This is a genomic window from Vibrio sp. 1249-1, assembly GCF_033340495.1.
In genome coordinates, this window is sequence record NZ_JAWOWJ010000012.1 from 55,832 (window position 1) to 144,452 (window position 88,621).

An 88,621-nucleotide genomic window follows, 5' to 3' on the forward strand; every position below is an offset into this window, starting at 1 on the left:
CAATCGCTACAGCCTGGTGAAGTCGCCTTAGTCGGTGCAGGACCAGGCGATCCTGAACTTCTGACGGTGAAAGCACTGAACTGCTTGCAGCAAGCTGACGTGGTTTTGTACGACTACTTGGTGTCTGAAGAAATCATGGCATTGATTCCAAGCGATACGATTTTGGTGTGCGTTGGGAAGCGAGCTGGGCATCACAGTGTGCCGCAGGAGAAGACGAATCAGCTTTTGGTGGATTTTGCCAAGCAGGGCTACAAAGTAGTGCGCATTAAAGGTGGGGATCCGTTTGTATTCGGTCGTGGTGGTGAAGAGTTAGAAGTGCTTGCTGATGCCGGCGTTCGTTTTCAAGTTGTCCCTGGCATTACCGCAGCAGCTGGCGCAACCGCTTATGCTGGTATTCCACTGACTCATCGTGATTATGCGCAATCAGCCATCTTTGTGACTGGCCACTTGAAAGAAGAAAGTGATGAGATGGATTGGTCCACGTTGGCGCGTGGGAATCAGACTTTAGTGATCTACATGGGGCTGATGAAATCACACTATATTCAGAATCAACTCATTAAGCATGGTCGTTCAGCGTCGACTCCGATTGCCATTATTGAGCGTGGCACGCAGATTCAACAAAAAGTATTTACGGGAGAACTCTCCCAACTCTCTGATTTATCGAAGGAAGCACAGTCGCCATCTTTGATTGTTGTCGGAGAGGTAGTGCGACTGTCTCAAAAGTTAGACTGGTTTTTGTCTAGTACTGAATTCAACAAAAGTGCTATTGCCAACTCCATATAATTTCAGACCAAAGATTAGAGACGTAATGCGCCTTCAAGCTTAAAAAGGAAATACAAAACATGGACCAACAACGTTTAACTCACCTTAAACAACTCGAAGCGGAGAGTATCCATATTATCCGCGAAGTTGCGGCTGAGTTTGATAACCCAGTCATGATGTATTCGATTGGTAAAGACTCATCAGTGATGCTGCACCTAGCGCGTAAAGCTTTTTACCCAGGTAAGATTCCATTTCCATTGCTGCATGTCGACACCGATTGGAAGTTCCGCGAGATGATTGAATTTCGTGATCGCACCGCGGCCAAATACGGTTTTGAGCTTTTGGTACATAAGAATCCAGAAGGTCTAGCCATGGGCTGTAGTCCGTTTGTTCATGGTTCTTCTAAGCACACTGACATCATGAAGACTCAAGGCTTAAAACAAGCGCTGAACAAGTACGGTTTTGATGCGGCCTTTGGTGGTGCGCGCCGCGACGAAGAGAAATCACGGGCGAAAGAGCGCGTGTATTCATTCCGCGATAAGAACCATACATGGGACCCTAAAAACCAACGTCCTGAGCTATGGAAGACGTACAACGGTCAGGTCAATAAGGGTGAGAGCATTCGTGTATTCCCACTGTCTAACTGGACTGAGCTTGATATCTGGCAATACATCTATTTAGAAAACATCGAGATCGTGCCGCTTTACCTCGCGGACAAACGCCCAGTTGTTGAACGCGATGGCATGCTGATCATGGTTGATGATGATCGTATGGAGCTTCAACCGGGTGAAGTGATTGAAGAGAAGAGTGTGCGCTTCCGTACCCTTGGTTGTTATCCATTGACCGGGGCCATCGAGTCTGAAGCAAACACTTTAACTGGCATTATCGAAGAGATGCTGGTGGCAACGTCGAGTGAGCGCCAAGGCCGAGCGATCGACCACGATCAGTCAGGATCGATGGAGCTTAAGAAACGTCAAGGTTACTTCTAAAGGATCTAAGGAAAGATAATGAACAGTGCAGTTGAAGCTCAATTAGCCGAGCTTGGTATCGAAGGCTATTTAACACAACACCAGTACAAGTCGTTACTTAGATTCTTGACTTGTGGCTCGGTGGATGACGGTAAAAGTACATTAATCGGTCGCTTACTCCATGACTCAAAACAAATTTATGAAGATCAGCTAGCGGCAGTGCACTCAGACAGCCAACGTGTGGGTACCACGGGTGAAAAGCCTGACCTTGCGTTGTTGGTCGATGGCTTACAAGCTGAGCGTGAGCAGGGGATCACGATTGATGTGGCTTACCGCTATTTCTCGACGCAGAAACGTAAATTCATCATTGCAGATACTCCTGGACACGAGCAGTACACACGTAACATGGCTACAGGTGCATCGACATGTGACTTAGCTGTGATTCTGGTTGATGCACGTAAGGGCATTCTCGATCAAACTCGTCGTCACTCTTTCATTTCCAACCTGTTGGGCTTGAAGCACTTTGTTGTGGCGATCAACAAGATGGACTTAGTGGATTACTCGCAAGAGCGCTTTGAAGAGATCCGCGACGAGTATTTGAAGTTCTCTGAGAATCTGACAGGGGATATTGATATTCAAATCATCCCGATCTCAGCGCTTGAAGGGGACAATGTGGTGGATAAAGGCCAAAACCTGACTTGGTTTAAAGGCCCATCATTGCTTGAGCTTCTTGAAACGGTCGATGTGGATCAAGAAAAAGGCGCGGGTGAATTCCGCTTCCCTGTGCAATACGTTAATCGTCCTAACCTCGATTTCCGTGGTTTTGCGGGGACCATTTCTTCTGGTTCGATCAAAGTCGGTGATGCCATTAAAGCATTGCCATCGGGTAAAACGTCAACTGTGGCACGTATTGTGACATTTGATGGTGATATCGAAGAAGCTCGTGCCGGATTAGCTGTCACTCTGACGCTAAGCGATGAGATCGATATTAGCCGTGGCGATTTGATTGTTCTAGATAATGCTCAAGTGGAAACAACAAACCATTTGCTTGCCGATGTGGTATGGATGACAGAGCAACCCCTGCAACCGGGTCGTGACTATGACATCAAAATCGCAGGTAAGAAAACCGTAGGTCATGTTGAAGCGATTCGTCATCAATATGACATTAATAATCTCTCGACTCATAGCTCGGCAGAGCTGCCATTGAATGGTATTGGTTTGTGTGAATGGTCTCTTAATGAGTCAGTCGCGCTGGACAATTATCAAGACTGTGCAGATACCGGTGGCTTTATCATTATCGATCGTCTGACAAACGTGACGGTTGGTGCCGGCATGGTTAAAGAGAGCCTCGCCGTGGTTGAGCGCGATTTGACGGACATCTCTGCGTTTGAAGTTGAGCTTAATGCGCTTGTCCGTAAACACTTCCCACACTGGGAAGCAAAAGACGTCAGCCAGTTTCTGAAAAAGTAACTGGCTCACCCAAGTACGATAATTTCAGGCACTGTTTGCTGTTGTACTTGGGGTGTCGCTACCTAACTGAATTGCGAAATGTCGTTAGGTATTCTCCTAATACCAGAATGCTTCGGTGGAGCCCAAGAAACCGAGCATTCTGATGTTCTTTTCGCTTGCGCTGATTTTTGTCTGTTTGCTCGTTTGTCGGTGATTCATGGATAAATGAGTCGTTGTTGTGCCCTTTAGGGCTATTTGGTAAGGAAAGGCTATGTGGGAACAAGGGTTTGTGTTAGCGATTTTGCTTGGCATTATCACTTGCTTGCTTGTCACGAAAATTAAGCCTAGTTATGTCTTTGCGGGTGCCGCTTTTATTGCATTCATGGCTGGGATGATGGATTCAGCCACTATCGCATCCAATTTTACCAACTCTTCATTGTTAACCCTGGTTCTATTGATTCTTGCATCCTGTGCTCTAGAAAAAACACTGCTGATCAGTTGGGTGAGCCGAAGTATCTCTGAGGGCCAGTTAGGTAGCGTGATTGCTAAGCTCGGCGTATCGACAGCCTTGCTCTCTTCATTTACGAATAATACCGCTGTGGTTGTTTCATTGATTGGGGCGATTAAGCGTAATCAGCAGCATGCACCTTCGAAATTACTTATCCCCTTGTCTTACGCCGCCATTTTTGGTGGCACATTAACTTTGATTGGTACGTCGACTAACTTAATCATCAACAGCTTTGTCGAAGACGCAGGCTTACCGAGCCTGAGCTTTTTTACACCTACGATGATAGGTTTGGCTGTGCTGGTGGGAGGGATGCTGATTCTTATTCCACTGAGCTACTTGCTACCGAATTATGATGATCAAAACCAAGAAGATTTACCTTACTTTCTTGAGTCTCGCGTTGAGCCTGGCTCACCGCTAGTTGGGCGTACGATCAGCGAGAATAATTTACGTGCGCTGCGCAAACTGTTTCTTGCAGAAGTGGTGCGCGATGGTGTTACTGTTTCTTCTGTGGGACCGGATTTTGTGCTCAACGCAAAAGACCGCCTGTTATTTTGTGGCGATGTTGAGAGCGTCGCGACCCTGCAAGAAATTCCGGGCCTCAAGTTGTTTGGTCAGCAGCACTTAAATGGGCAAAACTTTATCGAAGTTGTGGTGAGCTCGTCGGCGACATTTTGCTACAAAACCCTCAAAGAGAGCCGATTCCGCGACCGATTCGATGCCGTTGTTGTGGCGATTCGCCGAGGCCACGAACGCCTAGAAGGTGGCTTGGGTAGTATTACCTTAGCGCCAGGAGACACGTTAGTTCTGGTTCCAGGAAAGCGTTTTGAGTCTGAACGCCGAGCTCATCGTAAAGAGTTTGTTTTAGTGCATGACTTGGACTCTAGCGCTCGGCTTGATACGAATAAGTCTTCCATTGTATTACTGGGCTTTGCAGCCGTAATTGGATGCGCTCTATTAGAGTTAGTGCCGATTATTAAAGGTCTAGCTGCGTACCTTATCGCGCTTATTGCGTTTGGTATTGTGCAGATTTCAGAACTGCGCCGCCGTTTTCCGATCGATATCGTCGTGATTGTCGGTTCCGCTTTGTCTATTGCTCAACTGATGATCTCTTCTGGATTGTCAGAACGAATGGGAGTGATGTTTATTGAAGCGTTTAATGGCTGGGGAGTATTTGGTGCCTTGGTTGCGACTTATATCATGACATTGGTACTCACTGAATTGGTGACAAACAATGCCGCGGCTGCGCTTTCTTTTCCTATCGGCTATAGCATGGCGGTGGGTTATGGCGTGGATCCGATGCCATTCATCATGGCGGTTTTGTTCGGCGCGAGTGCGAGCTTTATCTCTCCCTACGGTTACCAAACTAACCTGCTGGTGTACAGCGTAGGAAATTACAAATTGACCGACTACGTGAGAATTGGAGTGCCAATTTCGATTGTGTACTCTGTATTAGTACTTACTTTGATCCCGGTCTTTTTCCCGTTTTAATTCCGATATTTACAAGGATACGTTATGACTGCCGAAACGACGGTAAAAGATGAAAACATTGTTTGGCACCAGCATTCGGTTGATAAACAGTTTCGTGCTGAATTAAAGAAGCAAAAACCTGCCGTATTGTGGTTTACCGGCTTATCTGGAGCGGGTAAATCAACCGTAGCAGGGGCGTTGGAAAATCGCCTTGCAGCATTGGGTTACCACACCTATTTATTGGATGGTGACAATGTACGACATGGTTTGTGTAGCGATTTAGGTTTTTCTGAACAGGACCGTCGCGAGAACATTCGTCGCATTGGTGAACTGGCGAAGTTGATGGCAGATGCGGGTTTAATTGTTCTGTCGGCGTTTATTTCACCGCATCGTGCAGAGCGGAAGTTAGTGCGCGATTTATTGCCAGAAGGCGAGTTTATCGAAGTGTATGTCAATGCATCTCTAGAGGTTTGCGAAGGTCGAGATCCTAAGGGTTTATACCGTAAAGCCCGTGCGGGAGAGATTCCTAATTTCACTGGTATTGATTCGGAATATCAAGCGCCAGAGAACCCTGAAATCGATTTGCCCGCGGGAGAAAAGAGTGTCGATGAGCTGGTGGATTTGTGCTTAATCGATCTTAAACAACGCGGTGTGATCCGATAAAAATCATTTAGATCATAGGTGACCTAAAGCTCTTTGAGCGGCTGGAGAAGTATTTGGATCATAGGTGGTCAAATGCTTCTCCAACTGGCTAGACAGTATGATGAACCGTACTTTTAGCTTCACTATGGACACTAAATCTATGATTTAACAGTACAAGCATTTGCTCGTAGTATTCGGCATGTGGTTTGTTTCCGAGCAAGGTGCAGAGCTCATTGCCTGTGGGTGTGAAGCGGTAATATAAAAGGCGGACACCTTTACTGTTTACGTGCAGCGACAAGTTTTTACCTTGGTAGGTGAGGACCAACGGTGTCTCGATACTAATTTCGCCAGATTCAAGTTCGGCACTGTGCAGCAGCCCTAATTCAATTAAGAGCAACAAGCTTGAATACGGCAGTTGAAAACTTCCCATATTTAGGCTGTTGGCGACGTCTCGCTTGCCGAAGCTAAATATGCCTCCTTGCGCTTTGTAACCAATCAGCAGTTTTCTGCTGTGATCCCCTCCAAAACTGCACGCTAAAGAGGCGGCTCTTTGCAGAGTTTGTGCTTCCTTTGGTGACATATCCTTGAGGGTTTTCAACGCTTTCATGGACGTTGAACCCGGATTGGTCACTTCACGCTTCATCACTTGAGCCCATAGCTTTTGCATCGCGCTGTTATGGATGTCTTGAGCCATCTCAAAAAATCGATGCAACCAATCTTGGTCTGGCTCTCCCGCTGTCTCATCTCGGCATGAACTGTGCGCTAATTTTAAAATCTGTTCTAAGTTTTTTTGTCGCTGTTCTTGGCGTCTTTGCTCTCGCAATTGGGCTCTTTCAAACGCAGACTTGGCCGGCGGTTCGGTTTGCAGTAAGGCGTCAAGACCGTGTATTTGGGCTATGGTTTTTACCTTACTAGCACTGTCTTTTATGTAGCCTTGTTTCTTTTCTTGTTGCGTATTTTTTTTTGTGTCTGACTGATGTTCGATGACAACAGGTTGCTTTGTCGGGTCTGCCATTCGTTTTCCTACCAAGAACTGCGCGGTTCGCACGTTTAAATTTACACCTTATCTGACCAAGCGACCAGACAGGAGTTCTCAGTTTTTGAACGAATAGGGCTATTCAAAATGATAATGAGTTGTTAAAATTGTTATCGTTATTTTGGAGGGGCTATGAAGTTCTCAGAAGCAGGTAAACTCAAAAAGCACCTGTCGATAGCGTTTCTTTTGGTTATTTATGTGGGCGTATTAGCGTATTTATCTCGTTATATCGTGTAGCACAAAGCTAAAAAAGGCGCCAGTGTGACGCCTTAGGTGTAGCGAGGCTTATCGACGACTTAAATTACATATCGTCGTAGGCTTCTATTTCTGATCCCTCAATAACGTAAGCCGTTTCTGCCAGTTCGTGGTTTATCGTCTCGGTTTTCAACGTTCCAACCACATATATGACATCCCACAACTCTTGAACAGGCGCGCCTTTCGGAAACTTCACGTAAATGATCTGGTTTGGAGGCGGTGGTGGCACGTGAATACAAGCTCCAAAATATGGCACCAATAAAAATTCGGTGACGGTATCGGCATCACCTTCAAGTGGGATAACAAACCCTGGAATTTTAACTTGGCTTCCGTTCAGTTCTGGTCGAACGTTACCAATCTTGGACTGCTGGGCTGCGCCACCACTGTGATCAGATACGGGCATGCCTATACTGTCGAATAATTTACGCTCTTTTTCTGGAACAAGGTCAATCCAGTCAAGCTTCAATGGTTCTTCGCTGGCCATAACAGGCGCTGTGAATGCGACGACCAGCAAGCAACTTGCGAGAATTTTTTTCCACATTTTATTAAATCCTTATTGTCATTCCGTCACTCAGTGACTGTCGGTAGGCGCGGAGTGCGGGAATGAAACCAATCACAATACCAGCGCATTGTACGAAACCTAATAGCATCCACTCATAAGTAGATAAGATGCTTAAGGTGAGATGTATTCCATAGTGCTGTTGGATGATCGGCTGCGCGATAGCAAGAATAGCATACAGCCCAGTAACGCCAGTAATAATACCAGCAGCAGTAAGCAAGCTGGCTTCACTAATTAAGAGTGAGAAAACATGACGAGGCCTTGCTCCCATGGCACGCAAAATCGCCATTTCACGGCGGCGTTCCTGTAGGCTAGTTAATAGACTGCTTAACATACCTAACAACCCTGCAATCACGACAAAACCAGATACTGCCATTAGGGCTTGCTCTGCAACAGACATCATTCCCCATAACTCATGCAACGCAACGCCGGGCATAATGGCGCTAAGCGGCTCTTTGGGGTAGGTGTTAATTTGTCTTTGCAGGGCGAAAGTTTGAATACGAGATTTCAAACCAACGAGCATAGCGGTAATTTGTTTGGGCTGAAAGTCTCTGTTTTTGAGATCTTGTGCCTTGGGTGTCGGGCCCAAACGCGCACCACTTTCCCATCCGACGTGAATGGCTTCGATTGCTTCTAGTGATACATGGACGGTTTTGTCGACTGGTGTTCCTGTAGGTGCAAGGATACCGACAACTTTAAATGGCAGATTGTCATGACGGCTAAAGCCAACGTCGCTAATGCCGTGGGCAATGATGATTTCGCTACCGATATCATAACCAAGTTGTTTAGCGACATCAGAACCTAGCACGGTTTCAAATAAACCATTGAATTCTCTGCCCTTGCTAAATGTTAGTGGTTGCTTACTTCCAAACTTGTAATGCTCAAAGTAACTGTGATTGGTTCCCATAACTCGGAAGCCTTTATGCGAGTCGCCAAGCGAGATTGGAATAGCCCAATCGACTGAACGATGATTGGCAAACTCTTGGTAGCTTTTCCAATCGATGTTGTTGGTCGCATTACCAATACGAAACACAGAATAGAGCAATAGGTTCACTTGCCCAGAGCGTCCACCAATAATGAGGTCAGTGCCTGAAATTGTATTGGCGAAGCTATCCTTGGCTTGAGTTCGGATACGCTCGACGCCCAATAGGAGTACCACTGAAATCGCAACGGTCATGATGGTTAGAATTGCCGTCGCTTTGCGGTTCATCAAGCTTTTCCAGGCGAGCTTTACAACAGCACTCATGATATGGCTCCTAGGCTAGATACTTGATTAATGTCGGGTAGATTGAGCGTGCGATCGAATAAGGGTTCGAGTGTTGGGTCGTGGCTAACGAATACCAGTGTGGCATTAGCTTGATTCGCTTGCTCCATAAGGAGCTCAATAAATGCTTTACGATTGTCATAGTCTAAAGCTGAGGTTGGTTCGTCAGCGATCACTAACTCTGGATGTCCTATCAGAGCTCGAGCCGCAGCCACACGTTGTTGTTGACCAATACTCAATTCAGAGACAGGGCGTGTATGAAGCTCGTTTGGCAAGTGCAGTCGTTCTAGTAGGGCCTGAGCCTGTTCATTTAACGTTTGAGATGAGGCACCTAAATGGGCACGGTCACGTCGTATTTTACTGAACTGACATGGCAATAATACGTTTTCAAGTACGTTAAGGTACGGCAATAAATTGAACTGTTGAAAGATGTAGCCAATATGATTGGCGCGAAAGCGGTCTCTCTGACTGGCACTTAAACTAGCAAGGTCAGTATCGAGTACAGATAGAGAGCCTGAAGTTAATGTGTTAATCCCCGTCAACAAAGCGAGCAAGGTCGATTTACCGCAGCCACTTGGACCTTTGATAAACACATGCTCGCCTTGTGTAATGTGTAATTTGGGAATGTGGATGGTTGCGTTGGTTGAACCGGGCCAGAAAAATTGGGCATCCTCTAGCTCGACAACATTTGGTGTGGTTTCAGTCATATTAAATCACCAAAGCTGTGGCGTGTAAGTGGGTACTTACACGCCACTCGTGTTATTTGATTACGATTTGGGTGTTATCTTTGCTTAATTTAATTGCTGATTGCATGGTATCAGTGAATATATTGACGCTGATGGACTCTGTAGTTGGGAATTGGTTAAACCAATCGGTTTGGATTTGGCTAAGCTGATTAACTTGTTCGCAACTGAAGCGATATTGCACCGAAAATTCACCGTGACCGCCATGATCGTGCGCTTCATCATGAGCGTCATGGTGGTCATGTTTATCATGATGTTCATTATGATCATGGTGTTCGTGCCCTTCATGATCGTGATGTGCATGGTCATCATGGTCGTGCTCACTATGATCATGTTCCTCATGAGTTTCGCTTAGGTTGTGGCTCACGTAAGCTTCTTCAACACTACAATCAGCTTGTGAGTTAATAGCGAACAATGCGTTGCTGTCTTCGAGTGTAGCGACGGCTTGTTTAAGCGCTTGCTCTTGTTGTGCGTTTTCTGGAGCATGTTCGAAACCCACAACATCAGCTCCAGGAGCTGTGATCTCTACTAACAGATCTTTGCCATCTTGGGCGATATTAAACTCGACGTGACCATGCACATGAGCACCATGCTGGCGGTATTCGTTTGCATTCGCTGCTGTCGATAAAGTGAGGCCAATAGCAAGGGCTAAAACGTGTTTTGATGACATTGTATTTTTCCTAATTTTACTGGCATTAACCAAAGGCGGTATTGCTCAGATTCGAGTTTCACTAAGTTATTGTTCCCTGACACACTAGGTGCGGGAATGAACTCAATAATTTTGAGTGTGGAATAGTTTGGAAATTAAGCAAAATAAGGAGGGGCACGAGCAGCGCCAAGAACTTCTTCGCCGTACACGAGATGCAAAAAAACATGATGATGCTGGGCGCGCGTAAAAGTCGGTGTAGAGAGGGTAGGTTGTACCTTTGCTATACCGTGCTGAACACCAGAAAATAATTGGCAATGATGATGGGTATGATGGTCGGGCGTCAGATCGACTTGATGGAGTACAACCGCAAAGTTCCAAGCGATCAGCAACGCAACACTGAAAAATAAAGCAGTGCGATACCAATATCTTAGTGTTTTTTGCTGGTGGTGGTACATCTGAGCTCCTCTTACCGACTGTTATAATATAACACCCATAATGAATAAAAGTTCACTCTTTTGTTGGCTAGCAGAAAAATTTAACTCCACACATACGTGCCGAAAAATATTGGTAATACTCTCTGTGGAAGTGTCGCACTTATAAAGAGCAGAGTTGTCACTGCCCATGCTTCTAATCAAATTCATATAGCTCCTTACAACAAGAACAAGGAGCCATTCAATGAAGCTAGATGTTCTGTTTAATAAGCTCAATGACTTTTGTTATCTCATCTTGCTCAAGTGCGCCCTCTTTGACAAACAGAACTTTGCCCGTTTTGTCTTGAACAATAATGGCCGAGCTTTCTTCTTTCAGGTCCCAAGTATTAGCAACTACGCCATTTTCATCAAGAACCATGGATGACCAAGGAAACTCTTTTTTGCTGTCTTGAGCTGAAGACTTCACGAAAGAGCCTGTCCCCCAAATTGCATCATCTTGGTTGATGATAGTCGTCGTCTGGTAGCTTTCTTGTGGAAAATTTGCCGCTGTTATTGCCGACATTAAAGGGGCATTCATCTCTTTTGAACTGCTACGGCCTGCGATGGCTTGAATAACACGAACTTTGCCTTGCATATGTTGAGTTGCCCAGGGTTGGTATGCAACGCCTTCGCCTTGTAAAACAATCTCGCCGTAAGCGGCAACATTGACAGGAGGAACGCTTTTTCCTACTGACAAGTTGTGTGCAAAGGTCAAGCTTGGCGTTAAGGCCAGTAGTAGAGGTAGGAGAGTCTTAGTTTTCATATTGTTATATTCCGTACGAGGTTTGGAAGCTTCCAGTATATATCCAGATCTTAGAAATTTGTAGGACCGTTGATAACATTTATTTAACGTATGGAGTGGTGTAATCTTGCGTTATATTTAGAATTTGCTAAAATGATTTCCGTCGCAAATTGCGCATTAAGATTGCAGAGGAAAAATAAGCAATCCGTGTTTTCTCAAAGGAATTGAGGTGAGTTATGCTACGTGAGTTTGCTGTATATCGACCATTACAAGTGGCCCGTTTTGTTAAAACGTTGTTCAAAGGTCAATTTTTTATTGTTGGGGTTGGTTGTTTTCAGTTCGACAATGGCAAAGTGTTACTACCTGACGTCAACGATCATAAAAGGCTCACCATCTTTAAAGAAGTCAACCAAGTGATAGCATCATTATCGGCTTAGTTAGCTTGGTACCCACTTAGATTTAGAAAAGAGCGACCATATCGGTCGCTCTTTTTGTTGCTGGCTAGGTTTATCCTTGGAGGCTTGGTGGGAAGCAAACTCCCGTTCCTCCGATACCACAGTAACCATCAGGGTTTTTCGCCAAATATTGCTGGTGGTAGGTTTCCGCAAAGTAATACGGACCTGCTGGTTGTATTTCGGTGGTGATGTTCGCGCGCTGCTCTTCTTGTAGTGCTTGCTGATACAAGAGTTTCGATTTCTCTGCGCTCTCGAGCTGCTCCGTCGAATAAGTGTAAATTGCAGAACGATATTGAGTACCTAAGTCGTTACCTTGACGCATTCCCTGAGTTGGGTCGTGTTTTTCCCAAAAAACAGCCAGTAGCTTTTCTAATGAGATGACGCGTTCATCGAAAACGACTCGTACGACTTCTGTATGACCCGTTTTACCTGTACAGACCTCTTCATAGGTGGGATTGGGTGTGTACCCCCCAGCGTAACCGACCGAAGTAGATACAACGCCGTCGAGTTGCCAAAATACGCGCTCAGCGCCCCAAAAACAGCCCATTCCGAGCAAAATCTGCTGTTGGTGTGACGCAAGAGGCGCCTTTAGGTTAGATTTATTTACAAAATGATGATCGTCAATCTGCATTGGTTGATCTCTACCTGGCAAGGCATCTTCTATACTGATCAATGTTTGTTTGTTGAGCATGGTATTTGTCCTTCAATACGTGTCTTAAATTTGCGAACTTTTTCATTTCGTCTGTATCTGATGCTGTGATGACATAGACCGCGTTAAACCTATTAATATTACAGACTTAGAATCTAATTGGCGTTATCATTATTTACGTTTACTTAACCTCATTCAGCCATAAAAGCATGATAAAAAAAGCTCTCCCCACCATTGTTGGCCTGTTTGCCTTTTCTCATGGTGCCTATGCCGATGTTTCTTTGACTTTGAAAGGCATTGATGGCGCTTTAGAAGAGAATGTCAGTGCGTATCTATCATCTATTCCAGAGAAGGATTACTCCACTTCTCTGCGTTTTCAAGCGAGATTAGATCAAAGTATCACTGAAGCGCTTAACGCGCTTGGGTATTATCATGCAAAAATTTCATACTCTATTCCTGAAGCGAATGATGAGTTAATTGTGCTCATCAAGCCGGGCTTGCCAGTGAAAGTGAAAGTCATGGATGTGGTCATCACTGGAGAGGCCAAGGACGATGAAGAGTTTGCAAAACTTATTGAGCGCTCTCCGCTCAAAGTTGGCCAAGTTTTGAATCAAGGCCAATACGACACCCTTAAGTCAGGCATTCGTAACTTGGCGCTTCAGCGTGGTTACTTCAATGGTGAGTTTACGCTAAGTCGATTAGAGGTTATCCCTGATCTGAACGAAGCTAATGTCCGTTTGCACTACAGCAGTGGAATACGTTTCAATTTTGGCGACGTTTCTTTTATTGGCAACCACATCTGGGAAGACCGTGTCGCATCACTACAACCTTTTAAAGAAGGGGACCCATACAACGTTTCGAAGCTGGGCGAGTTTAACCAGAAGCTATCAAATACGGAGTGGTTTTCCTCAGTTTTTGTTGAGCCTGAATTGGATAGGCTTGATGATGGCCGAGACTTGCCAATTAAAGTGTCTTTATCTCCTGCTTCGAAGAATCAGATCGAGACGGGTATTGGTTACTCAACGGATGTCGGCGTTCGAGGAACGTTGAAGTGGAAGAAACCTTGGGTGAGCTCCCGAGGACACAGTTTCAACACTGCTTTATCCCTATCTAAGCCAGAGCAAACCGTGACTGCTTCTTACAAAATTCCTTTAGAAGATGTCGCTAACGATTATTATCAAGTTCAATATGGGCTTAAAAACCTAGACAACCGTGACACGCAGAGTATCGAGTCTAACCTTGCAGTGGAACGTCATTGGTTAGCAGACGGTGGTTGGCATAATACCGTTTATGTTCGTCATTTGTACGAGAGCTTTACGCAAGGTTTACAAGATGATGAATTCAACTTCGTACTTCCAGGTGCGACATTTTCTCGGACTAGGGTTCGAGGGGGCAATATGCCAATGTGGGGAGACAAGCAAAGCATCACTGTTGAGTATGGTGATACCGCTATGCTTTCTGAAACTAGAGTGCTCCGCTTAATTGGCTCGACTTCTTGGATTCGTGGTATTGGAGAGAATCATCGTGGTTTGTTCCGCTTAGAAGGTGGTGCGAATATTACCGATGAACTTGAAAAGCTATCACCGTCGCTGCGTTTCTTCGCAGGTGGTGACAATAATATTCGTGGTTACGGCTATGAATCTATTTCACCTGTGGATGAGAGTGGTGCTTTGACGGGTGGTAAATACATTGTTAGCAGTACATTAGAATACCAATATCGTGTTTATGGAAACTGGTGGGCTGCAACGTTTTACGATATTGGTGATGCGTTTAATGAAACACCAGATTGGAAATCAGGTGCTGGTGTTGGTATCCGCTGGGCGTCTCCGGTGGGCCCTGTTAGTTTTGATTTTGCATGGGGGTTGGATGCAAAACCAGAACGAGAGTTTCGTATCCACTTCTCATTGGGGCCTGAGCTATGATCAAAATGATGTTTAAGTGGACCAAATGGCTGTCGCTCAGTTTGATTGGTCTATTGCTGTTGCTCATCATTATTGTCGCGACAGTTTTGTTTACCCACCCAGGCCTCAAATTTGCTTTGTGGGGAGCTGAAAAAGCATTACCACAATTGCAGATTGAAAAAGTGCAGGGTTCATTGTTTCCTCGCTTCGAACTGCATAACATCAGTTTTGTCGATGAGTCTTTGAATATCGACGCCAAAGTCGAGCGTTTAGCTTTGGCAGTGAACTTCCGCTGTTTCTTTGACCCTAAGGTTTGTGTCGATGAGTTAAGACTGCAGGGGCTTGACTTTAAGATGCCTGAGCTACCGCCAGCAAGCGAGGAGCAAGAGGAAACACCACCACTGCGTTCTATCAGTACGCCAGTGCCAATTTTTGTTAATAAAGTCAGCTTTAATGATATCAATGTCAATGTGCTGGGCAATCAAATTGATTGGCAAACATTCTCGACCGCTTTGTCGATGCAGGGCGATCGTTTGGTGATCGCACCTACCGCGTTGAAAGACATTAATGTGGCTTTAGCACCAAGTGAGGCTAAACCTGAAGCGGCTGCCGAGGAGCCGAAAGAAACTGACGTTACGCCGCAAGATATTGTGTTACCCGAAGTATGGATTCCACTGACGGTTGAAGCGCGTCGTCTTGATATTCACAATTTCAAACTGGCGGGTGAAACGCCAGTGATCGTCAATCATCTTGGTTTGGTTGCAAGAGCAGGCGGTGAACGTGTTGATGTCAAAACGTTAGAGCTCGACATGCCAGAAGTGGAAGGCAAGTTGAGCACACAAGTGACGCTTTCTTCTGATTACCCTATCAAAGCGCAATTGGACGCGTTAGTGAAGCAAGCGGATGCGAAGGGACAAAAACTGTCGCTTTCGGTCTCGGGTTCGGTTGGTGATTTGTCACTAAATGCTACGCTTTCTGAGCTTGTACAAGCGGAGATCAAAGGTGATATTCAACCGCTTAAAACACAGTTGCCGTTTGATGTCGCGATTAAAAATGTACAGGCGCAATGGCCGCTATTTGGACAAAGCGATTACCAGGTTTCTGTACCAAGCTTGGCGGCAAAAGGCTCACTTGATGGCTACGAAGTCGCATTAGAAACCAAAGCTTCGGGCAAAGATATTCCCGCCGTTGATGTCGCACTAAACGGCAAAGGTACGCTAGAGCAAATTGACCTCGAAAGCCTTGTAGTGAAAACCTTAGGGGGCGAACTCTCTGGGAAAGTCATGGCCAATTGGGCCGCGCCAATCAACTGGCAAGCTGACTTGAACCTGAAAAACATTCAACCAGGTTTACAATGGAAAGAAGCTGAAGGGGATATCAGCGGTAACCTTTCGACTTCGGGGTCGTTAACAGAACAAGGCGGTTGGCAAGTCAGTTTGCCTAAGTTAGACATTGACGGCATTTTGCGAGGGTATCCGCTGAATGTTGAAGGGCAACTTGAAGCGTCTGATAAAAACGGCAAAGGCGACGACATCCAACTTACCACTCAGGGTTTAGCGCTTTCTCATGGTCCAAACCAACTCAGTGCAAAGGGTAAGATCGATAAGCAAATTCTGATGGATGTTGAGGTTAACTTCCCTGATTTTGCGAAAAGTGTTCCGGATCTTGCAGGTAAAATGCAAGGTAAAGTCGCACTACGTGGTAGCTTGAAAGAACCAGACATCAATCTTGATCTCGCTTTAAATCAGATAAACTGGCAGCAACAGGCGAACGTAGAAACGATCACCTTAAAGGGGGATGTGAAGCCTCTGCCAGCACCAAAAGCGAACATAAGCCTAATTGCGAACAACATTACCTATGACGACATAAAAGTTGATAGTGCTGACCTTGAAGTCTCTGGGGATGAAAAACTGCATCAACTGACGCTCGATGTAGTGTCTGACCTGGTGTCGACCAGTTTAGAAATTGAAGGGACATTCCAGCAGAAACCAGAAATGATTTGGAATGGGGCGCTGCGCCGCTTGACGCTGAGCTCGCAACAAGGCCCGTGGGCGTTGCAAAAATCGACCGCGGTGAAGGTCAATATCGACAAACAGATCGCGAACGTTCAAGCGCATTGTTGGTTGCAAGCGGAGTCGAGCGTATGTCTAACCGAAGACATTAGTGTCGGTAAGAGTGGCCAGGCGAAGTTAGCCATCAATGATTTTGATTTTGACCAAATCAAACAATTCCTGCCGCCAGAAACCAAGCTGCAAGGCTCGGTTAATGCACAGGCTTTTGCTAAATGGGCACCAGAGAAAAAGCCTGAAGTAACCTTAAGTGTCAATATGCCAAAAGGCCAAGTTGAACAAGCGCTTGAACAGCCAATTAAAGTCGGTTGGGAAAGCTTCAACTTTAAAGCAGCATTAGCGAAAGACAAGCTTGATGCCGAGTGGCTATTTGATGTGAAAGATAACGGTGACTTGTCTGGTAAGGTTTCTTTACTGAATGTCTCGACTGAAAAGCCCACTATTGATGGTAAGGTTTCACTCTCTACGTTCCACTTGGACTTCTTGGCACCGTTGATTGGTGAGTACAGCTTGTTTAAAGCAAACATGAATACTGACCTAGCGATATCAGGTGACGTTATGCATCCGAAGGTGAACGGTCAGTTCTTGATTGACCAAATGAAGCTACAGGGTGAAGTTACACCGATAGATATAAACTCAGGGCAGGTCGTCATCAACTTTAAAGGCCATCAAGCGGACTTGGATGCCGGAATTTTAACCCCGGATGGTGAGTTGAACGTTACCGGTGATGCCGACTGGCAGGACTTACAGAACTGGCGCACTAAAGCGCGTGTATTTGCTAAAGAGCTCAATGTTGATGTGCCTCCAATGGTAAAAATCAAAGTGGAGCCTGACATGACAATAGATGTGACTCCTCAGCTTGCGAAAATTGAGGGTGATATTAATTTGCCATGGGGCAGAATTGTCGTCGAAGAGCTTCCACCAAGTGCGGTAGGCGTATCGAGTGATACCGTTATTCTCGATAAAAACTTGCAGCCAGTGGACGATGTGGCTGCGATGCCGTTTGATGTGGAAACGAACATCAACATTAAAATTGGTGATGACTTCCAACTTGCCGCTTTTGGTTTAAAAGGTGGGTTGAAAGGGAACCTAAACGTGACACAAAAAGACAAAGGTCCTTTCATCGTTGGTGAAGTGAATGTTGTCGACGGTTCTTATCGTTCGTTTGGTCAGGACTTATTGATTAAAGAAGGTAAGATTCTGATGAATGGTCCACCAGATCAACCTTACTTGTCTATCAAAGCGATTCGTAATCCAGACAATACCCAAGATGATGTCATTGCGGGGGTACAAGTGTCGGGCCCAGCATCTGATCCGAGTATAGAAATTTTCTCAGAGCCCGCGATGAACCAAGCCAATGCACTTTCTTATCTACTTCGTGGTCAAGATATTGATGGTGAAGCTGGTGGTAATGCAATGACGACTACCTTAATTGGTTTAAGCTTGGCGAAGAGTGGGCGTGTGGTTGGTGAAATCGGTGAAGCCTTTGGCGTACAGGATTTACAGCTGGACACTGCTGGGTCGGGCGATGACTCGCAAGTGACGGTGAGTGGTTATATTCTGCCAGGTTTGCAGGTGAAATATGGTGTCGGCATCTTTAACTCCCTAGGTGAGTTCACTGTGCGTTACCGATTGATGCAAGACTTGTATTTAGAAGCGGTATCTGGTGTAGATAGCGCCGTTGACCTACTCTATCAGTTTGAGTTCGATTAAAGTGCTTTAACCTAAGCATACACAGTCATGACTAAGGAGTGGTTATGCAGCATTTGATTTTTGTCTACGGCACGTTACGCAAGGGAGAGTACAACCATCAGTATTTGCGCTCGGCGCAGTTTCTTGGTTTACATGAAACGGATGCTCAATTTGCAATGTATGATTTAGGCCCTTATCCAGCGTTGTCTGATGGGCAACGCTCGATTCAAGGTGAAGTGTATCTGATTGATGATGAAACCTTATCCGAGCTAGATAGGTTAGAAGATGTGCCAGTGGAATATCGCCGAGAGAGCATCGTTACGCCGTTTGGCCAAGCTTGGATCTACTTATATCAAGATACTGAGCAATTAACCGAAGAAATCGCTTCCGGAGATTGGTGTCAAAAGGTGTGAGCTATACTGACATTATCAATAGCAACGAGCTAAACACTAAGGAGTCACGATGAAAACATTCGTAATTGGATCAATGGCGTTGCTTCTTGCTGCATGCGCACAAACAACACTACCGACTTCGAATAATGTGACCGATTGGCAAGTGTTTGGTAAGCAGTCAGCTTTAGATGGATTACGGGAGTTATCTGAGGAGCGAATTGCGAAGCTGGATGATGTTAACCATGCGACGCCAGAACTGATAATGGCTTATCAAGCGGGTTACCAGCAAGGCAAGCAAGAGTATTGCGAGCAAAGTGCTTATATGCTCGGTGTTATCGGGCGGCCGTATTTTGGCATTTGTGATGATGTTGACCCCTTCTTTCAACATGACTACGACGCTGGACGAATGTCTTCAGCAGGCGCACCTATCTAGTTGACACAGGTAAGATGAAAGCAAAAGAGCTGCCCTAGAGCAGCTCTTTTTAGTTTTGTATCAGCAGTGATGCTTATTTTTTCTGAGCGCGCTCGTAAGATTCTAGGATCTCAGCTTTGGCGGCAGCAACATCTGCCCAACCATCCACTTTCACCCATTTGCCTGCTTCAAGCTCTTTGTAACGCTCAAAGAATTGCGTGATCTGCGCTTTCAGTAGTTCTGGGATATCGTCCACATCTTGGATGTGCTCGTACTCTTTCGAGATTTTTGAGTGGGGAACCGCAAACACTTTTGCATCTTCACCCGATTCATCTGTCATCTTCAAAACGCCAACAGGACGGCAGCGAATGACTGAACCTGGCATGAGTGGGTATGGTGTTGGTACCAATACGTCGACTGGGTCGCCATCAAGAGACAGGGTATTGTTCACGTAGCCATAGTTGCATGGGTAGAACATTGGTGCAGACATGAAACGGTCGACAAATACAGCACCAGAGTCTTTATCTACTTCGTACTTGATTGGATCTGCATTTGCAGGAATTTCGATAACGACATAGATATCTTCAGGCAGCGACTTGCCTGCTGGTACATGGTTTAAGCTCATTAGAATATTCCTTTTCATTAACGATGAGTCACACAAAAGCGGCTTCATCTGATGATAAATTCGCGTTTCACTTTAGCGACAAAAACGCGGCAGGTAAACACCTGCCGCGTTGGACAAAGGTCTGAAATTATTCTTCGTCGCGGTGCAGTTCAAGGAACTCTTCAACTTTGCGAACCATGTTCTTCGAACCCACAAAGAAAGGTACACGCTGGTGCAACTCAGTAGGCTTGATGTCCATAATGCGATTCACGCCGTCCGATGCAATGCCGCCAGCTTGCTCAATGAGGAATGCCATAGGGTTACATTCGTAAAGCAGGCGTAGCTTGCCTTGTGGGTGGCTTTGTGTGCTTGGGTAAAGGTAGATACCGCCTTTCAGTAGGTTGCGGTGGAAATCAGCAACCAGCGAGCCAATGTAGCGAGAAGTGTATGGGCGACCGTCTTCTGGCACGTTTTCTTGGCAGTACTTGATGTACTTCTTCACCCCTTGAGGGAAACGAATGTAATTACCTTCGTTGATGGAGTAGATCTTACCATCATCAGGAATCATCATGTTTTCATGAGAAAGACAGAAGCTGCCGATAGATGGGTCGTAAGTAAAGCCGTTTACGCCGTTACCTGTTGTGTATACCAACATGGTGGAGGAGCCGTAAATTACGTAGCCCGCAGCCACTTGTTTGTGACCAGGTTGTAGGAAGTCTTCTTCAGTTGGTGGAGTACCGATTGGAGAAACACGACGGTAAATCGAGAAGATAGTACCAACAGAGACGTTCACATCGATGTTAGAAGAACCATCAAGTGGGTCCATCAGTACTACATATTTGGCGTTTTGGTTGAGTTCTTTATTGAACGCAACTGCTTCGTCTTCTTCTTCACTGGCAACGCCACACACTTGATCACGAGCTTCAAGCGCGGCTTTGAACTTATCGTTCGCGTAAACATCGAGCTTTTGCTGATCTTCACCTTGGACATTTTCCGTACCTACAGCACCAGTGATATCACCGAGACCCGCTGCGTTGATTTCGCGGTTAACGATTTTTGCAGCTAAACGAATGGAGGCTAAAAGGGATGATAGATCACCGCTAGCGTGGGGGAAATCCGCTTGTTTTTCGACAATGAACTCGCCTAGGGTGCGCAGTCCTGACATGGTTAATCCTTACATTTTCATTTCATTGGGGGTAGTGCGCAAGTGAGCATCTCTTTATGGATGTTAAACGATTGCGCTGGATGTAAGTTTAAGTCGCAGATCTTTTTAATGGTAATGAAGTAACTGTTTGAGATCTCAATTTATTTGTAGACTTGTTTGAGGGATTCATCAGTAAGCAAGAGGTTGTACAGTCTGTGTTCAACCTTGTCATATTTGTGAAAGGGACTGCAAGAAGAAGGCTAAAGTCACTCGCTTTTCAGGCGGTAATCGCGATAATGAAAGCATTAAAAAACGCATTACAAGGTTTAGTTTATGCACATTCATATCTTGGGTATCTGTGGCACATTTATGGGCGGCGCAGCGATTCTAGCGCGCCAATTAGGACATAAAGTCACTGGTTCTGATGCCAACGTTTATCCGCCAATGAGCACACTGCTTGAGTCTCAAGGTATTGAAATTATTGAAGGCTTTGACCCGTCTCAACTCGACCCTCAACCAGATCTTGTGGTGATTGGTAATGCGATGAGCCGTGGCAACCCTTGTGTCGAGCATGTGCTCAACACTAACATGCGCTACACCTCTGGTCCGCAGTGGCTCAACGAGTTTTTGCTGCATGATCGGTGGGTATTGGCGGTATCGGGTACACATGGGAAAACGACCACGTCGAGCATGCTTGCCTGGATACTTGAAGATTGTGGTTATCAACCGGGTTTCTTAGTCGGTGGGGTACTCGGTAACTTCGGAGTGTCTGCTCGTTTGGGTGAAAGCATGTTTTTTGTCGTTGAAGCGGACGAATATGACAGTGCTTTTTTCGATAAGCGTTCTAAGTTTGTGCATTACCATCCTCGCACTTTAATCATGAATAACCTTGAGTTCGATCATGCTGATATCTTCGATGATCTAGAGGCGATCAAACGCCAATTCCATCATTTAGTGCGAACTGTACCGGGCAATGGATTGATCTTAGCGCCGAGGCAGGATCAAGCGTTAGCGGATGTATTAGAGCGTGGTTGCTGGACAGAAAAGCAGTTTTCAGGTGTTGATGGCGACTGGCAAGCGCACAAATTAGTGCTTGATGGCTCAAAGTTTGACGTTGCGTTGCAAGGTGAGAAGGTTGGTACCGTCGAATGGAATTTGGTGGGTGACCACAATGTGGATAATGCGCTGATGGCAATCGCTGCTGCACGACATGTTGGAGTCACTCCGGATCTTGCTTGCCAGGCATTAGGGCGTTTCATCAATACCAAGCGCCGTTTAGAGCTGAAAGGTGAAGAACAAGGTGTGACGGTTTACGATGATTTTGCGCATCACCCAACGGCAATTGAACTTACTGTCGGTGGTTTGCGTAACAAGGTAGGTGAAAAACGCATCCTTGCTGTGTTAGAGCCGCGGTCTGCCACCATGAAGCGTGGTGTACACAAAAACACACTTGCAGAGTCACTACACAGTGCAGATGAAGTCTTCTTGTTCCAGCCAGATAATATCGAGTGGTCTGTGCAAGACATTGCCGACCAATGCAAACAGCCAGCGTTTGTCGATGCGGATATAGATAACTTTGTAGCCAAGATCGTCGAACGTGCGCGACCAGGTGACCAAATTCTAGTCATGAGCAACGGTGGCTTTGGTGGTATTCACGGAAAACTTCTTGAGCAGTTAAAACAAAAAGCCTGATTTATATGCAAAACAAAACACAACCCTCTCATAAAAAAGCCATCACGTTGGCATTAACGGGGGCTTCTGGTGCTCCCTACGGCCTTCGTCTTTTAGAATGCTTGGTTGCGGCGGATTATCATGTCTACGTTCTGATTTCTTCGGCAGCTCGTGTTGTGATGGCAACCGAGCATAATCTTAAGCTGCCAAGTGGGCCAGAAGCCGCAAAGCAAGCGTTGGTAGAGCACCTGAACTGCAATCCCGATAACATCACCGTTTGCGGTAAAGATGACTGGTTCTCACCGGTTGCGTCTGGTTCTGCTGCACCAAAGCAAATGGTGGTTTGCCCATGTTCTGCGGGAAGCGTTGCAGCGATTGCGCATGGTATGTCAGATAACTTGATCGAGCGGGCCGCTGATGTGGTAATGAAAGAGCGCGGGCAGCTGTTGCTCGTGGTTCGCGAAACACCATTTTCAACGCTACATCTGGAGAACATGCACAAACTGTCGCAAATGGGCGTCACCATCATGCCAGCGGCTCCGGGCTTCTATCATCGGCCAAAGAGCATTGAAGACTTAGTGGATTTTATGGTGGCGAGAATTCTCGACCACTTAGGTATTGAGCAAGGTTTGGTGCCTCGTTGGGGTTATGACCAGCGCTCGTGAGCTGATTGTGTAACCACTCAAATACCTTTACAATCCATCCAACTCATCGGGGAGCAAACCCATTTAGCATTGAGTCAATCAATGCATTGGGGCGCTGAGACCTAAGTGTTTAACTAGGGACCCGTATTACCTGAACCAGATAATGCTGGCGTAGGAATTGAGTCTGGATATTGGAAGTCCTTAATAGCCGCCTCAAACCCTGTGCCGCTCAACTTATTTCTCTGAAATAATCATGGAGAGCGAGCTGTGAAACCCACTCTAAATCTGATTGCCCTAGCTGCAATCACCTCTACTTCAGCGTTTGCCGCTGAAAACACATTAACCATCTATACCTACGACTCTTTTGCCGCAGATTGGGGGCCGGGTCCTAAAATCGAGCAAGCTTTTGAAGCAAAATGTGGCTGTGACGTTAACTTCGTAGCGTTGGACGATGGTGTGTCGATTCTGAATCGTCTTCGTCTTGAAGGCGGTAATAGCAAAGCGGACATCGTATTAGGTTTGGATAACAATCTGATGGCAGAAGCGAAGAAAACCGATCTGCTTGCCGAGCACAATGTGGATACGGCTAACACAGTGTTACCAAACGGTTGGAGTGACACGACGTTTGTACCGTACGATTACGGCTACTTCGCGTTTGTGTACAACAAAGAGAAACTGGCTAATCCGCCGAAAAGCATGAAAGAGCTGGTGGAAACGCGCAACGATCTGAAAGTGATTTACCAAGATCCGCGGACTTCAACGCCGGGCCAAGGCTTAATGCTATGGATGAAATCTATTTATGGCGACGATGTGACGCAAGCGTGGCAGAAGCTAGCGAGCAAAACCGTAACGGTCACGAAAGGTTGGTCTGAGGCGTATTCTATGTTCCTCAATGGTGAGTCCGATTTAGTGCTTTCTTACACCACTTCACCTGCGTACCACTTAATTGCGGAAAACGATTCGAAGTTTGCTACGGCGAATTTTGCTGAAGGCCACTACATGCAAGTTGAAGTAGCCGCCAAAGTGAAAGGGGCAAAAAATTCAGAACTTGCTGATCAATTTATGAGTTTCATTTTAAGTGATGAGTTCCAATCGGCGATGCCAACGGGTAACTGGATGTACCCAGTCACTGACGTTGAGTTACCTAAAGGTTTTGAAACTTTGAGTGTTCCAAGCAAGTCGTTGAGCTTTAGTGCTGATGAAGTGGCAAAAATGCGTAAGTCTTGGATTCGCGAATGGCAAAGCGCATTGACGTTTTAGCTGACGTTTCCATCCTCATCTGAATGAGATAGGTTTTACCTTTGAATTCTGTTCCAAAAATAGGTTTAGGGGTCGCGATGATCATCGCGACCTTTGTTATTTCTGCCCTAGGTGCTTTGATTGTTCAAGCCCCTTCACTTGATGTGTCTGTGGTATGGGGCGACCCGTACTATCAACATGTCACCAAGTTCAGTTTCTACCAAGCGTTTCTTTCCACATTGCTCAGTGTTGGCTTTGCCATTCCAGTAGCGCACGCACTTTCGCGTCGCCAATTTATTGGTAAATCATTACTGCTTAAGCTGTTTGCATCGACACTGGTTTTGCCGGTTTTGGTTGGTGTTTTTGGGCTGTTAGCGATTTATGGCAACAGTGGTTTGTTGGCGCAGTGGTTGCAAAGTTTCGACACTAAACTGCCATTCTCTATTTACGGTTTGAACGGCATTTTACTCGCCCATGTGTTCTTTAATTTACCTTACGCGGCACGATTGCTTCTGCAAGCCTTGGAGTCTATTCCTGCCGAGCAGCATAAGCTTTGCGCGCATCTTGGGATGAGCCATTGGGATAAGTTTCGCTGGGTAGAATGGCCGCGTTTAAGGCAGCAGCTTCCCCACGTTTGTGGGTTGGTGTTTATGTTGTGCTTTACCAGTTTTGCCACTGTAATGGCGTTGGGGGGCGGGCCAAAATCCACCACCATTGAATTGGCCATTTACCAAGCGATTAAGTTTGATTTTGATTTACAAGCTGGGGCGTTATTGGCGCTGTGGCAGATGCTGTTATGTGGACTGCTTGCTATTGGAGTGCAGAAGTTAACAAGGCCTGTTTCTATAAGTGCTGGAAGCACATCGGTACAGCAATATTTAACGAAGGATCATGGGTGGTCAAAAGCTTGGGATAGCTTTTGGATCATAGGTGCCTTTTTACTGGTAATACCGCCGTTATTGATGGTGTTACTGAGTGGCATCAACCAACAAGTTTGGACAGTATTAACCGATGAGCGTTTTTGGTCTGCGCTATTGAACTCCCTCAAAGTCGCCTGTGTCGCTAGCGCGCTTGCGGTCGCTGCAGGGGTGTCCATACTATTGACCAGTCGCCGTTGGCGGTTGCAGTACAAAAACACGCGAGCCGATCAGATTGAGTTAATCGGCACCGTTATTTTGGTGACTCCAGGTCTGGTGATTAGCACCGGTTTATTCTTACTACTGCGCGCATTTACCGATGTTTTTAGCTTGGCATTTTTTGTCGTGATTTTGGTGAACGGTTTGATGGCTTTGCCTTACGTGATCAAAACGCTAGCGCAGCCAATGCTGCACATTGAACAACAGTATCAGTATGTATGTGCCAGCTTAGGCATGCGTGGCTGGCAACGGTTTAAAGTGGTGGAGTGGCAGGCGCTACGCAAGCCGTTTGCACATGCGTTTGCGATCAGCTTTATGTTTGCGATTGGCGATTTAAGTGCTATTGCGTTGTTTGGCGGACAAGAGTTCCGCACTTTACCTCTGTATTTATTCCAGCTGCTTGGCAGCTATCAGATGGACGCGGCTGCGGTGGTATCGGTGACCTTATTGTTGTTGAGTGTGGGCTGTTTTGCCTTGATTGAGAAAGTATTGAAAACGAAGGAGAGAGCGTAATGTTAGTGTTGGATGATGTGCAGTACACCTACCAACGTGAACTGTTTCTTTTTGACTTAACGATTGAGCAAGGACAGATTGTGTCGCTGATGGGACCAAGTGGGGCAGGGAAGTCAACCTTGCTGGCGTTGGTGGCAGGATTCATCCATCCTGACCGTGGTGATATTTGTGTTGATGGTGAGTCCATTGTGCGTAAAGAGCCTTATCTGCGTCCGTTCTCTATGTTGTTCCAAGAGCACAATTTGTTTGCTCACTTATCGGTGCGTGACAACATCGGTTTGGGCTTACACCCAGGGCTAAAGCTTACGGTGGACCAAAATCGTCAGATTGAACAAGCCGCGCAGCAAGTTGGTGTTGCAGAGTACCTCGACCGTTTGCCAGAGCATCTTTCTGGTGGCCAGCGTCAACGTGTTGCCTTAGCGCGTTGTTTTGTTCAGCCTCATCCCATGTGGCTATTGGATGAGCCGTTCTCGGCGCTTGATCCGGTGTTGCGTGAAGAGATGCTGAGCTTGGTAAAAAAACTCGCAGCAGAGCGGGGAATAACCGTATTGATGGTCACGCACCATTTAAGCGATGCCAAAGCGATTGCCAGCCACTTTGTGTTTGTGGCAGATGGTAAAGTGGAAGCCGCGGGTGATATGTCTGCATTGAGTGAACAGCATGCTAGTGAGAAGCTTGCGGCATTTATCCGAGCAGCATGCTAGTGCCTGATAGTTGCTAGGTTATGCTTCTCCGCAACACAAACCATGCCGAGGGCCAAATTCAAATTGAGATCTTAAGCTCATGATATGGTCAATCATTGCTTGTACACGCCGTGGGCGGTTTGCTCCAGGACGATAGACTAAATAAATAGGCATTGGTACCGTGTGCCATTGCGGTAACACTCTGACTAAGGTGCCACTTTCTAGCTCTTGCGTCATGTTCTGCACAGGTAAGTTAGCGATGCCTAGTCCTTTAAGTGCGCCTTTCAATATTGCTTCTACAGTTGTACTTGAGAAGTTACTGGTTATTGAAACATTGACGGTATTATCGTGTGAGATCAGCGTCCAAGGCCCTATTTCTGAAACATATTGATACCTCAAACAGTTGTGTTTTGTCAGATCTTCTGGCGTTTCAGGTACGCCGAACTCAGCTAAATACTCAGGGCTAGCAGCCAGGACTCGAGTGGTATAGCCTAATTTTTTTGCGATCAATCGATCATCAACTATCTGACCGACTCGAATTGCCATATCAAAGCCGTGTGAAAACAGATCAACAAAATCGTTCGATGCTTCTAACGCAATTTGTACTTTTGGCCATTGTTTTAAAAATGGCAAAAAGATGTGTTCCGCCATATACGCATCCAACGCTGGTGGCGCGGAAATACGCAGCCGGCCTTGGATCTGTTGTTCCATCTCCTGTACGTCATGGCCAATTGAGTGGAATTCCTCAACTAAGCTTGCAGCACGCTCTAAAACCATTTGGCCAGCTTCGGTGATCACTAACTTTCGGGTTGTGCGCTCTAGCAGTTTGGCTTCAAAGTGTTGTTCGAGTTTGGTTATGGCTTTACTAACAGTAGATTTTGGTAGGTTTAACTCCAGCGCGCACTTGGTTAAGCTCAGTAGTCGACAGCTTGTGACAAAGATAGAAAGCGTTCTAAAGTCAATTGTTTCTAAATTGCGAACAATCACTTTCAATTATCCATATTGTTTCAATATTAATCTGATTATAGTCTGGCACCTCATCCTTAGCCATCAAGTTATTGTCATTTGAGGTAAACACCATGTCCAACTCTGTAGACTTATTTTCTCCTATCGAACTCGGTCAATTAGCATTAGATAACCGTGCCATTATGGCGCCTTTAACGCGAGCTCGTGCTGGTGCGGACCATATTCCTAATGACCTTATGGTTGAATACTACGCTCAACGTGCGAGTGCCGGACTTATCATTGCTGAATGCACCATGGTGATGGAAGGTACGTCTGCTTTCATGGCAGAGCCGGGCATTTACAACGAAGAGCAAATCGCAGCTTGGAAAAAGGTAACGGATGCGGTTCATGAGAGAGGCGGTAAGATTGTACTGCAAATTTGGCATGCGGGACGAGCTTGTCATCCTGATCTGAATGAAGGAAAAACACCTGTAGCGGCGAGCGCATTGGCTATTCGTGATGAATTAGTCCATACCCCTTCGGGTAAGCAAGCATATACGGTACCACGAGCACTCGAAGTGGATGAGATAGCTTCCATTATTGCGGCGTTTAAACAAGGTGCAGAAAACGCCAAGAAAGCCGGCTTTGATGGGGTCGAGATACATGGCGCCAATGGTTATCTTATTGATAACTTCCTTCGTGACGGCTCAAATTTACGTACCGATGAATACGGTGGCTCGGTTGAAAATCGTGCTCGATTTTTACTTGAGATAGTGAAAGAAGTCGTTGAGGTATGGGGACCTGGAAGAGTCGGTCTGCGTACATCTCCGCTAAATGGATTTAATGACATGAAAGACAGTGATCCGGTTGGTTTGGTGCGTTACTTAGCAGAGCAACTTAATTCTTTCGATCTTGCTTATTGGCACGTGATGCGTGCGGATCTGAAAGGCGTACAAAAAGCAGATGTTCTCAAGCCAGCACGCGAAAACTATCAAGGTCACTTAATGGCGAACGTGGGCTACAGTGCACAAGAAGCGGCAGCAGCAATTGCAGAAAACAAAGTTGATGTGGTCGCATTTGGCGTTCCCTTTATCGCAAACCCAGATTTAGTTGAGCGATTTAAGAAAAATGCACCTCTTAATGAGGCGAAACCAGAACACTTTTATTTGGGTGGAGCAGAAGGTTATACCGATTACCCAGTGATGGCATAACCCTTACTTGTTTCATATAAAAAGGACGCTAATGTTAGCGTCCTTTTTCGTTTCTGTATTTACTTAGCCTTGCGGTTTTACGACCATCACATTGATTGGAGAATATTCCACAACCTTACTCGCGACGGAGCCAAGCATTACTTTATTGATTTTAGAGCGCTTGTGACTTGGCATAATGATGAGATCAGCGCCTAAACGTTCTGCATAATCAAGAATGGTCGCGTAGGCCTTGCCTTCAGCAACATGCACTTGGTAAACCACATCTTCAGCAATATGCTCATTAGCGAAAGTTTTTAGTTGCTGCTTCACGTCTTGCTTCATTTTGGCTGCAGCATCTTTCGGAAAGTATGTGGCAACCATCGACATGTGAATACCAGGTAGTACCGTCAGAAGATGGATTTGAGCATTTGCTTGCTTTGCCTGCCAAACCGCTAGTTCAACTGCTCGGTCTGAAAAGCCTTGGTCATTTAGATCAACCGGAACAAGAATTTGTTTGTACATTCAATGTCTCTCATTAAGGCCCCTTTATCCTCGGGGCCAAATCGGTTATGCGCTCAATTGTTCCTTACGAGCACGACGTTTTTGGTTCATGGCAAGCACCAGCAAAATCATTAAGCATGGTACAAACACCCACTCTTTCATCGGACGGTCTGCATCCTGGATAACCCACTTGATTTCCCAATCAAAGTCGATACCTGCAGATTCTGCTGGACTACCAAATTCAACCATATCGACAATCATTTTGTTGTCACTTTCGGTCAGCATCAGACCCATAGATGAAATACGTGCGTCTGCTGTTGTCGCACTGTCTTCGAATGGAAGACGAACCGTTTTCTCAATGTAGTCGCCCTCAAGGTTTTCACCGGCAACACGTAACTCCAATGATTCTCCTACATTTAGTGTTTCCGTGATTTGAGCTACCTCAACGCCAGGAGAAAGAACTTTCGCTGGGTACAGCATGTCCCACCAAAAACCTGGACGGAAAAACGAAAATGTCAGTACTAATAATAGGACTGTTTCCCACCACTTGTTACGCGTGAACCACCATCCTTGAGTTGCCGCAGAGAATATCAGCATTGCAATGATCGATGAGATGACCGTGAGTGCCAAATGCCACCAAGAGTCGATCCCCATTAACAATAGCTGGGTATTGAACACAAACATGAACGGCAAAATAGCGGTTCGAATATCGTAAGTAAAGCCTTGGATACCGGTACGAATTGGATCTGATTTCGCAATTGCGGCTGCTGCAAAAGCTGCAAGACCTACAGGTGGGGTATCGTCGGCCAAAATACCAAAGTAGAAAACGAACAAGTGCACCGCTATCAACGGAATAATCAAGCCATGCGCTGCGCCGAGCGTAACAATAACCGGCGCCATTAGCGTAGAGACCACGATGTAGTTCGCCGTTGTTGGCAGACCCATCCCCAGAACCAAGCTAATGATGGCGGTAAACAGCAGCATAAGAATGATACTGCCACCAGAGATAAACTCGACGAAGTCGGTCATCACTAGGCCGATACCCGTTAGTGTAACAACACCAACAACGGTGCCCGCTGCCGCGGTTGCAACGCCGATACCAATCATATTACGCGCACCAGAAACTAAGCTCTCGGCAAGATCGACAAAGCCATCTTTGGTTTGCTGAAGCATGTCACCTTGCTTTGACAGCAGTGCAATCAACGGACGTTGAGTAAGCAAAATGAAAATCATGAACACCGTTGCCCAGAATGCCGAAAGGCCAGGTGAGAAACGTTCGACAGTCAAACACCAAACCAATACGACGATAGGGAGTAGGTAGTGCAAGCCTGACTTAACGGTTGGGCCAGGATCAGGTACTTCTGTTAATTCTGCATCAATCTCAATTGCGCCATCTTGCACGTGATTTGCTGAGACTTTCACCAACCCAACGTACGCGATTAATAGTGCGACGGTAACAATTGGTGTCGCGGCATCACCAAAGACGTCCTTTGTCCAGCCCACTCCGTAGTAAACCAATGCGCTGATCACACACAATCCTAAGATTGTGCCAGTAAAGGACAGCAGACTTTGTACTAGTGTTGGGTTGTGGCGACGAGGAAGCCCTGTCATGCCTGCTTTACACGCTTCAAGGTGAACAATGTAAATTAAAGCAATATAAGAGATTAGCGCTGGAAGTAGGGCGGCTTTAATCACCTCAACGTAGGAGATACCGACGTATTCCACCATCAAAAATGCTGCTGCACCCATGATTGGCGGTGTTAACTGACCATTGGTTGAAGCCGCTACCTCTACCGCACCCGCTTTTGTGCCGGGAAAGCCAACACGCTTCATCAGTGGAATCGTAAAGGTGCCAGTTGTTACTACGTTTGCGATTGAAGAACCAGAAACCAGACCAGATAAACCTGATGCAACAACGGCCGCTTTAGCTGGACCACCTTTCATATGGCCAAGTAACGAGAAGGCAACTTTAATGAAGTAAGCACCAGCACCAGCGCGTTCCAGCATTGCTCCAAACAATACAAACAAGAAGACAAAAGAGGTAGAAACACCTAGCGCAACCCCAAATACGCCTTCTGTTGTTAGCCACAAGTGAGACATGGCCTTGTTCAAGCTTGCCCCTTTGTGCGCGATAACGTCAGGCATGTAAGGGCCTGCAAAGGTGTAAGTAAGGAAAACAGCAGCCACGACCATTAATGGTGGACCAAGAGCTCGGCGTGTTGCTTCTAAAAGGAGGATCATACCGATAACAGCAACAACGATATCAACCGTTGTCGGTGCGCCTGAGCGTCCTGCTAGCTCGGTATAAAAAAGGTATATATAGGCTGCTGAAAAGCTGCCAGCCAACGCGAGTATCCAATCAACAAGAGGGATATGATCGCGAGGAGAATTCTTCATCGCTGGATAAGCAGTGAAAGCCAAAAAGATCGCGAAAGTAAGGTGGATAGATCGCGCTTCCGTGTCGTTCAGTACGCCAAAATTGAAAATAAATGGTAACGGGGATGCGTACCATAATTGAAATAGTGACCAACACAGAGGAACAAACCAAAGGATTCGTCCTTGCATTCCCGAAGGGCTACGTGCACCTGTGTCTGCCTGAGCCACCATTTCTTGCACATCTTGTGACGGAGCTTGATTCGTCGCCATGTACTTTTTCCTTATTATTGATGGTCCTGTCTGATTTTTATCGAGAACCACACTTCGCCTCTATCAGTGTAGTGAATGGAGCGAAGTTTGCTTTCGAGTATTTTGCTGCCTGAACTCAAAGTGTTGATTGTTGGATACTCTGTTAGGCGGCGTTTAAGTTTTCTTGGGTATGAGCTCGCAGTTTTCAGAAGAAAACTGGCGAATGAAGCATACAGTTAGAACGTGCTACAACCTGTATGCTCAAACAGGCAGAAAATATTCTTTCCTGCCTGTATGTAGAGTCTGAGGAAATTACTTAATTAGACCCATTTCTTTGTAGTATTTTTCTGCACCTGGGTGAAGAGGAATAGAAAGACCAGCTTTCACCATGTCTTCTTTCTTCAAGTTTGCGAATGCAGGGTGTAGACGTTTGAAGGTATCAAAGTTTTCAAACACAGCTTTTGCCACGTTGTAAGCGACATCGTCTGAAACATCAGAGGTCGTTACCATTGTTGCTGCAACACCAAAGCTGTTTACGTCTTTGTCTGTACCGCGGTACATACCAGCCGGTACTGAGCTAAAGGCGTAGTATGGGTTGTCGGCAACAATTTTATCGATTTTAGGGCCTGTTGCTGAAACTAGCTTCGCATCACATGATGTGGTTGCTTCTTTGATTGAACCGTTCGGGTGGCCGACCATGTAAATGAAGGCGTCAATTTTGTTATCACAAAGTGCCTGAGAGCGTTCAGAGCCTTTTAGCTCAGACGCCAACTTGAAGCTGTCGTTTGTCCAACCCATCGCTTCCATGACAACGCCCATCGTTGCACGGTCACCAGAGCCTGGATTACCGATGTTTACGCGCTTACCTTTCAGGTCTTCAACGTTTTCAATACCTGAATCTGCACGCGCAATGATGTTGAAAGGTTCTGTATGAAGAGAGAACATTGCGCGTAGCTTCTTGTACGGGCCTTGTTCTTCAAACTTGCTCGTACCGTTGTAGCCGTGGTACTGCCAATCCGATTGCACGATACCAAAATCTAATTCGCCTGCACGGATAGTGTTAACGTTGTAAATTGAGCCACCAGTCGATTCTACTGAACAACGGATGTTGTGGTCTTTACGACCTTTATTTACCAACTTACAGATAGCACCACCAGTTGGGTAGTAAACACCTGTCACAGAGCCAGTACCGATGGTAATAAACTCTTGAGCGTTAACTGCGCCTGCGCCCATTACGGCTGCAGCGATAGCGCCTACTTTGAGAAGTTTGTTAAATGCCATGAATTTCCCTTCCTTATATTCATTATTTACCCGGAAATAACCATAAATCACTTCTGGAGTTTCCTATTTGGAAACGGCACCTTTTTCAATCCAATCGTTTGAAAAAGCGAGCGAATCATAACAAAAAATTGGCAGAAAATTATCCAATTGTTAAATGTTATAGTTGATAAGTCTGAATTTTGTATCAGGGGATAGGATTCAATTTGTGATTTAATTCTTTTTAAAACAATTGCTTAATTAACGTTTAGTGACTGAAATGAAAAAGATCAATTGCGTGATGTTAATCACAAAATGGATGGTTGAAGAATGAGCGGAGTAAGCAAAAAATTTACATAAATTATGGGCTACAAAATGAGACTTCTTTTATAACCCACAATGAGTTAGCTGATTGAAGCTTTATAGAACTTAACCAGTATATTCGAACAGCTCGCACACTGATTTGAAGAGTTGCTCAGTCGTAATTGCCATGGTTGGCGTAATGAAAATGGTATCGTCACCTGCGACAACACCAAGAATACCTTCGGATTTACCGAGTGAATCAAGCAAGCGAGCAATCAACTGTGCTGCACCTGGGCCAGTGTGAATTACCACTAACGCTGCGTTACGATCGATGTCTAGTACTAGTTCACGCAGAGAGCTGCTGACTGTTGGGACACCTAGCTCAGCAGGAAGACAGTAAACCATTTCCATTTTTGCATTGCGCGTACGGACAGCGCCAAATTTAGTCAGCATACGTGAGACTTTAGATTGGTTGATACTCTCAAATCCTTGCTGTTTGAGTGCGTCAACAATCTCGCCCTGTGAGCCAAAGCTTTCTTCTTTTAACAGGGCTTTAAAGGCGCGAACTAAGTTGTCTTGTTTTTCTGAATTGCGCATAGTCATTACAAATCTCTTATTACGGGTCAGCAATTTTGCATATTCTCGCATATATATTCAGGCGGTGCCAAAGAGTCCCAGGATTATGTTAGATGCGTCACTGTAAACTATATACCACATAGAATTCTTTAGCGCGCTGAAGTAGGGCTGTATCTGTTTTCTTGAATTCCTTGTCATTTCAACAGAATAAAAGAATAATCCAAGCCCCATTTGTAGCACGGTAACAGCGAGTTGCGCGAGGTCGCAAAGCTAGCGTTAATTGATTGTAATCAAGTTGTGATTCCGATAGCTTTATTTAAGTTGGTTACAAACTACCCTACGAATACGTTTATAAGAGAAATACTCTCAAGGAGAACTACATGAAAGTAGCCGTTATTGGTGCCGCTGGTGGCATCGGTCAAGCCCTGGCCCTTCTACTTAAGAACCGTCTTCCTGCTGGTTCTGATCTAGCCCTATATGATATTGCTCCAGTAACTCCTGGTGTGGCCGCTGATCTTAGCCACATCCCTACGCCAGTTTCTATCAAAGGTTACGCTGGTGAAGATCCTACTCCAGCACTAGAAGGCGCGGATGTTGTGCTAATTTCTGCTGGTGTTGCGCGTAAGCCAGGTATGGATCGTGCGGATCTATTTAATGTAAACGCTGGTATCGTTAAATCGCTAGCGGAGAAGATTGCGGTTGTTTGTCCGAAAGCTTGTGTTGGTATCATCACAAACCCTGTAAATACAACAGTGCCAATTGCTGCTGAAGTTCTTAAAAAAGCGGGTGTTTATGATAAGCGTCGTCTATTTGGTGTAACAACGTTGGATGTTATCCGTTCAGAAACGTTTGTTGCTGAGCTAAAAGACAAAGATCCAGGTGACGTTCGCGTGCCAGTTATTGGTGGTCACTCTGGCGTAACGATCTTACCTCTACTGTCTCAAGTAGAAGGTGTTGAGTTTACAGCTGAAGAAGTAGAAGCATTAACGAAACGTATTCAAAATGCAGGTACTGAAGTTGTAGAAGCGAAAGCGGGTGGTGGTAGTGCAACACTATCAATGGGCCAAGCTGCATGTCGCTTTGGTCTGTCTCTGGTTCGTGCTCTTCAAGGTGAAGAAGGCGTAGTTGAGTGCGCTTACGTTGAAGGCGACGGCGAACACGCGACTTACTTCGCGCAACCTGTGAAACTGGGTAAAGAAGGCGTTGAAGAAGTACTAAGCTACGGCAAACTCAGCGATTACGAAAAGTCTGCATTAGACGGTATGCTAGAAACACTAAATGGCGACATCAACATTGGTGTTGAATTCGCAAAGTAATCTAGAAAGCCTATATAAGAAAAAAGCCGATCATTTTGATCGGCTTTTTTGATCCTTGATTTCTCAACTTCGTAAAAATGGTCGAATAAAACCACGTAGTGAAGGAGAAGATGATGGAAGCGAGTCGAATCCGTAAAGGCATGGTTGTTGAGTGCCAACAAGGCGTCGGTACGATATTAGTGGTCGACCATGAAGCAGAGACGGTATTGTTGTCCAAACAAGGGACTGAACAGCAGCTCGCCGTTAGCTTTGATGAAATAGAAGATGATCCACAACTGCATGGCGGTAGTGACAGATATTACTAGCGTGTCGGGCGTCGTCATTAGGTATCAAACGTAAAAAAGGAAGAGCATGCTCTTCCTTTTAGCTATAAGCCTTGCGTTATGGGTAGCTATTGATTACTTCGTGCGTTGTACTGCGACATGAGCCAAAGTAACAAGCGCTTGTTTGTATTCAGACTCTGGCAACACTGATAGTTCTGCGATTGCTTTGTCTGCTTCTTCTAGAGCTTTTTGCGTTGTGTACTCCAGAGAGCCTGCTTTTTTCATGACCGCAAGAATTTCTTCTAAGCGATCCATGCCATTCGCTTTCTCAATTGCTTCACGAATCATGATGGCGTTTTCTGGTGTGGTATTACGCATAGCATGGAGTAGAGGTAAAGTTGGCTTGCCTTCGGCCAAGTCATCACCCACATTTTTACCCATGTCTTCGCCATCAGAAGTGTAATCCATGACGTCATCAATGAGCTGAAACGCAGTGCCTAGATACTTACCGTAATTTTGCATTGCGATTTCCACATGCTCAGGAGCATCATTTAAGATTGCACCGATTTGAGTTGCGGATTCAAATAAGCGCGCAGTCTTAGAGTAGATGACTTGCATGTAGCTTTCTTCTGTCGTGTCAGGGTCGTTACAGTTCATCAACTGCTGTACTTCACCTTCGGCGATCACGTTTACGGCATTGCTCATTAGTTTAAGGATCTTCATGGATCCTAGTTCCGTCATCATCTGAAATGAGCGTGTATAGATAAAGTCCCCAACTAATACGCTAGCCGCATTGCCAAATGCTGCATTCGCAGTGGCTTTACCACGGCGCATGTCTGATTCATCTACCACGTCATCATGCAGCAAAGTCGCTGTATGGATGAACTCAATAAACGCAGCTGCCATTGTATGACCATTGCCTTGGTAACCAAGTGCACGGGCTGACAGTATCGCTAAAAGCGGTCTTAGACGTTTGCCTCCACCACTCACGATATAAAAACCGAGCTGGTTGATTAAAGAGACATCAGAATTAAGTTGGGCTTGAATTGTTTCATTCACTTTTGCCATGTCATCGGCAGTAAGCGCTTGGATAGTTTTAAAATCCATCGTATATCCGGCTGAAGTTAGACCCTGCAAGGCTTATTCGATTTATATAATTGTCGAATAATACACTAAAAAACGTTGATTAATACATTACTAAAGGGCATGATTGCCGCACTTTTCTTTGGCGATTAGCTTTTCGCCAATTTTTTCAAAATATGGCTTGTCATAGGAGCATCTATTCTGTAGAATCTGCGCCCTATTGATGATTAGTTTAGCGCACACCCTCAAGAAAGGCTGTGCGGAAAAAGCGGAGTAAAATATGTACGCTGTTTTCCAATCTGGTGGTAAACAACACCGTGTAAGCGAAGGTCAAACTCTTCGTTTAGAGAAATTAGACGTTGAAACTGGTGCAACTGTAGAATTTGATAAAGTTCTTCTTGTTGCTAACGGCGAAGACATCAAAGTTGGTGCTCCTCTTGTAGAGGGCGGCAAAATTGTTGCTGAAGTTGTACAACACGGTCGTGGCGATAAAGTTAAAATCGTTAAGTTCCGTCGTCGTAAGCACTCTCGTAAGCAACAGGGTCACCGTCAGTGGTTCACTGAAGTGAAGATCACTGGTATCAACGCTTAATCTATTAGGAGAGTTTAACAATGGCACACAAAAAAGCTGGTGGTTCTACTCGTAACGGCCGCGATTCAGAAAGCAAACGTCTAGGTGTTAAGCGTTTCGGTGGTGAATCTGTACTTGCAGGTAACATCATCGTTCGTCAACGTGGTACTAAGTTCCACGCTGGTAACAACGTAGGTATCGGTAAAGACCACACTCTATTCGCTCTTACTGAAGGTAAAGTGAAGTTCGAAGTGAAAGGTCCTAAGAACCGTAAGTTTGTAAGCATCGAAGCTGAGTAATTAGGTTTTTAACCAAATTACTTAATAGCTTTAAGCTGAATTCAAAAGCCCTGCCGAATCGGCGGGGTTTTTTATTTGTGGCAGTCGACATATCGAAGTTTCTCGCTAAGATCCTAAGCGATTTGAATCTGGGAGCTTAGATCTGTCATCTGCTAAAATTGTCGGATGACATAGTAAGATTTAATCCACGCACGAAGTAGTCGGAGTAAAAGATGAAGTTCGTAGATGAAGCGGTAGTAAAAGTTCAGGCTGGTGATGGCGGTAGTGGCGTTGTCAGTTTCTGGCGTGAAAAATTCATCACTAAAGGTGGCCCTGATGGCGGTGATGGCGGTGACGGTGGTGATGTTTATATCCAAGCCGATGAAAACCTAAATACCCTGATTGATTACCGTTTCCAGCGCTTCTACGAAGCTGAGCGTGGTGAAAACGGTCGCGGTGGTAACTGTACAGGTAAGCGTGGTAAAGACATCGTTCTTCGTGTACCTGTGGGTACGCGCGCTGTGGATATCCACACAAATGAAATCGTGGCGGAAGTTGCTGAACACGGTAAGAAAGTGATGATCGCAAAAGGCGGTTGGCACGGTCTAGGTAACACGCGTTTCAAATCTTCAGTAAACCGCGCGCCTCGTCAGAGAACATTGGGTACAAAAGGTGAAGTACGCGAAATTCGCCTTGAGCTATTGCTTCTTGCTGATGTGGGTATGCTTGGTCTACCTAATGCCGGTAAATCAACCTTTATCCGCGCAGTATCAGCAGCAAAACCGAAAGTCGCTGATTACCCATTCACGACTTTGATCCCAAGCTTGGGTGTCGTAAGTGTCGTACCAGAGAAAAGTTTTGTTGTTGCAGACATCCCTGGTTTGATCGAGGGTGCAGCAGATGGCGCTGGCCTTGGTATTCGATTCTTGAAGCACTTAGAGCGTTGTCGAGTGTTGCTGCACATGATCGATATTATGCCAATTGATCAGTCCGATCCGGTGCAAAATGCATTGACGATCATTGATGAACTAGAACAATACAGCGAGAAACTGGCAAGTAAGCCGCGCTGGTTAGTGTTCAACAAAGTTGATCTAATGCCTGAAGAAGAAGCGAATGAGAAGATCCAAGAAATCTTAGACGCACTAGGTTGGGAAGACGAGTACTTTAAGATCTCGGCGATCAATCGTAACGGTACTAAAGAGCTTTGTTACAAACTGGCTGACTTTATGGATAACCTACCTCGCGAAGAGGAAGAAGTGGCTGAAGAAGATAAAGTTAACTTCATGTGGGATGATTACCATAAAGATGCGATGGCGGGTAAAGACGTTATCACTGAAGATGACGACGACGATTGGGATGACTGGGACGATGAAGAAGATGACGGTCACGTTGTCTACGTTCGTGACTAATCAGAACGGTCAAACAATGCCTGTTTGCCTATAATTCATTAAGCCGCAATTATCTATTGCGGCTTTTTTTGTATCTAAATCATATTTAGGTGATGTGATTTACGGCACAATAACCGATACGTCGTGTTTTTTGAGGGTTAGTTTGGCCCTCGCGCGTATGAATGAGTAACACCCTAAAAGGAATTAGACTTATTTATGACTCTAGAAACCATACCGCATAGAGAGTTGGCGGTATCTACTCAACGATCGATTTCTCGTCTTGTCGCCCAAGCCGGACAAATGCTACTCGCTCATGGTGCTGAAAGTACTCTTGTGAGCGATATTATGCGTCGTATTGGCCTTGCTTGTGGGGTGAATGAAGTTGCGGTAGCACTATCAGCTAATGCATTGGTTGTGACGACGGTAATGGATGGGCATTGCATCACCACCACCCGAAGCTGCGCTGATCGTGGCATCAATATGCGCGTTATTACGCAAATTCAACGAATCTGTATCATGATGGAACGTGGTTTGCTCGATTCAACCATGGCGCAGAAAAAGCTGAATGCTATCAGTCCAGAGCGTTATAACCGCTGGTTGGTGGTGTTTATGATTGGCTTGTCTTGTGCGGCATTCAGTCATCTTGCTGGTGGTGATTGGGGAGTATTCATCATGACCTTTTTAGCTTCAGCTGGTGGCATGATCGTTCGCCAAGAAATTGGTCATCGTCATTTCAACCCTCTATTGAACTTTGCTGCGACCGCTTTTGTGACTACCTTAATTTCAGCACAGGCGGAAATTTACCAAATCGGTAATCTACCTACCGTAGCAATGGCATCGTCGGTATTAATGCTTGTACCTGGTTTCCCACTCATTAACTCTGTCGCAGATATGTTGAAAGGCCACATTAATATGGGGATTGCTCGATTTGTGATGGCTAGTTTACTAACGTTGGCGACATGTTTGGGGATCGTTGCTGCGATGAGTGTAACTGGAATTTGGGGGTGGGCTATCTAATGAGTTTATTTGATTTGATGTTTGGTCTGTTGAATGACATGTTTTTTGCGGCGATTCCCGCCGTAGGATTTGCATTGGTTTTTAACGTGCCACAAAGAGCTTTAGTGTATTGCGCTGTTGGTGGTGCGATTGGTCATGGTAGCCGCTACTTGATGATGCAGTTTGGCATTCCTATTGAGTGGGCAACCTTTTTTGCCGCGACGTTAGTTGGGATGATTGGTGTGTACTGGTCTCACCGTTTTCTCGCGCATCCAAAAGTGTTTACTGTGGCTGCTTTGATCCCGATGGTGCCGGGTGTGTTTGCGTACAAAGCAATGATCGCTATGGTAGAGATCAATCATGTTGGCTACTCACCCGAGCTTGTCGCAACCTGTATGGAAAACTTTCTTAAGGCCATGTTTATTATTGCAGGTTTAGCTGTTGGTCTTGCGGTTCCAGGGCTGTTATTCTATCGCCGCAGACCAATTGTATAAGGACCTAACATGATCATTAGTATGATTGCCGCGATGGCCGACAATCGCATCATTGGCAAAGACAATCAAATGCCTTGGCATCTTCCCGCCGATTTCGCTTGGTTTAAGCGTTGTACCATGGGAAAACCGGTTGTGATGGGACGCAAAACCTATGAGTCTATTGGTCGCCCTTTACCAGGTCGCTTGAATATTGTTATTAGCCGTGATGAGACACTAAAGATCGAAGGTGTCACTACCGTAACATCGATTGAGCAGGCTCTGGAAGTCGCAGGTGATGTGGAAGAAGTGATGATCATTGGTGGTGGTGCGATTTACACCACTTGTCTGCCTATGGCCAATAAACTGTATGTAACACACATTGAAGCGGCCATTGATGGTGATACTCAGTTCCCAGATTGGGGAGACGAGTTTAAGGAGACTTACTCAGAAATGTATCAAGCCGATGAGAAGAACGCCTATAACATGCGCTTTACTGTGTTAGAAAAGTAATTCGAGATTAACACCGCGTAGTTAATACGGTAATGCCGTTCGTGTAACAGCGAGCGGCCATCCCAACCTACCGTCATCCTGAAAAGCGACGAAAGAGCGAGATTCAGGAGCCTCTATACGAGTACCTTGTTGTCAAAGGTATTTCTATCTATTCGCAGCGCGAGGATATTAGATTCCTAGTCTCGTTAAGGCTCGTTGGAATGACCCTACAGGAAGTGTTAAGTGACAGGTATTCCTCCTACTATGGATTATCGACTGTTATTCAGTGTTTAACTTAACGCATCCTGAGTAAAAATTTTCTTATCTTCCCAACGGATCATGGTTAGGCTTCCGCCCCAAACGCAGCCAGTATCTAGCCCGATGACTTCGTTGTTCATATAGCCTTGTAGTGCAGCCCAGTGCCCAAAGAGCACCGCTTTATTTAAGTGAATACGTTTAGGCACATCAAACCATGGAATAAGTTCGTTACCGGAAACTTGTTGCGGTGGCAATTTACAATCCATATCCAAACGACCATCAGGGAAACAAAAGCGCATCCGCGTAAAAGCATTGATAATATAGCGGTATCGGTCCAAACCCTGTAGAGAGTCATCCCAGGAATCCGGTTGATTGCTGTACATGTTTTTTAATAGCCAAGGCAGCTCTTCACTTTGGATGATGCGCTCAACTTCACGGGCACACTTTCTCGCTGTTTTTAGATTCCACTGCGGTGATATGCCAGCGTGACACATCACGAACTCGTCATGCTCGGCCAATAGAGGTTGCTGAGCTAGCCATGTCAGTAATTCCTCTTTGTCGGGGGCCGTGAAAATAGGTGCGGTTTTATCTTTGTCTTTGACCTTTTTTATCCCGTGAGCCACAGCGAGAAGATGGAGGTCGTGATTACCAAGCACCACGATTGCGCTTGCGCCAAGTGACTTCACAAAGCGTAACGTTTCTAGTGATTTAGGCCCTCTGGCGACCAAATCACCAGCAAGCCAAAGTTGGTCTTTTTTCGCAGAGAAAGATACTTTTTCTAGTAGTCGCTGCAGTTCATCAAAACAGCCTTGGATGTCACCAACAATATAGGTAGCCACTGAATCTCCAATTTACTAATTTAAAACATTTGGAACAGCCAAGCGAAATGGTTCAATTTCGGTGATGAACTCTTGCCCTTTCTCATCCAGCATTTTGTAGTGTCCTTGCATAACGCCGACAGGGGTTTCTAACGCGGTTCCGCTACTGTACGTGTATTCATCATTGCTTGGAATAAAGGGCTGCTGGCCTACCACTCCGTCACCTTCAACCGTCATTTGCTTGCCATTCGAGTCTGTGATTAGCCAGCGGCGGCTCACTAACTGTACGGTTTGTTGGCTAAGGTTTTTGATGGTGATGATATAAGCGAAAACGTAGCGTTGTAGCTCTGGGTTGGACTGTTCTTCGATGTATTTGGTGTGAACTTGAATTTTGATGCAAGGTTGAATGACGTCCATGTGCACTCCTCAGAAACGTAATATCCCAATAATAATAAGCCAAACCTACAAGGGTTTGGCTCATTGTTTGAGTTCTTAGTGCTGCGGGTTATCCGCAAGCCAGTTCGCCATTGCGACGAATTGTTCTAGCGTCAGGTTCTCTGGACGCATGCTTGGATTAACACCTAGCTCTTCTAGTACTTCTGTGCTTAACAACGATTTGTAGCAGTTACGAACTGTTTTACGACGTTGGTTAAAGCCTTCACGACAAACGCGATCGAGCAAACGCAGATCTTTCGCCGGGCATGGCAACTCTTCGTAAGGCACTAAACGAACAACGGCAGAATCCACTTTCGGTGGTGGAACGAATGCCGTTGGCGGTACTTCCAGTACCGGTACCACTTTACAGTAGTACTGAGCCATTACCGTTAAACGGCCGTAAGCTTTGCTGCCAGGGCCGGCGGCTAAGCGGTTTACCACTTCTTTTTGCAGCATAAAGTGCATGTCTTGAATGTCTTTATGGAACTCGAAAAGGTGGAACATCAATGGTGTAGAGATGTTGTACGGTAAGTTACCAAAAATGCGCAGCTTGTTGTTTGGCTTCACTAGTTGAGTGAAGTCAAAACGCATAGCGTCACCCTCATGGATGGTCAACTTATCTGCCAGTTCAGGGTGAGTACGTAGGCGTTCCGCCAGATCGCGGTCTAATTCGATAACTGTGAACTTATCTACTTCACGACCTACTGGCTCAGTGATTGCACCAAGACCAGGACCGATTTCAACCAGGTTTTGACCTGGTTTTGGGTTAATCGCTGATACGATTCCATCAATAATGTATGGATCGTTCAGGAAGTTTTGACCAAAACGTTTACGCGCTTTGTGTCCTAAATGGACATCATTTCTCATTGTTTCTTCTCTACCAAATCTATCGCATGCGTGAGCGCTGTTCGGAAACTCCCTGTATCCGCTTGACCTGTCCCTGCCAGATCTAATGCAGTACCGTGGTCCACCGATGTTCTAATAAAAGGTAGACCAAGAGTAATATTTACTGAACGACCAAAGCCTTTGTATTTTAATACTGGCAATACTTGATCATGGTACATGCCTAAAACAGCATCAGCATCATTTAAATATTTTTCATTGAAAATGGTATCAGCCGGCAGAGGGCCGATCAGGTTGATACCTTTTTCTTGTCGAATTTTTTCCAGTGTTGGAGTGATGGTTTCGATCTCTTCACGACCTAAGCAGCCATCTTCGCCAGCATGAGGGTTAAGCCCGCAAACGTAGATGTTTGGTTGTGCGATAGCAAACTTTTCTACAAGGTCTTTATGAAGAATATCGATGATTTTTTCTAATCGCTCTTCGGTGACAGCTTTGGACGCATAAGCTAAAGGAATATGTGTTGTAACCAGCGCCACGCGTAGTCCTTCCGTTGCTAGCATCATTACGACTAGCGGCGTTTGTGACTTCTCGGCGAAAAATTCAGTATGACCACTGAATGCAACACCTGCGCGATTAATCACCCCCTTATGAACAGGGCCGGTGACAATAGCATCAAATTCATCATTCATACAGCCTAAAGCCGCTCTTTCTAGCGTTTTTAGTACATAGTGGCCATTCGCTTCATTGAGCTCGCCTGCGACCGCAGGTTCCGATATTTGGATATGGTCAACGATAAGCGTGCCCGCTTTTTGTGCTTTAGGTGCTTCTTCTGGATTGTAATCAGACAGTTGGACTTCGATGCCAAGCTGCTTGGCTCGCTCCGTCAGCATATTCTTATCGGCACAGACGACAATTTGGTGCGCCCAATCTTCTTTCGATAGGGCAAGCACTAAGTCTGGGCCGATACCCGCAGGTTCCCCTGCGGTTACGACAATTCTACGAATTGTATTAGTTGTCATTGTTGTCATCCACGATTTCAACAAACGCACTTGCGCGTAGCTCTTGCATCCATGCGCCCGCTTCTTCATTAAATTTACGGTTAAATAGAATACGGTAAGCTTTGTTCTTCATCGCTGAGTCAGTACGGTCAACTTGGCGACGATCCAACACTTCAACGATATGCCAGCCGTGAACGGTTTTGAACGGTTCGCTGATTGAGCCAACTGGCAGAGTTTCTACTTGGTGCTTGAATTCTGGCACGTAAAGATCTGGTGTTTGATAACCTAGTTCACCGTCTTGTGCTGCCGAGCCAGGATCTTGACTGTATTGTGTTGCCAATTGAGCGAACGTTGCTTCACCGGCTTTGATGCGGCGTACAAATTCATTCAGTTGCTTCTTCGCCCCTTCGTCGCTCAGAATCACGGTTGGTTTAATCAAAATATGACGCGCATTTACTTCCGTTACCGCAACCGTTTCTAGGCCTTTGACATCCTCTATTTTTAGGATGTGGAAACCAACGCCACTACGGAATGGACCAATAATGCTGCCTTTGTTTTGCATCTTGATCTGATCAGCAAAGATGGTTGGCATCTCTTCTTTACGCATCCAGCCCCAATCACCACCTTGTAAAGCTTTAGGACCTTTAGAGTAGGTGTAGGCCATCTCCGTAAAATCTGCACCTTCGTTTAGCTTTTTCGCGAGCGCTTTAGCTTCTGCTTCTACAGCAGATTTTTCTTTATCGTCAGAGAAGCGCAGTTGAATGTGTCCAATTTTGTATTGAACAGTTGCATTGGTTTCTTGTGATAGTTGCTCAGCAAGGCTATCGACCTCTGCTGGAAGGATATTAATACGGCGACGAACCAGTGCATTGCGAGCTTCTGATGCGGCGATTTCCTTACGAATTTGTTCGCGGAATTCTGGGTAGCTTAAACCTTCACTTTCTACAGAAGCAGCGAGTTGTTCTACCGATTGCTCATTATTACGTGCGATCTCTGCAATCGCTTGGTTTAAACGGTTGTCGTCAATACGCACACCAATACGGTCTGCTTCTTGGCCTTGCAACGTATCAATGATAAGTTTTTCAACGACTTGTTCTTTTAACACGCTGGTAGAAGGTAAGCTCTTTCCACTTTGACGAGCGTTGGCTTGCAGCGTTTTCATCGCTGTTTCGATGTCGCTTTGTAGAACTACACCGTCGTTCACGATGACCGCAACCTTATCGATCTCTACTGGTGCTGCAACCGCTCCGCAAGAGAGTAGGGTCGTGAATAAGATTGATTTCCAAATTTTCATTTAAAATTCCGTCAGTATTTTTGAATAGGCGTCTTATTCATTTAAGACGCCTATTTTGATTAATTGTTCAGATAGAATGGGCGGCCGTACTTAATCGCGTTGTCAGAACCATCCAGTTCTTTGACAGCAGTGTCTTCACGCTGGTTGGTCGCAAAGCCTTGAATACCGAAGTTAACGCTGAAGTTATTTTCGTATTCAGGTGATGCCCCGGTGCTGCCGATAGCTTGGTCTTCCCAACCAAGCAATTGGTTTGAGTAAGTGACGCCAATGTACCAACAGTCAGATTGGTAACGTAGGCTCGCTAACCATTCTAGGTCCGCATTTTCATTGAGGTCGTAGTAGTATTGACCACTCGCAGACCAGTTCGGGTTGAACTCGTAGGCCGCTACAATACCTGCTTGAGAAATACCTTTACGAGTAATTGTGTCTAGGTTTTCGAGAATGATCGTATCTTCGATGTATTCACGCGTAACGTAGCGATAGTTACCCTGAATAAAGCCGCCGTTGAATTGGTATTCCAAGGTACTGTTTGCCAACTGCATGGAGCTCAAATCAATATCGTATTGAATTCCACCGTGATAGAACAAGTAATCGTTGTAGTTGAAATCAGCTTCAATCGCCCATGATGAGTAATTGGTGGTCTCATCCGGAAGATTTGGACTATTGCTCAGTTTGGTCTTTTTATCGAAGTAGTAAATCTGACCAAATGAAACGTTAAGACGCTCTTTATAGTCATCATCAAAGAAGCGAGTACTCGCACCGTAGCTTAACTGGTTCGCCGAGGCGATTTTATCAATGCCACTGTACTTACGACTGCGGAATAGCCCGTAGTAGTCGGTTTGTAGCAAGGTGGTATCGTAGTTGTAGATGTTGGTCTGATCTTCTTCAGGTACGTACAAGTACTGTAGCTGAGGCTCCAGTGTTTGTGTGTAGCCCTTGATCCAGCTTGTATCTCGCTCTAAGTAAAGTTGCGCATGCGTACGGAACTCAGGAATAACACGAGAAACTTCATCATCCAACTGGTTTTGCAAGTTTACATCTGTCAAACCCGTTAAGTCTTGAGAGTAATACGTAGAGAGCACACGCGCTTCTGTTGTCCACGTTGCCCATGAGTTTGAGAGTGGTAATGTAAGCCCTGGTTCAATGTGAACACGGGTCGCATTTGGTCGCGCAGCATCGCTGGTATCGAAGCGGCTCACTTGGCTCTTCACGTCAAAGTTAAGGTAGTCTCCCCACAATGGCGTGTAGTAGTTCAAGTCTAACTGAGGAAGCAGGCGATAAGGGCGGTTCTCTTCTTTCAATAAGATTTGGAAGTCACGAACGGTTAACGAAGCATCCCAGAAATCAGAACGATATTGTACTTGTCCTTCTTGAACCAGTTGACCATCTTCACGGTTACCAATATCGGAGTCGAGATCGAGGAAGTAATCAATATCACTCACTTTTGAGTAATCGACTTTGACTATCCACTGTTTATTGATGATACCGTCGTGTTTAACTTGGTAGCCCCAACGAGACTCGTCCTGATATTTGCGATCACTATTGAGGTATTCGCCTTTGATTTCCCCATTTCCCCAACCATCTGTTAGGTAGCGGAAATCAGTATCGAGTTTTGTACCACGTTGCTGCATATAGAGCGTGGTGAGTGTCATGTCATATTGAGGCGCGATGTTCCAATAGAATGGCACCTCGACTTCCATACCATCACTAGAACCGTACGATAAAGAAGGGAAGAGGAAACCCGTTTTACGCGTATCTCCAATTGGCATGGTTAGATACGGCACATAGAAAACAGGCACATCTAACACTTCAAATCGAGGGTGGTGCAGCGTCGCTGTCTCTTCATCTTGGTCAACATCGATGCCTGACGCAACCAATCGCCATGAATTATCGCCTTGAGGGCACGATGTGATAGAGCCGTCTTCGAGTTCATAAACCGACTGACCTGTGCGAGCGATATAGGCTGCAGTGCCTCGGCCTTGTTGGCAAAGGAACTGATAATCGGTGTTCTCAAGTGAAAACGTATCTTGATTAATGTCGTTAGTAACACGATCAGATCGAGCTTTGACTTGGCCGTCATTGAAAGTCACGTTGCCTTCGGCAACCACGACGTTGTCTTGTTGGTGCAGCGTTACGCTATCTGCGGTAATTTTCTTCTGGCCTTGGGTGACTTGTACATTACCTGAGTACTGAGCTTTGTCACCATTGATGGCTTGCAGGGTGTCAGCTTCTACCACTACTGGGGTATTAAGAGCGTCCTCCTCGCCACTTGTATCGACCAAACATTGATCTGTGGCGGGCATTTCCTGCACACTATCATGGATATTCGCTTCAGCTTGAGTGGTGGGTACAAACAAGGCGGTGCTGATAGAGGCCGCTAAACATGTGCGGGAGAAATGTTGCATTGAATTGAACTTTCCTGTGTCACTACTACTCGATGGCTATAGGGCTTGTTGTACCCTAGCGTAATAGCCAAATGAATCAACTATAGTCGCATTTATCCCAGCGTATTGATTCACTGTGGCATAATGACGACAAAATAGCTGCAAAGATAAGCAGGCGAAATGGCCTAGCCGAAATAAAACTAATTCCATTATCATAAAGGAAATCGTTGCATCCGGCACTATAAGACCGCCGTCGTCGATAAAAATTCATTGATAGAGAACACATAATGCATATTTTTGGCAAAATTCTGGGTGCCTTTTTTGGCTTGTTACTTGGCGGGCCGCTAGGTTTACTCTTTGGCTTATTTATTGGCCATCAATTCGATAAAGCACGTCGCTTGAGTCAAGCCGGGTTCTCTACTGGCGGCTTTGGAAAAGGGCCAAGTCAAGCTCAGCGCCAAGAAGAGTTTTTTAAAGCGGCGTTTGCGGTAATGGGACATGTGGCAAAAGCGAAAGGCCAAGTCACCAAAGAGGAAATCCAACTGGCTTCTGCCATGATGGACCGCATGAATTTGCATGGCGAACAGCGTCGCGCAGCGCAAGACGCGTTTCGTGAAGGTAAAGACAGCGACTTTCCGTTAGAAGATGTTCTTGTTCGTGTGAAAATTTCGACAGCTGGTCGCTTTGACTTGTTGCAATTTTTCTTAGAGCTGCAAATCTCGGCGGCCTTTGCAGATGGCTCGATCCACCCGAGTGAACGAAATGTACTACACAAGATTGCACGTGGTTTGGGTTTCTCTTCTGAGCAATTAGAGCGTCGTTTGCAAATGCAAGAAGCCGCATTTCGTTTCCAAAGCCAGGGCGGTTTTCATGGTCAGCATCAAGGCCAATCTTCAGGTGGTAGCTGGCAACAAGCTTCACAAGCGGATCAGTTGGCCGACGCGTACAAAATTCTGGATGTGTCTTCAGATGCCGACAGTAAAACCGTTAAGCGTGCTTATCGTAAACTGATGAACGAGCATCACCCGGACAAATTGATGGCTAAAGGTTTACCACCAGAGATGATGAACGTCGCGAAAGAGAAATCTCAAGAGATTCAAAACGCTTACGATCTGATTAAGAAAGTCAAAGGCTTCAAGTAGTCGGACGTTTTCTATCAGGTATTGGATTTAAAAAAGGGCACAGAGTGCCCTTTTTTTCATGTCTTAGTCTTTGAGTTGCCGGTGTCTTTAGCTTTTGGCCTATCATGATCCTAACGCTAATTGACCTCAAATCTCCGCAGTTTAGTTGGCTTGATTCAAGTCCCAATCGTATTCGTATTTCACTTTACCAGAGAAATTTTTGTATTGCGGTGCGTACTTTGCGATGTGGTTGAAGACTTGTTTTTCTCCACCAAAGTCCGTTGCAAACCAATCATAAATAGAAGACAACTGTGCCGTGTTACCTTGGATAGATACGCCTTTGCTGCTGTTAATAAATGTTTTAGCGGCACTATCCAGTAGAACTTGCGTGTTGTCAGCAGTGAATGCTTGAGACTGCAGATTAGGGCATCCCAAGCTGGCACAGTTAACCGCGTAATGTGTTCTCGGGTCATTCCAAATTGGACGTAAAATGCGATGTTCAATATCGTTTAAAGTCAGATCCTTCCCGTTGACCACGACCACATCATCCCCCCAAGGGCCAAAGCTAAATAGCCCACCCAGTTTGGTAATCGATTCGACAGGATAGTTATCTAGGATTAAGTCTACAGTGATGGCATTGTAAAGGTTTACCCAGTAGGCGTATTGCTCCGCTTGGTTGTATTGTCGAGGATCGAGTTTTGCCAAACGTTGGATGTATTGTTTCAGCTTAGTTTTATCGGCTGAGGTGACTTGGCTGTAACGAAATAAGGTATTCTCGCCTTGTTCAACTAAATAAGCATCGAGCAATTGCTGCCAATCTTGATGAGAGATTTGACTTTGATTGGCTTGATTCGATTGTTTCCAATACGGCCATAAGTCGGATTTAGGTGCGGCAAATGTCGAGAAAGAAACGAGCGCACATAAGAGTAATAACAGACGTTTCATAGAGATACCTTTGGGTCAAAACCTTATTGATATTGTAGACCTGCATAAGGCGAAGTTTCTTTCTTGAGGCAATGAAAATAAAAGAAAAAAGGTTGGCATAAGCCAACCTTTTGTTTGTTTAAATTACGATTTTAATTAGCTTAAGAAGCTTGGGATATTCGCTTCGTACTCGGCAATCTTATCTTCGTGTTGAAGGGTTAGGCCAATGTTGTCCAAACCGTTTAGCAAGCAATGACGACGGAACGAATCGATTTCAAAGCTGTACTCTTTGCCGTTGGCGCGAACCACATTCGCTTCTAGGTCGACCTCGACTTCTGCACCTTCATTCGCCTCAACAAAATGGAAGATTTCATCCACTTCTTGCTCAGTCAAGCGAACTGGTACCATTTGGTTGTTGATCGAGTTGCCGTAAAAAATATCGGCAAAGCTTGGAGCGATCATCGCTTTGATGCCGTAATCCGCTAGTGCCCACGGTGCGTGCTCACGAGATGAGCCACAGCCGAAGTTCTCACGAGCCAGCAAGATAGATGCGCCTTGGTAGCGAGGTGCGTTCATCACGAACTCTGGATTTGGCTGTTCGCCAGCATCGTCTAGGAAGCGCCAGTCATGGAATAGGTGCTTACCAAACCCTAGGCGGGAGACCTTTTGTAGGAACTGCTTTGGAATGATGGCATCAGTATCAACGTTCGCTGCATCTAGAGGAACAACTAAGCCTGTGTGTTGTTTAAAGCCAGACATTGGTTTGCTCCTTAGTCTAGTTCACGAATATCTACAAAGTGACCAGCAATTGCTGCTGCCGCTGCCATCGCAGGGCTCACTAGGTGGGTACGGCCATCACGACCTTGGCGGCCTTCAAAGTTACGGTTTGAAGTAGACGCACAACGTTCATGTGGACCCAAACGGTCATTGTTCATTGCTAGACACATCGAGCAACCTGGTAGGCGCCACTCAAAGCCCGCTTCTTTAAAGATAACGTCCAAGCCTTCCGCTTCTGCTTGCGCTTTTACTTGCTCAGAGCCAGGAACGATTAGCGCTTGAACGTGAGGCGCGACTTTGCGACCTTTCGCTACTTCAGCGGCTGCGCGCATGTCTTCGATACGTGAGTTAGTACAAGAACCAACGAAGACTTTATCGACGTTGTAATCAGACAATGACTTGCCTGCCTCTAGGCCCATGTAAGCCAATGCTTTTTCTGCCGATGCTTTTTCTACTGGGTCGGCAAAGCTTTCTGGTGCTGGGATAGGTTGATCTACCGCGATAACTTGGCCTGGGTTAGTTCCCCAAGTGACTTGTGGTTTGATATCCGCTGCGTTTAGTGTCACGACTGCATCAAACTGAGCATCATCGTCCGTTTTTAATGTCTTCCAGTACTCTACTGCTGCATCAAAATCCGCACCTTGAGGTGAGAATTTACGGCCTTTGATGTATTCGAACGTGGTTTCATCTGGCGCAATCAAACCGGCTTTCGCTCCTAGCTCAATCGCCATGTTACATACGGTCATGCGGCCTTCCATTGAAAGGTCTGTGATCGCTTCACCGCAGAATTCAACTACGTAACCTGTACCGCCAGCAGCTGTGGTTTCACCGATGATGGCTAGCACGATATCTTTAGCCGTGATACCCGGAGCCACTTTGCCTTTTACTTCGATCTTCATCGTTTTAGCGCGCGCTTGTTTTAGCGTTTGAGTTGCTAATACGTGCTCAACTTCAGATGTACCAATACCAAAAGCGAGAGAACCGAACGCACCGTGTGTAGCCGTGTGTGAGTCACCACAAACAATGGTCATGCCCGGTAGGGTAATACCAAGCTCTGGGCCCATAACATGCACAATACCTTGGTATTTGTGGTTGATGTCGTAAAGCGTAACGCCAAACTCTTCACAGTTTTTCGATAGCGTTTCCATCTGGATACGAGCCATCTCACCCGATGCGTTGATGTCTTTGGTGGTTGTCGAAACGTTGTGGTCCATGGTGGCAAAAGTTTTGCTGACCTGACGCACTTTACGACCTTTTTCACGCAAGCCGTCAAATGCTTGCGGAGACGTCACTTCATGTACCAAGTGACGGTCGATGTACAAGATTGGGTTTTCCCCTTCTGCTGCGACGGCAACGTGTGCGTCGTAGACTTTTTCGTATAATGTTTTGCCCATTGTTTGCTTCCTTTCCTCGTTATCCTTGTTGCTTTGTTTTAGCACCAATGACTTAGAGGTAAGTCATTGGTGGATAGAGGATTTAGTATTTATTATGAATCTGTTTTGTATTAAGAGTTTAAGATGTACTCAGCGATCTTATCGCCCATCTCAGACGTCGAAAGTGCAGGGTTGTCACCAGCAAGGTCACCCGTTAGCTCACCCGCTGATAGTGCTTTTGAAACTGCCGTTTCGATGTCTTGTGCCGCTGTTTCCTCACCTAGGCTATAACGCAGCATCAGTGCAGCAGATAGGATTTGTGCCACAGGGTTAGCGATGTTCTTACCTGCGATATCTGGTGCACTGCCGCCTGCTGGCTCGTACAGACCGAATTTGCTTTCGTTTAGACTTGCTGATGGCAACATACCCATAGAGCCTGTGATCATCGCGCATTCATCAGAAATGATGTCGCCGAAGATGTTTGAACACAGCATTACGTCGAACTGAGCAGGGTCTTTGATAAGCTGCATAGTCGCGTTATCAATGTACATGTGTGACAACTCGACATCTGGGTAGTCTTTTGCGATTTCTTCGACTACTTCACGCCATAAGATAGAGCTTTGTAGAACGTTCGCTTTGTCGATAGAGCACACTTTCTTGCGACGTAGACGAGCAGACTCAAAAGCGATTTTTGCAATACGTTCGATCTCAAAGCGGTGGTACACCTCAGTATCAAATGCTTTTTCTGTTGCGCCTTCACCTTCACGACCTTTCGGTTGGCCGAAGTAGATACCACCCGTCAGTTCACGGACTACCACGATGTCAAAGCCGCGACCCGAGATGTCTGCACGTAGCGGTGAGAAAGCTTCAAGACCTGAGTGAATTTGCGCTGGACGTAAGTTACAGAACAGTTGGAAGTGTTTGCGTAGTGGAAGTAGGGCACCGCGTTCAGGTTGGTCGTTTGGTGGTAAGTGCTCCCACTTAGGGCCGCCAACCGAGCCGAATAGGACTGCATCAGACTCTTCACATGCTTTTATTGTGCTCTCTGGAAGTGGACAACCGTGATTGTCGATCGCGATACCACCTACATCATGCTCGTCACGCTCAAACGCAATACCATGTTTCTTTTCGATTGCATCCAATACTTTATGTGCCTGCGCCATTACTTCCGGGCCAATGCCGTCACCGGGTAGGACGGCAATTTTGTACGATTTGTCTGTCATGTTAATCCTTTAAGTTTTCTAATTTTGAGCTTAATTATTTCAACGAGCGTGTTCTTTCCTGAGCCGTGTAGCCCGGTTGTTATTACACAGTCGCAATCTTTTTCTGCTTCATTTCTTCGATTTTATCTGCACGATGAATGCTGTTAATAACGTGCAATAATGCTTGGCCGGAAGCCTCAACGATGTCGGTGGAAACACCCGTACCGTGGTATTTGCGACCTTTGTAGTTGGCAATGATGTCTGCTTGACCCAAACCATCTTCACCTTCACCTTTCGCGGTTAGGTCGAATTTATCCAGAACGATGTCGTAGCCTGTCACGCGGTAGATACATTGGTATAGCGCATCAACTGGGCCATTACCGACCGCTGCTTCACACATTTCTTCATCACCGCATTGCATTTTGATGCTGGTGGTAGCCATTACGCTGCCAGACTGCACGCTTAGGTAGCTCAATTTGTAGAAGTCATCTTCTTCACGCAAGTTCGAGAAGTGCATTAGGGCTTCTAGGTCGTAATCGAACACTTGGCCTTTGCGGTCAGCAAGTTTCAAGAAATCCGCATACAGTGCGTCTAGGTTGTACTCGTCTTCGTTGTAACCCATGGTGTCCATATGGCTCTTCACGGCAGCGCGACCGCTGCGGCTGGTTAGGTTCAGAGCTTGGTTTTTTAGGCCAATAGACTCAGGGGTCATGATTTCGTAGGTATTCTTATTCTTCAACATGCCATCTTGGTGGATGCCTGAAGAGTGGCTAAACGCATTTGCACCCACAATTGCTTTGTTGCTTTGAATAGGCATATTGCATAGCTGGCTAACCAACTTACTGGTGCGGTGAATTTCATCATGCTTAATGCCAGTGTGAACGCCCAAAAACTCTTGACGAGTCTTGATGATCATTGCGATCTCTTCAAGTGAACAGTTACCCGCTCGCTCTCCAATGCCATTGATCGTGCCTTCTATCTGACGTGCGCCAGCTTGAACGGCGGCAATAGAGTTGGCAACTGACATCCCCAAATCGTCGTGACAGTGAACGGAGATGATCGCTTTATCAATGTTCGGAACGCGGTTAAATAGAGTTTCAATAATCCCACCAAACTCACTTGGTACGGTGTAGCCAACGGTATCTGGAATGTTGATTGTACTCGCACCTGCATTGATGGCGGCTTCTACCATGCGACATAGGTTGTCGATTGGAGTACGACCAGCATCTTCACAAGAAAACTCGACATCATCAGTGTAGTTACGTGCATGTTTAACGGCGTTGACTGCCATTTCTAGTACATCGTCGTAGCTGCGGCGTAGTTTGTCTTCTACGTGAATGGTGGAAGTGGCTAAAAACGTGTGGATACGGAATTGGTCAGCCACTTTTAATGCTTCAGCGGCAGCATCAATGTCTTTCGCAACGGCACGCGAAAGGGCACAAACTCGACTGTTTTTTATGTTTTTTGCGATGGTTTGTACAGACTCGAAATCACCTGGTGAAGAGATTGGGAAGCCAGCTTCGATAACATCAACGCCGAGTCTTTCCAGCGCATAGGCAATCTGCAGTTTTTCTTTAACCGTCAAGCTTGCTGACAACGCTTGCTCGCCATCACGCAATGTGGTGTCGAATATAATGACCTGATCGTTCATGTTTGCTTCCTTCCTGATTTCTGCACTTTCGCGCAAGTGAATCGTTTACTTCCAGTATTTAGATATAAAAAAACCCGCATTCTCATGCGGGTTCTTAGAAATTGGTGTGGTTATTTTTCTTCCACAGCCTACCCGCGCGAACTGGTCACGATCAGGAGGAGGCTAAGCAGGATAGAAAAATGAGCTGACATAGTTGTTAAGCTTTCCACATAATTAAGTTAACAAATTAGTACCGCACTCCATGAAGCGCGTCAACCCTAAAGTCGATTTTTTATTCATATCGGATGAGTCTTTTCGTTTGCTTGAAAAAAATGATGCACTAAGTGAAACAACATGATGCGATAGAAACGTGCTAGAAGAAGTAAGTTCTCATCAAGTTTGCGACGTTTCATTACCAAAACAAGCATCGGGATTGCGACTTGTCACACAAAGGTCCGAATTGTTTGGCAAAAGTTTTGAATGACCATTTATAGTAGTGCAGTTGCACTAGGTAAAAGAAATATAAGGGTTAGGGAAAGAATGAGGTTAACAAAACAATTTGGACGTTCAGCCATAGTACTTACTCTGGTCAGCTTGTCGGGTTGTCAGCTGTTTCAATCGCAGACCTATGTGGAAGTGGCTTCCCCCGTTGTTATGAATGATCACTCACAGAGCGTCATGGTCATCAATGATCAAATGGATCGATTTTTGAGTTATGAAGGACGCGAATCGTTCTTGAATCAGATGCTTGTTGCCCTTGAGTCTGACAGCCGAAATAAGTTTAAAGGTAAAGATCCGGAAACGTATTCTTGGTGGAAGATCCGTGTCCAGCCTAGTGAGAAACAGCAAGCGGAAGTTTTCCGACCAACCACTGAAGGTGTCGATACCTCAAACCCAGTAGAGTTTATGGATGTCTCTTACCGCTCTAAGACCACATTAAACCTACGCTCCAAACCGAGTCTTGAAGGGGCAAAGCTTGGCGTATTATCGAAAGGGGAAGTCTTTAATGTGCTAGCAAAAGTGGTTGATCAACCTTGGTTTCTCGTTGAACAGAAAGGAGTGATAAAAGGTTATGTCCATAAGGATTATGCGCGCAGCAATGTGATAAATCGTGACATTTTATCTACTCAGCCTAACCCTCTACTAGAGCCTAACTCGAGTAAAACGGAGAAAACGAGTATAGAGCATGAACTGTCGGGAAACTATACTTGCCGCTCACTGAGCTATGAGCTAACAAAAGATGGTGACATGACGACAGGCTCTTTGCGCGCCTGCCGCAAGAAGAGAAAAGTCTGGTATATAGACACCCCTCAACCGCAACCATCAAACCCTTCTTAATGTTCTATTTTTATGGTTATGCCCAATAGATAAATCGTTGGGCACACCTTAATTTGGCCTTTGTCATTAATTGTCCAAACTCCCGTCATGCTGTTGTCACCTAAACCTCCTACTTTTCACAAAAAGGCGTTGTCAAAGTAAGGAAAGGTCACATGAGAACCATAGAGACAATTACACAGCCAATTGCAACCATTGCTAAGTTTGATTTAGCGCTCTCTAGTGTTTGTCTTAAGCACCGTTTTAATCAACAAGTCGCCAATATCAGTAAAGGAGTTTCCCACAGTGGTGACGGGCATCTTTACTTGGTGTTGGGGTTATTAGCTTGGTATTTAGATAAGGAGCAAGGAGTCTGGTTTTTACTGGCGGGTTTACTTGCTTTTGCTATCGAGCTACCAATTTATTGGACGCTGAAAAATAGTTTTAAGCGTCGTCGCCCTGAAGAGCTTAGTGCACTCCTTCCTGCTTTTATTACCCCCTCTGATCGCTATAGTCTTCCTTCAGGACACACTGCCGCTGCGTTTGTCATGGCGACGCTGATTGATCATTTCTATCCGAGCCTAGGCGTTGCTGCATTCTTTTGGGCAAGTTTAATCGGAACCGCGCGAATCTTATTGGGTGTGCACTTTTTTACCGATGTCATCATTGGTGCACTGCTTGGCAGTCTTTGTGGTGGATTAGCGATTGCGATGTTAGGAGGCTAATTGATGAAAATCTTGTACGGTGTTCAAGGGACAGGAAACGGACATATTGCACGCGCAAGGGCGATGAGTCATGCGTTTAAAGAGCACGATGTTGAGGTCGACTTTTTGTTTTCTGGGCGAGCGCCGGAAAAATACTTTTCAATGGAAGCATTTGGCGATTACCAGACTCGCCGAGGCTTCACCTTTATTACCGAAAAAGGCTCTGTAAACTACGCGAAAACAGCATTGAATAACAATTTGGTGCAGTTTTTCAAAGAAGTTAAGCAACTCGATCTATCGTCCTACGATCTTATCATTAATGATTTCGAACCTGTGACTGCGTGGGCAGCGAGACAACAAAATAAGCCTTCTATTGGTATCAGCCACCAAAATGCTTTCCGTTATCCGGTGCCACTAAAGGGAGCAAGTTGGTTAGATAAATCCGTCATTGAATACTTTGCGCCTTCTCAACACCACCTTGGTTTGCATTGGCATCATTTTGATCAACCTTTGTTACCACCGATAGTGCATACCGTCGATAGCCAAGCAGAAAACGACGACTTCGTGTTGGTGTATCTACCGTTCGAATCGATTGAAGATATCTCAGACTTATTGTTCCACTTTAATCAACAAGCGTTTATCTGTTATCACCCGGATGTGATCGAATGTGAGCAGGTAGAAAACATAGAACTGCGCCCTTTATGCCACAGCAACTTCCAGCATCATTTGCATCGCTGTAGTGGTGTCATTGCTAATGGTGGGTTTGAGCTTCCTTCAGAAGCCTTGTCTTTGGGGAAAAAATTGTTACTAAAGCCACTCGCGGGTCAATTCGAGCAGCAGAGCAATGTTGCGACCTTAGAAGATTTAGGGCTTGCGATGTCGATGGAGAGCTTAGACATTTCCGCAGTACGCCAGTGGCTAAAGGAGCAACAAGCCGAAAGTGTGAAATACCCAGATGTTGCTCAGGCTATTGTTCATTGGGTACTGCAAGGTGCATGGGATTCAAAAGCAGAGTTATCCAGACAGCTGTGGGAGCAGGTTGATTTTCCAAGTTACGTGTCGAACATTTAAGTACGTTGTTCTAAGTACATTGTTCCTTCCATTTTTGACACGATTTTGTTGCAGCCTTTCTGTTTGGAAGGCTGCATTTTTATTCTTCCTCTCTCATTTCTATTCAGTGTGTATTTGCTGATAATTTGACTGATAAGTGCAAAATTCAATCAGAGATATAGCTGTCATCTGTTGTTCTTATTCCAACTAATAACTGAGCTAAATGCATGCTTGTGTTGACCGCCTGTCCTATCAATTTGCTAAATACGTCCTCAAAGAATGCATTTTTACGTGTTTTATAGTTTTTTATGTTTTTATCAAGTCTTTGTTATTTAAAAAATAAATACCTAATTGGCTAAAATTTACTGATTAAATATCAATCTAGTTGCGAAACCGCAATCGATTAGTTGATAGTACAGTTCGAGCCGGAAGTATCCGGACGATAAATATAATAAAAAGTTAGGTTATCTATTCGTAAAATGATTCGAATCCAGCCGCCGTCTTTTGTGCGAGATGGGATTCTATTCGTTATGAATTTAATGAACAAAGTTGACGATTACAAAAGAGGCGCACTCAATGTTAGAGAAGAAAGACGCGATGAGCGCAATTGCTAGCTACCGTATGGAAAGCACTTTGCGTGGTGTAGATTTAAACCTACTGACTGTATTTGATGCTGTAATGCAAGAGCAAAATATTACTCGTGCAGCACATAACCTAGGCATGTCTCAACCGGCAGTAAGTAACGCCGTGGCACGCTTAAAAGTGATGTTTAACGACGAGCTATTCATGCGCCAAGGCCGTGGTATTCAGCCTACGCAACGAGCTCGTCAACTGTTTGGCCCTATTCGCCAAGCACTACAGCTGATTCGCAATGAACTTCCTAGCTCTGTATTCCAACCAGAATCTTCGACTCGCTTATTCAAGCTTGCGATTTGCAGCCCTTGTGACATGCGTTTTGCTCCGAAGATCATGGCAAAAGTGAATCAACAAGCACCAAACGTTCAGCTTCACCTAGATGCAGAATTTGACCGTTTGTTGTCTGAGCGTATGCGCTACCAAGAAATTGATTTCGTGATCGACTACGCTCGTTTTGATGAGCAAGGTTTCTCAAGTACTGAAATCTTCAAAGATGAATTAGTGGTTATCGCATCAAAAACACACCCACGCATTCAAGGTGGTGTGACGGCTGAGCAACTGCTTAACGAAAAGCATGCGAAGTTATCGAAAGTGCATGGCCAACGTAGTTTCTCAGAGCAAGCGTACCGTGAACTGGATTGCCAAGCGGCGTATGAAGGTTCTAGTTTAAGCAACCTACTATACGTGGTGGGTCAATCTGAGCTTGTGACTATTGCACCACGTTGGATGGCGGAAAATGCGGTAAACAGCGATCAACTGCAAATTCTTGATTTCCCATTTGCAAACAAAGAAATCAGCGGCTTCTTAAGCTGGCATGAATCAAGTGAAAAAGATAAAGGCCACATTTGGCTACGCGATCAACTGATGATCACTTGTGGTGAAGTCGTTGCCGCAAAATAAGATGACGTTTGGTCTTCTCGATTAGACCATATTGGTAATCATCAATTTTTACAATTCATTGGTCCCCGAGCGGTTTTTGTCTCTCGGGGCTTTTTGTTTTCGTAATCAACAATCGAAACAGTAAGTTAAATAGAGTAATCATTCAGCAATTTGAGGTACGTTCGCGACGTATAAGTGATAGTTGTCTCTTATTAGTGATAAGTTTGATACTGGTCAGTTGCGTTTTAGCAAGCCGTGAGTACACTTGTTCGCTCAATTAGCTTACGCCTGTAAGCCAAAAGGTAAGTAAAAGAATGGCCAAGTTAGATTTTCATATCGTTAAACGTATTCGTGAACAAATTGCGAACGGTGGTACACGCGTTGCACTCAAGCATAAAGTGGGTGAGGAGTGGCAAGGTATTACGTGGACGCAATTTGGTCAGCAAGTTGATGCTTTATCACTTGCACTTTTGGCTCAGGGATTAGGAGTCCAAGATAAGATCGGCATTTTCTCGAACAACATGCCGCAATGGACGATCGCTGATATCGCAGCACTGCAATTACGCAGCGTGACAGTACCTATTTACCCAACCAATACTGCCGCCCAGTCGGCGTACATCATTAACAATGCAGACGTAAAAGTTCTGTTTGTTGGTGAACAGCCTCAATTTGATGCAGCAGTGAGCATTTTCGACCAGTGCGAACAGTTAGAGCTCATTGTTGCGATGTCTGATGATATAGAACTTGGCGATCATGATTTCGTTATCTCTTGGCAAGCATTTGTTGCCAAAGGCGACGCTATATATCAAGTTGAATTGGACGCGCGTTTAGATCAGGCAAAAGAAGATGATCTACTCACGCTGATCTACACCTCGGGTACAACAGGCCAGCCAAAAGGCGTTATGTTGGACTACGCAAACATTGCGGCGCAATTGGAAGGGCACGATCAGCGCTTGAGCCTTTCTCAAAGTGACGTGTCATTATGTTTCCTTCCGTTGTCACACGTATTTGAGCGCGCTTGGACCTTTTATGTATTGTACAAAGGGGCGACCAACTGCTATTTGCAAGACACCATGCAAGTACGTGATGCACTGAGCCAGGTGCGACCTACCGTGATGTGTGCCGTACCGCGTTTCTATGAGAAGATCTTCTCTGCGATTCACGAGAAAGTGTCTCGCGCGCCGATTCACCGTAAGATCATGTTTACTTGGGCAGTCAACATGGGCGCAAAAATGGCCGCTTGTCATCAAGAAAAACGTCAGCCATCGCTCTTGCTGCGTAAGTCATACGCTTTGGCGGATAAGTTGGTTCTGAGCAAACTGCGTGCGCTACTTGGCGGGCAAATCAACTTTATGCCTTGTGGCGGTGCAAAGTTGGATGAAACCATCGGTCGATTCTTCCATGCGATTGGTATCAACGTTAAGTTGGGCTACGGCATGACTGAAACCACTGCGACAGTATCGTGTTGGGATGATAAATGTTTTAACCCCGACTCTATTGGTATGTCGATGCCTGGCGCACAGGTTAAGATCGGCGAAAACAACGAGATTCTGGTTCGTGGTCCAATGGTGATGCGTGGCTATTACAAAATGCCAGAAGAGACGGAAAAGACCTTTGATGAGCACGGTTTCCTAAAAACGGGCGACGCTGGTTACATTGATGAAAATGGCAATTTGTTCATCACCGATCGTATCAAAGAGTTGATGAAAACTTCAGGTGGTAAATACATCGCTCCACAAATGATTGAAGGTGCGATTGGTAAAGACCACTTTATCGAGCAAATCGCAGTCATTGCGGATACTCGTAAGTTTGTTTCTGCGCTTATCGTGCCTTGTTATGACTCGCTAGAAGAGTACGCGAAAGAGCTGAATATCAAATATCACGATCGCGTTGAGTTGATTAAGCACCACCAGGTGGTCGAAATGCTTGAGAAGCGTGTGAACGATCTTCAAAAAGAGTTGGCAAAGTTTGAACAAGTGAAGAAGTTTAAACTGTTACCAAGAGCTTTCTCTATGGATGATGGTGAGTTAACGCCAACTCAAAAACTTCGTCGTAAAGTCATCAATGACAAATACCAAGATGAAATTGAAGAAATGTATAAGGAAAAGTCGGATAAAAAGTAACTTAAGCTGACTTAGATTTTATATTGATGAAAAAATCCCCAGTGATGTGATCGCGCATTGCTGGGGATTTTTGTTTGTATTGATTTTTTCTGTTCTGCTCGTCAAATAACGCTATTTAGCACCCTGTAGCTAAAAGCTTATGAAATAATGTTCTTTTTTTAAGCGTTAATTTTTTAGGTTGTACTGTGAAATAGGAGATGTGTGGCTGCTATTCCTACTAACATTCTAATTACTAGTATCTTGTTTAAAAAGTAGACCAATCTCTCATTAGACCCTTTGATAATAAAACGTTACATTTGTTGGGTAACCTTGCGGGATGTTATGACGAACGCAAGACATAGCCGAAAACGTGGAAGTATTTCGATTAGGCTACGAATAAGACCTAGACTATGTAAAACCAGACCAATCCGTTGACCTTACGGTGAGGAAACTGGCTAAGGAGAGCAATTATGACAGCAATGTTGTCAGGCGCAGAGATGGTGGTTCAATCTCTGATAGAAGAGCACGTAGAGCAGATCTTTGGCTACCCAGGTGGCTCTGTTTTGGATATCTACGATGCACTGCATGCCAAAACCGATCAAATCAAACACGTACTTGTAAGGCATGAGCAAGCCGCCACTCATATGGCAGATGGTTACGCTCGAGCTACCGGTAAACCGGGTGTCGTACTTGTGTGCTCGGGGCCGGGCGCTACCAATACCATTACGGGTATTGCAACAGCGTATATGGACTCTATCCCAATGATCGTTATCTCGGGTAACGTACCAAATAGCCTAATTGGTAATGATGCTTTCCAAGAGTGTGACATCGTCGGTGTCTCCCGCCCAGTGGTCAAACACAGCTTTTTAGTAAAAAAAGCGGAAGATATTCCTGAAACAATCAAAAAAGCGTTTTATATCGCGACTACAGGTCGACCTGGTCCAGTTGTGATTGATTTGCCAAAAGATGTAATGAACCCGCAAATCAAACTGCCTTATCAATATCCAGAAACGCTTTCTATGCGCTCTTACAAGCCGACAACTTCGGGCCATAAAGGCCAGATTAAAAAAGCGCTTAAATCGCTATTAGAAGCGAAAAAACCAGTGCTTTATATCGGTGGTGGTGCGGTGATTTCTGGCGCCCATGAACATATTTTAGAGCTTTCCGACAAACTGAACCTACCAGTAGTGAGTACTTTGATGGGCTTGGGGGCATTCCCGGGTACACATAAAAACTCACTGGGCATGTTGGGTATGCACGGCACTTACGAAGCTAATATGGCAATGCATGAAGCGGATCTTATTTTTGGTATCGGTGTGCGTTTTGATGACCGTACAACCAACAACCTTGAAAAGTACTGCCCAAACGCAAAAGTGATGCATATTGATATCGATCCGTCATCGATCTCGAAAAACGTGAAAGTAGATTTGCCGATCGTAGGTTCTGCGGAAAAAGTGCTGACAACCATGCTCGGGCTGCTTGCAGAGCAAGGTAGTGGAAATGATCAAGATGCTATCACCGCATGGTGGGATGACATTCAAGTATGGCGTGACCGCAACTGCTTGTCTTATGAAACGTCTCCAGAACGAATCAAGCCACAGCAAGTAATTGAAACGCTGCACAAGCTAACTAATGGCGACGCATATGTGGCGTCTGATGTGGGCCAGCATCAGATGTTTGCGGCGCTGTACTACCCATTCAATAAGCCGCGCCGTTGGATAAACTCTGGTGGTCTTGGCACCATGGGATTTGGTCTTCCGGCTGGCATGGGCGTGAAGTTTGCCATGCCACAAGAAGAGGTCGTGGTTGTGACTGGTGACGGCAGTATTCAGATGAATATTCAAGAATTGTCGACAGCCATGCAATACGACATTCCGGTGAAGATCATCAACCTGAACAACCGATTCTTAGGCATGGTAAAACAGTGGCAAGACATTATTTATCAAGGCCGTCACTCTAATTCTTACATGAGTTCTGTTCCTGACTTTGCAGCGATTGCAGAAGCTTATGGTCACGTCGGTATTCGTATCGAAACGCCTGATCAGCTCGAAGAAGGGCTACAAAAAGCGTTGGATATGAAAGATCGTCTGGTGTTTGTGGACATCAACGTAGACGAAACCGAACACGTATACCCGATGCAAATCAAAGGTGAGGGTATGGATAAAATGTGGCTAAGCAAAACGGAGAGAACTTAATATGAGACACATTATTTCATTGCTATTGGAAAACCAACCGGGTGCGTTGTCTCGTGTTGTTGGTTTGTTCTCTCAACGTGGTTACAACATTGAATCTTTGACGGTATCACCGACTGATGATGAAACCCTGTCGCGAATGAACATTACCACGACATCTGATGAGATGCAGTTGGAACAAATTCAGAAGCAGTTACACAAACTGATCGATGTGCTGAAAGTACAAGAAGTCACCGAGTATGAGCACATTGAGCGTGAACTGATGATGGTGAAAGTGAAAGCCAGTGGTTTTGCGCGAGCAGAAGTGAAGCGGACGGCAGACATCTTCCGTGGCCAGATCGTGGATGTCACGGCTTCCCAATACACCGTACAACTTGCGGGTACGAGTGAAAAGCTAGATGCCTTCATTCAAGCGATATCCGAAGTGACCGAAGTTGTCGAAGTTGCTCGTAGTGGTGTCGTTGGCATTGCGCGAGGAGAGCGAGCCCTCAAACCTTAACTCTCTGATTGCATATAGAAAAGCCACTTAATCTAAGTGGCTTTTTTGTTTAGAAAATAACAATTAATGATATAATTGTCGTTTTAGTAAGCATGATAGGCATTAGACGTGTGAAAGTACCTAAGCGAGTCGGCACCTTATTGGCGACAGCACTATTTTTTAGTGCACTCACTGCCGCTTACTACTATCAGAAATATCTGACGTTGTTAGAAAACAATGTTGAGAACACCGCTCAAGAAGCGTTACATCAATTGGCCTATACTGGCCGTGAATACAGCAATATTCAGGATCAAATCGAAACGATCAGTGACCTACTTGGTCACAGCCAAAGTCTGTATGAATATCTGCGCCAACCTAACCGGGTGAACCGTTCCATCTTAGAAGACATGTGGATCTCGGTCGCAATCAATCAAAAGTTGTATAAGCAAATTCGCTTTCTTGATGTTTCTGGTCGAGAAAAAGTGAGGATTAATTATGAGATTGAAACAGGCGCTGCGTTGCCCGCGATCAAATTGCAAAATAAGTCAGAGCGAGATTACTTTCAATTCGCTAAGAACTTAGACGATGGCGAAATCGCTTCGTGGGGGATAGGTTTAGAACGAGAGTATGGCGAGTTAGTCTATCCCTATAGCCCGTCACTGCGTATTTTGATGCCTATTTCGCTTAACGGAAAGCGCGAAGGGTATCTTGTGCTTAATGTTGATATTGACTATTTATCCTCTCGACTCAACTATTCGTCAGTGCTTGATTTCCATATTGAGCTGATTAAGAGTGACGGATTTTACATTGATAGCCCTAAATCAGCTCGTTTGTATGGCCATATAATTCCCGCTCGCTCTCAATTTAATTTTGGCCGGATGTACCCAAACATTTGGCGTAGTTTAAATTCAAAAGATTCGGGCTATGCTTACAATGGTTCGAATTTGGTCGCGTATCGCACCATCCAGTTTGTTTCTAGCGAACCTCTTCATCTGGTTATTGATCTTACCAATGAGCAGTTATTATCCCGAGCTCAGAGGGATATTGATGACTTAATCCAAGAAGCGTTTTTTGTTTTAAGTTTGGTGCTCGGCTTCACTTTGCCGACGGCAGCCCTTGCTCTGCATTATCGGCGTCATAGTATGGAATCGAAGTTGGCTCGAGCTGCTCTTGATGGTATGACTGCGGTGATGATCTCGGATGCTTCACATAGAATCATCATGGTTAATCAAGAGTTTGAAAATATGATGGGTTACTCAACCAAGCATGCCCAAGGTTGGAGTGCACATCATTTAATTCTCTTACCTGAAGATCTCGAAGCAAACCTGAGTATCTGGAAAGCATTGAAGAGTGAACACGTATGGGAAGGGGAGATTCGTTGTCGAACTAAGTTTAATCAAGTCTTTACCGCAATAATGCGTATTCAGGCGAATTTAACCAAATCAGGTAAAGTGAGTTATTACATTACGTCGCTGGTGGATATCTCTGGGCAAAAAGAGTTAGAAGAAAAATTACGAAACCTAAGCGAAAAAGATGGCTTGACGGGGTTGTGGAACCGCCGAAAATTTGAAGAGCAATTGGCGCAATATGCGGGGATTATTGAACGCTATCCTGATAGCCCTCCTGCTTGTTTGGCGTTGTTTGATATTGACCATTTTAAGCGTATTAATGACGAGCTTGGCCACGACGAAGGAGACAAGGTGATTTGTAGTGTCGCAGAAACCCTCCTAGAAGAAGTCCGCAGCACAGATTTTGTATCTCGTGTCGGTGGTGAGGAATTTGCAGTGATTATGCCGCATACAACACTAGAAGAGGCTGAAATTGTATTGAACAGGCTACGTGTCGCGGTTCAAATGCGTAGTGATAGAGGCATTACTGTCAGTGCTGGGTATAGTGATTTAACCTCTGATCGTACAAGAACGTATAAATGTGCTGATATTGCTTTGTATGAGTCAAAAAGTGCAGGGCGTAACTGCGTATCGCTATGTCATAGTTATGATGATATTGCTTAGTGCTTTTACAAAAACGAAAAAACGGGGATAGACCCCCGCTTTTTCAGTCTCAGCGTTATTCGCTAGCCAGTATGCGACATTGGTTGTCGATGGCGGCTTCGATACACTGTATTGACTGTCTCAAATAACGCTCTAGATAACCTAAAGCATCCTGACTCTTTTTGTCTAGTGATGCCTTCATCAGTATTTCTTGCTCATCGAGATTACAGTGCCCAGGGGTCCCTGTGCCTAAAATCTGCATCGCGAAGTATTGGTAGCGTTTAATTTGCGTGAGTAGATCGCGGAAAAACCCAAACATATTGACAGAGCCAGCACCTTCAAACAGCGCAGTAAGAAACTGATTTTGGCGCTCTTCCCATTCCCTCCAGCAAAAGCTTTCGCCCGGTTTTACTCGGGATAACTTGTGATAAGCAGTTAGTACATCCAGTTCCCATTTTTCATCGCCAATCATAATTGCCTTACTGAGTAAGCATGCGGAGACCATTTGCAGGCTTTCGTACAAGTCATGTAACTCATCTTTACATACAGGTGCAACCCAGCAGCCTTTTTGCGGCTCGAGTTTGACGTATTTGCTCCAAGATAATTGCACCAATGCTTCTCGAATGGGTGACGCTCCTACGTTGTACTTCTCTTTGAGTTCGGCAACCACGAGTTTTTGACCTGGTTTAAGCTCGCCATCGAGAATATCCTGACGGATCATTCTTAATACTTTGTCGGTAAGAGTGGGACTAGACACATACACCTCATAGAAACTTTAATCGTGACGATAAAATTAAACAGTACGAAATTCTGATAGAGGTGAATAATACAATTAGCCTATTATGAGAGCAAGAAAGCCATATAAAAAAGGAGGGCATAAGCCCTCCTTCTCAAGAAACTGAAGTGTTAAAAGTTCAGTCTTATAGTACGTGTACAGAAGCTGTGTTCGTAGTACCTGAAGCAACTAGAGCGCCAGAAACCATAACAACGATATCGCCTTTGTTACCTAGACCTGATTCTAGAGCAAGTTCTTTACCCGCTACGTAGAATGCGTCAGTGCTTTCGATTGAATCAACAACTACAGGAGTAACACCTTTAGTTAGAACTAGCTGTGCAGCAGTTTTCTTGTTAGTTGTTAGCGCTAGAATGTTTGCAGTTGGGAAGTACTTACGTACTGAACGTGCAGACTTACCGCCTTCAGTTGCAACAACGATAAGTGGAGCAGCTAGTTTCTCAGCTGTGTCTACTGCACCTTTACATACTGCTTCAGTGATGCGTAGGCGTGGGCTGTCTAGACGAGAACCTAGTTCAGCTTTTAGCGCTGAGTCAGTACGGTTCGCGATTTGAGCCATGATAGTTACCGCTTCAACAGGGTATTTACCTTTCGCCGTTTCACCAGAAAGCATTACTGCGTCAGTACCGTCCATTACCGCGTTAGCAACGTCGCCTGCTTCCGCACGAGTAGGACGTGGGTTGTTGATCATAGAATCAAGCATTTGAGTTGCTGTGATAACCATCTTACGTGCACGGTTACACTTCTCGATCATCATTTTCTGAGCGAAGATTACTTCTTCAGCTGGGATTTCAACACCTAGGTCGCCACGAGCAACCATGATGCCGTCAGAAAGTTCTAGGATCTCATCGAAGTTATCAACACCTTCTTGGTTTTCGATCTTAGAGATGATGTGGATGTTCTCGCCGCCGTTTGCAGCAAGTACTTCACGGATTTCTTGAACGTCAGACGCTTTACGGATGAAAGAAGCTGCTACGAAGTCAACGCCTTGCTCACAACCAAATTTAAGGTCGTTCTTATCTTTTTCAGATAGTGCAGGTAGGTTTACAGAAACGCCAGGAAGGTTAACACCTTTGTTTTCGCCTAGTGCACCGTTGTTAAGAACTTTACATTTAACTTCAGTTTCAGTCTTAGAGATAACTTCCATCTCGATTAGACCGTCGTCTACTAGGATAGTGTTACCTACGTTTAGGTCTGCTGCGAAACCAGCGTAAGTTACTGCAACTTTATCTTTGTTACCTACAACTGAAGTGTCAGTTGTGAAAGTGAATTCTTGACCTGCTACTAGATCAACATCGTTACCGCCTTCTAGCTTGATAGTGCGGATTTCTGGACCTTTAGTATCTAGAAGAATTGCTAGTGGTTTGCCAGTAGCTTCCATTACTTTACGGAAGTTCGCGATACGAGTGCCGTGTTCTTCGTAGTCACCGTGAGAGAAGTTAAGGCGCATTACGTTCATGCCTGCGTTAACTAGTTCAGTTAGCTTCTCTACAGATTCTGTTTTAGGGCCAATCGTACATACGATTTTGGTCTTTTTCATGGAAGATACTCTCCGGTAAGTATAGTTACAATTTGAAAGTCGGTTATTTACTCTGAAGTCAGGACGTTTTTGATGACATTTAGTACCTGTCACCCACCGATTTTTCGTCTCATTATTAGAACTTCAGATTCTGAAAGTCTTTCACCAAGTTTAGTCATTTTATGACTAAAAGATCGGCGATTTTGGTTACCTTTTTGTGACTAATCCCACTTTATATGCAGAAAGTTGCAAAAAAATAGCCTTCAATTCTGTAATTTTTTTTCTTTTCGGTGGCGAATTCTACCACTGAATGAATCCAATATCACTGTTTAAGAATTGTCTTAGGACAAGGTTTTATCGAGAAATATTAATTTTTTGGATCGAAATAAATGGACTTGAAAGTTTCGGTTTGACTATAATAAGTTTCACATCGAAACTTAAAATAAAAACTTAAATGTCGAAACGAAACACTCAATTAAGAAGACACGCCATTTCTAACTTGGTTTCTGAACTAGGAGAAGTCAGCGTTGATGAACTTGCTCAGAAATTCGAAACCTCAGAGGTCACGATTAGAAAGGATTTAGCTTCTTTAGAGAAAAACGGCCAACTTCTACGCCGCTATGGCGGTGCGATTGCTATCCCAAAGGAAGTCATTCACGAAGAATTGGGCGCTAATGTTTCGACTCGAAAGTTAAGCTTAGCAAAAGCAGCAGCATCATTGATTCGCGATCATAATCGCATCGTGATCGACAGTGGCAGCACGACTGCCGCGCTGATTCAACAGTTGAATGACAAACGTGGCTTAGTGGTCATGACCAACTCGTTGCATGTTGCTAACGCTCTTAATGAATTAGAGAGCGAACCGACACTGCTGATGACTGGCGGTACTTGGGATACGCACTCAGAGTCCTTTCAAGGCAAAGTGGCCGAATCTGTATTACGAGCTTACGACTTTGACCAACTATTCATCGGTGCGGATGGCATTGATCTCGAGCGTGGAACCACGACATTTAATGAGTTGGTTGGCTTAAGTAAGGTAATGGCAGAAGCGTCACGTGAAGTGATCGTAATGATCGAGTCCGAAAAAATCGGCCGTAAGATCCCAAACTTAGAGCTCGCTTGGCATCAAGTTGATGTGTTGGTGACCGATGCAGATATCCAAGCAGAGCATAAAGTACAGATTGAACAACATGGCGTGAAAGTCATTTGCGCCTAATAATGTAATCAGTTTCATATTTCACTTCCCTCTGGATAAAGGCCTTTGCTTGCTGCCTCTATTTGAAATCATGGCTAGGGAAGAACAAAACTACAAACGGAGATAAACACATGTGTGGAATCGTAGGTGCAGTAGCACAACGAGATGTTGCAGAAATTTTGGTTGAAGGTCTACGCCGCTTAGAGTACCGCGGTTACGACTCTGCTGGCGTTGCGGTTGTTGATGGCGAATCAAACCTAACGCGCGTTCGTCGCTTGGGTAAAGTACAAGAATTGGCTGATGCAGTAGAAGAAGCAAAAGTGATCGGCGGAACTGGCATTGCGCACACTCGTTGGGCGACGCACGGTGAACCTTCTGAAATCAATGCTCACCCACACATGTCTGGTGATATCGCAGTGGTACATAACGGCATCATCGAAAACCATGAAGAGCTGCGTGAGCTGCTTCAATCTCGTGGCTACGTGTTTGAATCGCAAACGGATACAGAAGTTATCGCACACATGGTTGAGTGGGAACTTCGTACTTCAGAAACGCTATTAGAAGCGGTACAAAAAACAGCAAAACAACTTGAAGGCGCATACGGCACGGTAGCGTTGGATCGCAAAGATCCTTCACGCATCGTAGTAGCGCGTTCAGGCAGCCCGATCGTGATCGGTTTTGGTGTGGGTGAAAACTTCCTAGCGTCTGACCAACTTGCATTACTTAACGTTACGCGCCGTTTCATGTACCTAGAAGAAGGGGACGTAGCAGAAATTACTCGCCGTGAAGTCACTGTGTTTGATGCAACGGGTGAGCCAGTTGAGCGTGAAATTGTTGAATCTAACGCAGAGCATGATGCAGGTGATAAAGGTCAATACCGTCACTTCATGCAAAAAGAAATCTATGAGCAACCTAAAGCGTTGATCAACACAATGGAAGGTCGTATCACGGCAGACTCTGTTGTGACAGACGCGATCGGTGTGCACGCGGCAGACATTCTAAGCAAAGTAGAACACGTACAAATCGTGGCGTGTGGTACGTCTTACAACGCAGGTATGACGGCACGTTACTGGTTTGAAGACATTGCAGGCGTTAGCTGTGATGTAGAAATTGCGTCTGAATTCCGTTACCGCAAGTTTGTGACTCGTCCAAACAGCCTATTGATTACGTTGTCTCAGTCTGGTGAAACCGCTGATACCCTAGCAGCTCTTCGCCTAGCAAAAGAGAAAGGTTATATGGCGGCGATGACCATTTGTAACGTAGCAGGCTCTTCTCTGGTTCGTGAATCAGATTTTGCGTTCATGACTCGCGCTGGTGTTGAAATCGGTGTGGCTTCAACCAAAGCGTTCACGACTCAACTTTCTGCACTACTTATGTTGGTAACGGCACTAGGTAAAGAGCAAGGCCGCATCAGCAAAGAGAAAGAAAAAGAGATTGTTGAAGCGCTGCATGCACTTCCTAAGCAAATCAACGCGGCACTTTCTTTCGAGAAAGAAATTGAAGCACTAGCAACGGATTTTGCAGACAAGCACCACACATTGTTCCTAGGCCGTGGCGAGTTCTACCCAATCGCGATGGAAGCGTCTCTAAAACTGAAAGAGATCTCGTACATCCACGCAGAAGCGTACGCGGCGGGTGAACTGAAACACGGTCCTCTGGCCCTAATTGATGCTGACATGCCAGTTGTTGTGGTTGCACCAAGCAACGACCTACTTGAAAAGCTAAAATCAAACGTTGAAGAAGTGCGTGCGCGTGGCGGCCTTCTATACGTATTCGCAGATGCAGACGCAGGCTTCGAAGGCGATGAGACAATGAAGATCATCACAATGCCTCACGTTAGTGAAATCACGGCGGCGATCTACTACACCATCCCTATGCAGTTGCTGTCTTACTACGTAGCACTGATCAAAGGTACGGACGTAGACCAACCACGTAATCTGGCGAAAGCGGTGACGGTTGAGTAATTACGCTTAACAGCAAAAATCCAAGCGGCACATGCGAGAGTATGTGCCGCTTTTTTATTTAAGCCCACTTTAAGGGGGTGAGTTATTGACCCAACTGGTGAGCGGTTAGAATTGCAGAGTAGACATTTTCTGCCGTCACTGGGAATGGCATATTGTGGATGGTTTCTCCCTCGGCCGTTGAGGCTTCGGCGACCTCGCGCAACTTAGCGTGGTTAAGCTCTTTAACGCCCATATCAAATAAGTTGGTTGGTAGACCTACAGAGCGGCAGAATGCAAGAACCGTATTAATCTCTTCCATCGCTGCGTTTTCTAGTACCAGCTGAACTAGTGTGCCGAACGCGACTTTCTCACCATGATAGAGATGATGACACTCTTCAAGCTTAGTTAGGCCGTTATGAATAGCGTGAGCACCCGCTAGACCACTGCTTTCAAAACCGATACCGCTTAGGTATGTATTGGCTTCAATAATGTTTTCTACCGCTTTGGTGCTCACACCATTTTCTACCGCAGCTTTTGCTTTTACACCATCTTCAAGCAAGGTTTCATAGCAAAGTTTCGCAAGCGCTTGTGCTGAACGCGTCGCTAACCCACCAGCCATTGTTGCCTTACCAGAAGTCATGTTGGCACGAGCTTCAAAGTAGGTGGAAAGCGCGTCGCCCATCCCCGATACAAGTAAGCGAACAGGAGCTTTGGCGATGACTGACGTATCCATGATGACCATGTCTGGGTTTTTAGGGATCATCAAATATTCTGCAAATTCACCTTCAGGTGTGTATATCACCGCAAGCGCTGAGGTTGGCGCATCAGTCGAGGCAATCGTAGGAACCACCACGACAGGAATTTTGGTGTAAAACGCAACAGCCTTTGCTGTATCTAACGTTTTACCGCCACCAATACCGACAATGACATCGTGTTTTTGAGTCGCACAAATGTCCGTGATGCGTTCAATCTCAACGCGCGAACATTCGCCACCAAAAATGTTCATAGAGAGTGGAAGCTTTTCGTCAGCAAAACTTTGTTTGACGTCATCACCAACCAGGTTAGTCACGAACTCATCGGCAATTACTAACGGACGTTCACCCAATGTTTTCACATAGTGAGCGATAGATGTAAGTACTTGTTCACCTTGGACGTATTTGCTTGGGCTGATAATAATTTTGTCCATAATTCAAACCTTTAACCTTTTTATGTGTGTTTTGGACTGCAATGAATATCCATTGTAGGAATAAGGTTTATATTAGGTTTGGTGTGGTAAGTGGTGAAGGATATCTCTGGTTTTGTTCCATGCTTTTATGACCTCTGTGTCAAACCGACTGTCAGAAGTAATAAGCATCAGCATGCTTTATGGCGACGATCACTATTTAAGAAAATTTGTCGTTTTTCGTTTCATATTGAAACAATAATACCGAAGTTTTTGTTTCAATATGAAACGGATTGATTTTTGTTGAGCACGCTTTTTCTCTGTTTAAGATGAATTCATACCCTACATAAAAATATAAATGGAATGAGATAGAACGATGAAAAAGTTAATTAACCAAGTTGATGATGTTGTATTGCAGCAAATGGAAGGTCTGGCTTTATCTCGCCCAGAGCTAAAAGCGAACTACGAACCTCGTTACATGTGGCACGAGGAAACACCGGGGCAAGTGGCACTGGTTTCTGGTGGTGGCTGTGGTCATGAACCTTTGCACGCTGGTTTTATTGGTAAAGGCATGCTGACAGGCGCCTGCCCAGGAGAGGTATTTACTTCACCTACGCCTGATCAAATGTACGAATGTGGCAACCAAGTGAATACCGGTGAGGGCGTGCTGTTTATCATTAAAAACTACACCGGTGATGTGTTGAACTTTGAAACGGCCGTGGAGTTGCTTCATACCGATGGCATCAAAGTTGGGTCGGTGTTGGTGGATGACGATGTTGCAGTCAAAGACAGCCTGTATACCGCTGGTCGCCGTGGCGTCGCTGGAACGATATTGGTTGAAAAGTTAGTTGGGGCTGCCGCGAGCAAAGGTTATTCGTTGGAGCAATGTGAAGCACTGGCTCGTCGCGTTAATAACCACTGTCGTTCATTTGGCGTGGCGCTTAATGCTTGTGTTGTACCTGCAGCAGGTAAACCATCTTTTGTTCTGGAAGATGATGAAGTTGAGTTTGGTGTTGGTATCCATGGTGAACCAGGTATCAAGCGAGTGAAATACACCGACGCCGATACGTTAGTGGATGAGATGTTTGCTGAAGTTGCTGAAAACACGCCTTATCAGCGCACATTGCGTATTTGGAATCGTGACGAAGGTGAATGGGATGAAGTGGAATCCAGCATTGAGCCTTTCGCCGCTGAGCACGACTACATCGTGATGGTGAATGGTATGGGTGGTACGCCAACTTCAGAGCTTTACGGAGTGTACCGTCGTCTGGCTCATAACTGCGAGCAAGCAGGGTTCCGTATCGTGCGTAATATGGTTGGCAACTTCTGTACGTCACTCGATATGGAAGGCGTTTCGATTACGTTGCTGAAGGCAGACAAAGAGATGTTGGAGCTGTTTGATGCTCCTGTCGATACGGCCGCGATCAAGTGGTAACAGGGGAGAGCAAACATGCAAATTGAAAAACAACATATCGTTCACTGGCTAGAGTTATGTGCAAAAACGTATCAAGAGAATCAAGATTTTCTGACCGACCTTGATCGTGATATTGGTGACGCCGACCACGGTCTCAATATGAGCCGTGGCTTTAAAAAAGTTGCTGAAAAACTGCCGCAATTTGCGGACCAAAATATCGGCAGCATTCTCAAGAATACGGGCATGACCTTGCTTTCTAGTGTCGGTGGGGCAAGTGGCCCGCTGTATGGCACGCTGTTTATTCGTACGGCTGCCGCTGTCGGAACTCGAGAGCAATTAACGTTTGAAGAGTTAGTGGATGCACTAAAAAGCGGTGTGGATGGCGTGGTGTCTCGTGGTAAAGCGGAACTGGGTGATAAAACCATGTGTGATGTTTGGTTACCCGTTTTAGTTAGCGTGAAGGCGTCGTTAGAAAATGGCATGAGCGCCGATCACTTACTGAATGAAATGGTTGAGCTAGCAGAAACGAGCGCGGTTGCCACGATTGAAATGTTGGCGAAAAAAGGGCGAGCAAGCTATCTTGGGGAACGTAGTATTGGCCACCAAGATCCCGGTGCAACCTCTTCTTTGTTAATGATTAAAGCACTACAGCAGGCAATAGCAGGTAATTAAGATGGTGGGAATTGTAGTTGTATCTCATAGTCGTCGCCTTGCCGAAGGGGTGGCAGAACTTGCCACCCAAATGACGCAAGGCAAAGCCAAGCTTGCGATTGCTGCTGGGATTGATGATCCAGAGAACCCGATCGGAACCGATGCCATTGCCGTGATGGAAGCGATTGAGCAGGTACAAGATCAACAAGGGGTTGTTGTGTTGATGGATCTTGGCAGCGCGTTGCTTAGCACGGAAATGGCTCTGGATCTGATTGATGATCATGTGAGGGAAAATGTCACCCTTATCTCGGCACCTATTGTTGAAGGGACCATGGCGGCGTCGGTGGCTGCTGCTGCCGGGCTACCTTTATCGACGGTAGTCGAAGAGGCACAGAATGCGTTAAGCGTAAAACGAGAGCATCTTGGTGATCAGCCACTAACATCCGCTGAGATAGCGCCAGTATCAGAAAACTTTGAGCAAGAACGGACATTTGATTGGGTAGTGCAAAATCCGCATGGATTACATGCTCGTCCCGCTGCGGCCATTGTTGGTGCACTCGCGCCTTTCGACTGCCAATTATGGTTGAAAAAAGGCGAGCGCCGTGTGAACGCGAAAAGCTTGAACAGCATTGCGAAACTTGGCGTTCGTAGTCAAGAGACGATCACCTTATGCGCACTTGGACCTCAATCCAGTGAAGCAATCAAGGCATTTGAAGCCTTAACTAGTGAGCACTTCGGAGAAAAAGAGGCGGTTGAGCAAGGCATTATCGAACCTGAAGAAAGTTCAGATACTCTGCTCGATGGCATGGCCTCAAATCAGATTGAAGGTGCTGTTGTTGGTATTCGAGTCAATGACGGTATCGCTACTGCTCCTGCTGTCCTTTTTACTCATGAAATGCCAGCAGTGCCTGAACGTGATTTCCAAAGTGAACAAGATGAAATTGAACGGGTTAAGCGTGCGATAGGCGTGGTTTTTCAACACTTGCAGGAGCAAGCGAAGCAGCCGAAAGGGGAAATATTTTCCGCTCATAGCATGATGCTCAGTGACCCAGAATTATGGGCATCGGTCGAGTCGCGAATTCAAACGGGCATGATAGCCGAGCAAGCTTGGGTAGAATCACTGCAAACGTTGGCCGAAGAGTTTCGCCAGGCAGAAAGTCAGTACATGCGGGAACGCGAAGCAGATGTGCATGATATAGCACGCCAAGTTATGGTCGAAATGACAGGCGTAACGCCTAATGCCATCGACATTCAGGAACCGAGTATTTTGTTGGCCCGCGACCTGATGCCTTCTGATGTGGCCGGGCTTGATAAATCGAAAGTGCTTGGTATCTGTTTGAGTGAGGGAGGGAAAACCTCTCACAGTGCGATTCTTGCTCGTGCGATGGGTATTCCTGCCATCGTTAAAGCTCAGGGCTGCCTTGATGCTGTGCGTGCTGGTCAAGTGGTGACTATTGATGGCTTCCGAGGGCATTTATGGTTCTCTCCTTCAGATGCCGTACAGCAGGAATTAGAAGCTCAGCAAATTGAGTGGCAAAACTCCCGACAGAGTGCACTAGCGAGTGCTCAGCAAGTCGCAGTCACCTGTGATGGTGTCCATATTCCAGTATTCGCCAATATTGGTGGACCGAAAGATATTGATGATGCACTAACATCAGGAGCTGAGGGCGTTGGTCTATTCCGGACTGAGTTTCTATTTCAAAACAGTGATGAGTTGCCGACTGAGGAAGCGCAATACCAAGTGTATCGTGATATTGCCGCCGCACTTGGTGATAAGCCACTTACGATTCGTAGTCTAGATGTTGGCGGTGACAAGCCTTTAGCCGCTTATCCTATGCCAGCAGAAGATAATCCATTTTTAGGTTTGAGAGGGGTGCGGTTGTGCCTTCAACATGAGTCATTGTTTACCGCTCAACTTCGAGCCATTCTGAGAGCCTTTCACGAGCAACCGAATATTCAATTGATGATACCGATGGTGGCTCAGGTTGAAGAAGTGAGAAAAGTAAAAGTGCTGTTGGCGCATCAAGCGAACCAACTCGGCTTGGATGTGACTCATTTGCCCGTTGGTATTATGATTGAGGTACCAGCCGCGGTGTTAAATGCTGATGCGTTAGCCCAAGAAGTCGACTTTTTCTCTATTGGCACCAATGATTTGACTCAATATGTTATGGCCGCCGATCGAGGTAACGCCGCTGTTGCTGAATTGGTGAACTACTTTGAACCATCGGTACTAAAAGCCATTGAGCTCACGTGTGCAGCAGGCGATCGCGCGGGTATACCGGTTAGTATGTGTGGTGAGATGGCTGGCGATCCAAATGCCACAGAAACATTGCTTCGCGTGGGGTTGCGAAAATTCAGCGCCAGTGCGAGTCTGCTACCGGGACTAAAAGCGCAGATTCGTCAGTTGTCTGTCGATGTTTAGTCGATATCTTATCGTTAGTATATCTGTACCGGCGTGCTTACGCCGGTTTTACTTTTTGTAGGAACGCCACTTCTTGGCTTAATACAGCTTCATTTGCTCCTGCAGCCCAAACTTATTAATTTTTCTCCATAAGGTAGTGCGGCCAATTTGCAATGCTTTCGCCATATCATGCATTTTGCCATCACACTGATTCCAAGCCTGAACGATAGCTCTTCTCTCGGCTTCTTCTAACGTGATTACTGGCGTATTTTCTGCGGTATGGCAAGAATTCAGTTTAATGTCTTCAGGAATATCGTTCAGCTTGATTAAGTTCGAACTGCGGTTCAGCAAAATTCGCTCAGTTCGGTTTCTTAATTCGGAGTTATTGCCTGACCAACGAAAATTCATCAACGCTTCCAGTGCGACTGGCTCTATCGAGATCGTCACATTGTGGCGGCGTTCGTAATGGCTGATAAGCTGCTGGACGAGAAATTCAATGTCTTCTTTACGCTTTCGTAGTGGTGGAATATGCAGCTCGTTCGAGGAGATTTCATAATAAAGTTGCCGACCAAATGAGCGCTGAGTGACATACTCGCTGATCTCTGAAGCGGTGCTGGTAATAAGTTGAAAATCTACGGGGATCAATCGCAAACTGTCGCTGCGGCTGACGAGCCCAGTTTTTAACAACTTAAGTAGCACGGCTTGTAAATCGGGTGACAGATATTCCACCTTTTCTAAAAAGAGCGTACCGCCATGGGCGAGCTCAAACTTTGAAGGCATGCCTTGCCCTTCGTCATACCCCAGGGTTTCTTTGACCAGTTGCTCTGTATTGATGGAGCGGCAGTTGAGCGTAATGAACGGCCCTTCTTTGTAGGTGCTTTCGTTATGAATCGCCATGGCGAGAGTGGCTTTTCCTACGCCTTCTTCACCTGTAATTAGAATCGGTGATTTGGACTTTATGGCCCGTTTTGCCACGGTAATGACATGCTTCATTTTTCGTGAAATGACGGGCAAAGTGCTGAACGTATAGCGCGCACTGCCACCTATTTGTTGTTGAGCAAGTTCGCGAATTTTATCGATAGGGTGCAAGAACAATAAGTGTGTGCCGTCGTTGAGTGGACGCAAGGTGATGATCGCTTCAACAAACTCGCCACGAACCTCTACCGTTGTGAGTTTACGGTTTATGCTCGCACCTGACTCAATACTAGTAAGGACATTCGGTGGGAAGCGTAAAACAGAAAAGACTTCTTTATCCAAGACCTGACTGGCTTCAATGTTTAACAAACGCTCGGACTGGTGATTTACCATGGTGATGCGATTTTCTTCATCCCACGCTAGAAGGCCGTCATCCATGCACTCTAACGTTGCGTTATGCGCACAAGTGAGGCGGTTCATGTTTTCTTGTTCCGACTGAATGTGGATTTGCAAGCTGACTTCTTTCGCGCTCGACGCGATGATGACTAAGTCTTCTTTCTTATAGCTTTCCGCTTTTCTGAAAAGGCATGTTGTACCGCGTAATTTGCCAAATTGGTCAAAAACAGGCGCCGCTACAGAGGCATAAGAGTGCAAGTGGCGATTGAAATGTTCGGCAGCAAAAACTTCACACGGGATATGAGTGTTGATACAGAGATTGACTGCATTTGTGCCTATCTTTCCTTCGGAGAGAAAACAGCCTTGTTTTATGCCGAGCGTTTGCATCTCTTGTCGCATAGAGTCGTGCCCGACGGTGGAGAGAATACAGCCGTTGCCATCGGTTACCATCAATACCAGGTCTTCGTCACCAAGCATATCGTACGTATCTTCAAGTACGGTCGTGGCGCATTCGATGAGATGTTCGTTGCGCTTCATTAGAGATGAGAAGGTAAATCCAGAGGCAATATGTGGTTTTGACCAGGTGTAAGGGCTGCATTGCTTTATGCAACGCTCCCACGACTCGAGGACGGGAGTGCGGGAAAATTCTGGAGATACCCAGTGGTGTTTCTGGAAAAACTCCCACTTAGTTTTAGTGTCTTCGATTGAAAGCATGCGATACCGTTTCAATACTAGCGATAGATTGGTCTGATGTTACAGAGACATCGGAATATGGACTGTGATGGCTTTCACGCACGTTGTATAGAAGAATGTGCAAAAAGAGGGGCGAGTTGAGGAGGCTTCCTTGCCAGTTTTTCGATTAAAAAGGGCTGTCTTTGCCGAGCTCATTGCAAATCTCGACAATGGCAAGTGAGAGCCCTGACTTAATGATTTGTTGTTGACGTTGCAGTTGTAGCTGATAAAACTCAAGGTCGATGTCGTCATCTGGTTCGCTGACTTCCAGTTGTACCATGCCCATTTTCTTCACCAAGTGCAGTTTCTTAATTGGTTCTAGAATATTCGGGTCAGTGAATTCGTAATCTGAAGCGTCACTATTGAGTTGGTTTTTGAGTTTGATGATGTCTTCGATGTCGTGGTAAATGTCATCGGGGAGCACTCCCAAGCCAAACAATAACTTCAAACGAACAGACAGATCGCCCAGTGGTCCAGAGTCTTGTAGCAGCGGACCGACAACCGATTGAACAGCGAAGTTATCTTTACGAAAGATTCTTTGCACCAACCCGTCGATCGAATCGTTAAAAACGTCGACTGCTGCAATGAAAAAGCCTCGTACCGATGGTGCGCTGTTTAATCGCTCAATGATCTCGGTTTCGTTGATGTTATCTGCCATATACTGAATACATTTCTAATTATTAGCTATCCCAACTCTTCAAGCAGAGAAGGACATAGAAGGGGAGCCGAGCTCCCCTAGGTAAATCAAAGTTGGTTGTAAAGTGTCTCGATTTGAGCCACTTCATCGCTGTCTTCTGCAAGACCTGTGTATGTCGCTAGCGTCTTCTTCACTCCCACTTCTTTTAATGAGTTTTGTAGCTCTACGGCTTGTGGGTCAGTGTCGTTAGTGTACTTCAACGCAGCGGCAATGCCTTTCAAAAGTGTTTGATTTTCAGTGCCATACTCAATTGTACCGAGTAAAGGCTTCACTAATCTATCGTTTGCACCTAATTTACGAATTGGTTGACGACCTACGCGATCAACCTCATCCACTAAGTATGGGTTGGCAAAGCGTCCTAGAATCTTCTCGATGTAAGCATTGTGCATGTCACGGTCGAAACCGTAACGTTTGATCAGCACTTCACCACTCTCTTGCATCGCCTGTTTTACTTCAGCATGAATACTTGGGTCTTCAATCGCTTCACGAATAGTACGATGGCCTTTCAAGCAACCTAGGTAAGCGGTAATGCAGTGACCTGTATTGAGAGTGAACAGCTTGCGTTCTACAAATGCCATTAGGTTGTTGGTTTTTTCCATGCCTGCGATATCAGGGATTTCGCCCTTGAATTGCTGTTCATCCACAATCCATTCGCTAAAGCTTTCTACCGTCACTTCTAGTGGGTCATCGTTCGCCGCTTCTGCTGGTGGCACGATGCGGTCTACCGCTGAATCGACAAAGCCAACCAACTCGTCTGCTTTTGAATGCAATGATTCATCTAAGTGTTTGTACACCTCACCTTTTAGGTGTGTGGTGCCACGAACCATGTTTTCACACGCGATGATGTTCAATGGTTTATCGTTACCTGCTGCAAAGCGTTTAGCAATGCCGGTAGCGATGGTTTTTGCAATGATGTCCAGTACGTTAGGGCCCACTGCTGTTGTTACCAAGTCGGTTTTTACAATGCGGTCGATGACATCTTCACTAGCTGAGTTAACCGCGGTGACGTGAGTTACTGTGTCGATTTGGCACTCAGTACCGACCACTTTTACTTTGTATTCTTGCTTGTGGCTCAGCTGATCGACGAGTGGAGCGTCAACGTCTGCAAATGTCACCTCGATTTCTGCGTCTGCTAATAGTTTACCGATGAAGCCACGACCAATGTTACCTGCGCCAAAATGAACTGCGTTTTTCATAATTCTTACCTACCAATGTCTGAAATGTTGACTAAACGAATTTAGGGTGAGGCCAACCGCATAGGGGGTGACAGCTGACCTCGGTTTGCTCAGGAGCAAATTAAAGGGAGTGATTAAGCCGCTTGCTGGCCGCCAAGGATGTTCAGAATCTCTTCCACATCGTTGGTGCTAGTTAGCTTCTCAATTGCCTCCGGCTCATCGAGCGCGTTTGTAATGGTGGTAATCACCTGGATGTGTTCATCGTTCTTAGCGGCAATGCCGATAACCAGTTTCGCTACATCATCGTCGTCTTCAGTAAATTGGATACCCGATGGGTATTGGCAGATTACAATGCCAGTTTTCTTCACGCGGTCTTTCGCTTCTACCGTACCGTGAGGTACTGCGATAGATTCGCCTAGGTACGTTGAAACCAGCGCTTCACGCTCAAACATCGCGTCTACGTATTCTGGTTCTGCGTAGCCAAGTTCAACCAATTTGTTGCCTGCAAAGCGAATGGCTTCTTCTTTGTTGGCTGCTTTCAAACCTAGGTGAATGTTCTCACGTTGGATTTGGAATACCGATGGTTGTTGTGGCTCAAAGCTGTCGTCGTTCGCCGCCATGACTGACACTTTTACCATCTGGTCGTCATTGGCTGCGGATTGGTTTTGTGCTGCTAGTAGTTTGGTGACTAGCTGGTTGTACATTTCGCTGTCTAGGAAGTTAGTCAATGAAATGTGGTGTGCGTTTGGAGCATGCTTACGTGCACGATCCGTTAAGTCTTTATGAGTAATCACGATATCTGCACTCTCTGGTAAGCTGTTAATGGCAAGGTTGGTTACGTGGATGTTCAGACCTGCGTCCTGAACCTTTTTGCGTAGCATGCTCGCGCCCATTGCACTCGAGCCCATGCCCGCATCACAAGCGACAATGATGCTTTGTACTGTCGCTAGGTCTACGTCACCTTTGCTTTGGCTGTTTACCACCGCATCGTTTTTAGATGCAGATTTCATGTCTTTCATTTGTGATGTTGCTTTCTCTAGGGCTGCTTCATCACCGTCTTCTTCTGTTGACGTTTGTGTCTTCATTAGCAGTGCTGCTACGGCGAATGACACGCCTGTTGCTGCAGCGATAGACGCTAGTACACCAACGATTGAGCCTTTCTGAGTCATCAACAAGATTGCAAAGATGGAACCCGGTGATGCTGGAGAAACGATACCTGCGTTAAAGATAGTGAGAACGAATACGCCAGTCATACCACCTGCGATAGCCGCAAGGATTAGGCGAGGGTTCATTAGGATGTATGGGAAGTAAATCTCGTGGATACCGCCGAAGAAGTGGATGATTGACGCACCACCTGCAGTTTGACGAGCCGTACCTTTACCAAAAACCATGTAAGCCAGCAGGATACCTAGACCAGGACCTGGGTTTGCTTCGATTAGGAAGAAGATCGATTGACCTGTCTCAGACGCTTGTTGGATACCCAGTGGAGAGAAGATACCGTGGTTGATCGCGTTGTTTAGGAACAGGATCTTCGCAGGTTCAACGAAGATTGAAGTTAGTGGTAGTAGGTGAGCAGAAACTAGGAAGTTAACGCCTGCCGCCAAGCCACCAGAAAGAATTTTTACGAATGGACCGATAAAGATGAAAGCAAGGATCGCACATAGCATGCCGATGATGCCCGCAGAGAAGTTGTTAACCAACATCTCGAAGCCACTTTTTACTTTACCATCGATGTAGTTATCGAATTTCTTGATCGCCCAGCCGCCCATTGGGCCGACCATCATTGCACCCATAAACATTGGGATGTCTGTACCGACAATCACACCCATTGTTGTGATTGCACCGACTACCGCACCACGATCGCCACCAACTAATTTACCACCGGTGTAACCGATAAGTAGTGGCAGCAAGTAGGTAATCATTGGGCCAACCATAGAAGCTAACGTTTCGTTTGGTAGCCATCCAGTTGGAATAAATAGAGCAGTGATAAAGCCCCACGCGATAAACGCGCCGATGTTTGGCATTACCATGTTTGACAGAAAACGACCAAAATTTTGTATCTTGATCTTGGCATCTGGTGATATCATAACAATTCCCCGTTCGATGTTCTGATGAATCTTGTTGTAGTAAACGGTTCGCCAAAACCGTTTGTTTGATTGCTTAGTACCCAATCAATTTACCACACATTTTCCAATTGGAACTGACAACGGGTTTTTCGTGATCTACGCCCGCATTTCTTAGGCTGAGAAACGGTTTTTAAGTGACCAAGTTCAACTTATTAACTTGTAACTTAATAACAAAAAGCCACTTTCAAATCTGTCAATAAAAATCTTAGTGATCAATCCGATCTTCTGACAAATTTAAAATCAAAATATTTTGTGACTTTGATCACTTTTGATTTCTTTTGAAATTCGAATTAAATACCAGTAACGATCAATGTCACATTTTGTGTTGGTTTAGTCTGGATATAAAGTGTGATCTGAGTCGTTTTTGGTATTTTGTGAAAGTTTGCGACGGGATTGGTGTGATCAATGTCATTGCGACTCTTCGATAGAATGTATTTATAAGAGTCTTTTCGGCGTGCTTCACGAAGTGCTCTTATCTAATTGATAGAAAAGTAAAAGAGAGTCGCTACACTGCTTTTTATTGACTCACAACTCCCTTCTTACTCACTGCTCTTACTTATGGTTGCTATTAGCATGATAGGTGAGGTATTCATGAGTTTGTTCGCGTCCCATATACCTTGCCAACGTCTTTTCTTGAACATCGCGCAAGTCCACCGTAATTAACCCATCTAGAGCGTTATTGAATGCAGGGTCGACATTGAAGCACACCAGTTTGCCATTGAGGCTTAAGTACTGACGCAGTAAAACGGGGACACCTTTTCCTTCATCGATTCTGGCAATTACGCGTGATAGTAACTGTAAATCTCCCAGAGCAGTAAGCATGCTGGTGTTCCAGTCACGGTGGTGCTCAGGAAGTGGGTTAGAAGGTGTGACGTACTCTGCGCAATTGTTGTCGTAGTGGTGCAGTGTCATTGATTGAGCCAGTAATTGACGTGCAGTATCGCTATAATCGTTGCTAATGCTTACCGGACCAAATAGGTGAGTGTAATCTGGGTTTTGATGAACGAACGTTGCGATGCCTTTCCACAGTAGCAGTAGCGCGCTCATGCTCTTTTGATATTGCTGTGCAATCACAGAGCGCCCCATCTCAATGGATTTACCCATTTGGTCGATAAAGCGTTGGTCATAGTTAAACAACGTTCGTGAATACAGACCTGCTACGCCGCGCTTTTCAATCAGTTGATCAACCAGACCTAAACGATACGCGCCCACCAAGCATTGGTTCTCTCTGTCCCACACAAACAGATGCAGGTAATCATGATCGAAATGGTCAATGTCTATTGCTAGTCCAGTCCCTTCGCCAACTTGTCGGAAATTGAGCTCACGTAGGCGACCAATTTCATGCAGTAGGGAAGGGATACTCTGCGACTCCGTGCAGTAAACATCGAACTCACCACTTGTTAGCAGCTTGGACTCTTTTGGTAAGTTGTTCAGCTCTTCAAGCAATTCGCCTACGGGTAACCCTGCCGCTATTGGAGAGAGCAGTTCTGATGAAGAAGAAGGCTTAACTGATTGGGTTTCACGATTGAGCAAGTAAGTGTTGAGCCGCAAATAGTTCACCACTTGATCATCGTTAAGTGTGTTGATCTCTTTGAATTTAATCGCTTGGCCAAAAGACAAGTTGATGGTTTGTGCATGTTTGTTCAGTAGCTCCCGCCCGAGCATTAGGGTACGCAAAAGTGGATGGATTTTCCCTGCCATATAGAAGCGTTTCGAGTTCTGACCACTGATGAATACTGGAACTGTCGTTGCTTTGTTTTTGCGGATCAGGCTACTTACGCTTCGACTCCACGCTTTGTCTTCCAAGCGTTGCTGTTTGGCATCGACTAACTGGGAAACCTCACCGGCAGGAAAGACAAGCAATAAGCCGCCACTTGCGAGGTGTTTATTAGCCGCTCTGAGGGCCTTCATATTCGATTTGACGGCGTCTCTGCCTTCAAACACATCGACACCAATGAAGAGCTGATCTAACTCTGGTACGGTTTTCAGGTATTGATTGGCTAGAATTTGGATATCGTCTCGTACCATCAACAAGAGTTCGGCCAAGATGACGCCTTCCACACAACCAAGCGGGTGGTTCGCCACAATGACGGTAGCTCCTTGTTTAGGTACTGAGTCGAGTGAACCATGAGCAATGCGATAATCGATACCTAAGATATCCAGCGTGAAGCGGAGAAAAGTTTTGGTATCGGCATTAACGGGGCGTTGGGCGTAGAACTTATCGAGTTGGTTTAAACCGGTTGCCCATTCAGCAACGTTTTCACCAATGCCAAACGGCGTTTTACGAGGGAGACGAAAAGGGGTTGAACTATCCATATTTACCTCAGCGTACAAGTTGCTGATTGGATAGTAGAAATTACAGATGACAGTTAAGAGGCAAAAGTATGAGCCTTTGGTGACAAACCAATGAAGCTTTATTGACTAAAGAAAACGGTATATCACTGTGCTATGAATCAAAACTCGCGTTATGTCTCCCTCTTAAAATAATAGATAGGCTATCTTATCTAGAACAAAGATTAAGCTAAGTTGATATTTATCAGGGGGAAATAATGGAACGAGTTTCCAATAAAGCAGCACTTTGGATTGGGCTAAGTTTGATACTTGGTCTTGGCATCCTTGGCTATTTTATGCAGCAGACGGCGGTGAAATACCGAGCCTATGAAAGAGTCGTGACAGTAAAAGGTTTGTCGGAGCGTGAGTATCCTGCTGATACGGTGATTTGGCCGATTCAATTTACTCTAGCGAGTAATGATATGGGGGCCATGTTTGATGAAATTGACCAGCAAACCCGTTTGATTTTGGACTTTCTAAGTGCCAAAGGGCTTCCTGAAACCAGCGTTTCCCTCTCTTCCCCAGCGGTCATTGACAGAAAAGCACAGCAATATGGGAGCGAGCAAGACATTGAGTATCGTTATTTGGCCTCGCGAACCGTTACGGTTTACAGCCAGAGTGTTGATGTTGTTCGAGCGGCAATCAATGAAATAGGTGAGTTAGGAAAACAAGGCGTTTTGCTTAACCAAGATCCTTATGCAAATCGTGTTGAGTACAGCTTTACTAAGCTGAATGATGTGAAGCCAGACATGATCGAAGAAGCGACTAAGAATGCGCGTGAAGTGGCTGAGAAATTTGCGAAAGACTCACAAAGTTCACTGGGTAAGATCAAACGTGCAACTCAAGGGCAGTTCTCGATTTATGACCGAGACAGCAACACGCCTTACATTAAGAAAGTACGAGTGGTATCGACGGTTCAATATTACTTATCTGATTAAAGTTGCGCTCATATAGTCAATAGTTGGTCGTTCCATCACCTTCTATTTGTAGAGGTATCTATGCTCTGTGATAGGGAAATCAGTCTTCGATGACGCTATATACAAGTACTTTTTTATAAAACTAAGTTCTTAACAGTGATGAGGTGAGTTTGATAATAATCAAGCTCACTTGTTTCTTATGAGCGTAAGTTAGTATGACTTATTGCTAGAAGGAATTAGTATCATGGCATACAAGCACTTTGTTAGAGAACTACTGGGTTTAGCGATTGTTGTCTCTGTCGTCTTTGGCGTATTAGGCGTGATGTTAGAGCTCTTCGCACTGACGGCACTTTGGGAGCATCAGCAAACGATAGCCGATGTTTTCTTCCATGAATCTCTCTACTTCATCGTATTTTTAATCCCACCATACTTCCTCTGGAAGTTGATTAACCGTCCTGAATTGGTTTCTGCTGACCAAGCTTATTTGGCAATGAAGTTAGAGGCTGAAAGTCGACAATGAGTCGATTTAGTGAGTAATGAAAAGAAGAGGCGATGAGAAAACATTAGCCTCTTTTCTATCTGATTCGTGGGGCAAAATATTCGCTGCTTTATTGATTAAAAAGCTGCTTCGATTGTGCCTTTGAAAGTGCGATCGAGGTAATCACGAATCGCTTGAGATTGATAAATAGAAACGAACTTTTTATACGCTTCATTATTTTTGTCTGCGTCACGAGTGGCGATGACCATGACTGCTAATGGGGCGTCTTTTGCTTCAAGATAGATACTTTGTTTCTTCGGATCTAAACCAGAAGACATTACGTAGTTCATTGTAATCGCAGCCGCGTCCACATCATCTAATGTTCTTGGTAGCTGAGCGGCATCTACCTCGACAAATTCAAATGATTTTGCGTTTTTTGTGATATCAGTTAGGGCGGCTTTATGGCCAACACCCTGTTTCAGCTCAATTAAACCTGCATCGGCGAGTAGCAACAGACCACGACCACCGTTGGTAGGGTCATTTGGAAGCGCTATACGTGCATTGTTTGGAAGCTCTTGCGGTGAGCGATACTTATTGGAATAAAGCCCCATACGCATAAGAATGGACTGACCAATTGATACTAATTGGGCGTTATGGCTACTGTTGAAGTTGTCTAAAAATGGCTGGTGCTGATAGCTATTAATATCGATGCTACCATCGCTAAGAGCGGCATTAGGTGTCACGTAGTCAGAAAACTCAATGACTTCGACATTCAAACCTTGCTTCGCAGCCTCCTTCGCTACCGCCTCGACTACTTGTGCATGTGGTCCAACTGTCGCGCCCACTTTAATGACAGAGTCATCTTTTTCTCCACAAGCGCTTAAGCCGACTACTGCCGTGAGAATCAAAGCTAGTTTCTTTAAGTGACCAATACTTTTCATTGTAGCTCCATTTTTGCTTTAGACGTCCATACGTTTATATGTCCATCCTATCAGAAGTTGTCTGAGGGTCAATGGTTTAAATCACGAGCAGACATTTTGTTTCTATTGCTCGTATAGAAAGCCAGATAATAGTTAAAGAAGAGGGGAAGAGGAAAAGCTATTACGAGGTTAGTGACGAGTTACCGCAACTGTACCCAAAGATATAAGATACAAAAAAGGCGTAGTAGGTATTAACCTGCTACGCCTTTCGAAATATGGTGGCCCCTCGCAGACTTGAACTGCGGACCAATCGATTATGAGCGAAGGTCTGACGCAATCTCACCGCACAATCAACATAGAAACCCTGCCCTGAATCACTCCGAAATCCACCAGCAAAATCACATCACCTGATTACGCGCATGATTTTACTGACGTCGACGACGGGAATTGTTGAGTGTGATTAGTACGACGACGCCGACGA

Annotated in this window: 76 protein-coding genes and 1 riboswitch (1 of these 77 only partly in view); of the genes, 40 read left to right on the plus strand and 36 right to left on the minus strand. The window is 45.4% G+C overall.

Going from position 1 to position 88,621, the window contains the following annotated elements:
* The 5 genes from cobA to cysC all read left to right on the plus strand — a co-directional run.
* On the plus strand, window positions 1-783 hold the 3' portion of the coding sequence (cobA, locus tag R7Z50_RS18785) for a uroporphyrinogen-III C-methyltransferase (RefSeq protein WP_031780800.1). It extends 93 nt beyond the left edge of the window; 783 of the gene's 876 nt are visible here — the last part of the coding sequence; its start codon lies beyond the left edge, outside the window; it ends in the stop codon at window positions 781-783.
* A 59-nt stretch (window positions 784-842) separates the two neighbouring features.
* Window positions 843-1,751, plus strand: coding sequence for a sulfate adenylyltransferase subunit CysD (gene cysD / locus R7Z50_RS18790; protein WP_005379592.1), 909 nt, complete (start codon window positions 843-845; stop codon window positions 1,749-1,751).
* Window positions 1,752-1,769: 18 nt separating this feature from the next.
* Window positions 1,770-3,200, plus strand: a complete 1,431-nt coding sequence (gene cysN, locus R7Z50_RS18795; protein ID WP_017633444.1) for a sulfate adenylyltransferase subunit CysN — start codon at window positions 1,770-1,772, stop codon at window positions 3,198-3,200.
* 250 nt (window positions 3,201-3,450) lie between these two features.
* Entirely contained in the window at window positions 3,451-5,175 is a 1,725-nt protein-coding gene (locus tag R7Z50_RS18800) for an SLC13 family permease (protein WP_005379596.1), read from the plus strand.
* A 24-nt stretch (window positions 5,176-5,199) separates the two neighbouring features.
* Window positions 5,200-5,817, plus strand: a complete 618-nt coding sequence (gene cysC / locus R7Z50_RS18805; protein WP_005379598.1) for an adenylyl-sulfate kinase — start codon at window positions 5,200-5,202, stop codon at window positions 5,815-5,817.
* Window positions 5,818-5,905: 88 nt separating this feature from the next.
* Here the strand turns inward: cysC and R7Z50_RS18810 are convergent, their stop codons facing one another.
* From R7Z50_RS18810 to R7Z50_RS18840, 7 genes are all read right to left on the minus strand, one after another.
* Complete coding sequence (locus tag R7Z50_RS18810) at window positions 5,906-6,811, minus strand: TIGR03899 family protein (protein WP_318149199.1); 906 nt, start codon at window positions 6,809-6,811, stop codon at window positions 5,906-5,908.
* A 322-nt stretch (window positions 6,812-7,133) separates the two neighbouring features.
* Entirely contained in the window at window positions 7,134-7,628 is a 495-nt protein-coding gene (locus tag R7Z50_RS18815; protein WP_318149200.1) for a DUF3299 domain-containing protein, read from the minus strand.
* 4 nt (window positions 7,629-7,632) lie between these two features.
* Window positions 7,633-8,892: an ABC transporter permease gene (locus tag R7Z50_RS18820; protein WP_005379602.1), complete on the minus strand. Its 1,260-nt coding sequence runs from the start codon at window positions 8,890-8,892 to the stop codon at window positions 7,633-7,635.
* Window positions 8,889-9,617, minus strand: a complete 729-nt coding sequence (locus R7Z50_RS18825; protein WP_042522447.1) for an ABC transporter ATP-binding protein — start codon at window positions 9,615-9,617, stop codon at window positions 8,889-8,891. The genes R7Z50_RS18820 and R7Z50_RS18825 overlap by 4 nt, the downstream gene beginning before the upstream one ends.
* A gap of 52 nt (window positions 9,618-9,669) precedes the next feature.
* Window positions 9,670-10,323, minus strand: coding sequence for a zinc uptake protein ZrgA (zrgA, locus tag R7Z50_RS18830; RefSeq protein ID WP_054576634.1), 654 nt, complete (start codon window positions 10,321-10,323; stop codon window positions 9,670-9,672).
* Between the two features lie 134 nt (window positions 10,324-10,457).
* A complete protein-coding gene (locus tag R7Z50_RS18835; RefSeq protein ID WP_005379608.1) occupies window positions 10,458-10,757 on the minus strand; it encodes a DUF2607 family protein in 300 nt (99 codons plus the stop codon).
* Between the two features lie 226 nt (window positions 10,758-10,983).
* Window positions 10,984-11,535 carry a YtfJ family protein gene (locus tag R7Z50_RS18840; protein ID WP_005383122.1) on the minus strand — a complete coding sequence of 184 codons (552 nt, stop codon included), beginning with the start codon at window positions 11,533-11,535 and terminating at the stop codon, window positions 10,984-10,986.
* A gap of 215 nt (window positions 11,536-11,750) precedes the next feature.
* On the opposite strand from R7Z50_RS18840, the gene R7Z50_RS18845 reads away from it, so the two are divergent.
* On the plus strand, window positions 11,751-11,951 hold the full coding sequence (locus R7Z50_RS18845) for a DUF1107 domain-containing protein (protein WP_005379612.1): 201 nt from the start codon (window positions 11,751-11,753) through the stop codon (window positions 11,949-11,951).
* Window positions 11,952-12,021: 70 nt separating this feature from the next.
* Here the strand turns inward: R7Z50_RS18845 and msrA are convergent, their stop codons facing one another.
* A complete protein-coding gene (msrA, locus tag R7Z50_RS18850) occupies window positions 12,022-12,660 on the minus strand; it encodes a peptide-methionine (S)-S-oxide reductase MsrA (protein ID WP_005379620.1) in 639 nt (212 codons plus the stop codon).
* Between the two features lie 167 nt (window positions 12,661-12,827).
* On the opposite strand from msrA, the gene R7Z50_RS18855 reads away from it, so the two are divergent.
* Genes R7Z50_RS18855 through R7Z50_RS18870 form a run of 4 tightly spaced genes read left to right on the plus strand, consistent with a single transcriptional unit; the run spans window position 12,828 to window position 19,105 of the window.
* Complete coding sequence (locus tag R7Z50_RS18855) at window positions 12,828-14,540, plus strand: autotransporter assembly complex protein TamA (protein WP_222716782.1); 1,713 nt, start codon at window positions 12,828-12,830, stop codon at window positions 14,538-14,540.
* The gene (locus tag R7Z50_RS18860; RefSeq protein WP_318149201.1) at window positions 14,537-18,301 is read left to right on the plus strand and encodes a translocation/assembly module TamB domain-containing protein; all 3,765 of its coding nucleotides are present in this window, start codon (window positions 14,537-14,539) and stop codon (window positions 18,299-18,301) included. The genes R7Z50_RS18855 and R7Z50_RS18860 overlap by 4 nt, the downstream gene beginning before the upstream one ends.
* Window positions 18,302-18,345: 44 nt before the next feature.
* A complete protein-coding gene (locus tag R7Z50_RS18865) occupies window positions 18,346-18,693 on the plus strand; it encodes a gamma-glutamylcyclotransferase (RefSeq protein WP_033906019.1) in 348 nt (115 codons plus the stop codon).
* 49 nt (window positions 18,694-18,742) lie between these two features.
* Window positions 18,743-19,105 carry a DUF2799 domain-containing protein gene (locus R7Z50_RS18870; RefSeq protein WP_053306847.1) on the plus strand — a complete coding sequence of 121 codons (363 nt, stop codon included), beginning with the start codon at window positions 18,743-18,745 and terminating at the stop codon, window positions 19,103-19,105.
* 73 nt (window positions 19,106-19,178) lie between these two features.
* Here R7Z50_RS18870 and ppa read toward each other — a convergent pair whose 3' ends face one another.
* Together ppa and fbp are read right to left on the minus strand one after the other, a co-directional pair.
* Window positions 19,179-19,709: an inorganic diphosphatase gene (gene ppa, locus R7Z50_RS18875; protein WP_005379635.1), complete on the minus strand. Its 531-nt coding sequence runs from the start codon at window positions 19,707-19,709 to the stop codon at window positions 19,179-19,181.
* Window positions 19,710-19,836: 127 nt separating this feature from the next.
* Window positions 19,837-20,853, minus strand: coding sequence for a class 1 fructose-bisphosphatase (gene fbp, locus R7Z50_RS18880; RefSeq protein WP_005383114.1), 1,017 nt, complete (start codon window positions 20,851-20,853; stop codon window positions 19,837-19,839).
* A 312-nt stretch (window positions 20,854-21,165) separates the two neighbouring features.
* Here fbp and mpl point away from each other — a divergent pair, with 312 nt between their 5' ends.
* From mpl to thiQ, 5 genes are all read left to right on the plus strand, one after another.
* Window positions 21,166-22,524, plus strand: coding sequence for a UDP-N-acetylmuramate:L-alanyl-gamma-D-glutamyl-meso-diaminopimelate ligase (gene mpl / locus R7Z50_RS18885; RefSeq protein WP_171345712.1), 1,359 nt, complete (start codon window positions 21,166-21,168; stop codon window positions 22,522-22,524).
* A gap of 5 nt (window positions 22,525-22,529) precedes the next feature.
* A complete protein-coding gene (locus R7Z50_RS18890; protein ID WP_318149202.1) occupies window positions 22,530-23,168 on the plus strand; it encodes a flavin prenyltransferase UbiX in 639 nt (212 codons plus the stop codon).
* Between the two features lie 37 nt (window positions 23,169-23,205).
* Window positions 23,206-23,342: riboswitch (TPP riboswitch) on the plus strand.
* A 72-nt stretch (window positions 23,343-23,414) separates the two neighbouring features.
* Window positions 23,415-24,407, plus strand: coding sequence for a thiamine ABC transporter substrate binding subunit (gene thiB / locus R7Z50_RS18895; RefSeq protein WP_047101920.1), 993 nt, complete (start codon window positions 23,415-23,417; stop codon window positions 24,405-24,407).
* Between the two features lie 41 nt (window positions 24,408-24,448).
* Complete coding sequence (gene thiP / locus R7Z50_RS18900; RefSeq protein WP_017820277.1) at window positions 24,449-26,035, plus strand: thiamine/thiamine pyrophosphate ABC transporter permease ThiP; 1,587 nt, start codon at window positions 24,449-24,451, stop codon at window positions 26,033-26,035.
* Window positions 26,035-26,739: a thiamine ABC transporter ATP-binding protein gene (thiQ, locus tag R7Z50_RS18905; protein ID WP_053306850.1), complete on the plus strand. Its 705-nt coding sequence runs from the start codon at window positions 26,035-26,037 to the stop codon at window positions 26,737-26,739. Before thiP ends, thiQ begins: the two co-directional genes overlap by 1 nt.
* Before the next feature lie 18 nt (window positions 26,740-26,757).
* Here thiQ and R7Z50_RS18910 read toward each other — a convergent pair whose 3' ends face one another.
* Window positions 26,758-27,705, minus strand: coding sequence for a LysR family transcriptional regulator (locus R7Z50_RS18910; protein ID WP_005379650.1), 948 nt, complete (start codon window positions 27,703-27,705; stop codon window positions 26,758-26,760).
* A gap of 92 nt (window positions 27,706-27,797) precedes the next feature.
* Here R7Z50_RS18910 and R7Z50_RS18915 point away from each other — a divergent pair, with 92 nt between their 5' ends.
* Window positions 27,798-28,874, plus strand: a complete 1,077-nt coding sequence (locus R7Z50_RS18915; protein ID WP_054576642.1) for an alkene reductase — start codon at window positions 27,798-27,800, stop codon at window positions 28,872-28,874.
* 63 nt (window positions 28,875-28,937) lie between these two features.
* Here the strand turns inward: R7Z50_RS18915 and R7Z50_RS18920 are convergent, their stop codons facing one another.
* From R7Z50_RS18920 to argR, 4 genes are all read right to left on the minus strand, one after another.
* Window positions 28,938-29,375: a universal stress protein gene (locus R7Z50_RS18920; protein WP_005379654.1), complete on the minus strand. Its 438-nt coding sequence runs from the start codon at window positions 29,373-29,375 to the stop codon at window positions 28,938-28,940.
* Between the two features lie 45 nt (window positions 29,376-29,420).
* Window positions 29,421-32,000: a TRAP transporter permease gene (locus R7Z50_RS18925; RefSeq protein ID WP_005383099.1), complete on the minus strand. Its 2,580-nt coding sequence runs from the start codon at window positions 31,998-32,000 to the stop codon at window positions 29,421-29,423.
* 291 nt (window positions 32,001-32,291) lie between these two features.
* Window positions 32,292-33,260 carry a TAXI family TRAP transporter solute-binding subunit gene (locus tag R7Z50_RS18930; protein WP_005379657.1) on the minus strand — a complete coding sequence of 323 codons (969 nt, stop codon included), beginning with the start codon at window positions 33,258-33,260 and terminating at the stop codon, window positions 32,292-32,294.
* A 405-nt stretch (window positions 33,261-33,665) separates the two neighbouring features.
* Window positions 33,666-34,136 (minus strand): transcriptional regulator ArgR, encoded by a 471-nt coding sequence (argR, locus tag R7Z50_RS18935; RefSeq protein ID WP_005379659.1) that lies wholly within the window; start codon window positions 34,134-34,136, stop codon window positions 33,666-33,668.
* Between the two features lie 359 nt (window positions 34,137-34,495).
* Here argR and mdh point away from each other — a divergent pair, with 359 nt between their 5' ends.
* Window positions 34,496-35,431, plus strand: coding sequence for a malate dehydrogenase (gene mdh / locus R7Z50_RS18940; RefSeq protein WP_005379660.1), 936 nt, complete (start codon window positions 34,496-34,498; stop codon window positions 35,429-35,431).
* Window positions 35,432-35,544: 113 nt separating this feature from the next.
* A complete protein-coding gene (locus R7Z50_RS18945) occupies window positions 35,545-35,736 on the plus strand; it encodes a hypothetical protein (protein ID WP_005379661.1) in 192 nt (63 codons plus the stop codon).
* A 93-nt stretch (window positions 35,737-35,829) separates the two neighbouring features.
* On the opposite strand, the gene ispB is transcribed toward R7Z50_RS18945, so the two are convergent.
* Complete coding sequence (ispB, locus tag R7Z50_RS18950; protein WP_047101929.1) at window positions 35,830-36,801, minus strand: octaprenyl diphosphate synthase; 972 nt, start codon at window positions 36,799-36,801, stop codon at window positions 35,830-35,832.
* Window positions 36,802-37,057: 256 nt separating this feature from the next.
* On the opposite strand from ispB, the gene rplU reads away from it, so the two are divergent.
* From rplU to folA, 6 genes are all read left to right on the plus strand, one after another.
* Window positions 37,058-37,369, plus strand: coding sequence for a 50S ribosomal protein L21 (gene rplU / locus R7Z50_RS18955; RefSeq protein ID WP_005383096.1), 312 nt, complete (start codon window positions 37,058-37,060; stop codon window positions 37,367-37,369).
* A 20-nt stretch (window positions 37,370-37,389) separates the two neighbouring features.
* Window positions 37,390-37,647: a 50S ribosomal protein L27 gene (gene rpmA / locus R7Z50_RS18960; RefSeq protein ID WP_005383095.1), complete on the plus strand. Its 258-nt coding sequence runs from the start codon at window positions 37,390-37,392 to the stop codon at window positions 37,645-37,647.
* A 212-nt stretch (window positions 37,648-37,859) separates the two neighbouring features.
* Window positions 37,860-39,035, plus strand: a complete 1,176-nt coding sequence (cgtA, locus tag R7Z50_RS18965) for an Obg family GTPase CgtA (RefSeq protein ID WP_005383091.1) — start codon at window positions 37,860-37,862, stop codon at window positions 39,033-39,035.
* A gap of 195 nt (window positions 39,036-39,230) precedes the next feature.
* Window positions 39,231-40,031, plus strand: coding sequence for a threonine/serine exporter family protein (locus R7Z50_RS18970; RefSeq protein WP_065274127.1), 801 nt, complete (start codon window positions 39,231-39,233; stop codon window positions 40,029-40,031).
* Complete coding sequence (locus R7Z50_RS18975) at window positions 40,031-40,504, plus strand: threonine/serine exporter family protein (RefSeq protein WP_005379665.1); 474 nt, start codon at window positions 40,031-40,033, stop codon at window positions 40,502-40,504. The genes R7Z50_RS18970 and R7Z50_RS18975 overlap by 1 nt, the downstream gene beginning before the upstream one ends.
* 9 nt (window positions 40,505-40,513) lie before the next feature.
* On the plus strand, window positions 40,514-40,993 hold the full coding sequence (folA, locus tag R7Z50_RS18980; RefSeq protein ID WP_005379666.1) for a type 3 dihydrofolate reductase: 480 nt from the start codon (window positions 40,514-40,516) through the stop codon (window positions 40,991-40,993).
* 269 nt (window positions 40,994-41,262) lie between these two features.
* On the opposite strand, the gene apaH is transcribed toward folA, so the two are convergent.
* From apaH to lptD, 6 genes are all read right to left on the minus strand, one after another.
* Window positions 41,263-42,069 (minus strand): bis(5'-nucleosyl)-tetraphosphatase (symmetrical) ApaH, encoded by an 807-nt coding sequence (gene apaH, locus R7Z50_RS18985; RefSeq protein ID WP_047101938.1) that lies wholly within the window; start codon window positions 42,067-42,069, stop codon window positions 41,263-41,265.
* Between the two features lie 15 nt (window positions 42,070-42,084).
* The gene (gene apaG / locus R7Z50_RS18990) at window positions 42,085-42,465 is read right to left on the minus strand and encodes a Co2+/Mg2+ efflux protein ApaG (RefSeq protein WP_005379668.1); all 381 of its coding nucleotides are present in this window, start codon (window positions 42,463-42,465) and stop codon (window positions 42,085-42,087) included.
* A 75-nt stretch (window positions 42,466-42,540) separates the two neighbouring features.
* A complete protein-coding gene (rsmA, locus tag R7Z50_RS18995; protein WP_005379669.1) occupies window positions 42,541-43,350 on the minus strand; it encodes a 16S rRNA (adenine(1518)-N(6)/adenine(1519)-N(6))-dimethyltransferase RsmA in 810 nt (269 codons plus the stop codon).
* Window positions 43,347-44,345 carry a 4-hydroxythreonine-4-phosphate dehydrogenase PdxA gene (gene pdxA, locus R7Z50_RS19000; RefSeq protein ID WP_318149203.1) on the minus strand — a complete coding sequence of 333 codons (999 nt, stop codon included), beginning with the start codon at window positions 44,343-44,345 and terminating at the stop codon, window positions 43,347-43,349. The genes rsmA and pdxA overlap by 4 nt, the downstream gene beginning before the upstream one ends.
* Window positions 44,335-45,618 (minus strand): peptidylprolyl isomerase SurA, encoded by a 1,284-nt coding sequence (gene surA / locus R7Z50_RS19005; protein WP_005379672.1) that lies wholly within the window; start codon window positions 45,616-45,618, stop codon window positions 44,335-44,337. The genes pdxA and surA overlap by 11 nt, the downstream gene beginning before the upstream one ends.
* A gap of 59 nt (window positions 45,619-45,677) precedes the next feature.
* On the minus strand, window positions 45,678-48,023 hold the full coding sequence (gene lptD, locus R7Z50_RS19010; protein ID WP_262591201.1) for an LPS assembly protein LptD: 2,346 nt from the start codon (window positions 48,021-48,023) through the stop codon (window positions 45,678-45,680).
* 266 nt (window positions 48,024-48,289) lie between these two features.
* Between lptD and djlA the strand changes: the two genes are divergently transcribed.
* On the plus strand, window positions 48,290-49,144 hold the full coding sequence (djlA, locus tag R7Z50_RS19015; protein ID WP_005383076.1) for a co-chaperone DjlA: 855 nt from the start codon (window positions 48,290-48,292) through the stop codon (window positions 49,142-49,144).
* Window positions 49,145-49,285: 141 nt separating this feature from the next.
* On the opposite strand, the gene R7Z50_RS19020 is transcribed toward djlA, so the two are convergent.
* The 5 genes from R7Z50_RS19020 to leuA form a co-directional block, all read right to left on the minus strand.
* On the minus strand, window positions 49,286-50,068 hold the full coding sequence (locus R7Z50_RS19020) for a DUF547 domain-containing protein (RefSeq protein WP_206970484.1): 783 nt from the start codon (window positions 50,066-50,068) through the stop codon (window positions 49,286-49,288).
* A 135-nt stretch (window positions 50,069-50,203) separates the two neighbouring features.
* Window positions 50,204-50,806: a 3-isopropylmalate dehydratase small subunit gene (gene leuD, locus R7Z50_RS19025; RefSeq protein ID WP_017633468.1), complete on the minus strand. Its 603-nt coding sequence runs from the start codon at window positions 50,804-50,806 to the stop codon at window positions 50,204-50,206.
* A gap of 11 nt (window positions 50,807-50,817) precedes the next feature.
* On the minus strand, window positions 50,818-52,218 hold the full coding sequence (gene leuC, locus R7Z50_RS19030; protein WP_005379681.1) for a 3-isopropylmalate dehydratase large subunit: 1,401 nt from the start codon (window positions 52,216-52,218) through the stop codon (window positions 50,818-50,820).
* A 110-nt stretch (window positions 52,219-52,328) separates the two neighbouring features.
* Complete coding sequence (gene leuB, locus R7Z50_RS19035; protein ID WP_005383068.1) at window positions 52,329-53,420, minus strand: 3-isopropylmalate dehydrogenase; 1,092 nt, start codon at window positions 53,418-53,420, stop codon at window positions 52,329-52,331.
* Window positions 53,421-53,502: 82 nt separating this feature from the next.
* The gene (gene leuA / locus R7Z50_RS19040; protein WP_005379685.1) at window positions 53,503-55,050 is read right to left on the minus strand and encodes a 2-isopropylmalate synthase; all 1,548 of its coding nucleotides are present in this window, start codon (window positions 55,048-55,050) and stop codon (window positions 53,503-53,505) included.
* 519 nt (window positions 55,051-55,569) lie between these two features.
* On the opposite strand from leuA, the gene R7Z50_RS19045 reads away from it, so the two are divergent.
* The 8 genes from R7Z50_RS19045 (at window position 55,570) to R7Z50_RS19080 (ending at window position 66,396) form a co-directional block, all read left to right on the plus strand.
* Window positions 55,570-56,367 (plus strand): SH3 domain-containing protein, encoded by a 798-nt coding sequence (locus R7Z50_RS19045; protein WP_025768373.1) that lies wholly within the window; start codon window positions 55,570-55,572, stop codon window positions 56,365-56,367.
* Window positions 56,368-56,519: 152 nt separating this feature from the next.
* Window positions 56,520-57,068 carry a phosphatase PAP2 family protein gene (locus R7Z50_RS19050; protein ID WP_005379690.1) on the plus strand — a complete coding sequence of 183 codons (549 nt, stop codon included), beginning with the start codon at window positions 56,520-56,522 and terminating at the stop codon, window positions 57,066-57,068.
* 3 nt (window positions 57,069-57,071) lie between these two features.
* Window positions 57,072-58,118, plus strand: coding sequence for an MJ1255/VC2487 family glycosyltransferase (locus R7Z50_RS19055; protein WP_005379691.1), 1,047 nt, complete (start codon window positions 57,072-57,074; stop codon window positions 58,116-58,118).
* A 555-nt stretch (window positions 58,119-58,673) separates the two neighbouring features.
* Window positions 58,674-59,633: a LysR family transcriptional regulator CalR gene (gene calR, locus R7Z50_RS19060; RefSeq protein WP_005379693.1), complete on the plus strand. Its 960-nt coding sequence runs from the start codon at window positions 58,674-58,676 to the stop codon at window positions 59,631-59,633.
* A 293-nt stretch (window positions 59,634-59,926) separates the two neighbouring features.
* The gene (locus R7Z50_RS19065; protein ID WP_005383062.1) at window positions 59,927-61,735 is read left to right on the plus strand and encodes an AMP-dependent synthetase/ligase; all 1,809 of its coding nucleotides are present in this window, start codon (window positions 59,927-59,929) and stop codon (window positions 61,733-61,735) included.
* Between the two features lie 449 nt (window positions 61,736-62,184).
* Window positions 62,185-63,909, plus strand: coding sequence for an acetolactate synthase 3 large subunit (locus R7Z50_RS19070; RefSeq protein ID WP_005379695.1), 1,725 nt, complete (start codon window positions 62,185-62,187; stop codon window positions 63,907-63,909).
* Window position 63,910: 1 nt separating this feature from the next.
* Window positions 63,911-64,405 carry an acetolactate synthase small subunit gene (gene ilvN / locus R7Z50_RS19075; protein ID WP_005379697.1) on the plus strand — a complete coding sequence of 165 codons (495 nt, stop codon included), beginning with the start codon at window positions 63,911-63,913 and terminating at the stop codon, window positions 64,403-64,405.
* A 110-nt stretch (window positions 64,406-64,515) separates the two neighbouring features.
* Entirely contained in the window at window positions 64,516-66,396 is a 1,881-nt protein-coding gene (locus R7Z50_RS19080) for a diguanylate cyclase (RefSeq protein WP_149192005.1), read from the plus strand.
* A 55-nt stretch (window positions 66,397-66,451) separates the two neighbouring features.
* On the opposite strand, the gene R7Z50_RS19085 is transcribed toward R7Z50_RS19080, so the two are convergent.
* Together R7Z50_RS19085 and pykF are read right to left on the minus strand one after the other, a co-directional pair.
* Window positions 66,452-67,138 (minus strand): GntR family transcriptional regulator, encoded by a 687-nt coding sequence (locus R7Z50_RS19085; protein WP_318149204.1) that lies wholly within the window; start codon window positions 67,136-67,138, stop codon window positions 66,452-66,454.
* Between the two features lie 157 nt (window positions 67,139-67,295).
* Window positions 67,296-68,708, minus strand: coding sequence for a pyruvate kinase PykF (gene pykF / locus R7Z50_RS19090; protein WP_005392243.1), 1,413 nt, complete (start codon window positions 68,706-68,708; stop codon window positions 67,296-67,298).
* A 433-nt stretch (window positions 68,709-69,141) separates the two neighbouring features.
* Between pykF and R7Z50_RS19095 the strand changes: the two genes are divergently transcribed.
* Window positions 69,142-69,903 carry a DeoR/GlpR family DNA-binding transcription regulator gene (locus R7Z50_RS19095; RefSeq protein WP_005379701.1) on the plus strand — a complete coding sequence of 254 codons (762 nt, stop codon included), beginning with the start codon at window positions 69,142-69,144 and terminating at the stop codon, window positions 69,901-69,903.
* Between the two features lie 110 nt (window positions 69,904-70,013).
* Window positions 70,014-71,846 carry a glutamine--fructose-6-phosphate transaminase (isomerizing) gene (gene glmS / locus R7Z50_RS19100; RefSeq protein WP_033906046.1) on the plus strand — a complete coding sequence of 611 codons (1,833 nt, stop codon included), beginning with the start codon at window positions 70,014-70,016 and terminating at the stop codon, window positions 71,844-71,846.
* Window positions 71,847-71,928: 82 nt separating this feature from the next.
* Here glmS and R7Z50_RS19105 read toward each other — a convergent pair whose 3' ends face one another.
* On the minus strand, window positions 71,929-73,011 hold the full coding sequence (locus tag R7Z50_RS19105; RefSeq protein WP_137281688.1) for a glycerol dehydrogenase: 1,083 nt from the start codon (window positions 73,009-73,011) through the stop codon (window positions 71,929-71,931).
* A gap of 352 nt (window positions 73,012-73,363) precedes the next feature.
* Here R7Z50_RS19105 and dhaK point away from each other — a divergent pair, with 352 nt between their 5' ends.
* From dhaK to ptsP, 3 genes are read left to right on the plus strand one after another with little or no spacing between them, the layout of a single operon-like run.
* Window positions 73,364-74,422, plus strand: a complete 1,059-nt coding sequence (gene dhaK, locus R7Z50_RS19110) for a dihydroxyacetone kinase subunit DhaK (protein WP_318149205.1) — start codon at window positions 73,364-73,366, stop codon at window positions 74,420-74,422.
* A 15-nt stretch (window positions 74,423-74,437) separates the two neighbouring features.
* The gene (gene dhaL, locus R7Z50_RS19115) at window positions 74,438-75,073 is read left to right on the plus strand and encodes a dihydroxyacetone kinase subunit DhaL (RefSeq protein ID WP_318149206.1); all 636 of its coding nucleotides are present in this window, start codon (window positions 74,438-74,440) and stop codon (window positions 75,071-75,073) included.
* A gap of 1 nt (window position 75,074) precedes the next feature.
* Entirely contained in the window at window positions 75,075-77,474 is a 2,400-nt protein-coding gene (gene ptsP, locus R7Z50_RS19120) for a phosphoenolpyruvate--protein phosphotransferase (protein WP_318149207.1), read from the plus strand.
* 78 nt (window positions 77,475-77,552) lie between these two features.
* Here the strand turns inward: ptsP and dhaR are convergent, their stop codons facing one another.
* The 5 genes from dhaR to R7Z50_RS19145 all read right to left on the minus strand — a co-directional run bounded on the left by dhaR (window position 77,553) and on the right by R7Z50_RS19145 (window position 85,810).
* Entirely contained in the window at window positions 77,553-79,478 is a 1,926-nt protein-coding gene (dhaR, locus tag R7Z50_RS19125; RefSeq protein WP_213898403.1) for a dihydroxyacetone kinase operon transcriptional regulator DhaR, read from the minus strand.
* 145 nt (window positions 79,479-79,623) lie between these two features.
* Window positions 79,624-80,154, minus strand: a complete 531-nt coding sequence (locus tag R7Z50_RS19130) for an MltR family transcriptional regulator (RefSeq protein ID WP_005379708.1) — start codon at window positions 80,152-80,154, stop codon at window positions 79,624-79,626.
* 86 nt (window positions 80,155-80,240) lie between these two features.
* The gene (locus tag R7Z50_RS19135) at window positions 80,241-81,389 is read right to left on the minus strand and encodes a mannitol-1-phosphate 5-dehydrogenase (RefSeq protein ID WP_318149208.1); all 1,149 of its coding nucleotides are present in this window, start codon (window positions 81,387-81,389) and stop codon (window positions 80,241-80,243) included.
* Window positions 81,390-81,502: 113 nt separating this feature from the next.
* A complete protein-coding gene (locus R7Z50_RS19140) occupies window positions 81,503-83,455 on the minus strand; it encodes a PTS mannitol transporter subunit IICBA (protein ID WP_038893931.1) in 1,953 nt (650 codons plus the stop codon).
* Window positions 83,456-84,046: 591 nt separating this feature from the next.
* Entirely contained in the window at window positions 84,047-85,810 is a 1,764-nt protein-coding gene (locus R7Z50_RS19145; protein WP_318149209.1) for a lysophospholipid acyltransferase family protein, read from the minus strand.
* Window positions 85,811-86,043: 233 nt separating this feature from the next.
* On the opposite strand from R7Z50_RS19145, the gene R7Z50_RS19150 reads away from it, so the two are divergent.
* Together R7Z50_RS19150 and R7Z50_RS19155 are read left to right on the plus strand one after the other, a co-directional pair.
* A complete protein-coding gene (locus R7Z50_RS19150) occupies window positions 86,044-86,763 on the plus strand; it encodes an SIMPL domain-containing protein (protein WP_005379714.1) in 720 nt (239 codons plus the stop codon).
* Window positions 86,764-86,986: 223 nt separating this feature from the next.
* The gene (locus tag R7Z50_RS19155; protein ID WP_005379716.1) at window positions 86,987-87,262 is read left to right on the plus strand and encodes a hypothetical protein; all 276 of its coding nucleotides are present in this window, start codon (window positions 86,987-86,989) and stop codon (window positions 87,260-87,262) included.
* 95 nt (window positions 87,263-87,357) lie between these two features.
* Here R7Z50_RS19155 and R7Z50_RS19160 read toward each other — a convergent pair whose 3' ends face one another.
* Complete coding sequence (locus tag R7Z50_RS19160) at window positions 87,358-88,161, minus strand: MetQ/NlpA family ABC transporter substrate-binding protein (protein WP_318149210.1); 804 nt, start codon at window positions 88,159-88,161, stop codon at window positions 87,358-87,360.
* Window positions 88,162-88,621: the final 460 nt, after the last annotated feature.

Excerpts from the sequence above, each read along its gene's own strand:
- R7Z50_RS19050 (WP_005379690.1), top strand. The coding sequence starts at position 56,520 with ATGAGAACCATAGAGACAATTACACAGCCAATTGCAACCATTGCTAAG.
- ppa (WP_005379635.1), bottom strand. The coding sequence starts at position 19,709 with ATGAGCTTAAACCATGTACCAGCAGGCAAGTCGCTGCCTGAAGATATC.
- R7Z50_RS18915 (WP_054576642.1), top strand. The coding sequence starts at position 27,798 with ATGTCCAACTCTGTAGACTTATTTTCTCCTATCGAACTCGGTCAATTA.
- cysN (WP_017633444.1), top strand. The coding sequence starts at position 1,770 with ATGAACAGTGCAGTTGAAGCTCAATTAGCCGAGCTTGGTATCGAAGGC.
- R7Z50_RS18855 (WP_222716782.1), top strand. The coding sequence starts at position 12,828 with ATGATAAAAAAAGCTCTCCCCACCATTGTTGGCCTGTTTGCCTTTTCT.
- R7Z50_RS19140 (WP_038893931.1), bottom strand. The coding sequence starts at position 83,455 with ATGATATCACCAGATGCCAAGATCAAGATACAAAATTTTGGTCGTTTT.
- leuA (WP_005379685.1), bottom strand. The coding sequence starts at position 55,050 with ATGAACGATCAGGTCATTATATTCGACACCACATTGCGTGATGGCGAG.
- R7Z50_RS18800 (WP_005379596.1), top strand. The coding sequence starts at position 3,451 with ATGTGGGAACAAGGGTTTGTGTTAGCGATTTTGCTTGGCATTATCACT.
- argR (WP_005379659.1), bottom strand. The coding sequence starts at position 34,136 with ATGCGCAATTCAGAAAAACAAGACAACTTAGTTCGCGCCTTTAAAGCC.
- mdh (WP_005379660.1), top strand. The coding sequence starts at position 34,496 with ATGAAAGTAGCCGTTATTGGTGCCGCTGGTGGCATCGGTCAAGCCCTG.
- rsmA (WP_005379669.1), bottom strand. The coding sequence starts at position 43,350 with ATGAGAAATGATGTCCATTTAGGACACAAAGCGCGTAAACGTTTTGGT.
- R7Z50_RS19145 (WP_318149209.1), bottom strand. The coding sequence starts at position 85,810 with ATGGATAGTTCAACCCCTTTTCGTCTCCCTCGTAAAACGCCGTTTGGC.
- apaG (WP_005379668.1), bottom strand. The coding sequence starts at position 42,465 with ATGGACGTCATTCAACCTTGCATCAAAATTCAAGTTCACACCAAATAC.
- R7Z50_RS18925 (WP_005383099.1), bottom strand. The coding sequence starts at position 32,000 with ATGGCGACGAATCAAGCTCCGTCACAAGATGTGCAAGAAATGGTGGCT.
- R7Z50_RS19020 (WP_206970484.1), bottom strand. The coding sequence starts at position 50,068 with ATGAAACGTCTGTTATTACTCTTATGTGCGCTCGTTTCTTTCTCGACA.
- fbp (WP_005383114.1), bottom strand. The coding sequence starts at position 20,853 with ATGTCAGGACTGCGCACCCTAGGCGAGTTCATTGTCGAAAAACAAGCG.
- lptD (WP_262591201.1), bottom strand. The coding sequence starts at position 48,023 with ATGCAACATTTCTCCCGCACATGTTTAGCGGCCTCTATCAGCACCGCC.
- R7Z50_RS18920 (WP_005379654.1), bottom strand. The coding sequence starts at position 29,375 with ATGTACAAACAAATTCTTGTTCCGGTTGATCTAAATGACCAAGGCTTT.
- R7Z50_RS18820 (WP_005379602.1), bottom strand. The coding sequence starts at position 8,892 with ATGAGTGCTGTTGTAAAGCTCGCCTGGAAAAGCTTGATGAACCGCAAA.
- R7Z50_RS19155 (WP_005379716.1), top strand. The coding sequence starts at position 86,987 with ATGGCATACAAGCACTTTGTTAGAGAACTACTGGGTTTAGCGATTGTT.
- leuB (WP_005383068.1), bottom strand. The coding sequence starts at position 53,420 with ATGACAGACAAATCGTACAAAATTGCCGTCCTACCCGGTGACGGCATT.
- R7Z50_RS19045 (WP_025768373.1), top strand. The coding sequence starts at position 55,570 with ATGAGGTTAACAAAACAATTTGGACGTTCAGCCATAGTACTTACTCTG.
- cysC (WP_005379598.1), top strand. The coding sequence starts at position 5,200 with ATGACTGCCGAAACGACGGTAAAAGATGAAAACATTGTTTGGCACCAG.
- djlA (WP_005383076.1), top strand. The coding sequence starts at position 48,290 with ATGCATATTTTTGGCAAAATTCTGGGTGCCTTTTTTGGCTTGTTACTT.
- leuD (WP_017633468.1), bottom strand. The coding sequence starts at position 50,806 with ATGTCTGGCTTTAAACAACACACAGGCTTAGTTGTTCCTCTAGATGCA.
- surA (WP_005379672.1), bottom strand. The coding sequence starts at position 45,618 with ATGAAAATTTGGAAATCAATCTTATTCACGACCCTACTCTCTTGCGGA.
- R7Z50_RS19055 (WP_005379691.1), top strand. The coding sequence starts at position 57,072 with ATGAAAATCTTGTACGGTGTTCAAGGGACAGGAAACGGACATATTGCA.
- mpl (WP_171345712.1), top strand. The coding sequence starts at position 21,166 with ATGCACATTCATATCTTGGGTATCTGTGGCACATTTATGGGCGGCGCA.
- rplU (WP_005383096.1), top strand. The coding sequence starts at position 37,058 with ATGTACGCTGTTTTCCAATCTGGTGGTAAACAACACCGTGTAAGCGAA.
- R7Z50_RS19070 (WP_005379695.1), top strand. The coding sequence starts at position 62,185 with ATGACAGCAATGTTGTCAGGCGCAGAGATGGTGGTTCAATCTCTGATA.
- R7Z50_RS18975 (WP_005379665.1), top strand. The coding sequence starts at position 40,031 with ATGAGTTTATTTGATTTGATGTTTGGTCTGTTGAATGACATGTTTTTT.
- R7Z50_RS19135 (WP_318149208.1), bottom strand. The coding sequence starts at position 81,389 with ATGAAAAACGCAGTTCATTTTGGCGCAGGTAACATTGGTCGTGGCTTC.
- calR (WP_005379693.1), top strand. The coding sequence starts at position 58,674 with ATGTTAGAGAAGAAAGACGCGATGAGCGCAATTGCTAGCTACCGTATG.
- R7Z50_RS19130 (WP_005379708.1), bottom strand. The coding sequence starts at position 80,154 with ATGGCAGATAACATCAACGAAACCGAGATCATTGAGCGATTAAACAGC.
- dhaK (WP_318149205.1), top strand. The coding sequence starts at position 73,364 with ATGAAAAAGTTAATTAACCAAGTTGATGATGTTGTATTGCAGCAAATG.
- dhaL (WP_318149206.1), top strand. The coding sequence starts at position 74,438 with ATGCAAATTGAAAAACAACATATCGTTCACTGGCTAGAGTTATGTGCA.
- pdxA (WP_318149203.1), bottom strand. The coding sequence starts at position 44,345 with ATGACAACTAATACAATTCGTAGAATTGTCGTAACCGCAGGGGAACCT.
- rpmA (WP_005383095.1), top strand. The coding sequence starts at position 37,390 with ATGGCACACAAAAAAGCTGGTGGTTCTACTCGTAACGGCCGCGATTCA.
- R7Z50_RS19105 (WP_137281688.1), bottom strand. The coding sequence starts at position 73,011 with ATGGACAAAATTATTATCAGCCCAAGCAAATACGTCCAAGGTGAACAA.
- ispB (WP_047101929.1), bottom strand. The coding sequence starts at position 36,801 with ATGGATTTTAAAACTATCCAAGCGCTTACTGCCGATGACATGGCAAAA.
- ptsP (WP_318149207.1), top strand. The coding sequence starts at position 75,075 with ATGGTGGGAATTGTAGTTGTATCTCATAGTCGTCGCCTTGCCGAAGGG.
- R7Z50_RS18890 (WP_318149202.1), top strand. The coding sequence starts at position 22,530 with ATGCAAAACAAAACACAACCCTCTCATAAAAAAGCCATCACGTTGGCA.
- R7Z50_RS19095 (WP_005379701.1), top strand. The coding sequence starts at position 69,142 with ATGTCGAAACGAAACACTCAATTAAGAAGACACGCCATTTCTAACTTG.
- R7Z50_RS18870 (WP_053306847.1), top strand. The coding sequence starts at position 18,743 with ATGAAAACATTCGTAATTGGATCAATGGCGTTGCTTCTTGCTGCATGC.
- R7Z50_RS18815 (WP_318149200.1), bottom strand. The coding sequence starts at position 7,628 with ATGTGGAAAAAAATTCTCGCAAGTTGCTTGCTGGTCGTCGCATTCACA.
- R7Z50_RS18845 (WP_005379612.1), top strand. The coding sequence starts at position 11,751 with ATGCTACGTGAGTTTGCTGTATATCGACCATTACAAGTGGCCCGTTTT.
- cgtA (WP_005383091.1), top strand. The coding sequence starts at position 37,860 with ATGAAGTTCGTAGATGAAGCGGTAGTAAAAGTTCAGGCTGGTGATGGC.
- R7Z50_RS19160 (WP_318149210.1), bottom strand. The coding sequence starts at position 88,161 with ATGAAAAGTATTGGTCACTTAAAGAAACTAGCTTTGATTCTCACGGCA.
- pykF (WP_005392243.1), bottom strand. The coding sequence starts at position 68,708 with ATGAAAAAGACCAAAATCGTATGTACGATTGGCCCTAAAACAGAATCT.
- R7Z50_RS18825 (WP_042522447.1), bottom strand. The coding sequence starts at position 9,617 with ATGACTGAAACCACACCAAATGTTGTCGAGCTAGAGGATGCCCAATTT.
- R7Z50_RS18835 (WP_005379608.1), bottom strand. The coding sequence starts at position 10,757 with ATGTACCACCACCAGCAAAAAACACTAAGATATTGGTATCGCACTGCT.
- R7Z50_RS18970 (WP_065274127.1), top strand. The coding sequence starts at position 39,231 with ATGACTCTAGAAACCATACCGCATAGAGAGTTGGCGGTATCTACTCAA.
- glmS (WP_033906046.1), top strand. The coding sequence starts at position 70,014 with ATGTGTGGAATCGTAGGTGCAGTAGCACAACGAGATGTTGCAGAAATT.
- dhaR (WP_213898403.1), bottom strand. The coding sequence starts at position 79,478 with ATGCTTTCAATCGAAGACACTAAAACTAAGTGGGAGTTTTTCCAGAAA.
- cysD (WP_005379592.1), top strand. The coding sequence starts at position 843 with ATGGACCAACAACGTTTAACTCACCTTAAACAACTCGAAGCGGAGAGT.
- thiQ (WP_053306850.1), top strand. The coding sequence starts at position 26,035 with ATGTTAGTGTTGGATGATGTGCAGTACACCTACCAACGTGAACTGTTT.
- R7Z50_RS18930 (WP_005379657.1), bottom strand. The coding sequence starts at position 33,260 with ATGGCATTTAACAAACTTCTCAAAGTAGGCGCTATCGCTGCAGCCGTA.
- folA (WP_005379666.1), top strand. The coding sequence starts at position 40,514 with ATGATCATTAGTATGATTGCCGCGATGGCCGACAATCGCATCATTGGC.
- R7Z50_RS18945 (WP_005379661.1), top strand. The coding sequence starts at position 35,545 with ATGGAAGCGAGTCGAATCCGTAAAGGCATGGTTGTTGAGTGCCAACAA.
- R7Z50_RS19065 (WP_005383062.1), top strand. The coding sequence starts at position 59,927 with ATGGCCAAGTTAGATTTTCATATCGTTAAACGTATTCGTGAACAAATT.
- msrA (WP_005379620.1), bottom strand. The coding sequence starts at position 12,660 with ATGCTCAACAAACAAACATTGATCAGTATAGAAGATGCCTTGCCAGGT.
- R7Z50_RS18840 (WP_005383122.1), bottom strand. The coding sequence starts at position 11,535 with ATGAAAACTAAGACTCTCCTACCTCTACTACTGGCCTTAACGCCAAGC.
- leuC (WP_005379681.1), bottom strand. The coding sequence starts at position 52,218 with ATGGGCAAAACATTATACGAAAAAGTCTACGACGCACACGTTGCCGTC.
- ilvN (WP_005379697.1), top strand. The coding sequence starts at position 63,911 with ATGAGACACATTATTTCATTGCTATTGGAAAACCAACCGGGTGCGTTG.
- zrgA (WP_054576634.1), bottom strand. The coding sequence starts at position 10,323 with ATGTCATCAAAACACGTTTTAGCCCTTGCTATTGGCCTCACTTTATCG.
- R7Z50_RS19150 (WP_005379714.1), top strand. The coding sequence starts at position 86,044 with ATGGAACGAGTTTCCAATAAAGCAGCACTTTGGATTGGGCTAAGTTTG.
- R7Z50_RS18865 (WP_033906019.1), top strand. The coding sequence starts at position 18,346 with ATGCAGCATTTGATTTTTGTCTACGGCACGTTACGCAAGGGAGAGTAC.
- R7Z50_RS18810 (WP_318149199.1), bottom strand. The coding sequence starts at position 6,811 with ATGGCAGACCCGACAAAGCAACCTGTTGTCATCGAACATCAGTCAGAC.
- R7Z50_RS18860 (WP_318149201.1), top strand. The coding sequence starts at position 14,537 with ATGATCAAAATGATGTTTAAGTGGACCAAATGGCTGTCGCTCAGTTTG.